This is a genomic window from Clostridium moutaii (assembly GCF_041205085.1).
In the GTDB taxonomy this organism is placed as follows: domain Bacteria; phylum Bacillota; class Clostridia; order Clostridiales; family Clostridiaceae; genus Clostridium_B; species Clostridium_B moutaii.
In genome coordinates this window covers 1-115,343 of record NZ_JBGEWD010000004.1, presented here as the reverse complement: position 1 = coordinate 115,343, position 115,343 = coordinate 1, and the positions used below count along the sequence as shown (strand labels likewise).

Genomic DNA, 115,343 nt, shown 5'->3' with positions numbered 1-115,343 from the left:
TTATGTTGACATGTAGGGTAAACTGTATCCGAATTTACGCCCTTGGAGTGGATGACCAAACGAAATAGCTTTTATTGGCTAAATCGACACTATGAAAGGGGAATAGACATTTGTTCTGTAAGATCTTATAGAACTTAGATGTTTTAAGTGGCGAAATGATATGTATAAAATAGTACAAAAAAAAGAATTAGCACCCAATATATTTTTAATGGACATAGAAGCACCAAGAGTTGCAAAGTCCTGTTTACCGGGACAATTTGTTATAGTAAAAATAGATGAAAAGGGTGAAAGAATACCTTTAACTATCTGTGATTATGATTCAAAAAAAGGTACAGTTACAATAGTATTCCAGACAATGGGAGATTCAACAAAAAGAATGGCTGAGTACAATGTAGGGGAATATTTTGAAGACTTTGTTGGACCATTGGGACAGCATTCTGAGTTTGTAAATGAAAATATTGAGGAACTTAAGAAAAAAAATATAATATTTGTAGCAGGAGGCGTTGGTACTGCTCCGGTGTATCCACAGGTAAAGTGGCTTCATCAACATGGAATAAATGCAGATGTCATAGTGGGATGCAAATCAAAAAATTATCTGCTTTTTGAAGAAGAGCTAAAACCAATTTGTGATAATCTTTATATAGCTACTGATGATGGAAGTTATGGTTACAAAGGCTTTGTTACAGATCTTTTAAAGGAGCTTATTGATAAAAAAACTAAAGATTATGATTATGTAATTGCTATAGGACCAATGATAATGATGAAGTTCATAACCCAGCTCACTAAAAAATATGAAATTAAAACTATAGTAAGCTTAAATCCAATAATGGTAGATGGTACTGGGATGTGTGGAGCTTGCAGGGTTACCATAGGTGGAGAAGTAAAGTTTGCCTGTGTGGACGGACCAGAGTTTGATGGACACCTTATAGATTTTAATGAAGCTATGAGAAGACAGGCTATGTATAAGACTGAAGAAGGAAGAAAGATATTAAAAAAAGAAGAAGGAGATACCTTTGACAGAAAAGGTTGTGAATGTAAGGCAGAGAAAGTAGATAGAAAGAAAAGAGTTCCCATAAAGGAACAGGATCCTAAAGTAAGGGCTACTAATTTTGAAGAAGTATGTCTTGGATATACTGAAGAAGAAGCTGTAAAAGAAGCATCTAGATGCCTAAACTGTAAAAAGCCATTGTGTATAACTCAATGTCCTGTTTCCATAAGTATACCTAAATTTATTGAACAAGTTAAGAACAAAAATTTCGAGGAAGCTGCTAAAATAATAGCTGAGTCCAGTGCACTTCCGGCAGTTTGCGGAAGAGTATGTCCTCAAGAAACTCAATGTGAAGGGAAATGTGTACTTGGAATAAAGGGAGATGCTATTGCCATAGGAAAATTGGAAAGGTTTGTAGCAGATTGGTCTAGAAAAAATAATGTTGATTTGTCTAAGACCTTACCGAAAAATGGGAAAAAGGTGGCTGTAATAGGCAGCGGGCCATCGGGACTTACTTGTGCAGGAGATTTAGCAAAACTTGGATATGACGTTACTATATTTGAAGCATTACATAAGGCAGGTGGAGTTTTAGTATATGGTATTCCTGAATTTAGACTTCCTAAAGATACAGTAGTAGGACATGAAGTGGAAAATGTAAAAAAATTGGGAGTTAAAATAGAAACAGATGTAATAGTAGGGAGAACCATTACTATAGATGAACTTTTGGAAAAGGAAGGCTTTCAGGCAGTATTTATAGGCTCAGGAGCAGGATTGCCAAGGTTTATGGGCATACCTGGGGAAAACCTCAATGGAGTGTTCTCTGCTAATGAGTTTTTGACAAGAAGTAATCTTATGAAGGCATTTAAAAAGGATTATGATACACCTATAAAGGTTGGGAAAAAGGTTGCTGTAGTAGGTGGAGGAAATGTTGCAATGGATTCTGCAAGAACAGCACTTAGACTGGGAGCAGAAGTATATATAATATACAGAAGATCTGAATCAGAAATTCCAGCAAGGGCGGAAGAAGTTCATCATGCTAAGGAAGAGGGAATAAATTTTCATCTTTTAACTAATCCTGTAGAAATATTAGGGGATGAAAAAGGATGGGTTAAAGGAATACGATGTGCGAAGATGAAATTAGGTGAACCAGATGCGTCTGGAAGGAGAAGACCTGTTAAAATAGAGGGTTCAGAATTTGACTTGGATGTGGATACAGTAATCATGGCTCTTGGAACTTCGCCGAATCCACTTATAGCTTCTACTACAAAGGGGCTTGAAATGAATAAACGCAAATGTTTGGTGGCACAAGAGGATACTGGACTTACTACAAGAGAAGGAATATATGCTGGAGGAGATGCAGTAACTGGAGCTGCAACTGTAATACTTGCCATGGGAGCAGGTAAAAAGGCAGCAAAAGCTATAGATGACTATTTGAAAAAATAATTAAAAAACTGTACTGGAATCTCCTAGTACAGTTTTTTTTAAATGTTTTATGGAATAATATAATGGACAGTACACAATGCACAATTTACAGTGAACAATACACAATTAATGAGGATTTTTATATATATCGAAAATCTTTCAAAACTTTCAACTTTATTATTAAAGGAGCAGATATATGGATTTTAATTATATAGAGGATTTTAAAGATGGAATTGTAATAAAGGATGCAAGAAATTTTGAATTGCCCCATATATTTGATTGCGGGCAGTGCTTCAGATGGAAGAGAGAAGAAAATGGAAATTACATAGGGGTAGCTTTGGGAAAAGTCATTGAAGTGGAAAAAAGAAATAATGATGTATTATTGTACAATACATCTCAGAAGGATTTTAAAGAAATATGGGCGGATTATTTTGATCTATATAGGGATTATGATGAAATAAAGAATATACTTGGTGAAGATCCAACTTTAAAAAAAGCTGTAGAGTTTGGGAGAGGAATTAGACTTTTAAAACAGGATCCCTTTGAGCTAATTATTTCCTTTATAATATCTGCTAATAATAGAATACCAATGATAAAAAAGGCTATAAAAAATATAAGTGAAAAATGGGGAGAACCTATAGAATATAAGGAAAAAACATATTATAGTTTCCCCAAATTGGATAGATTAAAAGAAGCAAGTTTAGAGGAACTTGCTTCCTGTGGAACTGGTTTTAGAAATAAATATATTGTAGATACTGTACAGAAAATTTATTGTAATGGTACTGAAGGTCAACAAAACTATGATGAATCATATGATATTGATTGGATTAGAATGCAGGAGGCTGAAGTGTGCCATAGGGAGTTGCAAAAGTTTATGGGTATAGGACCTAAAGTTGCAGATTGCATTATGCTTTTCTCCATGCAAAAGTATTCTGCATTTCCTGTAGATGTCTGGGTCAAGAGAGCAATGAATCACTTTTATTTAGCACCAGATGTATCTTTGAAGAAGATAAGAGATTTTGGAATAGATAAATTTGGTCAGTTATCGGGATTTGCCCAGCAGTATTTGTTCTATTACGCCAGGGAGAACAGTATAAAAATATAGAATTTGTTTATGCTTTTTTCATTATATATTAATAATTTACTGGTATATCAATCATTGTTTTGGCAATACTAAGTTTTGTAAATTATAAATTATAAATGAGAGGAGACTTATATTATGAATTCACCTAGAATGGAAGTTAAATGTGGTGTTGACTGCTGCAATTACTGGGAAAATAATTGTTGCAATGCTGATGCACTGGAGGTTAACCCGATGAGGGGCAAAAAACCTAATACCAGTGACGATACCTGTTGTACAACATTTAAACCATCTAAATAAAGTGATTCTTAGGTTTAAGTGGAATTTGCTCATAAGGAATGTTTTATCTATTCGAACCTTTTCAAAATTTACTTTGAGGAAGCTTTTTATAAGAGAAGGACAGCCAGGGGTTAGACCCCGGATTGTCCTTCTTTTTCTGTACCTGGGAAAATATCTTTTAACTTATTTAGTACTATTTAATATATTTATAGTAGAGGTGGTCTTATGCTGAAAGGTGTAGATATAAGTAATTTAAATGGATCAATCAATATGAATTTAATTAGAAGTGCAGGTAACTCTTTTATTGTCGCAAAGGCAACAGAAGGAGGTACTTTTATAGATAAATATTATGGATTTAATATAGCTGGTGCTAAATCTGTACAACTTCTTGCTGGAGCTTACCATTTTGCCAGATTTCAGGATGAATCTAAAGCAGTACAGGAGGCAAATTTTTTTAAGACTACTGCTGCAGCAGCCAGACCTGATTTTGTAGTCTTGGATTTTGAACAGCAATGCAGCGGAGATATGACAGATGCATGTCTGGCATTTTTAGATATAGTATCTGAAGTTGCACCGGCTCTTATTTACTGTAATCCGAGCCGTATAAAGGCATATTTGAATTCTAAAATAACTAAATATTCCCTTTGGATAGCTCATTATGGAGTTAATTACCCAAGTATTATATTGTGGAATGAATATGCCATATGGCAGTATTCCGAAGAGGGCAAGATACAGGGTATAAGCGGAAATATAGATTTGAATTATATGACTGAAAAATTTTACAACGGCTTTGGGACAAGACTGCAAAATACACTTGTAGAGCAGATTAAAGCTCTTCAATATGACCTCAATATAGATTACAATGCTAAATTGATTATAGATGGGATAGCAGGTCCAGCAACTATTTCAGCATTAAGGGGAATACAAAATATTATTGTTAAAGGTTACAAGTCCAATGTAGTTTTATGGATTCAGCAGAAATTAGAAAATTATGGGTATCTGAAGAAAAATTCCTATACACCTATGCTTTATGATGAAGCTACATTCCAGGCCGTCACCAATTTACAAAAAAATTGGCAAAGACCAACGGATGGAGTTTTAAGAGCAGACACATGGAGTGTATTTTTAAACAATTAAAATGATTCTGAGTCTAAAATAGTGTAAGAACTATTTTAGACCTTATTTGGATCTGTACTATTTTTACAGTTATACTGATACGGATTGAATTTGAAATTGGTATGCTGTGGATTGTTACTAAATCAGGAATTTAAAAAATAAACATTAATTTTGTAAAACTGTTACATTTAAAACTACAATCTGTTATAATTTAGACAATGAGAAGTATATTATTAAATGTCATGGAGGAATACTAGAATGATAAATTTTGAAACTCCACTAAAAAGATTAAAATATTTAGTGTTAAAGGAAGTTGCTTCTTTGGTTAAGGGAAATAAATTAAATAAAGAAGAATTGGAAAAGGTGCCATATAAAATAATTCAGGATGACGATAAAGCGGAATATAGGTGTTGTGTATATAAAGAAAGAGCAGTTGTATATGAAAGAGCTCTGTTGGCTTCAGGATTTGTTCCTACTAGTAATATTACATTGGATTTGAAGCACATTTCAGATAAGGATCACATAATGTATGTTCTTTCAGCTGCCTGTGATAGATGTCCAATATATAAATACAGTGTAACAGAAGCCTGTAGGGGATGCATACAGCACAAATGTATGGAAGTGTGTCCGGCAAATGCAATATCAAGGATTAATGGTAGATCGCATATAGATCATGATATCTGCAAAGAATGTGGCATGTGTAAAAAAGCATGTCCTTATAATGCCATAGCAGAAGTAATGAGACCTTGTAAAAGGTCTTGTCCAACGGGGGCATTGGAGATAAATTCAGATAGTAAAAAGGCAATGATAGATAAGAAAAATTGTATCAATTGCGGTGCCTGTATGGCTGCATGTCCATTTGGAGCTATATCAGATAGAAGTTATATTTCAGAAGTTATAAAAAGTCTATGTGAAAAAAAAGAGATATATGCTGTAGTGGCTCCGGCTATAACAGGCCAATTCGGAGCTAAAGTTGCAGTAGGACAAGCTAAGAGCGCATTTAAAAAACTTGGATTTAAGGACATGATGGAAGCTGCCTGCGGGGCAGATGCAGTAACTGTAAATGAATCAAATGAATTTGTAGAGAGAATGAAATCAGGAGATAAATACATGACAAATTCATGCTGCACGGGATTTATGAGTTATATTGAAAACAAATTTCCAGGTGAAGTGTCAAGAATATCCAGCACTGTTTCACCTATGATTGCTGCAGCTAGAATGATTAAAAAGGAAAATAAAGATGCAATTGTAGTTTTTATAGGACCTTGTACTGCTAAAAAAAGTGAAATAAATAGGAAATCTATAAAAGGTGCAGTGGATTATGTTTTAACATTTGAAGAAATATCAGCACTGATGGGGGCATTTGGTGTAGAACCTGAAGATTGTGAGGATATACCTGTAGATGATGCATCTCTTTATGGAAGAGGGTTCGCCCAAGAAGGTGGACTTACATCTGCCATAGAAAATTATATAGGTGACAAAAAATGTGACATTCCATTTGAACCTGTAAGGGTAAGTGGAAAAGATGAGATAAAAAAAGCTATGACCATGGCTAAATCAAAGAGGCTTCAGGGTAACTTTATAGAGGGAATGATGTGTCAAGGCGGATGTATTGGTGGACCGGCTGCAATGACACAAATTATGAGAGCAAAACCACAGTTGGTCAAATTTAGTAAACAGTCCAATAAAAAATCCGTGCTTTCCAACGAAAATTTAAGAAGATTTAAAGAAATTAATTTAAATAGATAACTTAAAAATGCACTGATAATTTACTAAAAGTTATCAGTGCATTTTAATCTTTAAAGTTTAATTAAAATTTAAGGTAATAATGCAGACTATTTGTGATAAAATTGCTATAAATCATATTCTAGTCTACAAAAGTATATGATAAAATTAACTGGATATAATTAATATTAAAATATAAGTATGTTATAAGGGTGATATGGGTTGAAAACTTATAGTGAAAGATTTAAAAAAAAATTAACAGAATATAAATCCTATCTAGTATTGGGTGTGATACTGGTTATATTGCTTATTGCAGCTTATGAATATTATTATAAATATATTTATATATTCAGGGATCCTAATAAAATAAAGAATATAATAATGTCTTATGGCAGATATGGTATATCGGTGTTTTTATTTATTCAAATTTTACAGGTAATAGCCTTTTTTATACCCGGGGAAATTATTCAAATTGCAGGCGGATATATATATGGTACTTTATTTGGAAGCATACTATCTATTATAGGTATAACTGCGGGAAGTATAATTGACTATAGTGTATCCAGAATTTATGGAAAACCTCTTATAAATAAAATAATATCGAAAAGACATTTAAGATTTTTTGATAAAATATTGCAACTGGGAAGTGTGAATTACATAGTATTTTTACTGTATTTAATTCCGGGTATACCTAAGGATATTTTAGCTTACATGTGCGGTATATCCAGTATTAGCCTTAGAAATTTTGTATTATGCTCAACTTTTGGAAGATTGCCTGGGATAATTATTTCCACTTATTTTGGCTCAAAGATATATTCGGGAAATAAAATAGTATTGATAATTATAGCTGTAATGATGACTTCACTATTTGCAATAGGTGTATTAAAAGGAGAAAAAATAATAGCTAAAACGGTAAAAAAATTTCAATCAGAGAGCAATAAGTAAATTTGAAACATTGCTTATTGCTTTTTTTGTTCAAATAAGTTTCAATTATTTTGTATATATAATCCTAGTTGGAAGATAATAATAATATTGGTTTCTTTATGAAATATCTGCATATCAGTATATTTGTGAAATTAATAGAAATAAGCTGAAATATCTATTTAATTAAAGCATATTAGATATTTTCTATGAAAAATAGTATAATATATGTAAAATTTAAATTTGATAATATAAATGGTATTCATTATTATAATAATTGTATTAGCACTCATAATTAATGAGTGCTAACAAGGAAAGCTAAAAAATAAATTAAAATAAATTTAAAGTATTTTGAAGGAGGGGTTTAGATGAAAATTAGACCACTTGGAGACAGGGTTGTAATTAAAAAAATTGAAGCAGAGGAAACCACAAAAAGTGGTATCGTTTTACCAGGTACTGCTAAAGAAAAGCCACAAGAAGCAGAAGTTGTAGCAGTAGGACCCGGTGGAATAGTTGATGGAAAGGAAGTTAAGATAGGAGTTAAAGTAGGAGAAAGAGTATTATTCTCCAAATATGCTGGAAATGAAGTAAAAATAGATGGTACAGAATATACCATCTTAAGACAAGATGATATATTGGGTATAATTGAGTAGAAAAGTTGATTTTCAGGAACAAAAAGTATTTATTATAACAAGTAGTTGTAAGGAGGTTTTTTTATGGCAAAAAGTATTTTATTTAGTGAAGACGCAAGAGCAAAGATGCAAGAGGGCGTAAATAAATTAGCAAATACAGTAAAAATAACCCTTGGACCTAAGGGAAGAAATGTAATACTTGACAAAAAATTTGGTTCCCCACTCATTACAAATGATGGTGTTACTATAGCAAAAGAAATAGAATTGGAAGATCCTTATGAAAATATGGGAGCTCAGCTTGTAAAGGAAGTTGCTACAAAGACAAACGATGTGGCAGGAGATGGAACTACTACTGCAACTTTACTTGCTCAGGCTATAATAAGAGAAGGCTTAAAAAATGTTACAGCTGGAGCTAATCCAATGCTTATAAGACAAGGCATAAAAATAGCTGTAGATAAGGCTGTAGAGGAAATAAAGAAGGTTTCAAGAACTGTAAATGGAAAAGAAGATATAGCAAGAATTGCAGCTATATCAGCTTCTGATGAGGAAATTGGTAAATTAATAGCTGATGCTATGGAAAAGGTAGGCAATGAGGGTGTTATAACCGTTGAAGAATCTAAAACTATGGGAACTGAACTAGAAGTAGTTGAGGGTATGCAATTTGACAGAGGTTATTTAAGTGCATATATGGTTACAGATACAGAAAAGATGGAAGCTGCACTAGAAGATCCGTATATTTTAATAACAGATAAAAAGTTATCAAATATTCAAGATATACTTCCATTACTTGAGAAAATAGTTCAACAAGGGAAGAAGTTACTTATAATAGCTGAAGATGTAGAGGGTGAAGCACTTACAACTTTAGTTGTAAATAAATTGAGAGGAACATTTACCTGCGTAGCAGTAAAAGCACCTGGTTTTGGAGATAGAAGAAAAGAAATGCTCCAAGATATAGCAATACTTACCGGTGGCCAGGTGATTTCTGAAGAACTTGGAAGAGACTTGAAGGAAGTTGACTTACAAGATTTAGGAAGAGCTGAATCAGTAAAAATAGATAAAGAAAATACTACTATAGTAAATGGAAGAGGAGATAAAAAGGCTATTAAAGATAGAGTATCTCAAATCAAGGTGCAGATAGAGGAAACTAGTTCTGACTTTGATAAAGAAAAATTGCAGGAAAGACTTGCTAAACTTGCAGGTGGAGTAGCCGTAATACAAGTTGGAGCAGCAACTGAAACAGAATTAAAAGAGAAAAAAATGAGAATAGAAGATGCTTTAGCAGCTACTAAAGCAGGAGTTGAAGAAGGTATGGGACCTGGCGGCGGAACTGCTTATATCAATGCAATTCCAGAAGTCGAAAAATTAACTTCTGATATACCAGATGTAAAAGTTGGTATAGATATAGTAAGAAAAGCATTGGAGGAACCAGTTAGACAAATAGCAGCTAATGCTGGTGCTGAAGGTTCTGTAATAATTGAAAAAGTTAGGAATAGTAAAGTTGGTATTGGCTACAACGTATTAAAGGATGAATATGTAGACATGGTTGAAAGCGGAATAGTAGATCCAACTAAAGTTACAAGATCAGCACTTCAAAATGCAGCATCTGTAGCAGCTACATTCTTAACTACAGAAGCAGCAGTAGCAGATGTTCCAGAAAAGAATACTACTGCTCCGGCAGCAGGTGCACCAGGAATGGGCGGAATGGAAGGAATGTACTAATCTCAGATAAATATATCAAGTGATTCTTAGGTTCAGAAGGAATGTTTTTCATATCTGAATCTTAGAAGAACTTATGTAGGGGTGTAGCAGTGCTCATCATCCTCATGCTTTGAAGAGGCTGGGGACGTTAGCAATGGTAGCCTTCGGATAAAATAACCTCATATCATTAGATATGGGGTTATTTTATATGATGAATTTTGTGTTGCTTTTTGAAATAACATAAATTCACATTGACAAAAGCAAAAAAATTGAATAAAATAGTGTAAATAGTTAATAAGATAGATAGAAATATATCGAAATTTGTAGAAAATAAAATTTTTCCAACTCATATATTTCCTGAATATGGCAGGAAGTATCTACCGGAAGCCGTAAATTTCCGACTATGAGTGGAATTATTATGGTATAACCATATTAATTTCATCATAAGTGAATTTAGTATGGATTTTTTATTAAATTAAATAGTATTTTAAGAATGAATATTAATATATTATAATTTTAGGAGTGATTTTAATTGGCAAAGATTTTAAAAGCAGCTTATACTTTTGATGATGTACTATTAGTACCAAACAAGTCTGAAGTTCTACCCAGGGAAGTTTCACTGGCAACTAATCTAACTAAAAGAATCAAATTAAATATACCTCTTATGAGTTCCAGTATGGATACTGTCACTGATTCAAAAATGGCTATTGCTATGGCAAGAGAAGGGGGCATTGGAATAATACATAAAAATATGTCCATAGAACAGCAGTCCATAGAAGTGGATAAAGTGAAAAGACAGGAAAATGGAGTAATTACAGATCCATTTTATCTTTCACCAGATAATAGCATAAATGATGCACTTACACTTATGAGTAAATACAGAATATCTGGTATCCCAATTACTGTAGACGGAAAGTTAGTAGGTATAATCACAAATAGGGATATAGTTTTTGAAACTAATTATGACAATAAGATCTCTCAGGCAATGACCAGTAAGAATCTTATAACGGCTCCGGAAAATACTACCATTGAAGAAGCCAAAGAAATATTGAAAACTCATAAAATAGAAAAACTGCCTTTGGTAGATGAAAATAATAATTTAAGAGGACTTATAACTATAAAAGATATAGAAAAGGTGAAAAGATTTCCGCGAAGTGCTAAAGACAGTAAAGGAAGACTTTTATGTGGTGCTGCTGTAGGCGTTACCAGAGACATGATGGATAGAGTAGATTCATTGGTTAAAGTAGGCGTGGATGTTATAACTGTAGATACAGCCCATGGCCATTCAAAGGGAGTTTTAAAAGCAGTGGAGACTATAAAAGAAAACTATCCTGAATTGCAAATTATTGCAGGAAATGTTGCGACAGCAGAAGCTACTAGAGATTTAATCAAAGTCGGAGCGGATTCAGTAAAAGTAGGTATCGGACCGGGTTCCATATGTACGACAAGGGTAATATCAGGGGTGGGAGTGCCACAGCTCACAGCAGTAATGGATTGTGTAGAGGAGGCTAACAAATTTGGTATCCCAGTTATTGCAGATGGTGGAATAAAGTATTCAGGAGATATAGTAAAAGCACTGGCCGCTGGAGCAAAAGTAGCTATGATGGGTTCTATGTTTGCAGGTTGTGACGAGGCTCCAGGTGAAACTGAAATATATAAAGGAAGAAGTTATAAGGTTTATAGGGGAATGGGTTCTTTAAGTGCTATGGCTTGTGGAAGTAAGGATAGATACTTTCAGGAGGGAAATAAAAAATTAGTTCCTGAAGGAGTAGAAGGAAGAGTACCTTATAAAGGACCTGTGGCAGATACCATATTTCAGCTTTTAGGAGGAGTACGTTCAGGAATGGGATATTTAGGAGCACCTACATTAAAAGACTTGTATGAAAAAGCTACTTTTGTGATCCAATCTTCAGCAGGCCTTAGAGAAAGCCATCCTCACGATATATCTATGACGAGGGAAGCTCCTAACTATAGTGTCAGACAAGAATAATGAAATTAAAATATTCATTTTATATAATTGGTTTATGTACAATATGTGTTTTTGGGTGATATAATTAAATCAGTTAAAATCATGATAATTGTTGCAATCATTTAGGTAGTTAGGAGGAAGTTTATGGACAGGCAGATGGTTATTGTAATTGATTTTGGGGGACAATATAATCAACTTATAGCAAGAAGAGTCAGGGAAAATAATGTGTATTGTGAGATAGTTCCCTATACTTGCCCCTTAGATAATATAATAGATAAAAATCCCAAGGGGATAATATTTACAGGTGGTCCCAAAAGTGTATACGGGGAAAATGCACCAAAAATAAGTAAAAATATTTTTAAGCTGGGAATCCCAATTTTAGGTATATGTTATGGACACCAATTTATATGTGGTAATTTAGGTGGAGAGGTTAAAAGTGCTGCAGTTAGAGAATATGGAAAGGCAAATGTCACATTGGATAATAGCAGTGTTTTGTTTAGTGGCATTGATAAAGAACAGAGCTGCTGGATGAGCCATACAGATGTGGTATCCCGTGCGCCAGAGGGTTTTAAAGTTATAGCTACTACTGATGAATGTCCTGTAGCAGCTGTAGGAAATGATTCCAAGAAGATATATGGAGTTCAGTTTCATCCGGAAGTTGAGCATACTCCTTTTGGTAGAAAAATGATTACAAACTTTTTACTTAAGATCTGTAACCTAAAGGGAGATTGGTCTATGTCTTCTTTTGTAGAGGAAAAAGTAGAACTTATAAGGGAAAAGGTTGGGGATAAAAAAGTGATATGTGCCATGTCCGGAGGTGTGGATTCTTCCGTAGCGGCAGTTCTTGTACATAGAGCTGTAGGGAAAAAACTTACCTGTATTTTTGTGGACCACGGGCTTCTTAGAAAAGACGAAGGAAATCAAGTAGAACATGTATTTAAAAAACAGTTCGATATGAATTTTATAAGAGTAAATGCCAGGGATAGATTTTTGGGAAAGTTAAAGGGAATATCCGATCCTGAAAAAAAGAGAAAAATAATAGGAGAGGAATTTATAAGAGTATTTGAAGAAGAAGCTAGGAAACTGGGAGAAATAGGTTTTTTAGTTCAGGGAACTATATATCCTGATGTGGTTGAAAGTGGTCTTGGAACTTCCGATACTATAAAAAGTCACCATAATGTAGGGGGACTTCCAGAAAACATGGATTTTAAACTTATAGAACCTCTCAGAGAATTATTTAAAGATGAAGTCAGGGCTGTAGGAGAAAAACTTGGTATACCCCATAAGTTAGTCTGGAGGCAGCCATTCCCGGGACCCGGTCTTGCAATAAGGGTTTTAGGGGATATTACAGAGGAGAAACTTGAAATAACCAGAGAAGCAGATGCAATATTTAGAGAAGAAATAGCAAAGGCAGGATTGGATGAATCCATATGGCAGTACTTTGCATGTCTTCCCAATATACGTTCTGTGGGAGTAATGGGTGATGAGAGAACCTACTGCTACACCGTTGCCCTCAGAGCCGTCATATCTACAGATGCCATGACTTCGGATTGGGCGAGGATACCTTATCACGTATTGGATAAAGTATCTAGAAGAATAGTAAATGAAGTCAAAGGTGTAAACAGAATTGTATATGACATAACAAGCAAACCGCCTGCTACAATCGAATGGGAATAATCACTTGAAAAAGTGTCCTGAAACATATCCAGAGGCGCAGCAGTGCTAATACCTCCATAAGGTGGGGGCGTTAGCACTGGTAGCCATGGGATAAACCAAAGCTTACATTGGTACACAGTAATTTAACAATGCCCAATAAAACTAGAATAATGGGCATTGTAATTATTAAAAGTATAAATTATAATCACCCGTTGGAATATCATCTTCTAAGCCTATAACCCTGGGCCATAACCCTGTTTCGGCAATAATAAACCCCATAAGAATCCCCATATGGCTGTGTAAATGTCTATGTTGGGCAAGGATTAATGTAAATCTTGTCCACTCACAGTTTTCAGGTTTAGTAAGGAGTATATCATCTGTTAGGTTATTAAGATATTGATTTATTTTCTTTTCAATTGATTGATAATAGTGTTTTAATTCATTTCTTGATAATGCCTTATTTGTGTGAACATCTAAATTGTTTAAATCTTTAATATGAAATGGTGGTTCTGAATATTTTCGTGGATTAATATACCACATATCTAATGAATGCAGTGTATGATAAATATGTTTCCACAAAGGCATTTTACAATAATTTTTATTCAAGTATTCATCAGGTACACAATTCATAACATTATCCACGCTCCAGAGAGCTCGTTTCGTTTGATCCTTAATTATTTCAGTATAATTTATTTCATTCATTGACTTATGCCCCTTTCTAAAGTATTATCAATAGTTTTTGTTATTAATTTTCCCCTTTAAATAAATAGGTGATGTCTGGTGGAGTCAAACTGTTTTTCAAGACACAGTTGAAAAGATAAATTATCCTAAGTATTTTTCCTCCAATTCGTGAATTACATTAGTCATTTAATGTATAATAAACCTATAAGTGGAGTCAAGTCAATATGCAGATAAAGTAACATTTGCCCATCTTCTTTAACACTATATGATTGCATGGCATGTAGTTGTTTAATATTTTATATGAAAGTATAATAATTATAAATGTTTATTCTAGCTTTAGGGGTGTATGTAAAATGAAAATTACCGCAGAAAGAAGAGCTTTAACTGCAGATCTTTCTCTTTTATTAGTTGCATTAATATGGGGAGGAGGTTTTATAGCCGCTAAAGTAGCCCTATCAAGTATTACCCCCTTTTATTTGCTGTCATTTAGATTTTTGTGTTCAGGATTCATTTTATATGTAATATTTTTTAAAAAAATGATAAAAATAGATAGAAAAAGCTTGATGGCTGGAATTGTTCTGGGATCAATCTTGTATGCAGGACAAACTTTTCAAACTATTGGTCTTAAATACACCACTCCAGGGAAGCAGTCTTTTTTAACTGCTTCCTATGCTGCAATAGTACCTTTTGCATCCTGGCTGGTGACCCAAAAAAAGCCTCATGTCTGTTCTGTATTGGCAGGTTTTTTGACTTTAATAGGAATAGGCTTTTTAAGTTTACAGCAAAACATATCTATAAGTTTTGGTGACAGTTTGACGCTGCTTTTTACAGTTGTGTATTCTTTTCAGATAGTTTTAATCGGAGTCTATGCTGAGAAAAATATAAATCCTATACAATTGACAACAGTGCAATTATTATCTGCAGGTGCATTTACATTAATCAGTGCATTAATATTTGAGCCACATATTCAGACTGCAAACAGTAAAGGCATTATTGGAGCATTGTATCTTATAATACTTAATACTACTATTGCATTTTTGGTACAAAATATAGCACAAAAATATACATCTGATACTCATGCTTCAATAATATTGTCACTGGAATCAGTCTTTGGATGTTTCCTCTCCATACTTTTAATGGGAGAAGTATTTACAAAAAAGATGGCCATTGGATGTATAATTATATTTATTGCAGTGATTTTATCCAAAAGCAATATTAATATTCATAGTTTTAAATCTAATAAGCGCTGTTAATCAGTGCCTGTGTTTTATAAGATATATAATAGGGTCAAAAATATTGGGCAATATAAATTATAAATGATTATTTTAAGATACATTTAATAATAGTAACATACTATTATATTAAAATAAGCTAAAATGCTGGAGGTGGAAATCAACTGTGTTAAATGAAGGTATAAAATTAGATTTAAGCAAAGCTTTTCCATACATACAGGAAAAAGAAATCATAAGTTTGCAGCCATCAATATCAATTGCTCATAATATGATAGAAAATAAAAATGGCCCGGGAAATGATTTTTTAGGTTGGGTTGACTTACCGGTAAACTATGATAAAAGTGAATTCAATAGAATAAAAATTGCAGCACAAAAAATAAAGAAAGATTCTGATGCTTTGATAGTTATAGGAATAGGAGGTTCCTATTTAGGGGCCAGAGCAGCTATAGAAATGCTTTCACATAGCTTTGACAATAGCCTGCTGGAAAACAAGAAAAAAAAGTTAGCAGTTTTTTATGCAGGCAATAACATGAGCTCAACTTATATGTATGATTTGCTTCATGCTGTAGAGGGAATGAATTTATCAGTAAACGTTGTCTCAAAGTCTGGAACAACCACAGAACCAGCTGTTGCCTTTAGAATATTTAAGAAGTTGCTGGAAAAAAAATATGGAACAAAAGAAGCTAAAGACAGGATATATGTAACTACGGATGAAAAAAAAGGTGCTTTAAGAAAAATGGCAGATAGAGAAGGCTATGAAACTTTCACCATACCGGATGATATAGGAGGGAGGTATTCTGTACTGACAGCTGTGGGACTTTTGCCAATAGCAGCTGCAGGTATAGATATAGATGAAATGATGAGTGGTGCAGGAGATGCACGAAAAGCTTATAAGGTTGAGAACTTGAAAAAAAATCCTGCATATCAATATGCCGCAGTTAGAAGTATATTGTATAAAAAGAAAAAGACCACTGAAATGATAGTGAACTTTGAACCCTGCCTTCATTATTTTGGAGAATGGTGGAAACAGTTGTTTGGAGAAAGCCAGGGGAAGGATAACAAGGGCATATTTCCTGCCTCGGTAGATTTTTCAACAGACCTTCATTCAATGGGTCAATATATACAGCAGGGATTGAGAATAATGTTTGAAACCTTTATAAACGTAGAGAAACCTAGAAAAGAAATGTTCATAGAAAAAGAAGATGAAGATCTTGATGGGCTTAACTTTTTAGATGGAAAATCCATGGACTTTGTAAATCATCAAGCTTTTAAAGGAACAGTTTTAGCCCATAATGATGGAAATGTACCGGTTATAATTTTAAATGTGCCTGAATTGACGGCCTATTACTTCGGATATATGGTGTATTTCTTTGAGAAGTCCTGCGGAATCAGTGGTTATTTAATGGGACTAAATCCATTTAACCAACCGGGAGTTGAGGCTTATAAGAAAAATATGTTTGCCCTGCTTGGGAAACCCGGTTATGAGGATAAAAGGATGGAATTGGAAAAGAGACTTAATTCATAAGTTGATCTTATCTGCTTCATGATGCCCTTGGCATGAAGCAGGATCATTTTAATTATAATTCACAAGACGGCTGCCTGTCGCAGCTGTTGCGTGCGTTGACAGTTATTTATATCATGTCTATAATGATAAGTATAACGAGGCTCTGTTTAATAGGAGGAAATTTTATGAAGAAGGTGTTTGTTAAATCATTAATAATATATATGGTTTTATTTTGTATGATAAATTATGCCAACACTTCAAGTCTTAATCCATTAACAATAGTAAGGATTCTAGTTATTTCCCTTTTGTGCGCACTGGCGCTTTCCGGCCTTACAGTTCTATTAAAGGTGAATTTCTTGAAAAACAATAAAGATAAATTGAAAGATAGTAAAAAACATGAAAAATAGAGGAGAGTATAATAGGAAATATGAAAATATTAGTAGATGCAGATGCTTGTCCAGGAAAGGATATAATAGAAAATATAGCTAGGAAAAATAATGTACCGGTTATAATGTACTGCGACTTAAATCATGTTTTAAATTCTGACTACAGTACTGTGGAATACGTAGACAGTGGATTTCAAAGTGTGGATATGGCACTTGTCAATAAGACTGAAAGTGGAGATATAGTAGTAAGTCAGGATTATGGAGTTGCAGCTATGGCACTTGGTAAAAATGCTTATGCCATAAGCCCTAAGGGGTATATATACGACAATGATAATATAGATAAGCTTCTTTTTGAAAGACATATATCTTCAAAAGTGAGAAGAGCCGGTGGAAGAACTTTTAATCCCAAGAAGCGGACAAAAGAAGATGATTACAGACTCGGAAAAAACCTGCTTAAATTAATAATTGCATGTCTTTAATTTTGTTATCTAAATTGATCTCCGAAGAAGAACTTATCCAGAGGCGTAGCAGTGCTTATCTCCCACTTTACGAAGTCGTGGGTGTTAGCAATGGCAGCCATGAAATAAAATATTGGAATAAATACATAAAAAGTACTATTACAAAATATGGAATTATAGTATAATATAAGTTAGAAAAAGTCTAATCAAGGGAATTATTTTACATAGGGGATGATTTAGATGAATGAATTGACTATAAATTGTAGTTTAAAAAGTCCACAGGCAAAAAAGTCAAAGGTTGTTATAAATGTAGATAATAACTTAGAACAAAAACTTATTTATAAGTATATGATAGGATGTAATGGAATATGGGACACCTTAAAAGATTTTACAGGTGACGAAAAAGTAGAGTGGATTCCAAAGGAAGACGGGAAATATATATTAATGGTACAAGCTAAAAAAGTAGGTGGAAATAAAAGCTTTGATTATATATCTAAAATGGATTATATAATAGGAAGGGCAGAGGAGAAATTAATAAGCCGCATTTATATAGATAAAGATAAGCTAGAATTAGGGGACAAACTTAATATAACAGTGGAAACCACTAAGTTTCCTATTATATTTAGGTATTGGATAAGAATAGAGGATGAATGGGAAATGATAAAAGATTATTCAGCGGACAATATGCTCTCCTGGGTAGTTAAAAGTGAGGGAAAAGGTGAAATATTGGTAGAATGCAAGAATATTGATTCAAAAAATGATTTTGATGATTTTCAAAGTGTAAAATTTCAGGTGCTCCCTTTAAAAGATATTGTAATAACAGATTTCAGATGTTTGACTTCGGATCTAGTGAAAGACTCGGAATTGATCTTTAAAGTGGACTCAGAACACGATAATGACAGGACCATACTTTATAAGTTTTTTAAAATAAATTCCAATGGAGAAACAGAATGTGTTCAAGATTATTCCACAAAGAGGATAGTAAGTTATATGGAGAAGAAAAGTGGTGAATATAAGCTTTTATGTCTGGCAAAAGATATATATTCCATGAATAAATTTGATGATAGGGCCGTTTTAAATTTTAAGGTAAAGAAATATGATAAGATTTATATAAAAAATTTTACTACAGATGTAAATTATCCACAATTATGCGGAATAAAGGTTACCTTAAAAGCGGAAGCCATAGGGGGAAGAGAACTTCTATACAGATATGTAATTGAAGGGAATTGCAGTGAGGATTCTGGTTACATCACCTGTAATAATTATGTCTGGGAAAGCAAACAACCAGGTAAATATAAACTTATTCTAATGGTAAAAGATAGATCCTTTCAGGGAAACTATGAGGCAATAGAGTATTTAAACTATATTGTAGATGAAAGAAGCAGAGAACCGGTTAAGATTGAGGGAGTAATTTTAAATAGAAATAATCCCATATTAAAGCATGAAGATATAAGTATGAAGATAAACGCTTCTGGCGGAATGGATCTTAGATATGGCTTTTTAATAAGGAAAGATGGAGCTGAATTAAAAAAGATAAAATACAGTAATAATAATTTTATGGAATTTACTCCAAGTCAAAAGGGAAAGTATGAACTGGAAGCCAGAGTAAAAGACAAGTATTCAGATAGAGAATATGACTGTCATTCGATAATAAGCATAGATGTTTTAGACTATATTCCTGCTGTAATTGATTACATATTATATCCTACAAAAGAGTATTTTTTAGTAGGGGATGAAATTGTCATAAGTTCTGTAGCGCAAAATACTAGAAATATTGTTATAAAATATGTGCTCAGTATAAATGGGCATAAGGTGGAAGAAACAGATTTTGTTACACAAAAAATATATGCCTTTGTTCCCAAATACAGTGGTACATATAAGGTGGAAATTTTTGCAAAGAATATTAAAAGCACTGGAGAATTTGATTGTAAAAGAGAAGTATGTGTGGAAGTTAATGAAGCACTTCCAGTGACAAATACTAGAATAACCTGTGATAATTTGAAATTTGTCTGTAATATGCCTGTCACCTTTACATCCCATAACGAAGGGGGAAAAGATGTGCTCTATGAATTTTACATCATGGAAAATGGAGATTGGAATTTAGTTCAAGGTTACAGTAAGAAAAATTATTACACTTTTATTCCATTTAACAAAGGTGAGTATAAAGTATTAGTTCTTTGTAAAAGTCAGCAAAATAAGGTGTCCTATGAGGACTACAACATACTTTCATTTAGAACTGAATAGTAGTAAACTTAAGTTGTTATAGTTTAATACGATAAAAAAATTGTAATATATTTTTAAGCAGGTGAAAAAAATGAGTGTAAATAACATAAGTTCTACAAATCAGGATAAAGATCTTGAAAAAGTTCTACAACTTCAAATGATGACTGAAATATTTAAACAAGCTTTTGGTAATGAAGACTCCTTTCAGCTTGTCATGGAGAGTTTGACAAAAGCATTGACTGATAGCAATGGAAATATAGATATATCTAAATTATCACTGGGTGATGAAGATCTGAGTAAGTTAGGATATGGAGGTGGGCAAAGGTTAAATACTATCTACAATAGTGTAAAAAGTGATATAAAAAGTGGAAATTCAAGTATTGATGAAGCAGTGGAGAATGCTTCTAGAAAATACGGAGTGGATAAGGATTTAATAATGGCGGTTATAAAACAAGAGTCTGATTTTAATCCTCAGTCCAAGTCCCCTGCTGGAGCTATGGGGCTTATGCAGCTTATGCCTGGAACGGCCAGTGGATTAGGTGTAACCAACCCATATGATGTAGATCAAAATGTAGATGCTGGTACGGAATATTTAAAGAATATGCTGGATATGTATGGGAACTCCAAAGAACTGGCATTGGCGGCATATAATGCAGGTCCGGGAACTTTAAAAAATAGAGGTGTAACTAGCAGTTCGGATATCGCTAAACTGCCTTATGAAACAAGAAATTATGTGCAAAAAGTTATGCAATATTATGTATAATGACAAATATAAAGCTTTAAGTTTTAAATATTTAAGTATAGCTTTATATCTGAAATTTATAATTGTAAAATGCAGAACTGTAAAATCTTATGGATTGATGTTCTGCATTTTTCTGCATTGATTTATTTAATTGTATGAATTCTTAAATATTGATTTGCATAGTATTATTTTATTTCAAATGGAAAAATACTATAGTATTATAAAAAGAAGGAGGTAATGAAGTGGATAGATTAGATAAGATATTGGCTAATTTAGGGTACGGTACTAGAAAAGAAATAAAATCCACAATAAAAAATGGAGAAGTTAAAGTGGACGGGATAGTTGTAAAAGACAATTCTATAAAAATAGATCCATACAATTGCAAAATAGAAGTCCGTGGAAATAATATAGATTATAGGAAGTACATATATATTTTGATGAATAAACCTGATGGAGTCGTATCCGCAACTTTTGACAATCTTGATGAGACGGTTATAGATATTTTGGAGCCCAGGTATCAGGCATTTAAGCCTTTTCCTGTAGGAAGATTGGATAAGGATACCAGAGGATTATTATTGATTACCAATGACGGGGACTTAAATCACAGATTAATATCTCCCAAAAATCATGTGGATAAGGTATATTATGCTGAGATAGATAGACCTGTGGATAAATCTGACATTGATAAATTTGAGAAGGGGATAGTATTGAAAGATGGGTATAAGTGCATGCCTGCTAAGTTGAAAATTATAGAATCCGATGAAGATGGTTCAAGAGTAGAAGTAACCATACAAGAGGGAAAATTCCATCAAATTAAAAAGATGTTCAATTCTTTAGAAAAAAATGTAGTGTATTTAAGAAGAATACGATTTGGACCAATAAAATTAGAAGAAGGTTTAGAGGAAGGAGAATATAGAGAATTGTCTAAAGAAGAAATTGAAAGCATGAAAAAGATTTAAATATGAATTTTTTTCATGCATATAAACATAAATTTTACAAATATATTTATATAAATAATTCATATTTTACTTGAAATTTTACTTCGATTTTACTATAATGAATGTGCAAGGATAAATAAAAGGATAATAGCCCCCTTTTTATTTATGAGCAAACAGTCCATGCCCCAATGGGCTGTTTTTACTTTTTGCAAGTGTATTTTTTCACATATACTAAAATTTTATGAAGTCATTATTGGGTTTAGAAATGGCAGCAATCGGATAAATGTAATATAATGTACTATATTGTAAAAATATTTGCAATTTTATGGATCAATAGTTTAATACGTGATAAAATTAAAGAAGAGGTGTGTTAATCAAGTAATTCTTGAGTTCAGCTGGAGTTTGTTCATAGGGAATGTTTTTTTCAACTGGACCTTAGAAGAACTTATCCAGGTGCATAGCATTGCTTATCCCCCCACTTTATGGAGGGCCTTAGTAAATGACAGCCATGGGATAAACATACATGAATAAGGAGTGGCGTTCATGGGAGATTATAAATCCAAATTAGAAAGCAAAGAAATGGATTATTTATGCGAGGCGGTATTATGCTTAAAAACAAAAGAAGAATGTTATAGGTTTTTTGATGATATATGCACTATAAACGAAATAAAATCTTTGGAACAAAGGCTTCAGGTAGCTAAAATGCTCAGTAATAAAAAGACGTATTTAGATATAGCTGCTGCAACAGGAGCTAGTACTGCTACTATAAGTAGAGTGAATAGATGTCTTAATTATGGAAGTGATGGATATAAAATAGTATTGAAAAGATTGAAATAAAATATTTTCAGTATAAGTAAAATTTAAATGTGTTGATGGATGTCAGCACATTTTTTTATGCCTTCTATGATTAAAGTATCGCTAAAATGTTATAATATTAAACATGAAGCAGGTGTATATAATTATAGTTTAAATAAAAACATAACTTGATATTTATAACAGTGTAAATATAAAAAATAGGAGTGAATTTTATGGATTTAAAAAACCTTTTGAACAAGGAGCAGTATGAAGCAGCGGTAACAATAGATGGTCCTCTGTTAATTTTAGCTGGAGCGGGATCCGGTAAGACAAGGGTTCTTACTTATAGAGTGGCCCATATGATTAAAGATTTAAATATATATCCCTCAAAGATATTGGCCATAACTTTTACTAACAAGGCAGCAGGAGAAATGAAGGATAGGATAAGAGAACTCGTTGGAGATGAAGTGGACAGTATGTGGATATCCACATTTCATTCAAGCTGTGTGAGAATATTGAGAAGGGAAATAGACAAACTTGGATATAATAAAAATTTTGCCATATATGACAGCTATGATCAAAAGGTGCTTATAAAGCAGTGCATGAAGGAATTGGATATAAATGACAAGGATATAACCGATAGAGAAATAATAAATAAAATTAGTGGACAAAAGGATGATTTAGTACCTCCGGAGCAGTTCAAAAGGGAAAATGAAGGTAATTTTAGGGTTAATAAAATTGCAGATGTATATCTGTTATACCAAAAAAAGCTGGAAGATAACAATGCTCTGGATTTTGATGATCTCATATATAAAACCGTACAGCTTTTTAAAAGTCATTCTGATGTGTTGGAATTTTACCAGAGAAAATTTAAATATATAATGGTGGATGAATATCAAGATACTAATAGATCCCAGTATGAGTTTGTTAGATTATTGGCTCAAGGCTATAAGAATATATGTGTGGTCGGAGATGATGATCAGTGTATTTATGCCTGGAGGGGGGCAGATGTAAAAAACATTTTGGATTTTGAACAGGATTATCCAAATGCAAAAGTAATAAAGTTGGAACAAAATTATAGATCAAAGGGAAATATATTAAAGGCAGCCAATGATGTTATAAGTAATAATGCTCATAGAAAGAGAAAGGTGCTTAGAACTGAAAGTGAAAGCGGAGATAAAATAAAATTGTATAGAGCATATTCCGATATTGATGAAGGCAGATATGTGGCATCCAGGATAAAAGAGATGTTAAAAGAAAATGGGAAAAGACAGTATAAGGATTTTGCAATACTTTATAGAACAAATGCCCAATCCCGTATTTTTGAAGATGTATTCATGAAATCAAATATACCTTATAGAATAATTGGAGGCCTGAAATTTTATGATAGAAAAGAAATAAAAGATATAATGGCATATCTGAAATTTATAAATAATCCTCTGGACGACGTGAGTCTGAGAAGAATAATAAATGTACCAAAGAGGAGCATAGGAGATTCTACGGTGCAAAAGATACAAAATTTTGCTGATTCTATGGAGGAATCTTTGTATAATGTGATTTTAGATGTGGATGAAGTGTTGAATTTACCTAAAAGAAGCGTTAATTCCATAAAAAAGTTTGTAAGCATCATAAACACTTTTATTAAAAATAGGGATAAAATACCGGTGTCCAGTTTGATAAGGGAAATATTAGATATTACCGGATATTTAGAGGAGCTTAAAATCAATAAGGAGGCAGATAGTATAAGCAGGGTGGAAAATCTTAAGGAGCTTGTATCAGCTGCTTCTGAATTTGAAGCTACTTCAGAGGATACAACTCTTTCTGCATTTTTGGAAAAGGTAACTTTGGTTTCAGATATAGATAATTTTGATGATAATGCAAATTCTGTTGTATTGATGACTGTTCACAGTGCAAAGGGACTGGAATTTCCAGTAGTATTTATGGTTGGAATGGAAAATGGTATATTCCCGGGTATACAGTCATTAGACAATGTTGAGGAGATGGAAGAATCCAGAAGACTTTGTTATGTAGGTATAACCAGGGCTAAAGAACAACTTTATATGACCTCCGCTGAAACCAGACGGGTATTTGGCAGGGTAGTGGCATATGAACAGTCTAATTTCATAGATGAGATATCCCGTGAATTAAGGGAATATGATACGGTGAAGAAAAATAGCATGAATAATTTTTCAGATAGAGTCCTGGATAAGAATACTTTTTCGTGGACAAAAAAAGTGACTCCTAATAATTTATCAAATGCAGTGAGGACTCCAGCTGTAAATAGTATTTCTAATGAAAATTGTCTGAAACCTGAAGGCATAAAAGAGGGAATAAAGGTTAAACACAGTAAATTCGGAGTGGGAACTATTGTCAGTATATCAAAGAATGGAAGTGATATAAAACTCACTATAGTTTTTGATAAAATGGGAATAAAAAATTTGATGTATGGAATAGCTCCATTGGAAGCCGTATAGTCATATGTTCAATTTACTTATGAGGTGATGTAATGAGTGATGATATTGTGTGCAGGATGAATAAAATTATAAAAGAGCTAAATAAATATGCCTACGAATATTATGTGGAGGATAATCCAAGTATTTCAGACAAGGAATACGATATAAAGTATGATGAACTTGTAAAATTGGAAACTGAAACGGGAGTGGTTTTCCCGTATTCTCCCACTCAAAGAGTGGGAGACATTGTGCTGGCTCAATTTCAAAAGTATGTACATAGGGGAAGGTTATGGAGCCTTGACAAGGCTCAAAGTGTAGGTGCCATAGAGGAATGGCACTTAAGAAATGAAAAAATCATAAGTGATTATAATCTAACCCATGAGGATAAATTGCCGCAACTAAGGTATGTACTAACCAAAAAGTTTGATGGACTTACCATAAATTGTACTTATGATGAAAGCGGACTTTTAGCAAAAGCTGCAACTAGAGGTACAGGTATTGTGGGAGAGGACATAACAGCTCAGGCAAAAACAATAAAGTCCCTTCCTCTTAAAATAGATAATCATAGTTTGGTTGAAATACATGGGGAAGCTATTATGACTAAAAAAGCTTTTGAACAGTATAATAAAAAAGCCAAGGTACCCCTTAAAAACTTGAGAAATGGTGCAGCTGGAGCTCTCAGAAATTTAAATATAAAGGAAACAGCTAGAAGAAACCTTTCGGCATTTTTTTATGATGTAGGATATAACGAGGGGAAGCCTTTTAAAAGCTATGTGGAAATGATGAATTTTATAAGAGAAATGGGCCTGCCACAGGACAGTTATCTTAAAGTATGTACCAACATGGATGATATAAAAAGTGAGCTGGAGTATATACACGGCATAAGAGAGGAACTTCAATATGATATAGATGGTGTAGTAATAGTGGTGGATGATATGAGAACCAGAGAAGTTATTGGATATACTGTTAAATTCCCCAAATGGGCTCTGGCATACAAGTTTGAGGCAGAAGAGATTACCACAAGGCTTTTAGACGTAGAGTGGAATGTAGGCCGCAGTGGAAGGGTAACACCTACTGCCATTCTGGAACCGGTGGAACTAGCTGGAGCTACGGTAAAAAGGGCAACTTTAAATAATATGGATGACATAAAAAGAAAGGGAATAAAAATAGGCTGCAGAGTATTTGTAAGAAGATCCAATGATGTAATACCGGAAATCACTTCAGTTGTGGAGGACAATTTAGAGGAGACCAAGACAATAGAAGTTCCCAAAAAGTGTCCATACTGTGGAAGTCAGCTCATAAAGGATGGAGTTCACTATTTTTGTGAAAATACACTTTCCTGTAAACCACAGATGGTAAAAAGCATAGTTCATTTTGGAAGTAGAGAAGCAATGGATATAGAAGGATTTAGCGAGAAAACTGCAGAGCAGCTTTTTGAAAAATTAAATATAAAATCCATAGCTGATTTATATAGAATTCATAAAGAGGATTTAATGACTTTAGATAAATTTGGAGAAAAAAAATCTCAAAACCTTATAAATGCTATAGAAAAAAGTAAAAACTGTGATTTGGCTTCATTCATATATGCTCTTGGAATACCGAATGTGGGGAAAAAGACTGCTGCTGATTTATGCAAAAAATTTAATAATTTAGAAGGCATTCAAAAAGCTGCATTGGATGAACTTGTATCCATTCAGGATATAGGAGAAACAGTAGCAAAAGGTGTAATAGAATTTTTTAAGCTGGATAATATAATAGAGAGTATAAATGAATTATTGAAGTTGGGAATTAAGCCTTATTTTAAAAAAATTAACATAGAGAGCAATGTATTTAAAGGAAAGACAGTAGTGGTTACAGGAACTTTAAAAAACTATTCAAGAATGGAAATAAAAGAAAAATTGGAATCATTGGGAGCTAAGGTTTCCAGTAGTGTAAGCAAAAAAACAGATTATGTTATAGCAGGTGAATCCACTGGAAGCAAGTACGAAAAAGCAGTTGAATTTGGAGTTAAAATAATTGATGAAAATCAATTTGAAAATATGATATAGATATTTACAAAATAATTAAAGAGAGTTATTATAAAAATAGTTTTATTTGATATTATAATTAGACTTCAGGTAAAAAACCTGTGGAGGAAAAAATGAAAAAGGCAATAAGTTTATTGGGATGGATAGGTGTTATATTTACTATCATTGCGTTGGTATTAACACTTCTTACTACATATCATTTTACATATGTAAAGTATTTTAATGATTACTATACATTGCAGTGGAGCATATTTGGTACTATGATGATATGGGCCGCAAACATGATGGTTTTTAGAACTAATTTTAAAAATATAGTATATCCTATAACTTGTGTGATAATAGCTTGTGCAACTATGTTTTTTATGTATATGAAGGTGTATTAGTTAGAAAGACAATCTTTTTAAGATTGTCTTATTTTTTTGTAATCATATGTACATATTGAGTTAATTTTTCCAGAAGGTAATTTTTATATTTTAGCTGTGATAATATCTGTTTGATAATTATAAATCCCCATATTAAAACAAACATTACGGTACACATAGTCATGATACCCAAAATTTCTATTACAAGTAACATCTTTACATTCCTCCGCATAGATGAAATTTCAAGGATACAAAAATACTTAAAATATACGTGAACATTATACCATAAAAAACCTATATTAAAAATATTATAATATAATTTGATTATTTTTATAATAACTGACAATAATTTAAATTGTATTCCATTATAATGAAAATAAGGAGACATGTATGAAGAAACTTATTTATATAATATCCATTATATTAATAATTTCAATAATTTCAATAACCTTAATAGGAGGTTCTCTGCAAAAAAAAGTTCAGGAAACCGAAAGTAATGATTATAAAAATAGTTTAGTATATAATTTAGGTGAATTGCCTAAAGATTTAGTAATGCTTGATTCTGATAATGTAAGGCAAAAAGATATACTTGCCAATACTTTCGAGGGTCTTGTAGGCAGCGATGAAAATGGCAGGATAATTCCTGCACTAGCAGAAAGCTGGAATGTAGATGAAAGTGGAACTAGTTATACTTTTAAAATAAGAAAAAATGCAAAATGGAGTAATGGTTCCGATATTACTGCATATGATTTTGTGAACTTCTTTTCTGATATATTAAATGTGGATATGAACAATATATATGCCCAGCAGTTAAATTGTATATTTGGGGCAGAAAAATACAGGCAGGGGAAATGTGAATTTAAAGATGTTGCTATAAATGCTATGGACAGCAAAACATTATGCATGAGATTAAATTATCCCTGCAATTACCTGTTGAATATACTGGCACAACCTATATATTCACTTAGAAATATTGATTATAAGCTTGTTAATTGGAAAAAAGATTATAAATCAATATTGTATTCGGGAAACTTTACCATAGATAATATATCCAGTGATGGAGATATCACTTTGAAGAAAAATTCTAATTATTGGAATAAATCGCAGATAAAAAGCAGCAAGATAATACTCACCTGTTTGAAAACCAGTGAAAGCGCATTGGCAGCCTTTGAAGATTATAGAATAAATGTATTTACAAATCCTCCATTAGGAGAAATTAAAAATATAAAGAATAAGGTAAATTACATAACGGTACCTAAATTAGAGGGAACGGGTATAGCTTTCAATATGAAGAAAGAAAATATTGTAAGCAGCGTTGAATTCAGAAATTTTGTATCTATGGTCATTGACAGAAAAAATATAGTTGAAAATATATTGCGTGGTACTGCAGCATCGGCTACTTCATATGTACCTAATTATGTAAGCGATGGATTGAATGGCAATTTTATAAATAAAGTATATTTCCAGAATACGGCACAAACAGAAAGCGCTGCCGATATGATTAAAGGTTTGAATTATAGTAAAGGTGAAGGCCCTTTAAATCTAATATATGTTGATACGGTTGAAAATAAAAAGGTATGTCAGGATATAGCCCAGCGTATAAAAAAGGCCGCTGGAATAACTGTAGACTGCCAGGGATATGAACTATCCCAATTTAATGAACAGCTAAAAAAGGGCAGTTATGATATGGCAGAAATAAATTATAAAGGGGATTATGATTACCCATCTGCATTTTTGGATATGTGGAAATCTTCTTCTTCATATAATTTATATGGATATAAAAATTTACAAATTGACAATAAATTGATGAATGCAGTATTTGAAAAAGATGGAACCCAAAAGATAGAAATATTTAGAGATATAGAGAATACTTTGGCTCAGGATATGCCTATGGTACCTTTATACTTTAATGATACGGTTATTATTTCAAAAACCTATGTGACAGGTATTTATACCAACAAAATGGGAAATATAAAATTGGATAGGGCTTATTTAACTCATTGACTTGGCAAACATATGGATTATATTAAAACAGTATGATAACTGAAAGGTTCCATAAATTATGGAACCTTTCAGTTAAGTCTCATTTTAAATTTTAAATTAGGTTAAAGTCTTTATTTTAAAGAGGAAGATCTTTATTTTTTATCTGATCCTTTGGAGAAAAGTACATGCAGTTTGTTTGTAGGGATGAAAAATTTGTAATAGAATTAATACGATTCAAGGTGCATTTTCCATTTCTTTCATGTATGCATTTTTCAGAACAATTAATATCCATCATTGCCTATCACCTTCCTTGTAAGAATCAGAATGAACTTTAAAATCAATGATAAAATGCTTGTACTGGAGTGATATTATTATATCCTAAAGGTAAGAAATTTATCCTTGGAATAATGATGGTATTTTAGGTTGTAAAAAGTGCAGTATAATGAAGAATGTAAACATATTTTTGTATGTGTCAAAAGAAGTCTTTACAGATTTAAACTTTTGCTTTTTCATACTATAAGTTACATATTTGCAAAAAACAGGTGCTATTTCGCAGGCTTCAGGAGAAGGAATTGAAGTTGTTCTGAAACTTTGCTCATCTATTAAATCCTCTGATTTAAGAGAAAAATTTTTATATCGTTCTACATTATTTAAATCAGGAGCTTCAGGCCAGCTTAAAATCATACCTGAATCTATAAGCTGACGTTTGAATATATCCAATGCTATTAAGCTGTTTTTATCCCTGTTATTATACATTTCTATATTTATCAAAAAAACCATAAGATATAACATAACTTCCAAGCATGTAAATTCAATATTTTTTTTAGAGGTATTCTTTATAAACATTCCTTTTTCAGAATCATAAAGTTTTAAAAGTCTTTCAAATATAAAGTTTGCGTTGTCTTTATACTTTATAAAATTTGTATATTTATATATCATGATAAAGTTTATATAATTTAATGAGTCATTTTCTACATCCGTTTCTTTTGTCATATTGGACTGGGAATTCATGTGATAAAATTTCTCAAACAGGAGTTCTGATATATCAAGTATTAGATCCTTGCATTTATTATCTTTGGAATAGCTATAAAATATATTTAGTGCAAAACATAATTTTGTAAGTTCTTCAAAAGATAATTCATATAAATCATTTTTGGAATCAATAAGCATATTTAAGATGTCAAATGAAAAACTTTTGAAATCTTCTTTACTCTCATCATCCGTTAAAGTACTGCATTTATAGTATGCAGCCATTAATAGTGCTTGAGATGAAAATTTGAATTTTTTATCTTTGTCTATAAATTTAATTTCGGTTGTATTTGAGCTGCCCTCGCATTTCTTATCGATAAATACACCTTCAGCGTTTCTAAAGTAAGATGCATAAAACTCCAGCTGCTTTTTACATAAAGAGACATAAAGTTTCCCCAAATTGTATTTATTTTTATCTATGTTGTGAAAAGAATTATAATAATCTGAAAGTTCCATCAGACACAAGGTCATAAATGCGTTGCTGTCTATGTTTATTTCTTTTTTGAATTTATCATCGTTCCAGCATAACTTATTATCCATGTCTATAAGAATAGGATTTGCTTTTCTATAAATACATAAAAGTGGAGAAACATCTTTAAATGTGTTAATATCAAAATTAGATATATTTTTGGAGCTGATTCCCTTGGCCGAAGTGGAAATTCCACATTTTGAGTGTAGTACAATATCTCTTAAAGATTCTTTTGAAAAATAAAATAGCTGTTGCTTAACATCAATAGGTTTTATTTTATTGATTTTTAAGAAAGGTCCTATATATTTCAAAATATTTACACCTACCATAAATTAATCCCTATATAAATAATATGAAGTAGGATGTAAAATAGTGCTTATTTATTTTAGAAAGGAAGAAATTTTATGAAAATCGGAAAATTGGATTGGAATGATTTAAAAACAATAATAGATAAAAATAGAACAGTTGAGAGAAAGGATGTCAGAATAAGAAGCGGCATAGGAGAGGACTGCAGTGTAATAAATTTTGGGGATAAAGAATGTATCGTTTCTACGGATCCTATTACCGGTGCTGATTTAAATAGTGGTGTACTTGCGGTACATATAAATTGTAATGATATAGCCTCCTGTGGAGTTGAACCAGTGGGAATTTTAGTCACAATTCTTGCTCCTGAGAATTCCTGTTTGGAAGATATAAATAGAGTTATGAGAGAAATAAGCCTGGAGGCAGGTAAGTTGAATGTAGAAATATTAGGGGGACATACAGAGGTAACTAAAGCTGTTAATAAAATGGTTATTTCCTGTACTGCAATAGGAAAAGGAGATAAAAGCAAGGCCGTATCCACTTCAGGGGCAAAAGAAAATGATGATATAGTAGTAACAAAGTATTTGTGCCTGGAGGGAACCAGCATTGCAGTTAATGATTTTGAGAAGAAACTTAAGGGCATACTTACGCTTGAAGAAATAAATGAAGCCAAGGGTTATATAAAGCATATAAGTGTAGTTAAAGAGGGGGTATTGTCCGGAAAATTTGGAGTAAATTCCATGCATGATATAACTGAAGGAGGCCTTTTAGGGGCACTTTGGGAAGTCGCTGAAGCAAGTAAGGTTGGGTTTAAAGTGTATGAAGATAAAATACCACTCACTAATATAACTACAAAAATATGTGATGAATATTCCATAGATCCCTTAAGACTTATTTCCTCTGGAAGTATGCTTATCACTACTGAAAACGGAAGTGGATTAGTTGATATGTTAAAGTGCAGCGGTATTAAGGCAAGCGTTATAGGAAAAATTACTAAAAAAGAATGTATGTTGGTTTCCAATGGAAAGGAACAAAAGGTAATGCCTCCTAAGAGTGACGAATTATTTATATTGGAGGAAAAATTAAAATAATTGATGTATAATTAGTTTAGTAAAATATAGTTTTGATTCTGGAGGTAGAACATGCGAGTTGACGGTAGAAAAAATGATCAAATTAGGCCCATAAAAATAACAAGAAATTATACAAAATATGCAGATGGATCTGTGCTGATAGAAACTGGAGATACAAAGGTAATATGTACTGCATCCATAGAGGATAAGGTTCCTCCTTTTTTAAAGGGAAGAGGGGAAGGTTGGATTACCTGTGAATATAATATGCTTCCTAGGGCCACTCAAGTTAGGAAGGTAAGAGATATAACCAGAGGGAAAATTGACGGCAGGGCTATGGAAATACAGAGGCTTATTGGTAGGGCCCTTAGATCTGTAGTGGATTTGAAAGCTATAGGCGAAAAAACCATATGGATTGATTGTGATGTGATTCAGGCAGATGGTGGCACTAGAACAGCTTCTATATCCGGAGCATTTGTATCGTTGGTGGATGCCGTAAATAGACTTCATAAGAGGTCTCCTTTTAAGGTTTATCCAATAAGAGATTTTGTAAGTGCTATAAGTGTGGGAATAGTAAATGATGTAAGAATGTTGGATTTATGTTATTTGGAAGATTCAAGGGCCAAAGTAGATATGAATATAGTGATGACAGATTCAAATGAATTTGTGGAAATACAAGGGACAGGAGAACAAAGTCCATTTACAAAGGAAGACTTAAGTGAACTCATGATGTTAGGAGAAAAAGGTATAAAAAATATGATCCATGCCCAAAAAAATAGTTTGAAAATGGATTCCCTGTGGATAGGGACAGGTGATAGATAGTGAAAAAATTAGTAGTGGCAAGTAATAATCATAATAAGATAAGAGAGATTAAACAGATATTTTCCAAATACCCTATAGAAATTTTATCTATGAAAGAAGTTGGAGTGAATATAGATATCGAAGAAGATGGAGTTACATTTTCGGAGAATGCTTATAAGAAGGCCGAAACTGTATACCGCATTCTTGAACAAAAGGCTATGGTATTGGCAGATGATTCAGGTCTTATGGTCAAAGGATTAAATGGAGAACCGGGAGTACATTCTGCAAGATTTGCAGGCGAACACGGAAATGACAAAAAAAATAATGAAAAACTTTTAAAACTTTTAAAGAACAAGGACAGGGAAAGCAGAAAGGCAAAGTTTTTATGTACTATTGTATTGATAGAAGATTTGAATAAGGTAATCAGGGTTCAAGGAGAAGTAGAGGGGCTAATATGTGAAGAAGAAAGAGGAAGTAATAAATTTGGCTACGATCCTTTATTTTATGTACCAGAATATAATATGACTTTTGGAGAAATGCCCGCTGAATTAAAAAACTCTATAAGTCATAGGGCAAAGGCATTGGAAAAATTAAAGAGAGAAATGAAAAAATATATAGAGAGGGAGATATAAAGTTTGCAGATAGGAGTAATAAGTGATACGCATAGAGACAGAAAATTTGCTGATAGGGTTAAAAATATTTTTTCTGATATGGACATGATTATTCATTTAGGAGATAATGTTCAGGATGTTTTGAAGATAGAAAAGTTTTATACCGGGCCTATTATAAATGTGAGGGGAAACTGTGATTTTTCGGTAGGTGTTCCCAGTGAAAAAATTGAAACCATAGGTGGTAAAAGATTTTTTATAACTCATGGACACAGGTATGATGTTAAATATGATCTATCTGGATTGAAATATAAGGCCATGGAGGAAAATGCGGATATAGTTTTATTTGGGCATACACATCTATCTAAAATAATTTACGAAAATGGAATATGGTTTGTTAATCCCGGCAGTCCATCTGTACCTAGAGATGGCTTTAATAGTGTGGCAATAATAAGTTTGGAGGATGGAATTATAAACCCTGGAATCAAAGGAGTGTAAATAAAATAAAAAAAATCTTGAATTAGGTATTGACGAATTCATATATATCGTGTAGAATAATTTATGTCGTCAAGAGTTTAAAAAAAACTTCTAATATAAGTGAAATTAGTTTTTAATGTCGGGGTGTGGCGCAGATGGGAGCGCGCGTGGTTTGGGACCATGAGGTCGCAGGTTCAATCCCTGTCACCCCGACCATTTGAATTTAATGGGAAAGTCTACAGATTTATAATATGTTAAATTCACTTATATAATAATAAGAATTGTGCGGGTGTAACTCAATGGTAGAGTGCTAGCCTTCCAAGCTAGTTATGAGAGTTCGATTCTCTTCACCCGCTCCAAGCGTGCGTCTTTAGCTCAGTTGGATAGAGCAACGGCCTTCTAAGCCGTGGGCCGGGGGTTCAAATCCCTTAAGACGCACCAATATGCGCCATTAGCTCAGTTGGTAGAGCATCTGACTCTTAATCAGGTTGCCCGGGGTTCGAGTCCCCGATGGCGCACCAAATATGGTGGACGTAGTTCAGCTGGTAGAGCGCCAGATTGTGGTTCTGGTTGTCGTGGGTTCGAACCCCATCGTTCACCCCAGTGTTGGGATGTAGCCAAGTGGTAAGGCAATGGACTTTGACTCCATCATTCGTAGGTTCAAATCCTGCCATCCCAGCCATTTAATGGTTTACTAGCTCAGTTGGTAGAGCACATGACTTTTAATCATGGTGTCCGGGGTTCGATTCCCCGGTAAGCCACCAATACAACATATAAGGTTTATGTTGAAAGTTTAATGTGGTAAAATTCTAATATTTGTTTTTATACATGCAGGTGTGGCGGAACTGGCAGACGCACTAGACTTAGGATCTAGCGCCTATGGCGTGGGGGTTCAAATCCCTTCACCTGCACCAAAACCATAAATGTGGGATTTTTTTATTATGCGGGAGTGGCTCAGTGGTAGAGCGTCACCTTGCCAAGGTGAACGTCGCGAGTTCGAATCTCGTCTTCCGCTCCAAATATAAAGTATGAAGTATTGCGGGTGTAACTCAATGGTAGAGTGCTAGCCTTCCAAGCTAGTTATGAGAGTTCGATTCTCTTCACCCGCTCCAAGAAATATGCGTCTTTAGCTCAGTTGGATAGAGCAACGGCCTTCTAAGCCGTGGGCCGGGGGTTCAAATCCCTTAAGACGCACCAGATAAGCGCTATTAGCTCAGCTGGTAGAGCATCTGACTCTTAATCAGGTTGCCCGGGGTTCGAATCCCCGATGGCGCACCATATACATATATTATATATAATGTCGGGGTGTGGCGCAGATGGGAGCGCGCGTGGTTTGGGACCATGAGGTCGCAGGTTCAATCCCTGTCACCCCGACCATTTGAATTCAATAGGCAAAGAATTTAAAGTTCTAAATACATGTATATTATAATTATGCATTAATTAATAACAGATTTGCGGGTGTAACTCAATGGTAGAGTGCTAGCCTTCCAAGCTAGTTATGAGAGTTCGATTCTCTTCACCCGCTCCATTTGTATTTTAAAAATAATATAATAGGCACCCATAGCTCAGCTGGATAGAGTGATGGACTTCGAATCCAGAGGCCGGGAGTTCGAATCTCCCTGGGTGCACCATTGATATGACTGGATTTCAAATGTTTAAAATTCTATTAAAATATAATTTTCCGGGGAAATTTGCGGGGAATTAGACATAAAAAAATAAGCTATTCTTTTTGCGGGTTATCGTTCCCGGGAAATAATAAATTTTCTAATTTATTTATAGCATTTTCCTTTAAACTCGGCAACATATGACTATAAGTATTTAATGTCATACTAACGGTGCTATGACCCATGAGTTCAGAAACTACTTTGGGATTAGTATTGGCAGTTAAAAGCATGGTAGCATAGGTATGCCTTAAATCGTGGAATCTTATATAGGGTATATTTAATTGTCTGCATACATTATACTGTTTCATTACCCTGGTATAATTTTTAGAAATATAGTTAGGTTCATAAGGAGATCCGTCTTCTTTACATTTAACGAAATTACGTTTATCGTAGTTTTTATTTTTTGATTTATTATACTCCTGAATTTGTTTTAATTCTTTAAGTCCTTTTATTGTGTAATCCAATAAAGGGATTTTTCTTTTTGAAGTAGGAGTTTTTAATTCTAATAGTTGAAGATTACCATCAACTTTTTGAAGCTGCCTGGTAATATATATTTCTTTATTTTCTAAGTTAACATCTTTCCATCTTAGTCCGCATAATTCACCCAATCTTACTCCCGTAGTAGCTAATAGTAAAAAAGAATATTATGAGGAGCTTGAAAAAGAGAAACACGAACAGGAGGAAAAGAAAAAGCAGGAGGAACTTGAAAAGTCATTACCTGAAAATGCAGTTGTACTTGATAAATTGAGAAAACCAAAAGAAACACACATCTTTGGTATTGAGGATTTTAGCAATTTAACTGAGAAACAATTTGATAAATGATTGAAGCATACAGAGAAGTACCAGACTACAATTTATAAAACTGCAATGCTCAGTACAGGTGATGAATTACTAAGAGCGTGGAATTGTATACTTGAAAATCAAAAAGAGGTCGACCTTGAGTTAGAAACTATCAACTTAGCCATAAAAAGATTAATTGAAATACAAAATTATTTTAAGGGGGTAAAAAAGGATGAGTAATTACAGCAGTCTTGAGAAAAGGGCAAGAGAAACCATATTGCGACAAATGGATGAACTCGGAGAAATTACTACAGATGCTGTAGCGGAGCTTATAAGACCTCATTATATCTTTGATATTCGTAGATTTAGAAATCAGGCACTTAGACGTACAGCCAACAACTTAATGAGAAGGTACAAAGATGATAAAGGTGTAAGAACTTGTTTCAACTATAAGGATGGTGGCGTTCCAAAATATGTAAATGTGGACAAAACTAAGAATTTAAAAGCTCTTGAAGATGTAGAAAGTCAGTTGAATAAGAAATACAAAGGCCTGAATGCGTCAAAGAAAAAAGTAACTCTAAGAAAGCAAGTATTATCTGGTCAAATATTCATGAAAGATATTGAGGTTAAATAAAGGAGGCGTGGAAACCACGGAACAACTTTTAACCAAAAAAGAACTATAGACCAGTACAGAGAGGATGGAATTGTATCTACTTGTAACCTTTGATGAGGGTGCGAAGGAAAACAAAGTTTTCCTTCAATCTACTCTACCCTTGTAGAGTGAAAATATGATAATATTAAATCATAAAAGTAAGATAATGTATACTATTCTTCAAATATAATCATTTACCAAAGGGAGGTTTGATGTTAATGAGTATTTTTACAGAGCTAATAATCAGAGGTATCTTAGTTATTGCGTTAAATGATGGTATTATACTTTACGTGATTAAAAAGCGTTCTACTCCAATAACTATTTCAATAATTTTAGGAATAATTTTAGTAACAAGTGTCGCATTTGTGATTAATACTTGGTATTGTCTTCATCAGAATGGAATTATATAACCTAAACGCATTTTTCTTATATTGTTGAACGATTGTAAAATATTCTTCACCAATTATATAAATAAGGGAGTAGCTACATGAAGTTTAATAAAAAAAGTATATTAGTAGATATTTTAATCTTAGTGATACCTGTAATTATAATGTTTTTGTTAATGCTAATTTTGCCTGATAAAATATCAATTCACAGAGGAATAGCTAACAGTTATATTGATAAAAAGTATTCTTTTCTTTTAGGATTACTACCATTTGTAATATATGAGTTAAAATATAATAGAAAATAGTAGTTCGGAACATTCTTATTATACAAATACTAAGAGTTTTGGAGAAATCCAAGGCTCTTTTTATGTTTAAAATACTTGAATAGGAGGCTAGGGATGAGTGAATGTTATGATGCAAAGCTATGTGAGGAAAGGCATAAACAAATAAATGAAACTTTTGATTTACATGAGAGAAGGTTGAATGACCATTGAACCAGATTAAAAAAGATAGAAAATGAAAATGTAGGTACTGCAAAAGATGTTCAAAACTTTAAAGATACACTTGAGGATATAAAGCAGCTTATAGAAAAAATGACAATGCAATTAGAAGGTTTAAAAGAAAAGCCAGCTAAGAGATGGAATAGTCTAATAAATCAGATTATTAATAAAAAGCCTAGTGGGAAAAATAAAATCCTACTAGGTTTTTGGCTTTGATGTTTAATAAATCACATGTTCAAGTAAAAAAAGGAGTTGAAATAACTACTCGAAATCTTCATCCAAATATCGACCTCCGCCCTGAGGTGGCCTTCCCTGAGGTGGTCTTCCCTGAGGCGGTCTTCCCTGGGGTGGTCTTCCTTGAGGTGGAGGTACATGAATTGGAGTAATACGTAATATGTCACGACGGCGAACACGAACAGATCGGTTACCAGAATGCGTAAATATGGTTAGAGATACTATATCTGTACGCCGATTGTAATCATTTATATGTGCTGTGACAGTACGTCCTCTGAAGTCAATAAGTGCAGTTTGACCTACATGTGATTGTATCACTTGTGGGGAAACAGATTGTCTGAAATAATTGCTATAATCTTCATCATAGTAATCGAAAGGACAGTAATAATTTTCCACGTGTTATTTCTCCTTGCATTTCTTATTTCAATATTTATATTATGCTAATATTATGTTTTTGGGAATTAATTTAATTTGCTTTTAATAAATATATTGTTTAATATAATGTATTCCAATCTATGTTTTAAATTGACATCTTTTGACCAAGGTAAGGAGCTAATCATTTTCCGATTGGCTTCTTAATTATAATAGATGAGAACATCCAGCTTTGGGATGGAGGTGTGTTTTTATAACTAGAGGTTCTTTATACTGTACATATAAATCTTGTTTTAAATAACTTATATTGGGTATAATCATATTTAAAATAAGCAGTATAATTATATGAAAAGAAAGAGAAAAGGATTAAAAATTATAGTTACTAACCCAGAAGAAATTCCAGCAGCCGAAGAAAGATTTATGGAATTATTTCTTAGATTAAATAGGGACAAAATATTAAAATGTATTGAAGATTTAAACAAAAAATAAATTTTGCGGGAGATTTTTGCGGGAAATCAGTGTCTATAAAGTGTTTTTTAGTGTCATAGATATAACATTTTATAAAAAATAAAAATTGCTTTTAGGCATTGATATTACAGAGATTTGACAACATAATTACCTGATATGAAATTAACAGAATTTTAAACTTCGAATCCAGAGGCCGGGAGTTCGAATCTCCCTGGGTGCACCAATAAGTATTGATATTAAAGGATTTGTAGAAATACAGATCCTTTTTTATTTTAAAAATTGTCCCCATTTTGTCCCCAAAGTTATTCTACATTAAAAAGATTATTTATTTTATCAACTGCTTTAATTTTTTGTTCAGGCATGACATGAGTATAATGGATCGGATTTCAAGTGAGGGGGACAAAGCTTTAAATGAAATTTATCTATATCTTCAAAATGAGTTTAAGAAAGATAAACTTTGATATTTTAAAATTTATAAATTATTTTAAGGAAGTTTTAATAATTCAAATATAATATAACAGTATACCGATACTTCTTAAATAAAAGTAAAATATTAATTACATTAGTGTCTGTGGTTGCAGGGCACGATAAACTTAAGTGCAACCTCCAGAGTATTCTTTATAAATTGTTATCCCCTTTAAAATTATATTGTAAAGTAGGCATCTTTTTATTTTTGTCTTTATTTTCATTATGAAGAGCCCACAAATTTACTTGAAAACATTTATAATCTTTTAAACGATAATGGAAGAATAGGTGTAATACATTGGAAATGTGAGAAAACGCCAAGAGGCCCATCAATGGAAATAAGGCCAAAACCAGAAATGATTATTAATTGGGCAGTAAAAATAGGATTTAAATTAGAAAAACAGGTTGAACTTTTACCGTATCACTATGGGTTAATCTTTAAAAAAGACTTGAAGTTTTCAGCATTTCCTCTGCCACTTAGCTGTTTTGATAAATTGTCATTTTCAGGATTGACAGCTCCAAATACAACAGTTTGATCTCCGTTAATTCTAAATGTCTTATTCATATTTTAATGGGATTTTAATGAGATTTTAATAATATAAATATAATATAATAAGTGTACTAAGGAAATAACCTTAGCGAAAATAAAAAGATCGTCTCCCTTAAAAATATATCATAAAATAAGCACCCGTCATTTAGAGTGCTTATTTTATTCGAAATTTATAATGTTTAAACTAAGTGTATTCTATGGTATAAGTAACACCTTTTTAATAACTAATACCAATCATCGCAATCATCATAAGGTATTATAACTGGAAGGATTAATGACATTGGATGATGGTAAGGGAAAGGCCTGTGCATCATTTTACGTCTGCGTCTGCGTCTTCTACGTCTACGTCTGCGCCTACGTCTTCTTGGGTCTCCTTTCCTATAATCTGAATTAATGTTATCATCTGCATCATCATCTTCATCTATATCATAGTATTCATCATCTATTGGTTCATCGTAAAACATTGGGCATGAATATGATGGGTAATGCATTGGACAATTCATTGATTGGGGATTATAGAAATATTGATTTTTTTCTTCGCTATTGTTACTAGAATCCATGAAATTCCTCCGTAAATTTATTTACAATATATATTATGGCTTAAATAGTATATTGTGAATAAAAGTTAAAATAGTTGATATATGTGATGAAGGCGAACTAAATTTAGCAGGAATTTTGGAGGATTTAGAGAATACTTAGAGAATGTATAGCATTAAAGGAGGAGTGAAAATGAGAGGAACCGCTGGATTGTTAGGCTGGATTGCTGTGTGGGGATACATTATAGCATTAATTAATTATTTTATGAAATATATAAACAAAAAATATATAAATAAACTTTCAAATGATAAGAAACAATATAAAGATTTGTACAGATTTATTATGAAGTATGTAGTTAAATATCATAAAATAGCAGGAATAGTTGCATCAATAGCCGTAATAGGACATCTATACATCATGTATAATTTTATAGGATTATCAATACCAGGACTTATTGCGGCAATAACTATATTAATAGTGCTTATTTTGGGAATATATGGAGTTTTTATAAATAGGAATATGAGAGGTTCATGGGTTAAAGTGCATAGGACTTTAGCATTTATTTTGATAGTCTTGATAGGTTTTCATGTAATGTTTTCGAGATTTTTATTAATTCACAGATAATCATATCAGAGTTTTTTCAATCTAAAACAAAATTTATGACTACATATCGGCTTGTTTTCATATTGTTTACGAATAGTTAACTAATATGATATTAAGACGTAACAAATACCTTATATAATTATAAATGTTCTAAGGAAATAACCTTAGTTTACATAAATTAATAATCCCCTTTAAAATTATATTGTAAAGTAGGCATCTGTCATTTAAGGTGCTTATTTTGCGTAGGGAGCAGATAAGAGGTTTGAAACAGGGCAAACCTAAGAAAAGTTACACTATTAGAAACTCCAGCTTGAGCTGGAGTTAGTAGTTTTATATTAGAATTTTACTAAAGCCCTATCTTGTAATAATTATTAATGCATTTTATAATAATTATATAAAAGCCAATCAATTTTTTTAAGAGTGTTCATTGCTATGCCATAAATTGTTTCAAAAAGCTCTGTATAGGATACTTTTTTAATACTACCCATAGAAAACACCTCTTTTAATCTTAGTATATTCTAAATTTTTAATTATGTAAATGATTTCACTAAAATTAATAAATAAGTTATTCTGTTTTTTTATGCAGTTTTTTTCTTCATACCCATCTCATTTGTATGAACTGTAGATAAGCAGAAAATTTTCAATTAAACATAATATTTTATTTAACCCTCAGCATATCTTTTACTAAAAGCATATATTTTTGTATTTTAAAGTTGAGGGGGTAATATTATAATGAAAGAACAATTATTAAGTTTGCTGGTAGAATTTATTTTAGGTGTAGTTGGAATTATAGGAAGTTATGTGCTTAAGAAAGTTTCAGATGTAGTGGAAGAACAGAGACAATCCCTTATAGCCAGAAAGGGTATGGATGATTATAATCATGCTCTCATTGTGGCAAGGGGAATGTATTATGTTCTGGAAGGTGAATTTAGTTCTGCAAAAAAGTCAGGAGATACCAAGAGAAGTGAAATGAATAGAAGGTTGTTGCAAATATCTCCGAATCTTACTCAGGATGAATTGGATGCTATAAATAAACAGGTATGCAATGCTACTGATAGGGAAATAGACCAGCAATTGTTTCAGCTGGCAGAGTTGAAAGAAACGCAATCCAGAGTATGGCAGCAGCTGACACAATTACAACAGGAGAATATACGGCTAAAGCAGATTATAGCTAATACACAAAAACAATAATTTAAGAATGGAGATAAGGGTGTATTTATGGTAGAATTAAATAAAACACCTGAAGGGGGTTGGTTGATATGTATAGGGAATGGCTGGAAGTTTTAGAGGAAGATAAAGTGGAAGTGGAAAATAAGCTTAATGAATTATTCGGACAGGTGATTTTAAAAGAACATGAAAAAGGAAAAGAAGGAATATTAACTATTGATACCCATGGTAATCTTGATATATACTTTGAAAATAAAGAATATGTATTAAAGGAAGTTTCCAAAGGAATTGAATTGGAAATTATTAGAATTGACTGTGATCAATACAAAAATTTAAAAGGTAAAGAAGATATTAAGCAAAAAATGGATCATTTAAAAAATAAAGTTATACCTGATACCATAAATAAACTGTATGAAGATATAAGAGGATGGGCGCTAGAAGAAAGTTAAAAGGATATAGATGAAAATTGACTGTACATTTTAAATAGGTTATCTTAAAAGAATCTTTAAGATAACCTATTTTTATTATTTTTACTAACTGTAGGAATTAAAACATATAAGAAATATTTCGTTCATTAATTTTAAAAATATGACATAAATATGTTAATAAAATTATAAAAATTAAATTGTATAAAATAAATTAATATGTTATTATAGACTTGCAATAAGAAATAATATATGTATAAATTACATTTTCATACATATGTAGTAAATATACAAACATAAAAAATATGAAAACGTTTATCAATATAATACAGCTAAGTATATGTTTTAATAAGCTATTTTTAAACACATAAATTTTTAAAAGATAATTGAATTTTTTATGTCTAAATTAAATTAACATGAAAGTTTTACGACAATATAACAATATTAATCGGGGGGAATAAATTATGGAATTAAATTTAGAAAAAATCAAAAAGGCTAGAGAAAATATTAAAGCTGTAGTAAGAGAAACTCCTCTTTTTTACACAAGCACTTTTTCCAGGAAATGCGGTTGTAATTTATATTTAAAATGTGAAAATAAACAAAAAACTGGAGCTTTTAAATTAAGAGGTGCTTATAATAAATTAGTTAATCTCAGTGAAGAGGAGAAAAAAAGAGGAGTTATAGCTTCTTCCGCAGGTAATCATGCTCAGGGAGTTGCCTATGCAGCAACAGCTTTTGGTGTGAAATCTACAATAGTTATGCCCGCTACTGCACCTCAGGCAAAAGTCAAGGCCACCCAGGGATATGGAGCTAAGGTTATCCAGGCAGGTCAGGTATATGATGAATGTTATGCCAGGGCAGTGGAAGTTCAGAAAGAGACAGGAGCTACTTTTGTTCACCCTTACAATGATGTAGAGGTAATGGCAGGGCAGGGAACCATAGGTCTTGAAATACTGGATAAATTGCCAGAAGCAGATGTTGTAATAGTTCCAATAGGCGGAGGTGGATTGATATCAGGTGTTGCTACAGCAGTTAAATCCATAAAACCTTCTATAAGAGTTGTAGGAGTACAGCCTGAAATTATAGCTTCTACTAAAGTTTCCATGGAACAGGGAAAAGTAGTCACCCTGCCGGGAGCAAAATCCTTGGCTGATGGTACATCTGTCAGTGCACCTGGAGATAAATGTTTTGAGTATATCCAGAAGTATGTAGATGAAGTGGTATCCGTAAGTGAAGAGGAAATAGCTTTAGGAATGTTTTCATTAATGGAAAGAAACAAGTTAATAGTTGAAGGAGCCGGTGCATTACCTTTGGCGGCTTTATTGGCAGGAAAGATAAAGGGAATAAAGGGCAGAAATGTAGTGGGACTTGTAAGCGGTGGAAATGTAGATATAGCCAATGTTGCTAAAATAATAGAAAGAGAGTTAGTTTTAATAAATAGAAGAATAAGATTTACTGTGGAAGTTCAGGAAAAAACAGGTACCCTATGTAATTTGGTTTCCAAAATTGAAAAATTGGGGGGACAGGTTGTTACTATAACTAAAAATAATAATTGGAGTGAAAAGGGACTTGATTTCTCCGATGTATCTTTTGAAATAAATGTGGAGTCAGAAGAACATGGAAGAAAGATAATAAGCGAATTGGAGAACAACAGTTATTCATTGGAATGTGGGCTGTTGGAGTGCAGTAGAAATCATTAATATAGAATTTAATGTTAAAATATGAAGCATGGTGCAAATATCAGGAAGATAGTTTTCCTGATATTTTTTTAAAAATTTTTAGATTTATTGTAAAATTATGAGCCTCTCATATTTGCTGCTTGATATTAATTAATAAAATGATTAATAAATCGAGTATCATATAATGCTATAAATGTAGGCAATTATTTATGATAGTATAAAAGTATAATAAATAGGTGTATTGAATAAATACAGCTTTTCTATTTAGAAGAAATTTTGTATGGTTGTGAACTTATGCAGCTAGGTTATACCAAATAAAAAGGAGGAATAATATTGGCAGATTATAGAGAACTTTGGAGTAAACTTGGAATTGATTTGGAAAAGCACGATAAATTGTGTGCCGTACTTCCAGAATTATATGGGGGTACATATCTTACCCAAAAAAATAGGCCTGAGGGAATGAATTATTTTAACTTTGTTGTGGCTGAAGTACACGGCTTGAGAATAAAAGAATTGGACGAGCATAAGAAAAGTGGAGGAAAAGTAGTAGGAACATTTTGTGTATTTGTGCCAGATGAAGTTATATTTGCAGCAGGAGCAATAGGAGTGGGTCTTTGTGCAGGATCTCAATTTTGGGTTGAAGATGGTGAAAAGGTTTTACCAAGAAATATGTGCCCTTTAATCAAAGCATTCATGGGGGCAAAAGTGGGAGGAACATGCCCTTATTTTCAATCCTGTGACATGGTAATTGGGGAAACAACTTGTGATGGAAAAAAGAAAGCCTGGGAAGTGTTGGATGATTATGTGCCGGTATATGTTATGGAATTACCTCAGATGAAAAGGGAAAAGAATTATGCTCAGTGGATAGAAGAAATAAAAGAATTTATAAGTAAAATGGAAGAACTTACTGGTAATAAAGTGACAGTTGATACTCTAAGAGAAGGTATAAGAATTGCCAATTTAAAGAGGAAAGCGTTGAAAAGGTTGTATGATTTGAGGAAATATAAACCGTCTCCCATAAGCGGATTAGATGTTCTTTTAATATCACAGATTGCCTTTTATGATGATCCAAAAAGATTTGTAGAAAAATTAAATGAATTATGCGATGAATTGGATGAAAGAGTTAAAAATGGAGTGGATGAAGGCAAAAAAAGACTTATGATAACGGGGACTCCCATGGCGCTGCCTAATTGGAAGCTTCATTCTATTATAGAAGGATTAAATGCCCAGGTGGTAGTTGAAGAAACTTGTACTGGCACAAGATATTTTGAAAATGAAGTGGATGAGAAAGGAGAAACCATAGATGATTTAATTAAAAATATAGCAGATAGGTATATGAAGATAAATTGTGCCTGTTTTACCCCAAATACAGGGAGAATTGATGATATAATAAAATATACAGATGAATATAATGTAGATGGAGTAATCGATTTTAATCTTTCATTTTGTCATACCTATGCTGTAGAACATAAGGCTGTAGAAGAGTCTTTAAAAGAGAAAAATATACCTGTTATGCAGATAGAGACAGATTATTCCACAGAGGATTCGGGTCAGATAAAAACTAGAGTGGAAGCGTTTTTAGAGATGCTCTAGCTTTCGGGATATAATTAAAAAGTGTAAAAAATGCCTGTAACTCTTTTTTAAGAAGTGTTAAAGGCATTTTTAGAAACTATATTGACAAGGGTTTTGTACCTTGTGCATGAGATAATTATGGGGAGTTGATGACATGAATGGTATAAGGTATTATATACTATTTCCCTGCCATACTGAAGGTATAAAGATGGAAAAATTGCTAAAGGAAAATAAGATCAAATGCACAATTGTACCTACTCCAAGAGAAATTTCATCTTGTTGTGGAATATCTATAATGTATAATAAAGAGGATGAAAAAAAAATAAAAGAGCTAATACATCATTACAATGTAAAAACTCTTGGATTACATTCTGTAAATAAAGAAATAGTCAATCCTTATTTATAGTTGTAAATTTTATGTTGTACCAGGCCGCGGTTGAGGGCCGTTGTAATGATATATTCTTGTAGATAAAGGTGGAGTTTTATGACTTACATAGGTATAGATATAGGTTCTACAGCTTCAAAAGTTTGTATATTTGATGAAAAAATTGAGAAGTTATTTGTACTTCCAACAGGTTGGAGCAGTGTCAAGGTTGCCGGTGATATAAAACTTAAGTTAGAAAAGGTGGGGTTAAAGAAAGATAATTGTAAAATAGTTGCCACAGGTTATGGAAGGGTATCTGTGCCATATGCTGATAAAACTATAACTGAAATTACATGTCATGGAAAGGGAGCTTATTATCTTTTGAAAGATGATTGTACAGTAATTGATATAGGTGGTCAGGATACGAAAATAATTACTGTAAAAGATGGGAAAGTTACTGACTTTACTATGAATGATAAATGTGCTGCCGGCACTGGAAGATTTTTGGAACTTATGGCTAATACACTGGGGCTTGAAATAGACGAGTTGTGTGAAAAAGCAAAAAATGGCAGTGGAATCACCATAAGTTCTATGTGTACCGTATTTGCCGAATCTGAAATAATAGGATTAATCAGCAATGGAAGTAAAAGAGAGGATATAGCTTTTGGTATAATAGATTCTATTACCGGTAAAGTGAAATCTCTTTGCCAAAAACACGGAGAAGGGTTTAATTATTTTTTAACAGGAGGTTTAAGTGATAATGAATATATAATAAACACACTTTCTAAAAAACTTCAGCTGCCCGTTAAAAGTCACAAATATGGAAGATATGCAGGTGCCATTGGAGCAGCTCTTGCAGCCATGGAATTGAAATCTAATTTATAAATAGCTTTAATTATACAGGTTTACATAAAAAATAAGTATCAGTTTTTACTGATACTTATTAAAAATTATATTATTTTTATTTTCGCCCAAGGTATCCACTTAGGACAATTGATATTATATGAGTTATTTGTTAAAATGTAATACTATATGTTTTATTGACCCATTAATTGTGATTTAACCTGTTGAACTTCATTGCTGTCAGCCATCATTGCAGGTTTATAAAAGCCTTTTGACTGGGCGAGTTTATAGAGTTCATATTGAGATGTTTCACAGTTGTTCCTGATCTGTTGAATTGTTGATCTCAGATTAGGGTTAGCACATTCGGCTATTACATTTGCATAAGTTGTTAATTCGCCTTTAACCATTGAAAGTGTGTCATTGATCATTACTTTATCTTGCATGTTTTTCCCTCCTAATTTAAGAATGACAGCAATTGCTGTTTTGTTTTTTGAGCATCCTGTGCGGATTTTTGAAAATATGATTTTACCTCTGGGTCAGTACAGTCCTGTAAATATGTCTGCATTTTTTCATAAGCCGTATCATGTGCTCCGATAAGGTGCCTGAGATTTTGAAGTTCTTGTTGATTTAATTGTGACATAATAAATACTCCTTTCATGCTTTTTTTTTAACCAGTAGTTATTATCTTTAATTTTGATTTAATTATGCAGAAATATAAAAAATTATTGAAAATAATTTAAAGGATTTCATATAAATGTATAGAATTATATAATTTAAAATATATAAAGAGGAGATAAGTGATATCATGATTAAAGTTATATCTAAAAGTTATGTTGAACTCGGTGAAATAGAGAAATATAAAGATTTGGCTTCCGAATTAATTGAAAAAAGTAAAAAAGAAGAATCAAATATATCTTATGGGCTGTATCAAGATATTGATAATCATCAAGTTTTTACTTTTATAGAAGAATGGAAGGATAAAGATAGTTTATATAAACATATGAAAACAGATCATTTTATGAAAATAGTTCCTAAACTTGCAGCACTCCGGGAAAAAGATGCAGATATGAATATATATACTAAATGTCTTTAATGATTTTAAGTGCTGCAATATCACATGGATTGCAGCACAGGTTTCAGTAAAAGCAGCTAAATATTGAATGAAAATCAGCTTCCTATAAAGTCACCACCATTTATATGTATAGTTTGACCCGTAATAAAAGAAGCTTCAGGGGATGCTAGAAATACATAAGCAGATGCCAGCTCAACTGGTTGACCAGGCCTACCTATAGGAATAGCACCACCAAATTTTCCAACTTTTTGTGAACTAAAGGAAGAAGGGATAAGAGGTGTCCAGATTGGGCCTGGCGCCACTGCATTTACCCGTATATTCCTTCCTATTAAAGATAACGCCAAAGAACGGGTAAAGGATACAATTGCACCTTTTGTAGAAGAGTAGTCAATCAAGTCTTTACTTCCTTTATAGGCGGTTATGGAAGCTGTATTTATTATGCAGCAGCCTGGTTTAAAATAAGGCAATATTGCCCTAGTAATATAAAACATACTGAAAATATTTGTTTTAAATGTCTTCTCCAGTTGTTCATTTGTTATATCTTCAAGGCTGTTTTGGGGAAATTGTACTCCGGCATTATTTATAAGAATATCTATTTTATTATATTCCTCTATGGCTTTTTCAATGGCAGTTTTACAAAAATTGTGATCCGTAATATCTCCCGGAATCAAAAGGCATCTTCTGCCTAAGTTTTCTATGACTTTTTTTGTATTTTCCCCATCTGTATGCTCATTGTAGTAAATTATCGCTAAATCTGCACCTTCTTTGGCAAAAGCTATGGAAACAGCTTTTCCTATTCCGCTGTCTCCTCCTGTGATTAAAACAGTTTTGTTTTTTAATTTATCGGATCCTTTGTATTCAGGATCTTCAGCTACTGGTGTCGGATTCATTTCAGATTCTATTCCAGGCTGGGCATCCTGTTTTTGCTGGGGAATAGACTTTGGAAAATTCAAGTAAAAATCGTTGTTCATATTTAAAATTACCTCCTAATAATATCCCGTGTACAAGGTAATATAAGCCCCTTGCCATGGCCACCCATACGTAGATTACACATAGGCGAATCTATAATCTTATCAATAATAGTATGGATAATTATAAAAATAATATCCTTTAGTATATTTAAACTAAATAAAGGAAAATATAAAATTAAAATGTATAGGAGGTAAAAGGGCTAATATGGAAAGTAAATCCTTGTTTCAGCCTATTAAAATAGGCAAAATAGAAATAAAAAATAAAATATCAATGGCTCCTATGGGGGCCTTTGGTCTTGTAGACAATGAGGGCTGTTATAATCAAAGAGCCATAGACTATTATGTAGAAAGGGCAAAAGGGGGAACAGGTCTTATTATAACCAGCATCACTAAAGTGGAAAATGAACTGGATAAAGTTGTACCCGGTGTAATTCCGGTTATTTCAACAAATCCTGGAAGATTTATAATGACATCGGCGGAGATGACAGAAAGAGTTCATGCTTATGGCGCGAAGATATTTCTACAGCTCACAATGGGATTTGGAAGAAGCGGTGCACCTGGTACGCTCTTGACTTCACAACCTGTTTCTGCTTCAGACATTCCAAATTACTGGGATCCAACTGTTACCTGCAGGGCACTTACTACTTCAGAAGTAGAATGGATAGTTACAAAATTTATTGAAGGTGCTGAGGTTGCAAAACAAGCAGGATTTGATGGCGTTGAAATACATGCAGTACATGAAGGATACTTGCTTGATCAGTTTACACTTTCCATATTTAATAGAAGAACTGACAAATATGGTGGAGATTTAAGGGGGAGGCTTCAGCTTCCAATAGAAATAGTACAGGGAATAAAGGCCAGAGTGGGAGACAGTTTTCCTGTAGGGCTGAGATATAGCGTGAAAAGCTGTATAAAGGACTGGAGACAGGGTGGACTTCCAGATGAAGAGTATGTGGAAAAAGGCCGTGATTTGAAAGAAGGACTTGAAGCTGCAAAAATTCTTGAATCCGCAGGATACGATGAGCTCAATACGGACTTGGGTACATATGATGCGTGGTACTGGTCCCATCCGCCGCTTTATCAAAAAGATGGACTGTATCTTCCATATACCAAGGAACTTAAAAAAGTTGTTAAAGTTCCTGTTATAGTTGCAGGTAAACTCGGCATTCCAGAGATGGCTGAAAAAGCTCTTGATGATGGGTCAGCAGATATGATTGGGCTTGCAAGACCACTTCTCTGTGATGCATACTGGCCTAAAAAAGTTCTGGCAAATCATCCGGAAAGAATTCGCCCGTGTATTGGATGTCATACAGGATGTCTTGGAAGGGGATTTGAAGGAAAACCACTAAGCTGTACAGTAAATCCTGCTGCCGGAAGAGAAAGATATTATGAAATAAAGCCTGCTCCAGAGTCAAAGAAAGTGATGGTTATAGGAGGAGGAATGGCTGGAATGGAGGCAGCTAGAATTGCAACTATGAGAGGCCACCAAGTTACACTATATGAAAATACAGAGGAGCTCGGCGGGGAAGTTATTCCGGGTTCAGTTCCTGATTTCAAACTGGATGACAGAAGGCTCCTTGACTGGTACAGAAATGAAATGAAAGAACTTAAGATTAAAATAGTTTTAAATACAAAAGTAACAGAAGATATTGTCCATAAAGAAAATTCTGATGTGGTTATTATTGCAACCGGTGCAAAAGATATTAAACTAAATTTACCCGGCATAGAAAAAGATAAAGTTACAACGGCAGTTGAAATTTTAAATGGGAAGAAACAAGCTGGAGAAAATGTGCTCATGGTTGGCGGTGGACTTGTTGGATGTGAAACTGCCCTTTATCTTGCCAAACAAGGTAAGCAGGTCACAATTGTTGAGGCCAAGGATGGTGTATTAAAAGCAGGTAAAGCAGTTCCGCACATGAACAAAATTATGCTTATTGATCTTTTGAAAAAGTACAATATAAAAACTATTACGGGAAATTCCCTGCTTGAGGTAACAGATGATGGTGCCGTACTGATTGACAATGGATTTAAAAAGCAAAATGTATCCGCTGATACTGTTGTAATTGCCATTGGATTTAAATCTGACAGGGAATTGTATGATAAACTCAATGGTAAAATAGCTGATTTATATATAGTTGGTGATGCGTACCAGACTGCTAATATAATGGATGCAATATGGAGCGGAAATGAAATTGGTCTCAACTGCTGATTGTATGTAGAATTGAACGTCTGTCTCAAAATTTATTCTGAGGCAGACATTTTATATGATAAATGAGCAATAGTTGATAGTTAACTGCCTATTGTCCACTGTCAATTGCCAATTGTGCATTGTTATTACTTTTCCAGCCTTGCACTTATTATGAGTCTATGTGTAGCAACCCTGATAGGTGTGCAGGTAACGAGTGTCATGGTTGAGTCTTTTGTTGCATTTAACACATCCACCTGATAAGGTAGTACAATTTTTTTATTTGACACTTTGTATTTGTAATTCCCATTGATTGTCTCTATGAGTATTTCATCTCCAGTTTCTATTTCGTCCAGCCTGTTAAAATATTGTCCGAAAGTATAGCTTCTATGCCCTGCCAGGGCAAAATTTCCATTTTCACCGGGCATGGCCGTACCTTTAAAATGCCCTACTGCATATCTGAGTGTAGCCATATCAGTTCCTTCACCTATTGCAACTTTTAAGTCTATTTTGGGTATGATGAGGATACCTATTGTGCCGTAATCCACCTTGGAATCTTTATCTGAATTTTTTTCCGCAGGTTTGGCGTTTTTAATTCTCTGTTCATAATTTCTTGTCATATTATCCTGCTTATATCTTGTCCAGTATTTAGCCGAAAAGGCATATAAAAGTATTGAAATTCCTATAAGTATAAATATCAGACCTATTATTCTGACTCTTTTCAACAGATTTTCCTCCAACATCACTTCAAATTTTAAATAAAAACAATAATTGTATTAAAAAAATAATAATATTATCAATATTAATAATAAATTTAATATAATAAAATTTTGAGTAATATAACTGGTATATTATGTACTACATTTTAATGCCTGGGGATAAATTAGTCAATGTATTTTTGCTATAAGTGAGTGATTAACATCATTATAAAGTATATAATAAAAATATGAACAAAAAATAAAAATATATATTATTTGTAATAAAATGGTATTGGATAATTATGAAATCATCAAATATTTAAAAGGAGTACCAGCATTTAATGAAAAACATATTGAGATTGATTATAGTTTTGGGTATGCTTGCAATTTCATTTTTAATATCATTTTCAGATATAATTTCAGTTAAAAAACCTGCTCCTGCACTTAATGGAAGGATGGATCTTTCAAAGTGGAATTTTTCAAAAGACGGTGCTGTAAATCTTGATGGGCAATGGGAACTATATGATCATCAACTGCTCACCCCTGAAGATTTTACGGTTAAAAGTCATGTTAAACCTAAATTGACGGGATATATAAAGCTTACGTCCACAATACAAAAGGATAAAAATAATAGACTCATGGAACCGGAGGGAGTCAGGACATATAGACTGGTTATGAAATTAAAGCCCTCAGATGAGGTATTTGGATTGAAACTGGAAAATATAAGGATGAGCAATAGACTATACATAAATGGTGTTGTGAGGGGTTCAAGTGGAAATCCGGCTGAAAAGAATAAGGGTTACTATGCTGGAATGACTCCTTATGACACCTACTTTAATATTCAGGGCAGCAGAGCTGAAATAATTATTCAAGCTGCCAATTTTGGCTATCCGTTCCGGGGAACAATGTATAAAATATGCTTTGGACTGCAAAAGAATATCAGTTTTATGACTACTGCAAACTCTTCTATTGAACTGTCGGGGACCATATTTATGTTTTTATTGGCTGTATATATTTTACATATATATTCCACATTGAAAAAGAACAGGAGATATTTATATTATGTAATGAATTTTTTAACATTTGCCATTAACCTGCTTTTTAATGGAGAAAAAATATTTGTTCAGTTATTTCCTCAAATGACCTTTGAATTGTCTTGTAAAATCCAGCAAATAACAATAATTTTAACTGTGATATCTTTATTGGGAATTATAAAGGAAACTGATAAAAACATACTGTCAAAACCTATTATTGAAACAGCTGATATTTTAGGAGCGTTTTATATATTCATAGTTTTAACAACCAGATATCCTGTATACATGTCTTTAAGCGTAATTAAACATGTTTCTATTACAGCTTTGCTGCTGATACTGATTTTAAGACTGGCTATTATGATTAAGAAAGATATTTATGAATCTCTAGATAAAAGGGAAGCTGTTATTTTTTTAGAGGCAGTAATTTGCATATGCATATGTTTGGTAAATAATTTTCTTTATTCATTGAATCTGGTGAGTACAAAGCTGCTGGGTTCCTCAGCACTCTGCGGTTTTATAATACTTTCATATATTATTCATTCTAATAGATTTTTAAAGAATTATGAAGATATGGAGGAAATGTCCGTAAAGCTTATAAAGATGGATAAAGTAAAGGATGAATTTATAGCCAGAACTTCTTATGAATTAAAAGCTCCGCTTTATGGAATTATCAATGTAGCTGAAACCATAATTAAGGAAAATAGTATTCATCTAAAGAATAAAAATATTAAGAACATAATAATAATAAAGAACATAGCATTGAAATTATGCAATGTGGTAAAAGATACACTGGATGTAACCCTGCTAAAAAATGGACAATTGAAAATCAGCATATGTACAGTGGATGTAAAAGTCTGTGCCAACATAGTGATGGAAAGTTATAGATATATAATACAGAAGAGAAATATAAAAATTGTTAATAATATAAAGAAGTCCATATTGGTAAAGGCGGATGAAAACAGGGTAAAGCAGGTTTTATTTAACCTCATTGACAATGCTGCCCAAAATATGGATAGGGGCACAATAAAAATGGACTGCAGCAGCACAGAGGATATGGTGTATGTATCAGTGGAGGATACGGGATCCGGCATACCTGAAAATAAGCAGGAGAGAATTTTCAAACCCTATGAATCATTAAATTCAGAAAAAATTGGATTGGGTTTGTATATAACTCATCAATTAATTGAGCTTATGAAGGGAAAAATATATCTGGACTGGTCGGAGGAAAACAAGGGAAGCCGTTTTGTGTTTTCACTGCCTGTTTCAAAAGGAAGAAACAGTTTATATAAAAAAACACAGGAAGAAAGTACAGAGTATTTTGATAGGATATCTTCAGTAGACTGTTCGGATACAGTAAAGAGTGGAAAACATCAAAGTACAATTTTAATAGTGGATGATGAAATATTCAATATTCAAGCAGCACTGAATATACTTTATAGGGAAGGATATAACATTTTAACTGCGCTATCAGGAAAGGAAGCTTTAAAAAAGGTAGAAAATAATAAAATTGATCTGGTACTTCTGGATGTAATGATGCCTGGGATTTCAGGTATAGATGTATGCAGAAAAATCAGAGAAAAATATTCGGTCATTGAACTTCCAATAATTATATCCACCTTAAAGGATACAAATTATGATCTGTTTCTTGGATTTAAAGCAGGGGCAAATGACTTTATAACCAAGCCTTTTGAAGAAAGGGAAATGATTGCCAGGGTTAAGACATTGATTCAACTGAAAAAATCCATGGAAGATGTACTGAAAAATGAAATGGCTTTTCTCCAGGCACAGATAAAACCTCATTTTTTATACAATACTATAAGCACTATAATTTCCTTTTGCTATACTGATGGGGAAAAGGCAGCCAGACTTCTTACCAATTTCAGCAAATACCTGAGATTGGCCTTTGACATAGACAACAAACTTATGATTGTGCCCTTAAGGCGTGAACTTGAGATGGTATATGCCTATGTGGAGATAGAAAAAGCACGTTTTGAAGACAAGATAAATGTTGAATATGATATCCATCAGGATCTAATGGGTGAGCAAGTCCCCGTACTTTGCATTCAACCTCTGGTAGAAAATTCCATTAAGCATGGACTCCTTGGAAAAAGCAGTGGAGGAACTGTATATGTTTCTGTGAGAAGGAGTAATAATACAATTTATATTATAGTTAGAGACAATGGAATTGGCATGACCCGGCAAAAACTCAGGGAATTGAGAAACAATGAGGGTGGAAATACTGGAATAGGTTTTTCTAATATCAGCAGAAGAATTAAAAAATTAAGAAAAGGAAATATAGAAATACATAGTGTTGAGGGAGAGGGAACAGTTGTGACTATATCTATCAAAAGTTTATCTTATGATTAGCTGCTGCAACATTTCATTGATAGCTTAATATTTTAGGGGGAATAATTGATGAAAACTGTAATTGTAGAGGATGAAAAACCAATTTTGAAGTTGATGAAATTGGTTATAAACAGAAATAAACATCTGAAAATAGTAGGACAATTCACTGATTCCAGAGAGGCTCTGGAGGGTATATCAAAACTTTTACCGGATGTTGTTTTTGTAGATGTAGAGATGCCTTTTATGAATGGACTTGAACTTTCAAGAAAAATAAAAAGTTTTAATGAAAATATACAGATAGTTTTTGTGACTGCCTATGAAAAATATGCCATGGAAGCTTTTAAAGTAAATGCGGTAAACTATATCTTAAAGCCAATTACAGAAGAGGATTTAAATGCAACTGTAGATAGGCTGCTTAAAAATCAACATGCAGGAGAGATCACTTTAAAAGATGACAAGAAAAATAAAATATTTATTTTAGGATATTTCAGGGTATACGGCAGTTCAGGAGACGAAATTATCAGGTGGTCTACTGCGAAGGTTCAGGAACTGTTTGCATATTTTATTTATAAAAAAGGCGAAGATACGGATAAATGGCAGCTGTGTGATATACTCTGGCCGGATTCACCCCCTAAAAAAGCTGAACATAATCTGCGCAGTTCCATATACAGGCTGAAAACTGTTTTAAAAAATGTGGGAATAGAGAATTTAGTGCATTATGAAAATGGAAGATACGGAATGAATTTAAAAAGATTTTACTGTGACAGCTGGAGGTTTGAAGATTTTATTGAAAGTAATCCTGTTGTCAATGAGGAAAATATAGCCTCCTATGAAAAAAATTCAGCACTTTATAATGGAATATTATTTGGAAATGAAGATTATTTATGGGATGCAGATTTGAATGAAAAACTCAGGAGATATTATTCCATCAGTGCTAAAAATATAGCTGAATATTATATGAAGGTAAAACTTTACAACAAATCAGAAGAATATTTAAGAAAGGTAATTGAAATGAATCCTTTTGATGAGGCAGCCCATGAACTGATTATGAAGGTATATTTTCATATGGGAGACAGGATAGGATTGGTCAACCATTATAAAAAGTTAAATACATTGTTTAAGAGGGAGCTTCACATACCGCCTAAAAAATCCACTGTAGAACTTTATAAAAATTTATTTGTGAAATTATAGGAACGGATCTGTAAAGTTTAAAATTAAGGGCTAAAGGTTCTGGTGGATTTTCGGAATTTGCCGAAAATCTTCTATATCAGGATTTTTCCTATCTTGTGAGAAGTTTGTGATGTTTTTGTGACAGGTGTGTGACAAAAATATATTACCATTAAAACTGTAAAGTAAAAATTATTACTTAGTAGTATTGATTTTTCTTTATATAATGGCATTCGCAAGATAGATTTAAAAAATCAAGTTATAAAAAATCATAAATTTAAAGTACTTTTATTGTGAAGGCCATTTAATTTTATTATAAAGGGGGGATAAAATGAAAAAGAAAAAATTTTCATCTATTGTAGTCAGTTTTATATTTTTGCTTCAGATTTTCTCAAGCTTTACGCCAATTGGCAGTGCTAAAGCGGATGAAACTGCATTTCCTTTTGTAACGGGGGTCACTCTTACAGATGGCAGTGGAAATGACATAAGTCAGGAAACAAATGTGGACAAGGATTCGGATGTAAATGTGAATTATGATTTTTCCATTCCGGAAGGTCAGACTGCAGTTAAGGAGACTTCCTATACTATACAGCTGCCAGATCAGATCAAACTAAAGGACATTCAAACTGATACCAGTGTGAAGGATTCTGCCGGTACTTTAATAGGATCATTTACGGCAGATACAGCTTCCAATAAGGCAAGCATCACTTTTTCAAATGATGTAACGGGTGCTTTATCAGGTAAATTTTCTGTAAGTGCCCAGTTTGATGGGAGTAAAATAGGAAATACAAATCCTGTATCCATTAACCTTGGAAAAAATTCTGTTAACGTGAATTTCAGGCAGGATGCGCCTGCAGGAACTTCACAATCCAGTGGTACAACGCCTGCTAGTGAGGTACAGGCTACAGAGGCTTCTGAGCCTAATGATATTACAAATTCATTTCCGTTTATTACAGGTGTTGATATAAAAAAGGATAACATTGGTAGTGGTACCGCACTGGGTGATGATGTTGCAAAGGATTCAGAAATCTTCATCAAATATACCTGGAGCATCCCTAATACAGTAGCTGTTAATCCAGGTAACTATTATAAAATGCAATTGCCGGAGGAGATTCATATTGCAGCACCTATTAACCAAGAAATTACTGATGACAGCGGAGAAAAAATAGCAGATATGAATATAACTACAGGTGGACTTGTAACACTTACATTCACAGATTATCCAAATACACATTCAGATGTACATGGATATTTTTATGTAGATTGTCATTTCGAGCCAAGCAAAATAGGAAACTCCAACCCTGTGACTATTAATTTTACTGTTCCAGGTATAGCAGTAGTTCCGGTTAATGTAAATTTCGAACAACCGGTGGATGCATCTGTTACAAAGAGTGGATCTTATGATAAAGCTACAGATGAGATCACGTGGACAATAATAGCTAATAAGGAAAATATACAGGCGAATGATGCCACTATTACAGATACCATATCTGATGATGGACAGGTATTTGTTCCAGGTTCTATTACAATTAATGGTACAAGTGTTGATGATACCTACTATGACAGCAGTACTAAAGCACTGACTTTCGGTCCTGGAAATATCGATACAAAGCAAACCATAACCTACAGGACCAGTGTAAAAGACTTTTTAGCTGCCAAGTTGCAAGGTACTTATAATTTTAACAATACAGCTGATTTTAGCTACAATGATTATAAGAGTGCTCCACATACTGAAACTGTAAATGCCAGTGCTGTTTCGGCAACAGTGACGTACATCAGCAAAACTGGAAGTTATGATCCAGCCAATAAGAAAATCAACTGGACAATTACAGTAAATGAAGATGCCAAGACAATCAACAACGCAGTAGTTACAGACGTTATTCCTGGGGGACTTACTGTGGATACTAGTAGTATTTCAGTTAAGGATGAGTATGGTACACCTTTGACATCACCTGATTATTCAGGTAATATTACTTTTAATTTAGGTAATATAACAGGAAAAAGGACAATTACCTATTCAACCTCTGTAGATCCAACTGTTTATAATTCCAATAATAGTAAGACATATACGAATAATGCTACCTTTACAGGAAATGGCAGTACTCTTGGAACGTCAGGTGATGGTGTTGGAGTTAATCCGAATATCATCGCAAAGGAAGGAATAGGGTATGATCCTTCTACAGGTATCATTACCTGGAAAATTACTGTAAACAGCAACAAAACAAATGTGGCTGCGGGTGCAACAGTTACCGATACTATTCCTGTAGGCCAGACTTATGTGCCTGGTTCTGCAAAGCTGGATGGTACTTCAATAGGAGATGGTGGATATACAGCAGCAGATTCCGGAGATTCAACAAAAACTGGAATTTTTGTTTATATCTTTAGCAGCTCATTTTCTGACACACATACTATAATATTTCAGACACAGGTAACTGATCCTACACACTATAGAGCAAATTACAATGGAAGTTATTCTAACAGTGTAAATCTTACTGCTGAGAATATAAATCAAAGTACACCCGGTTCTCAAAATGTGGACAGCGAGATAATCAGCAAGACTTCTGGAGGTTATGACTATTCCACAAGAGAAATTACATGGAAAATTGTAGTGAACAATAATAAAATGCCTATAACAAATGCCGTAGTTACTGATGTTATTCCAGCAGGACAGCAGTATGCAACAAATTCTGCAAGTATAGATGATGTTGCAAATGGTTCATTTACTACATTATCGGATAATCAGGTTGTTTATACTTTTACCGGTACTATCAATAAAACTTATACTATAATCTTCAAGACAAAGCTTACTGATTTGAGTATTTTCAATACCAACGGTGATAAAACAGTAAGCAATTCTGCAAGCATCACGGGAGATGAAATACCTGTTGACGGGGATAATGATGCTTCAGCAACCCAGATCATTCATAATACGGTAATAAGCAAGGAAGCTGCTTATACAAATGGAAATTCTTACATTGACTGGACGGTAAAGACAAACAGCAATTCTAATATTGCAATGGGCGGTGCAACCATAACTGATTATCTGCAGAAAGGTCTTTCCCTTGATATCAGCAGTGTGCGATTGTACAAGATGGATGTAAATCCATCTACTGGAGAGCTTACCCCAAGAGATACAACGGAGACAATAAGTCCTAGTAATATAAGTTATGACTCTGCAACTGGAAAGTTTGTATTTACATTCCCAGATGGATTTTCAGGACCTTTTATGCTGAAGTTCAGTACGGATATAGATCCAATTATTAATAATACTACTGTTAATAATTCAGTTCAATTTGTGGGAACTGAAGTAGATCAAAGTGCTGATTCTGCTGGAGTAGGAGTTTGGGTTTCCAATGGCGGCGGCGGTGGAAGTGGACAGACTGGAAGTATCAAAGTTGTAAAAGTCAGCGATGATGGTATTACACCATTACCAGGTGCGGTATTTGAACTTCTGGACTGGACAGGTAGCGTTAAAGCAACTTCTGCTACTACAGGAACGGATGGTATTGCTTTGTTTGACAAGCTTAAGTATGACATAGATTATACTATTAAGGAAAAAACCGCACCTACTGGATATAATTTATCAAGTGAACCTTATACTTTCCAGATTCACAATGCTGCAGATCAGAAGGACATTACTTATAATTTTACAGATACCAGAAAGACAGGAAACGTAACATTCACCAAAACAGGCGAGGATTCAGATTCAGCCGCACTTTCAGGAGCGGAATTTACACTTTATAGGCCTGATGGTGATGGTATTACTCCGGTCACAGATGGAAGCGGCAACAATATAACTGCAACCAGTGGTTCAGATGGAAAAGTGACATTTACCAATGTACCCTTTGGATACAAGATAATAGAAACCAAAGCGCCAACAGGATACAGCATAAATTCAAGTCCTTTAACTGCAACTGTGGATGACGGTGGCAATGTTGTACTGGATGCAAGCAGTATCACTGACACCAAGATCAGAAGCGATGTACAATTCACCAAAGAGGATCTGAGTGGAAATCCATTGAAAGGGGCGGAATTTAAGCTCTATAAAAATGACGATATAAATTTTCAAAATCCTATACAGACTGCGACAAGTGATGAGAATGGCATTGTCAAGTTTACTGGTGTGGCATATGGTTACAAAATAAAGGAAACTATACCTCCAACAGGATATTATCTTTCTAATGAAGTACTAACTGCAGTTATGAGTCAGGATGGAAATTCCGTGCAGCTAGATAAAAATGATGTTGCTGACACCAGAATCACCGGCGGCGGCGGATCTATCCAGGGCACAGTCAGTGTTAAGAAAACTGATGACAGCGGGAATGCTTTAAGCGGAGCAGTGTTCACACTGTATAATTCCAGCGGAAATTCGGTTCAGACTGCAACTTCAGATGCCAGCGGAGCTGCCCAGTTTACCAAAGTACAGCCGGGCAAATACACTGTTAAGGAAACAGTGGCTCCTGCAGGATATGTTCTTTCCACCCAGGTAATTCCTGTGGAGATAAACATGAGCAAGACCTATGACATTGGAACTATAAAAGATACTAAAAATGCAGCAGCAATTGAAGTGAAAAAGACCGATGCCAATGGAAATGCACTCAGCGGGGCAGAATTTACCTTGTACAACAGCGGTGTGAAAGTGGCTTCAGCAGTGAGCGGCCAGGACGGAATTGCAAGATTTAGTAATGTAGTTTACGGAAATTACACTGTTAAAGAAACCAGGGCACCTGCTGGATATGATTTGAATCAGGATACATTGAGTGTTCAGGTTGACTCTTCAAAGACATACCAGTTTACTGTGGCAGATGAAAAGGGAACTCCGGGTTCAAACAATCCGGGAGGAACTCCAAATCCGAATAATCCGGGTGGGGGAACTCCTGATTCCAGCAATCCGGGAGGCGGAACACCTAATCCAAATAATCCAGGAGGAGGAAGCCCTGATTTAAGTAATCCGCAGGGGGGAACTCCTAGCAGTATATCACAGAGCCTTCCTAAAACAGGAAGTATGGTAGATACTACAGTATTGCTGGTAGTTGGAATCATGGCAATACTTGCAGGAATTTGGATGATGAAAAGAAGTAAAAGATCAGAAAAAAACATCTAGATAAAATTAAGTGACAAAAAAGATGGTGCTTCCGGGAATATTGGGAGGCACCATATTTTTGTATGTTATATTAAATATGTAATTATAAAGTAACAGAATAAATAGTTTATCGAGTGATTATTTGCAATACTGAGGAGGATATTATTTATGGAGGAAAAGGTTGTACTTAATATTTTAAACGGACAGATGATGTATGATTATGTCAGACAGAGTCATCTTGATGAAGACGGTATATATGTGCCTTTTAATGAGGCAATTTGTTCAGGTAGAGTTACAGAGCAGATTTTTTCCCGTGAATTTAATAAATGCCGCTGTAATATTCATAATATAAGCATGGATGAATACAATGAGATTACACTAAAACCCTTGAGGCCATTATTTGAAAATGAGTTTTCATCCATTGTGCTGTGGTTTGATGAAGATATGTTTTGTCAGATCAATCTTCTCACAATTCTTGCCTATTTGGATCAGAACAGTTATGGCAGCAGGGTGGCTTTTAATCTGGTGGGCCGGGACTTCAAATTAATTCATGGTTTTGAATTTTATGCACAGGGGTATTTACAGATCTATAAGCAGGTTATGTTATGCAGATCCATGCCTGAAAGTATTTATCTGGGTACATTGAAGAAGGGTGTTGAACTCTATCTGGAATATCTGAAAAAGGATAACGTCATAACTGAATATATAAAACAACATGGTGATTTGGAGGAAAGTATTTTGATAAGCAATTTGCTGAACAAATTTTCTCAGTATGGCTTGACTGATACCCAGTATTTAAAACTAATTAAAGAATGTAGGAAATAAGGCATGGGTTGTGGTAAATGTAAGTTGCTTTTACCATAACCCATATCTTTTCATTATATTCCTCTAATGGTAAAAAAATATATTTGACTAAACCTCGGGAGTAAAGTAAAATATATTTTGTATACGAAATATATTTATGCAAAATATAACATTATTTAGGAAGAAGAGAGGATATGAATGATGTAAGAGATGGAATCAGATTACTTAGAACAATAAAAAGGGTGATGAAAAATGCACATAAGATTATGGGGCAGCGTTTCAAGGATCTTAATCTAACTGGACCACAGCTATTTGTTGTCATTGCTTTAATTCATCACGGAAAAATGAAAATAAGTGATTTAAGTGAAAAGATGAGTTTATCCAATAGTACAGTATCTGGAATTATTGATAGATTGGAAAAGCAGGGTTCAGTGAAGAGAGTTCGAAGCAAAGAAGATAGAAGAATAGTTTATGTAGAGGTTACTTCTGAATTCAGGAAAATTGCTGAAGCTAAACATGAAGAAGTTGAAAAGACATTTCAATCCGTGGTAGACATAGCAACTCCAGAGGAAATAGATATAATAAACAAGGGATTGGATACATTGGAAGAAGTAATGGATAGACAAAAAATGAACAAGGAGTGAAGGACGGAATGCTTAAATTAATGAAACATCTGAAGCCATTTATTGTACTTATTATAAGTGCGGTAATTTTACTTTTTGTACAGGCAATGTGTGATCTGTCACTGCCGGACTACATGTCTAATATTGTAAATACGGGAATACAGCAGGGTGGTATTGAAAATGCTGTGCCAAAAGCAGTGAGAGCCAGTGAAATGAATAAACTTTCAATATTTATGGATAAAAACGCTAAATTGGAAGTTGCAAAAAATTATACATTGGTTGATAAATCAAGTTCAAATTACAATGAATACCTTAAAAATTATCCCAGACTTGAAAATGAACCCATATATATTCTGAAAAATGTGGATGACTCAGAAATTGATAAGATGAATCCTGTAATGGGAAAGGCCTTCCTGGCTGTTTCTGGTGTTGAAAAAATGAAAACCTCTGCCAAAAACGGAGTGATAAATTTTAATGGACAGAAGATACCTGCAAATACTGACTTATTTGCACTATTTTCAAGATTACCTGAAGTTCAGCGTTCAAAAATAAGTGAAAATATGAATAAAAAATTCACTTCATTAGGCGATAATATGATAACTCAGGCTGCAGCGGGGTCAATCAAGGCTGAATATTCTGCAGTGGGAATGAATACGGATAAAATTCAAAGCAGATATATTGTTCATATAGGAATAATTATGCTGCTTATTTCTCTATTGGCTGCGGTCTGTACTATTGCAGTGGGACTTCTGGGTGCACGAATTGCTGCCGGATTATCAAAGAATCTGCGCAGAGATTTATTCACCAAGGTGGAGAGTTTTTCAAATGAAGAATTTAGTAAATTTTCTACAGCATCATTGATAACGAGGACTACTAATGATATTACTCAAATACAACTGGTTGTTTTTCTTGCTGTAAGGATGCTCATATACGCTCCTATTTTAGGGGTGGGTGGAATTTTGAAGGTTCTTAACAAGAGTACATCCATGACCTGGATTATTGCTTTGGCCGTGGTAGTTCTATTGGGACTTATCGGCAGCATATTTGCAATTGCTTTTCCAAAATTTAAAATTGTCCAGAAGCTGGTTGACAAATTGAATCTTATTACACGTGAGAATTTATCGGGAATGATGGTAGTAAGGGCATTTAATACACAGAAGTTTGAAGAAAAAAGATTTGACAAGGCAAATAAAGATTTAACAGATACCAATTTGTTTATAAATCGTGTTATGTCTGCCATGTTTCCAGCCATGATGCTTATAATGAATGGTGTTACAATACTTATAGTCTGGATAGGCGCACATCAGATTGCAAATTCCAGTATGCAGGTAGGAGACATGATGGCATTTATGCAATATGCAATGCAGATTATATTTGCCTTTCTTATGATGTCTTTTATGTTTATTTTGATACCGAGGGCTTCAGTATCTGCGCAGAGAGTTAATGAAGTTTTAAAAATGGATCCGGTTATTGTAGATCCAAAGAAACCTGTGCATTTTCCTGATAAAGTTAAAGGTGTAGTTGAATTCAGAAATGTTTCTTTCAGGTATGATGGCGCAGAAAAGGATGTACTGAAAGATATAAGCTTTAAGGCTTTACCAGGTGAGACAACAGCTTTTATTGGTTCCACCGGTTCAGGTAAATCAACCCTTGTTAATTTGCTGCCCCGTTTTCATGATGTGACTGAGGGACAAATTCTTGTTGATGGAGTTGATATAAGAAGTGTAACCCAGCATGAGCTGAGAGATTTAATTGGTTATGTGCCTCAGAAGGGATCATTATTTAAAGGTACTATTGAATCAAATTTGAAATATGCCAAAGACGATGCATCAGATAGTGATATGGAAGAGGCTGCAAGAATTGCCCAGGCTGAAGAATTTATTGATGAAAAACCGGAAAGATTTAAAAGTGAAATTTCTCAGGAAGGATCAAATGTGTCTGGAGGTCAGAAACAGAGATTGTCAATTGCCCGTGCTCTTGTGAAAAGACCCCAAATCTATATATTTGATGATAGTTTCTCCGCTCTTGATTTTAAAACCGATTCCGCACTGAGGAAGGCCCTTAAAACCGAAACAGCATCAAGCAACCTTCTTATAGTTGCACAGCGTATTTCTACAATTAAGAATGCTGAACAGATCATAGTGCTTGAAGAGGGAAGCATAGTTGGAATCGGCACCCATGATGAACTTATGGAGAATTGTGAAACTTACAGGGAAATTGCATTATCACAGCTGTCTAAGGAGGAATTAGCATGAGTGAACATAATAATAGACGAAGACCTTCTTTAAGGAAAAACAGGGGACCAAGAGGTATGATAATGGCCGGTGGAGAAAAAGCTCACAATTTTAAAGGTACAATGAAAAAACTTATGGGCTACTTAAATGTTTATAAAATATCAATTATCATTGTATTGATTTTTGCCATTGTAAGTACCATATTTTCCATAGTAGGTCCTAAGATACTGGGAAAAGCTACTACAAAATTATTTGAAGGTGTTATGGCAAAAATATCAGGTACAGGAAATATAGATTTCATATATATAGGCAGGATAATTGTATTACTTGCAGTTTTGTATGGAGTGAGCTCATTATTTTCATATGTTCAAGGATGGATTATGTCTGGAGTATCAATGAAAGTAAGCTACAAGTTCAGAAAAGATATTTCAGAAAAAATTAACCGCATGCCTTTAGGATATTTTGATAAGACAAATCATGGAGAAGTGCTGTCACGTGTTACCAATGATGTTGATACTTTAAGCCAGACTCTTAACCAAAGCCTGGGACAGATTATTACATCAGTTACCATGGTTGTTGGAGTGCTGATCATGATGCTTACTATAAGCTGGCAGATGACTCTTGTAGCACTTTGTATAATTCCGGTGTCCATGGGACTTATAATGACTATTGTGAAATACTCGCAAAAGTATTTCAAACAGCAGCAGGATTATTTGGGAAACTTGAATGGCCATGTTGAAGAGATGTATGGTGGTCATATTGTAATGAAGGCCTTCAATGGTGAGAAAAAGAGCATTGATAAATTTAACAAGATGAATGGAAAACTCTTTGGATCGGCATGGAAATCACAGTTTTTATCAGGCATAATGATGCCCATGATGAATTTTGTAGGCAATTTGGGATATGTGGGAATATGTATTTTGGGAGGCTGGCTTGCAGCAAAAAAAACTATTGAGGTCGGTGATATTCAGGCATTTGTTCAGTATGTGCGTTCCTTTACACAGCCTATTTCACAGATTGCCAATATTTCCAATATACTTCAACAGACAGCAGCTTCAGCAGAGCGTATTTTTGAATTTCTGGAAGAGAAAGAGGAAGTTCCTGAGACTTCTGGTGCTGTAAAGCTTGAAAATATACAGGGTCATGTGGAATTTAAAGATGTTCACTTTGGATATGATCCAGATAAAATTATTATAAATGATTTTTCAGCCTCTGTTACACCAGGCCAGAGGATTGCCATTGTAGGTCCCACTGGAGCTGGAAAGACTACAATAATCAAGCTCCTTATGCGTTTCTATGATATAAATGATGGACAGATACTTATAGATGGTCATGAGATAAGGGACTTTACCCGCAGGGATCTGCGTTCAATATTTGGTATGGTTCTCCAGGATGCATGGCTTTATAATGGAAGCATAATGGAAAATATTCGATATGGGCGTCTTGATGCAACTGATGAAGAAGTTGTTGCAGCAGCGAAAGCTGCTCATGTTGACGGCTTCGTTCATACTCTGCCGGATGGATATAATATGCTGTTGAATGAGGAAGCTTCAAATGTGTCCCAGGGACAGAAGCAGCTGCTCACTATTGCAAGAGCCATACTTGCAAACCCCAGGATACTTATTCTGGATGAAGCTACAAGTTCTGTGGATACCCGTACGGAATTACAGATTCAAAAAGCCATGGGCAACCTAATGAAAGGGCGTACAAGTTTTATAATTGCCCACCGGCTTTCAACAATTCGTGATGCCGATTTGATACTTGTTATGGATCATGGGGATATTGTTGAACAGGGAAGCCATAATGAACTTCTTAAAAAGGGTGGAGTATATGCCAAACTTTATAACAGTCAATTTGAAGTGGCCTGATTTAAGGTTTAGAGTTTAAATATCAAAGTTCAAAAATGGAGGATCTTAGTTCTCACTGAAAATATTCAGCATAACATAAAGAAGGGTTGTCTTAAAAAGTTTGATATGCTTCCTTCTAGATAGACAAGTGAAATAATAAAAACTTGTTTGTTTGGAAGAAAGCATATCAATTTGAGACAGCCCTTTTATTTGTATTTAATGTGTTTTTAAAAATTATATTCATAATTAATTAAAGTTTATATATATAAAAGTAAATCTTTAAAATCATTTTGATAAATATTTTGACAAAAATATTACTTAGTAATAAAATAGGGCTATGTATATTTTGAAATTAATATTTTATCGTGGATATATTTTAATTGTTATATATCTATCTGTCTTAAATAATTATGAATAAATATACTTAAATGACTTATTTCTTGTAGGATTGAATAAGTAATGTAATATAAATTTATTAAATTAGGAGGTATATGTGTATGATGGATACTGAAGAAATCAAAAAACTAAAGCAGCTGGTGTGCAAGACAATTGATGACAATTCTGAAAAGATAATAAATTTTTCAAAATCCGTAGAAAAAGAACCGGAACTGGGATTTAAGGAAAAAAAGACATCAGGGAAAGTAAAAAATATCTTTGATGAAATAGGATTGAATTATAAGGATGGACTTGCACTCACAGGAGTAAAAGCAAAATTGAAGGATAAGTATGATGGTATAAATGTAGCTGTCCTTGGAGAGCTGGACGCAGTCATATGCAGAGGAAATAAAAATACGGATCCTGAAACGGGAGCAGCGCATACCTGCGGACATCACTTGCAGCTTGGGGCCTTAATTGGTTCAGCTATAGGCTTAAAATTGTCCGGAGTTTCTGGCAAATTAGACGGAAACGTAACTTTTATGGCAGTACCTTCGGAAGAATGTATTGAATTTGCCTATAGACAAAAACTTATGCAGCAGGGAAAAATTCATTTTTTAGGTGGAAAACAAGAGCTTATATATCAGGGCGAATTTGATGATGTAGATATAGCAATGATGATGCATTCTATGAAAAATTGTCCAAATCCTGCTGTAGTATTGGGAAAATCCAGCAATGGATTTCTGGCAAAGACAATACAATATATAGGGAAAGCAGCCCATGCAGCTGAAGCACCGGAGCAGGGAGTAAATGCATTAAATGCTGCAATGATCGGACTTATGGGAGTAAATGCCCTCAGAGAAACCTTTAAAGATGAAGATTATATAAGATTTCATCCTATTATAACAAAAGGTGGAGATGTAGTGAACAGTATTCCAGATGATGTGAGGATTGAAAGCTATGTTCGTGCCAGAACCATAGATGCCATGGTGAAAACAAATAAAAAAGTTGACAGGGCGCTTAAAGCCGGAGGAGATGCAGTGGGTGCAAAAACTGTTATTAAAACTATACCAGGATATTTGCCGCTTGAATGTTCACAGGAGTTAAGTGATGTATATAGGAATAACTGCAGTGGGCTTTTACCCGAAGATAGTATTTTAGATGGCGGGCATTTCTTTGCTTCTACAGATATGGGTGATGTATCTCAATTAATACCTAGTATACACCCTTACATAGGAGGGGTTAGTGGAAGTCTTCATGAAAAAGATTTTAATGTGGAGGACTATTATGCAGCTTGTGTACTTCCTGCCAAACTATTTGCAACGACTATAGTGGACTTGCTAGTCAACGGGGCACAAAAGGGAAAGGATGTAGTTGAAAATTTCAAGCCTAAATTATCTAAGAATGAGTATTTAAAGGTAGTAAATGGATTCAATAAGGTCATAGAAGGAGAGGGACAATGGTAAAAAAATATATCAAAATTTTCATATTGGCTTTTATATTGGTTGTAATATCTGAACTTATTGGTGAAAAAAAGATTAAGGTAGGTCCTGGATACCTGGTGTTTTTACCAATGCTCTTTGCTTTGGTTATGGGATTAATTATAAGTTTACCTAAATTAAAGATGATTTCCAATAAAGAAATGAACTTGTCCAATGAGATTATGGGAATTGCTGTAATACTATTTGTAGCTAAAATAGGTGCCACTATGGGGCCTTCCATTGTCATGCTGGTTGAGTCCGGCTGGGCACTTTGTTTTCAGGAGCTTGGGCATTTCTTTGGAACTGTAATTTTAGGACTTCCGATTGCTGTTTTACTAGGGCTTGGACGTGAGGCGGTGGGAGCTACTTTTTCAATTGATCGTGAACCCAACATTGCTATTATTTCAGAAAAATATGGTATGGATTCTCCTGAAGGACGTGGAGTCATGGGAATATATATCTGCGGAACACTATTTGGTGCAGCTTATATTGGACTTCTTGCGGGATATATGGGATCTATGAAAATATTCAATCCTCTGGCTCTAGCCATGGGTTCAGGTGTGGGATCCGGAAGCATGATGGCGGCAGCTTCAGGGGCTATTGCGGCTGTATTCCCATCAGAGGCCAAGGAGATAGCTAGTTTTTCAGCAGCTTCCAATTTATTGACTTCCATAATTGGAATATATTTTACCTTATTTATCTCTTTGCCAGTTGCAAATAAATTATATGACTGGCTGCAGCCTAGAATCGGGAGAAATAAAAAAAAGAGAGGGGAAGCCTAATATGAAAAAATTAATTCAGGAAACTGTTATTTTGTTAGGAGTTGGAGTAATTGCACTTATTGGAAATACTATAAACGATAAAGTACCTCTAAAAGTTGGATTTATTGGAATGGCTATACTGGTGGGCATTACTCTAGCTGGAATCATTATAAAAAAAATTATTCCCGTTAATCTGCCCATGGTATTTTGGGTATCAATAATAGCGGTTTTAGTTACATGTCCCCTTAATCCATATGGTGCATATTTAGATAAACAGTATTTAGATAAAATAAATATGCTTGCCCTTACCACACCGGTTTTGGCTTTTGCAGGCCTGTCCCTTGGGAAGGATTTAAAACTTTTCAAAGAATTGAGTTGGAAAATAGTAATTGTGGCTCTTACTGTTTATACTGGAACTTTTATTTTTGCGACCTTAATTGCACAGATTGTTTTAAAAGCTACTGGCAGAATATAGGATGAAGCAAGTATGGGAATGTTCCCTTGAGACTGTTGCCAAATATATCCCCCAAGTGGTATGATAAGCAGAGAACCCAAATCTTTGATTTGGTGTGAATCGCTTACTCACTCGACCAAAGGGAGAAGGAGTTTCCTAAGTTAGAACCCAAATCTTTGATTTGGTGTGAATCGTGAATAATTATCAAAGGGGGAATATTATATGGCAAACGGTAGTTTTAGCATACTAGAAATGCTTAAAATGGCTATCTTGATGGAAGAAGAAGGATATAAGTTTTATACTGATGGTGTCAAACACACCACGGGAAAAACTAAACAATTTTTATCTGTTGCAGCAGGACAGGAATTTGTCCATAAGGAAAAATTTCAGAAACTTTTTGACAAAATATCCAGCAATAAAGAAGTTGAATCTGAATATCTCTTAGATAGTGAAGTCACAGGATATTTGAATGGATTGATTGAAAATAGGGTTTTTGATAAAAACGAGCAGCCGGAAGATGCATTTAAAGATTTGAAAACTGCCATACAATATGCAATTAGAACAGAGGAACTTACGGTACAGGTATATTCTCATATGTATGATGGAGTTTCTAAGAAAGACGCCAAGGATATGTTATCTGTTATAATAGAAGAAGAAAAGGGACATGCAGCATATTTTTCAAAATTACTTAAGGAAATGGTAGATTGATAATGAATTCCATAAGCTGATTTACAAACTTCTAAATATCAAGTGATTCTTAGGTTCATAGGGAATTTGACCGTAAGAAATACCTTTCCTATCTGAACCTTATTAACAGTATTCTAAGTGCCTTTAGCACTTAGAATACGTTATCCTTTAGGGGAAGAACTTATTCAGGGGTTTAGCAGTGATAGCTTTCGGGTAAATCATATTGGGAGTTCTAACTATCTATAAGGAGTTTGGTAAAAATGATAAGCCTTGATATACCTGGACATAGGAGCATTGAAATAAATAATGTTGTTTTTGATTTTAATGGTACAATTGCAGAGGATGGTATCTTAATTAAGGATATAGAGGATAAAATCAAAAAATTGTCATATAAAGATGTTCATATTTTTATTATTACATCAGACACCTATGGTTCCGCCATGAAGCAATGTGAAGGATTGCCTGCTGAAGTAAATGTTTTCAATGAAGAAGATGTGTCAGAGTATAAGGGAAAAATTATTGAGAAGATAGGCTGTAATAGTACTGTGGCAATTGGAAATGGAAGAAATGATTTTGAAATGTTTAAAAAAAGTATTTTAGCTATAGATGTTATTGGTAAAGAAGGATGTTTTGCCAAAGGCCTGTCTGAAGCCGATATTGTGGTGAATAATATTTTTGATGCCATAGATTTATTGCTAAAACCTGACAGAATTAGAGCCACACTTAGAACATGAACTCAAAGAATTCACATCATAAAACTGAAAATACGAAAATTTTAATGCGTTAAAGAGAATATTAAAATTCTTTATTTAACGCATTTTATTTTATAATTTAATTTGGGATAGAGTGGAAACGATTGTATGCCTGTATGTGTCTAAAAACACATATGATAATATAAACCTTTAAAAATAAATAAATTAATAAAATTTTAATATTACTATTGATAATTTGATTAAAAGTTAGTATTATATAAATAAGTTTTTTTAAAACCCCGGGGCAACATATTTTTGATATTTTAATTAAATCTTAATTGAGGAGGTATTTTTTTATGAATGGTATAAACGGAGCGGATACTGTATTTGTAATCATATGTGCAGCATTGGTAATGATAATGACTCCGGGACTGGCTTTATTTTACGGAGGAATGGTAAGGGGGAAGAATACTTTAAACAGCACTCTTCATAGTTATTCGGCACTGGCAGTAATATCTATTCAATGGATACTCATAGGATATACATTATGCTTTGGTACAGATATTGGTGGAGTAATAGGTGGTTTTAATTTTGCAGGCTTAAAAGGAGTTGGATTTGCGCCAAATGCAGATTATGCGGGTACGATTCCACAGCAGGTATATATGTTGTTTCAGCTTATGTTTGCTATAATAACGCCGGCACTTATATCTGGGTCCATTGCAGAAAGAATGAAGTTCATGCATTGGATAGTATTTTTAATATGTTGGACAACGTTAGTTTATGATCCGATTGCCCACTGGGTATGGGGAGCAGGAGGATGGCTAAAAAATCTTGGAGCTTTGGATTTTGCAGGTGGTAATGTAGTTCACATAAGTTCAGGTGTATCTGGACTTGTTGCAGCATTGATGCTTGGAAGAAGGAAGAATGTGGGAAAACCTAGTAATCTTCCAATAACCTGTTTGGGAGCTGCCATTCTCTGGTTCGGATGGTATGGATTTAATGCTGGAAGCGCACTTGCTATAAATGATGTGGCAGTAAATGCTTTTGTTACTACTAATACTTCTGCAGCGGCTTCGGCTATAAGTTGGAGCATTTGTGAATTTGCCTATAGAAAGAAAGTAACTTCTCTTGGAGTTGCCAGTGGAATAGTTGCAGGACTTGTAGCTATAACTCCAGGTGCTGGTTTTGTAAGCCCTTTAGCTTCATTGATTATTGGACTGGTAGGAGGAGCTATATGTTATGCATGTATTACCTTTGTTAAATCCAAATTTGGATATGACGATGCACTTGATGCCTTTGGATGTCATGGCATAGGAGGAATGTGGGGAGGAATTGCCACTGGAATATTTGCCTGGAAAGCAATCAATTCAGCAGGTGCAAATGGATTGATACACGGAAATCCAAAATTACTGGGAATTCAGATCATAGCTGTTTTAGCCAGTATAGTATATTCTGCAGTAGTTACATTTATCATAATTAAGGTAATTAACGCTGTAAGCAGCATAAGAGTAACTGAAAAAGAAGAACAGGTAGGCTTAGATGTTACGGAACATGGTGAAGAGGCTTACGGAGGAATTGAAATGTAGAAATATTTTAAATATACTTGATAAGCCTTAATAAAATAGTATAAAATTTATATATAGGGTGTAAATATATGTTTAATAAGGAGGTAAAATAATGGCTGATAAACTCACTAAAGTGGATATTATTACGTCTAAAGGCAAGTTTGAAGAATTGAAAAAGGCTCTGGGCGATATTGGTATTGCGGGAATGACAGTTACCAATGTACTTGGGTGCGGGATGCAAAAAGGGCATAAGGAATATTATCGCGGTCTTACCATGGATATAAATTTAGTACCGAAAGTAAAAATTGAAATAATAGTTTGTGAAGTACCTGTAGACCTTGTGGTAGAAACCGCTAAAAAAGTTCTCCATACAGGTGAAATGGGTGATGGTAAAATATTTGTCTACAATGTAGAAAATGTTATACGTATAAGTACGGGAGATGAAGGAAAGGCAGCTCTCCAATATGGTGATAAAGATAAATAAAAAAAGTAAAGGCACTGGATTTGATTCAGTGCTTTTTTTAATGGACAATTGAAGGTATCATATATCACAGCGGTTTATGCCTAAAATTAGGCGGACAAACTACGGTCTGGATCTTGACCCCTGATTGTCCAAATTTTGAACTTTAATAAACGGTGTATTGTAATAAATGCTTTCTTTGATACAATAGAGATAATATTATAGTTTAGCGCAGTTAAATGGAGGGTAAATAAGAGAATATATGTGGGAATAGAAGATTAGTATTGGGGGGTATAAATGTATGAATATAGATAAATGTATTAAGGAAGTGGAGAGAGACAGCAGAGTTGTTGCCAGAGCCTGTAGAATTCCCTATTTTCCGCTGGTTGTGGAAAGTATAGATGGATCTACCGTAAAAGATATAGATGGTAATGAGTATATAGATTTACTGTCCAGTGCCGGTTCTATAAATGTAGGCGGAGGAAACGAACAAATTAAAAAATCAATAAATGAACAGGTCAATAAATTTGTACACTACACTTCTGCTTATTTATATAATAAACCCATGATTGATTTGGCTGAAAAACTTATCAAAATTACACCGGGAAAATTTCCGAAGAAAGTTGCCTTTGGACTTTCAGGTTCAGATGCCAACGACGGAGCCATTAAATTTGCCAGGGCCTATACCAGAAGAAGTTCCATAATTACTTTTATTGGGGCATATCATGGAGCTACATACGGGTCTATGTCCATGTCTGCCATCACTACTAAAATGCGAAGAAAAATGGGACCTTTTTTACCCGGAGTTTACAGTTTTGCATATCCCAATTGCTATAGATGTAACTATGATAAAAAAGAATGCTGCTGCAATCTTGAATGCCTTCACCAGATTGAAATTGCCTTTGACAGCTATTTACCCGCAGATGAAGTAGCTGCAGTGGTAATTGAGCCGGTTCAAGGAGACGGCGGAATTATTGTTCCTCCTAGAAAATATATGGAGAAACTCTATGAAATGTGTGTTAAAAATAAGATCCTGTTTATAAGTGAAGAAGTTCAGCAGGGATTTGGACGCACTGGCAAGTGGTTTGGCATTGACAATTTTGATCTGGTTCCGGATGTAGTGGTTTTGGGGAAATCTATTGCTGATGGAATGCCATTAAGTGCAGTTGTGGGAAAAGAGGACATAATGCAGAGTCTTGATCCTCCCGCCCATGCATTTACCACAGCTGCCAATCCCGTATGCTGTTGTTCTGCATTGAGTACCATTGACATAATTTCTCAGGATGGATTTTTAGTACAGGTAAATGAGATGGGCAATTTTATCAGGGACTATTTAAATAATTTAAAAGACAAGTATCATATTATAGGTGATGTAAGAGGACTTGGGATGTCTATAGGAGTGGAACTTGTAAAGGACAGAATCAAAAAAGAAAAGAATACAGAAGCAGCTTTAAAAATATGCTATAGATGTTATGAAAAAGGGGTGCTGATTGTAACTTTGAATGGCAATGTACTCAGAATTCAACCGCCTCTCATTATTACAAAAGATGAAATATCCAGGGCATTGGAGATTATAAAATCTTCTATTGAAGATTATTTGCAGGGAAATATATCTGATGATGTGTTGAATTTCATAAAAGGATGGTAATGAAGAACTTATCCAGCTGTGCAGCATTGCTTATCATCCTCCACTTTGAGGGGTATGTTACCAATGGCAGATATAGGATTAATTGCATCATCTGTGACAGATTACTATGGTAAGTACTTGAAAGTAAAAAGCCTGCTTGTTATATGCAGGCTCTTACTTTTCAAGCACTGATTTTTATTTTTCAAAAAAAATAGCTGCCGGTTTTCTTTTAGGAGGTTTTTGCTGTGTTGTATTGGGGTAGCCGACTATCATTGTACTTACCAGTTTATAGGAATCAGGAACATTGTGTTTTGCCTTGAACTCCGGAGTGTTGCATATATGTTCTGCAAATCCAATCCAGCAGGTACCAAGTCCAAATTCACTAGCAGCAAGCATGATATTACCTGCTGCTAGTGAACAGTCATAAGTATACCAGTGAGAAATGGTATCACCGTAAATCACTATTACACAGGGAGCACCATAAAAAACACTGAAGTTTTCATCTTTTAGCCAGCTTTCATATTGCTTGAAATAAGGGTAATCTGTCATGTTTTCCAACAGATATTTTTTTATTTCATCTGATAGGGATTTTATCTCATTTTTATCCCTTATAATTACAAATCCCCAGGGTTGACCGTAGGAACCTGTAGCAGCTTTTGTTCCAAGTGTAATCAGTTCGTGAACTGTATTTGAACTCACTTCTTTGTCTGTAAAAGATCTTGTACTTCTTCTTGTGTTTATTTTTTCAATTATATTCATAAGATGGCTCCTTTCCATATTATAAAATATTTCTTTTATATTGAATGATACTTAAATATAAAACTATTGTCAACTATTTGAAATTTCTAAAAATTGGGCTAGTCCCAATTACTATGGATTGATAAAATTATATATGATAAAATACATGTTAAAAGCATAAAGATGAAGGCTTTAGTTTTTGTGACGGGGAACTTGCTTAAAAAGTACTTAATTCACCAAAGAAGGGGGAAAATAAATTGAAATATAAATATATACTTTTTGATTTAGATGGAACATTGACGGATTCTAAGGAGGGAATAACCAGGTCGGTACAATATGCATTGAGAAAATATAATATTGTTGTAGAAAATCTGGACTTACTTGAAAATTTCATAGGGCCTCCATTAAAGGATTCATTCATGGAATATTATGGATTCAGCGAAAAACAGGCCTTTCAGGCAATTGAATATTACAGGCAGTATTTTGAGGAAAAGGGCATGTTTGAGAACAAAGTATATGAAAATATTGAAAGCCTTCTGCAAAAACTTAAAAAATTGGGATTGAATTTAATAGTGGCAACTTCAAAACCCACTGCATTTGCAGAAAAAATATTAAGACATTTTAATTTGTATACATATTTTGATATTGTTATTGGAAGTAATTTAGATGGTACAAGAGGTAAAAAAGGAGAAGTAATCAGATATATAATAGATAAATGTAATATTGATAATAGTCAGGAAGTAGTGATGGTAGGGGATAGAAGGCATGATGCTATAGGAGCTGGAGAAAATGGTGTAGATTGCATAGGCGTAGCTTATGGCTATGGATCTGTTGAAGAGTTAAGAAATGCAAAAGCCACTTATATTGTTCATAATGTAGAAGAGCTATTTAAACGAATTATTTCTTCATAGGAAATAATTCCGGATAATCTAAGATCAATGTATATTGACAGAAAGAAAATTCAAAATTATAATAAAAATAGATTAACTAGTTAATATAAAAATTATTGCCACATATTTAATTAAGAAGCGAAAGTACAGGGTACTAAAAAGGGGGTGGCGGCTTAGTGAAAAACATATATGCAGTCAAAGGCAACATTATTTTTACTAAAACCTTTGGAAAGTTTGAAGTGTTTGAAAATGGATACATTATTGTTGAGGAAAGGTATGTTAGAGGGGTATATCATTATGTCCCTGAAGAATTCAACGGCATAAAAGTTGTAGATTATGGGAATTCAATTATAATTCCGGGATTTGTTGATCTCCATCTGCACGCATCCCAGTATGGAAATTTGGGACTAGGACTTGACAGGGAACTGATGCCTTGGCTTCAAACATATACTTTTCCTGAAGAAGCAAAATATTCCGACATCAATTATGCGAAAAAAGTATATTCAGCTTTAATAAGGGAATTATGGCGATTTGGTACTACCAGATCCTGTATTTTTGCAACTATGCATAAGGATTCTACAAAACTGTTGATGGATTTATTTGCTGAATCAGGACTGTCAGCATATGTGGGAAAGGTGAATATGGATAGGAATTCTCCTGAATATTTAATGGAAACTGAGGAAAGTTCAATTGCCGATACGGAAGAAATACTAAAAGAATATTCAGATAAGTATGAATTGGTGAAACCTATAATTACACCAAGATTTGTTCCAAGCTGTAGTTTTGAGCTGTTAAAGAGCCTGGGAAATCTGGCAAGAGAATATAATGTTCCCGTACAATCTCATTTATGTGAAAATCATGATGAAATCGGTTTTGTAAAAGAATTGCATCCTGAGTACAATAATTATGCAGGTGTATATGACGGTGCCGGACTTTTTGGAGATGTCCCTACAGTTATGGCTCATTGCGTTTTGGTGGATGAAGATGAAATTGAGTTAATGAGAAAAAAGAATATTTTCATTGCACACTGTCCTAGTTCAAATTGTAATTTGTCAAGCGGTATCGCACCTGTTAGAAGGCTTGTTGCCAGAGGCATTCCAGTGGGACTTGGAAGTGATATAGCAGCTGGACATAGTTTGTCTATAATGGATGTAATCGTAAACAGCACTCAGGTATCTAACTTGAAATGGCTTCAAAGCTATAGAGTGGACAAATCTCTTGATACTGCAGAATCGTTCTATATGGCAACTAAAGGAGGAGGAAAATTTTTCGGAAAAGTAGGAAGCTTTGAAAGAGGATATGAATTTGACGCCCTTGTTATTGATGATAGTAATTTGTCCATATTTAAACCATTATCCATAGAAGAAAGATTACAGAAGTTCATTTACACAGGGGATGACAGAAATATAAAAGTTAGGTATGTAAGTGGTAAAAAGATAGAGCAGCCCATATGTTATTGATTTTAAATATAATTTTGGCAGGGGGAATTTTAGATGGAAAGTAAGATTAAGAAAGAATCTTTTCTTGAGTCATTTTTTAAACTGAAGGAAAACAATACAAACGTTAAGACGGAAATTATTGCGGGGATTACTACTTTTATTACAATGGCCTATATAATATTTGTCAACCCAAGTGTTCTTAGAATAGCAGGCATGAATTCAGCCAATGTAGTGGGGGATGCAGCTTCAAAATTTAATGTAGGCAGTGATCCTGTTGTATCCGCCGTATTTGTTGCTACCTGTCTGGCTGCCGCTATTGGAACTTTTATAATGGGATTTTATGCTAACCTGCCTTTTGCACAGGCTCCGGGAATGGGCCTCAATGCATTTTTCACATACACCGTATGCCTTACCCTGGGATTTACATGGCGTCAGGCATTGGCTGCAGTATTAACTTCAGGTATTTTATTTATAATTATTACCGTGACCTCTATACGGGAAAAAATTGTTGATGCCATACCTCAGAATTTAAAATATGCTATGTCTGCAGGTGTAGGTCTTTTTATTGCACTTATCGGTTTAAAAAGCGGCGGAATAATAGTTGCAAATAAATCAACCCTTGTGGGTTTTGGAAATTTTGCATCACCCGGGACACTGCTTACCATAATGGGAGTTTTGATAATTGGTGTACTTATGGCAAGAAATGTCAAAGGATCTATTTTACTTGGAATTGTTATAACCACTATTATAGGTATTCCATTTAAGATCACTTCACTTCAAAATCTGCATGTTTTTAGTGCGCCACCTTCACTAGCGCCTACTTTTGCGTCATTTGACTTTGCAGGACTTCTCACAAAAGGCGGTACTACTGTGGCGGGTGCAATCATGAGTTTTGTCATGGTTGTAATAACCATTTGTCTGGTTGATCTTTTTGATACTATAGGTACTCTTGTTGGAACTGCTACAAAAGCTGGAATGATAGATGAAAATGGAAAAGTAATCAGAATGAAAAAAGCCCTTATCTGCGATGCAATAGCTACAACAGCAGGTTCATTTTTGGGAACAAGTACTGTGGGAACTTATGTGGAATCCACTGCTGGTGTTACAGAAGGGGGAAGAACTGGTCTTACAGCTGTTACAGTAGGTGTGTTGTTTTTGCTTTCCTTATTTTTTTCAGGGCTTGTAGGTGTAGTTCCTGCACAGGCCACGGCACCGGCACTTATTATAGTTGGAGCTTTGATGATGGGAGTAATCAGAAATATAGATTTTGATGATTTTACAGAAGGATTACCCTGCTTTTTTGCTATTTCATTAATGGCTTTTAGTTATAGTATAGCAAATGGAATTGCAGTTGCCATGATTATTTATCCGGTGGTAAAAATAGCTACCGGCAGGTACAAAGAGTTACACCCAATAGTGTATATACTTGGGGCATTGTTTATTCTGAGATTTATAATGCTGCCATTTGAGTAATTAATATATATATAAAACATATGTAATGATTTAGAGGGAATAAAACTTTATTTCCCTCTAAAATTACTTTCTATTTGGAAAGAAGGAGTTTTAATGAGTGATATTATAATAATTATAATTTCATTTCTAGGAGCCTTTATAATTACTACCATTACTGGAGTAAAAGATATCCATGGTATTTTACTGTTTGGTGCGGCGAATTCAATATTTATATTAATTGGAATTCATTTTATAAGTAAAAAGAATTCAGCTGACAGTAACAGCTGCAGTGAGGTGTCATCAGTTAGTTCCCGTAATTACATGGAAAATGAGGAACTTAAAATTTACTTTAAGAATATTTTAAATAATGCCATCAAATTAAACAACACCCTGCAGAATATTAAGTCATCAGCTGAAGAGTGTGGAGCAGCAGCAGAAAATGTTGCTTTGAATACCCAAAGTATTGTTGAACAAAATGGCGAACAATTGAATGTTGCCGATGAGACAACTTATAATTCTAAAAAAATTGGAGATATGGTTGTAAGTTCATCTAAAATTATACATAGTACAAATGAAGAAGTACAGCATTCAATGAAAATTTCCGAAGAAGTTGGCAAATCTGTGAAAAATGTATTTCACACCATGAATAAGATTGAAAAAACTGCTGGTGAAACTTCGGCTAAAATAAATATTTTGTCTGAAAAATCCAAAAAAATTGGAGATATTGTATCTATGATTACAAACATAGCCAGGCAGACAAATCTACTGGCGCTAAATGCTACAATTGAAGCAGTCCGGGCAGGTGAGCAGGGAAGAGGATTTGCCGTAGTAGCAGATGAGGTGCGTAAATTAGCTGAGCAATCTGATAATGCAGCTTCTCAAATCAGCAGCATTATTGAAGAGATTAAAAGTGATATAAAATCTTCTTTTGATTCCATTTATGAAGTTACAAATTATGTTTCAGAAGGTGTGAATGTTACGGATAATGCAGGTAAATCATTAGATGAAATGTTTGAAGTCTTTAAAGTGAATGCAGATCACATACAGCATATTCAGAATATTGTTCAGCAGATCGATAAAAATTGTGAAGTGGTACTTGCTGTTACAGATAAAAACCAGAAGATGGTACATAAAACTGCCAGTGACACAGAACAAATTTCTGCAGCTTCACAGGAACAAAATGCTTCTATAGAAGAAATTAACAGCAGTATTCAAGTTATAACTCAATTGTCGGAAGAGACCAAACAGTATATTGCTTCAGCAGTAATGGATAAACTGATGTATGAAAAAACTCTGCAGCTCAAAGAAGAGCTGGATGAAGATAAAAAGTTTAAGGTAAATGCCAATACCATGAACAAAATGGCAGAACAGCTGGGAGTAGATGAAATTGATATAAGTGACACAGATGGAGTAATACGTTTCTCAAATGTAAAAGATGCACTGAATCTTAATCTGTATAAATTGATACTTGAAAATAAAAAACAGGATGTCAGAAAATATTTATTTGATGATAAAAATAATTATTATGTTACTCCGCTGGAAATTAGCACCCAGACAGGAAAACTGTTTAAGTTTATGATTGTTCCGGATTATGAAAAGAAAATTATTTATCAGGTAGCACTGTCCTATGAATCCTTGCTTAAATTATTGGATTGATTTAAAAAAACTTCAGCTGTAGTTAAAAATCACAGAAAGGGGTAATAAAGATGTTGGATGTTCTCATAAGCAATGGATTAATTGTAGATGGAACAGGTAATACTGCTTATAACGCAGATATAGGTATTATAGATGATAAAATAGTAAAAATTGAAAAAGATCTATCCATGGAAGCTGAAAAAATTATTGATGCTTCTGGATTAGTAGTGTGTCCAGGTTTTATTGATGTCCACAGTCATAATGATCTGGTTACTTTTATGAGTGAAAAAATTCGGGGCTTAAAGCTGATGCAGGGAGTTACCACCGAGTTGGTTGGTCAATGTGGATTGGGGGTTATACCCTGTGTGAACGGTAAAGATGCTGGATGGAAGAACTACATTAAAGGGGTAGTGGGAAATCCGGATTTAAAGTGGAGTTTTCATGATCTTGATGAATATATGGATAGTATTGGTTCCAGGGGATTGAAAAATAATTATGGTATACTGATCTCCCATGGTGCTGTCAGAACAAGCGTAATGGGATTTAACAGTAAGATACCTGATGAAGACCAGCTTCAGAGAATGTGCTACCTGGTAGATGATGCCATGAAAAAGGGCGCTTTTGGAATGTCTTTCGGACTTCAGTATGTTCCTGGCATTTTTAGCCGTAAACATGAATTGACTGCTTTATGTAAAGTAGTGAAAAACTATAATGGAATTGTTATGGTCCATGTGAGAAATCATGACAATACCATGAAAAAAGCCTTAAACGAAATTATATCTGTAGCTCGGGAGTCAGGTGTAAGACTTCAGATTTCACATATGAGATCCTATAATTCTAAAGAACTTGGATGCAGTGCAGAATCACTTATTGAAATTGTGGAAGAGGCAGCTAAAAGAGGAGTGACTGTTACCTTTGATGAACATCTTTATCTTTCAGGAAGTACTCTTATGACCCAGCTCCTACCGCCATGGATTACGGAAAAGGGAACCGACGAACTCATTAGAATGTTAAAGGATGTTAAGTCACTGGACAGAGTTAAAAGGGAAATTGCAGACACTTCCATAAATTATACTGGCTGGGATAACTACAGTGCAATAGCAGGCTGGGATGGAATACTCATTACTTCCCTGAAAAAACCTGAAAATTTGAAATACATAGGGAAAACCATAGGGGAAATCTCTAAAAGTTTAAGTATTCATCCGGTGGATTTTATGGCCGGACTTCTCATTGAAGAAAATACAGGAGTGGGAATAGTGACTCTAAATATATTTTCGGATGAAGACACTGTTGAACTTATAAAACACCCTCTCCAGATGGTGGGATCCGACAGTATACCTGCAGGGGTGCCTCATCCCCGCCTATATGGCAACTATCCTCTTTTTATAGGTAAATTTATAAGAGAAAAAAAAGCTGTTAGCCTTGAAAAAGGCATATATAAATCAACACTATTCCCGGCAGTAACATTGGGCCTGGAAGATAGGGGGCAGCTGGCCGTTGGAAAGACAGCTGATATTACTGTATTTGATTTTAATGAAATTTCAGGATATGAGGATTACAGCAATCCAAGGAAAGATCCTGTTGGAATAAAGCATGTTGTATTAAATGGTAAAATTGCTGTGGAAAATGGAATCCCGCACAAGGAAGATTATGGAATAACTATAAGGCATCATTTTTAAAATAGTCAAAGAATAAACCCAATGTAAATGTTTTATTTAAATATTGACAAAGTAAAGCTCATATTATAATATTAGATTAACTAGTTAATTTATAAACAAAGGATAAGTAAGGGAAGTCTTTAAACACCTAAAATTAAAAATATAATAAATGGATGGGAGAGATTTAATATGGATTTAAATGCAAACAAGGAAAAAATATTAGAACTGGCAAAAAAATATAAGCCTGAAATATCCAGGTTTTTAAGAGATATGGCTGCTATTCCAAGTGAAAGCTGTGGAGAAGAAAAGGTAATACTTAGAATAAAAGCGGAAATGGAAAAAGTAGGATTTGATAAAGTTGATATAGATCCTATGGGAAATGTGCTGGGATATATAGGACATGGAAAACATATTATTGCCATGGACGCTCATATAGATACAGTTGGTATAGGAGATAGAAACCTTTGGGATTACGATCCTTATGAAGGGTATGAAGATGATGAAATCATAGTTGGAAGAGGTGTATCGGACCAGGAAGGCGGAATGGCATCTATGGTCTATGCCGGAAAGATAATTAAGGATTTGGGACTGGAAGATGATTATACACTTATAGTAACAGGTACTGTCCAGGAAGAAGATTGTGATGGCCTGTGCTGGCAGTATATAATTAATGAAGACAAGATAAAACCTGAATTTGTTGTACTTACAGAGCCTTCCTCCACAAATATATATAGAGGGCACAGAGGAAGAATGGAGATAAAAGTTACTACACATGGGATAAGCTGTCATGGCTCTGCACCAGAAAGAGGAGACAATGCAATATTTAAGATGGCTCCTATATTAAATGAACTGAAAGACCTGAATGAAAGACTTATTGATGATCCTTTCCTGGGTAAGGGCACTTTAACTGTATCTGAAATTTTCTTCTCATCACCTTCAAGATGTGCTGTAGCAGATGGATGCACTGTTTCTATTGATAGAAGACTTACCAATGGTGAAACCTGGAAATATGCAATTGAGCAAATCAAGGAATTGCCTTCTGTTAAAGCTGCAAAAGCTGATGTTGAAATGTATACTTATGAAAGGCCTTCCTATACTGGGTTAAAATATCCAACTGAGTGTTTCTTCCCTACATGGGTACTGCCTGAAGTTGATAAAGTATGTCGGAATGCTGTAAGCTGTTATAGGGATCTATTCAAGAGTGAGCCAAAGGTAGACAAGTGGACATTCTCTACAAACGGAGTTTCAATAATGGGAAGATATAAAATACCATGCATTGGATTTGGACCGGGTCATGAAGATCAAGCTCATGCACCTAACGAGAAAACATGGAAAGATGAACTTGTAAAATGTGCAGCAATGTATGCACTTATTCCGATATCTTATGTAAATAATTTTACTGATAAATAGAATTATAATTTGTGCAGAGATGGCACATATTAATTTATAGATTAGATAAATCATTTAAAAAAGGTATAATAAAATTTGTGGAGGAATATATATAATGGGATTTTGTAAATTAGTTATAGCATTGGGAGGAAATGCACTTCAGGAATCTGGAACTCCTGCAACGGCAGAGGCACAGCTGGAAGTGGTAAAAAAAACTTGTGAATATATTGCTGATATAAGCTGCAAGGGATATGAAACTGCAATAGTTCATGGAAACGGACCGCAGGTTGGAAGAATTCTCATGTCATCCGAAGCAGCAAAAGATGTTACACCATCTATGCCCTTTGATGTATGCGGTGCTATGAGTCAGGGTTATATAGGATATCATATACAACAAGCTTTGAGAAAAGCATTGGACAAGAGAAATAAGAAAGTGCCGGTAGTAACACTTATAACTCAGTCGGTAGTTGACAGAAATGATGATGCATTTAAAAGCCCAACTAAACCTATAGGACCTTTTTATACTAAAGAAGAAGCTGACAAGCTTAAGACTGAAAAGGGATATACAATGAAAGAAGATTCAGGAAGAGGATGGAGAAGGGTTGTAGCTTCACCAGTTCCAAAGAGGATAGTAGAACTCCCTGCCATTAAGGTATTATGGGATTCCACTATATGTGTAGCAGCTGGCGGCGGCGGCATTCCTGTTGTTGAAAAAGAGGATGGATCACTGGAGGGTGTAGCAGCTGTTATAGACAAGGATCTTGCCGCTGAAAGATTGGCTGAGGACATGAATGCAGATATCCTTATGATATTGACAGAAGTTGAAAAGGCAGCAATTAATTTCAACAAGCCAAATCAGATCAACTTGGATCATATTACAGTGGCAGAAGCTGAAAAATATATGGAAGAAGGTCATTTTGCAGCAGGATCCATGCTCCCAAAAGTAAAGGCTGCCATAATGTTTGCAAAAGCAGATCCTTCTCACAAGGCAATAATTACTTCCCTGTACAAAGCAGTAGATGCACTGGAAGATAAGACGGGAACCATTATTACGCTGGATAAATAAAACACACTTTTAAATGATGAGGGTTTTATCAGATGAAAATTGTCTCGTGAATTTTACATCTGATGAAACCCATTTTAATTCTTATAATATTCTCTGGGAGAGAGCCTGAACATTTTTTTAAATGCCCTTAGAAAATTTGAATAGTCATTGAAGCCGGATTCTAAACAGGCATCTGTTATGCTTTTGCCCTTTTTTATCAATAGATTTGACATGATGAGTCTTTTCTGCAGTATATAACTGTGAATTGTGTATCCGGTTTGTTCCTTGAATTTATGCATCAGATAATATTTGCTCATGTAGAACTTGGAAGAAATATTATCTAGGGATAGGTTTTCCTTTAAATTTTCATTTATATAATTTAAAATATTGGTTATATTTTCATCACATTTGATATCAGACAATTCCCTCATATCTTTTTGACTTAAAAATAATCTGTTTGCATAAACCATGAATTGCATAAACAGGGAATCCATAAGTACTTTATATCCCAGCTCTTTATTTTTCAATGAAGTTTCCATGGCAAAGAGTAATTTTTTTATAATATTAAGATGATTATTTTCCAGCCTAAGTAGGTTAAAACGCCGCTTTGATGCCAATTCAAAGCAACTTAATAAATTGCATTTATTATTGCGGCTTATTAAAAAATCAGGGTTTATCCAGAGAATCATCCGTTCATAAACTTCATTCGGGTTTATCAAGGCTTTATGTATATCATTGCTGTTTATAAGAAGTATATCCCAGGGTTTTAACTTATAGGAGCTGCCTTCTATTAAATAAGTGACATCACCGGATATGAAAATTACTATTTTGTTAAAATCATGATAGTGAAATTGAAAATCAATGGATATCTTATCTCTTAAATGAAATATTCTAAAGTCATTGTTGAGGTAACCTTTTTTTATTTTTAGAATTTTATTTTCCCACATTAATTATTTCTCCTCATTTACACTATAATTATAGGTTAAAGCATTTTTTGCAATGTTTCAAGCAGTTTTAGCAATAAAAATCGCAAAAAATTGAGATATAATAAAATATAGACTAAGCTTTAATTTCACAATATAAATAAGATTTGGGAGGTATTAATTGATGAAGGCATTTTTAAAAACCTATAAATTTTCTATCTTATTATTGGGTTCAATAATTTTAGGTGCTGTCATAGGTATTTTGGGTGGATCTAAAACTATAGTGTTAAAGCCTTTTGGGGACTTATTTTTAAATCTGATGTTTATGATAATAATACCACTGGTGTTTTTTAGTGTTACTTCTGCTATAGCCAATATGAAGGGGATGAAAAGGCTGGGTAAGATTATGGCCAGTACATTTCTTGTATTTTTATGTACCGCTCTTATAGCATCCGTAATTGGATTTATAGGTGCCCTTATAGTAAACCCTGCTAAAGGCATAGATTATAGTACACTAAAAAAGATTGTATCAACTGGCGGCAATGCAGCACAGCAGGTTAAGCAGGGTGGAGTTTTGGAACAGCTTGTAAATACTGTTACTGTTTCAGATTTTGCCTCTTTACTTTCCAAGAGCAATATGCTCCAGCTTATTGTGTTCTCAGTACTTTTTGGAATTTCAACAGCCATGCTTGGAGAAAAGGCTGAACCTGTTACAAAATTTTTGACGGCAGCATCAGAGGTCACCATGAAGATGGTAAAGATAGTAATGTACTATGCACCAATAGGTCTTGGATGCTATTTTGCTGCAGTTATAGGTTCCCTGGGACCTCAAATACTTCAGGGATATTTAAGAGTATTTATTCTCTATATAATCATAACTGTTATTTACTATTTTGGATTCTTTACTATATACGCTTTTTTGGCCGGAGGGAAGAAAACAATCAATATATTCTGGAAAAATGCCATAACACCTACTATAACGGCATTGGCTACATGCTCGAGTGCAGCCAGTATTCCAATTAACCTGGAGTTTACGAAAAAAATGGGAGTTCCCCAGGATGTGGCTGAAACTGTAATTCCACTGGGTGCCAATATCCATAAAGATGGATCTGCCATTGGTGGAGTTATGAAGATTACATTTTTGTTTGGGCTCTTTGGAAAAAATATGACCAGTATTTCATCCATACTGTCTATAATTTTTGTGGCCTTTTTAGTGGGAGCTGTAATGGCTGCTATTCCCAGCGGTGGTATGATTGGTGAGATGCTCATATTGAGCGTATATAATTTCCCGCCTGAATTACTACCCATAATTGCAGTTATAAGTGTTATAATAGATGCACCAGCTACTGTATTGAATTCTACTGGGAATACGGTATCCAGCATGATGATATCCAGGCTTGTAGAAGGAAAGCAGTGGTTCTTTAAGGCTTAAATTTCCCCCGGGGTAATAACTTGAAGGTAGTGACTGCATATGAATAAGAAACTATATTTTTGGGATTTTGTACTTTTATGGTGCGGTGCGTCAATATCCATAACTGAAATATTGACGGGTAAGCTCATAGCATCTGTCGGTTTTGAAAAGGGATTACTGGCTATTGTATTGGGAAATCTTGTAGGGACCATTATACTTGTACTTGTAGGGATAATTGGAACTCGTGAAAGAATATCTGGTATAGATTCTACCAGGTATTCTTTTGGTATATACGGATCCTGCGTTTTTTCAATTTTAAATATATTTCAACTTGTAGGCTGGCTGACCATAATGATAAAATATACAGCTGGATATATAAATGAAATAAGTACTATGCTGTGGTCTTTAAATAATATATTTTTATGGACTGTTATAACCGGTGTGATGATTATAATATGGATAATTTGCGGCATAACCAATTATAAAAATGTAAATAATGTAACAGTTGTTGTTCTTTTTATATTAACTTTTATTTTAGCTTATGTTATGTTTAAATATAATAAAATGCCACTCAGTGCCGGCCAGAGTAAAATTCAATTTGGAAGGGCATTTGAATTAGTTGTCATTATGCCATTATCCTGGGTATCAAAGATCTCCGATTACACAAAATTTTCTGTAAATACAAAACAGGGTATGTGGGGAAGCTTTATAGGATACATATCAGGAAGTTCACTTATGCTGATTATAGGACTTGGAGTAAGTTGTATATTTGGAAACATGGATATAAAGGGGGCACTATTCTCAAGAAATGCAGCATTTGTCACATTTGGAGTTATCATATTATCCACTATCACTACTGCATTTATGTATGCCTACTCTGCAGGTGTCACACTTGTGAACATGATATATGGATTCAATAGAAAAACAATAAATGAAAAGACAATAGCCGTAATTATAACCATAATAGGAACTGTCATTTCTTTAATGTTCAATGTGAACAATTATGAGAACTTTCTCTATAGTATAGGCATTGTATTTGCTCCATCCTTTGCCATATTGCTGACTGATTATTTTATAATTAGTGCACATACCAAGAAAGAGAGAAATATGGTTTCAAAGGCAGTAGCTTTTATAGTATGTATTTTTGGTATGTTTGTATATTACATATTTATCAGAACAAACTTCATATTTGGTGCCACTGTACCCAGTATGATAATAGTTTCAATAACTTATATAGTGGCTGTTAAACTGGCTAAACTTTCCCCGAGGCACTAGATAGACTTCCCCTGAGGTGCTTATAGATATTGTAAGTTCCTCTGGTACGCTTACATATAATGGGAATAGGCCGGGCATGACATCTAGCTTTAAAATATATATGAGACATTACAGAAAGAAGGAGATAGTATGAGTTATAAGGTTTTGATCACTGAAGATATAGACGATGAGGGCAAAGAATATCTTGAAAAGTATGGTTATGAGATAAAAATGGCATCAGGTATCAGAGAAGATATACTTATAAGGGAAGTCAGGGATTGCGATGCAATACTGGTACGTATGGCGCGTATTACAGAGAATGTTATAAATTATGCGCCTAAATTAAAAGTTATATCAAAATTTGGAGTAGGTGTGGACAACATAGATATTAAGGCTGCAGCTAAAAGGGGAATACAGATTACCAATTCTCCACAGTCAAATAAAAATTCAGTGGCCGAATATACCATGGGACTTATCATAGCCCTGGCTAAAAAGCTTTTTATATATGACAGGGAATTGAGAAATGGGAATTTTGACATAAGAGAAACTCTTGGATTGGATCTTGAGGGAAAGGTTCTTGGAATTGTGGGCATAGGCAGCATAGGTGAGCTTGTTGCTTCTAAGGCTTCCAAGGGATTTGGGATGAAGGTTATAGGATTTAGGCGTCATATTGATTCAGTGAAAATGGAAGGTATTCAACTTACGGACAATTTGGAGTATGTTCTTGAAAACTCGGATTTTATAAGTTTAAATGTACCCTTTACTGATTCAACCAGAAATATTATAGGCCAGAGGGAAATTTCTCTCATGAAACCAGGAGCCTTTCTCATAAATACAGCCAGGGGAGAAGTCGTAGACAGAAGTGCTCTGATTGATGCCCTGCTGAATAAAAAAATTGCAGGGGCTGCCATTGATGTGTTTACCGGCGAAGTTCCATCAAAAGACAACCCTCTCTTTAAACTTGACAATGTAATTGTAACACCTCATACTGCAGCACATACCGAAGAAGCTGTAAAAAGGATGTCTCTTCATTCTGCCATTGGCATACATCAGGTTTTAAGCGGAGTAAAACCTTTCTGGCCTGTTCCTGTTTCTCCGAGATACTGATAGATAATGTAAGCGCCTCCGAGGCACTTGACATACCACTGGAAAACTACTACTCATAATTGTTGTTATAAATGTTATAATAAATGCATGGATTTTCCTCCGAGGCGGCGGAAAATACTGAACTGTGAATTGTGAATTGTATAATAAGGAGGGTGTAAATTATGGCTATAAGGGAAATATTATTATTGGGTAATAAAGATTTATACAAGACTTCCAGGGAGATTTCTGAAGATAATATAGATAAGGCAAAACAAATAGTGAGAGATTTGCAGGATACAATGCTGGATTTTAGAGAGAAATATGGATTTGGCAGGGCTATAGCAGCACCTCAAATTAATGAGCTCTTTAGGATAATATACATGAATTTTGATGGCAAATCCATAGCTTTTATAAATCCTAAACTTGAGTTCTATGACAATGAGAAATTTAAAATGTGGGATGACTGCATGAGTTTCCCGGGCTTGGAGGTAGAGTTGTATAGATACAAAAAGTGTAGAATACATTATAGGGATCTGCAGTGGAAGCATTGTGTAATGGAAGCTGAAGGTGATTTATCAGAATTAATACAGCATGAATATGATCATCTGGATGGCATATTAGCTGTTCAAAGGGCATTAGATAATAAATCATTTAGAATAAATAAAGATAAGTCGGGGTGCTTTTAATATGAAATGTGAAAATTTACAGGGCTGTCCCATTTACACTGGTAAAATAAAAATTGACAATAAGTTTGTTTATAAATACAAAAGGGAATATTGTGAAAAAGATAAATATAAATGTGCAAGATACATGGTTAAAACAAAAGCGGGAAAGAGCTTTGTGCCTTCCGATTTACTTCCTGATATGATTGACAGGGCAAAAAAAATAATAGCGGAAAATACACTTTGATGTGGCCAGATTGAAACTGCAGGCATTGAAACTAGCAGAATTGAAAAAGGAGGAAAACTTTGAACTTATATATTTCAGACTTAGATGGAACTTTGCTAAATTCAAAGCAAGTCATAAGCTGCAACTCAGCTAAAATTATAAATGGATTGATAGCTTCGGGGTTGAAATTTACTATTGCTACAGCCAGATCCTATGAAGCTTCAAAAAATATATTGAAATCTCTTAATTTAAAATTACCGGTGATCTTGAACAATGGAGTATTTGTATATGATCCTATTTCAGATAAAAATATTATTGAAAATTATCTGGATAAAAGCTCTGTTGAATTTATTTTGAATTATTATGAATTCAAAAATATTTTCCCCTTTGTATCAGCTGTGGACTTAAAGGGCAATAAAAAAATATTTTACAGAAGAGTATTAAATTACGGACAGAAGGTATATGTGAATTCAAGGAGGATACAGAAGGATAAAAGACTCACTGCAGTGGACAATTTTTTATCTGTTAAAGATTATAATATAATAAATATTTTTGCAATAGAAAAAAAAGGCTGTCTCGATAGCACTTATAGATTGTTTAAAAATAATCTGGATGCCAGCTGCCAATACACTGAGGAAATATACTCCAAAGGATTTTTCTGGCTGGAAGTTACAAATCCTCGGGGTAATAAAAGGCAGGCTGCTGAATTTCTAAAAAAATACCTGAAAATTGATAAGCTGATTTGTTTTGGAGACAATTTAAATGACGAACCTCTTTTTAAAATTGCTCAGGAAAAATATGCAGTAGAAAATGCATATGTACAGTTGAAAAATTTAGCCACGGAGGTTATTGGATCAAATGATGAGGACGGGGTAGCCGAGTTCCTTAAAAATCATAATCCATTAAAAAATAATAGACAGTGACAATAACAGTCACTGTCTATGGTTTTAACTTTATCTTAAAGTAGTATAGGAAATTTTTTTATCTTCCCTGCAGCAAACTTTTATTTTATCTTTATCTATAGTAGTATTTAATTCTACAGGATATTTCCAAAGATCATAAATGTGTTTTAGAGTTGCTTCCGTGTAAGCTGAATTTAATTCTCTTCCTTCATAAAGATGATTAAGTACAAGGGCACCATCTTTTTTTGATATCTGATCAACTACGATATTTGGTATCATGTTGGCACCACAGGTATTGCACAAGGTGTTTCTGATTTCAGTCCATCCGCTGTCATCGGAAATTTCTTTTATAACATAATCATCATTTTTCTTTATATATTCAAATAGATTCATTTCACTGCATAAATCTTCTGTTAAATATCTTCTGATAAAAGATTCATCTCTCTCTATGGATCTTACCTCAAATATTTTATCCGCTCCATATCTTTTCTCTAGATCCTGAAACATCTTAAAACCAAGATAATATGGATTTATTGTTCCCATAAGAGGGGCAATAACATCATTGTGTCTTTTAATAAATTCAAGGTGAAGGGAAGATGGAAGCTCCAGGTAATTTAAAATTTTATAGTGCCAGTAACTTGCCCATCCTTCATTCATAATTTTTGTTTCAACCTGTGGTATGAAATATTGGGATTCCTTTCTAACCACATTTAAAATATTTTTCTGCCACTCTTCCAGTTCACCATGATTTATAATAAAAGCTATAATATCCTCTTTGGATTCCTCTTCCGTTTTTCCCATACCAATGGTTCTATTGAATTGAAATCTTATAGCATGAGCTGCGTTTAAAATTTTTTCAACTTCCTCATATCCTATACTTGGATCATTTACGTATTCCCTTACCATATCCGCATGATTTTTAAACATTTCAATAGTATAGGCTGCCCTGGTTCCTTCTTTGAACAATCTGTTATTTTTAAAAAAATCATTGTGTCCGTATACGTGAGCCATAGTGAGGATTTGAAGCAGCAGTGTATTGTCTTTCATTAAATAGGCAAGACATGGATTTGAGTTTATTACCATCTCATAAGGAAGTCCTGAAATATTGTATTTGTACAATGAATCTGCCTTATCATAGGATTTACCAAAGCTCCAATGAGGGTATCTTGATGGCATTCCTAAATATGCCTCATAACCTATCATATCTTTATAATCTACAATTTCAAACTCTTGAGGATAAAAATCAAGACCTAATTTTTTAGCGCCATTTTCTATAATATCACACCAGTTTTTTAAATCTTTATTTGTATATTCCAGGGAAATCACCTTCCTTCCAAATCTTTTTGTAATATTTCTTTAAGGGATTTCCATAAATCTTGTTTTTCGTTGATAGTGACAACAGTAAAATTACTTTTATTGATTCCACTTTCAAAAGTTTCTTTTATATTGCTGCCGTAAGAACTGGGCATAATTTCAGCATAGCTGAAAAAATTACATATTTCACACAATTCCTTGCCGCACTTTAAAGCTCTTTCATTGTCCTCACTCCAGTTGTCACCATCACTTACATAGAATGTATACACATTCCAATAAGCAGGATTATAGTTTTCTTCAATTATTTCCAGGGCTTTTTGCAATCCACTTGATATATAAGTTCCTCCGGATTCTACTTTGTGGAAGAACTCATTTTCCGTAACCACTTTGGCAGTAGTTGAGTGTGCAATAAACTTTACTTCCACAGTGCTGTATTTCATTTTTACGAACTGGTATAGAACAAAGAAAAAGGATCTTGCTAAAAATTTTCTTGTACTGTCCATGGAACCTGAAGTATCCATTACACAAATAACAGCGGCATTTAATTCCCGTTTTGGCTTCTTTTTTACCCTGAAATATCTTAAATCATCTTGTTTAAAAGGAACTCTTGATTTCATGTCTTTATATTGCTGCATTTGATTTTCAGGTGGTAATTGATCATTTGGTAATTCATCTTCAGCTTCTTTTAAATCTCTTTTCATATTTTGCTGCCTTTTGAGTTTTTCAACAACAGTTCTTTTTTTAGCAAGCCTTGGATTTATGCCATTTTTTTGATAACCTGTTTTTTTGAATGAATTTTTTAATAATAAATCGGAAAATTTTTTCTTGTCCATTAAAGGCAGTTCCAAATCTTCCAGAAGATAATTTATCAGATCTTCTAAGGTGATCTCAGTTTCATATATATCTTCCCCTTCTTCATTGCCGGCACCCTTATTACCGGTACCTTTTTTATTTCCAAGGGATTTTCCAATCTTGTCTCCTCTTTTTTGTGCTCCATTACCGCTTCCAATACCGGAATTATTATCTCCATATATAAATTGATATTCTTTAATGCCTTTTATGGGAATCTTGATTTTTCTGTTCTTATTTTGCCCTATAATGCTTTCTTCCGATATTATATCTGCCAGATTATCTTTAATTGATTTTTCCACCAATTGTCTATGACGTCTTCTATCTTCTAAGGATCTATCATGGTGTCCACCAGCATCAAACTCTCTGAAAATAGCCATAAAATCAATCCTTCCACAAATTGTTAGAAGCATATTTTAAAATTACATCACAGCAGTGATCACAATATCCATTTGCTTTCATTTCTGTTACCATGGAATTGTACTTTTCGTTCTGATCCTTGTCTCTTACTTTGGATTTGGTTATAATTCTGGACAGTTCTTTTACAGAGGTAGTGAGCTTTTTTTCAATAGCTTCTTTAAGAGGCTCATAAGAAGTATAGGTAATTTTCCCGCCGTTTCGTATAATATAAAACATGTAAGATGTAACGTCTGTCCTAAATCCTTTTGCAGAGCTTTCTGAAATACCAATGTGTTCCTCTATGGATCTCATAAAGACTTCATCTGGCTCTAACTCCTCACCAGTAGATCGATCTTTGATTTTATTTTTATTTACATAAGCTTCAGCATGATCCAGGTAATTATCAAACAGACTCTCTGCCTGTTCTTTAAAACTGTGAATAAATGCCTTGGTCACTTCTTTTTCAAGTATTTTGTTGTATTCTTTCCTAATAGAGTCTTTTAAAAATGTCAGATATCTTTTTTTATCATCTTCTGCTATATCCAGATCTTTTACTGCTTTTATCAAGCTTTCCATTACACTTAGCGGATTAATGCAATTATATTCTGAATTGGAAAGTGCATCATCTAGAGCTTTGATAATAAATCTTGTTGAAATTCCAGTCATGCCTTCCCGCATGCCGGCTTCTTCCTTTAATTCCGAAAAGTCAATTTTTTTGGTACTTCCTTTTTCCACTATATCTTCCCCATTATAGATTTTTAATTTTGTTATGGGGTCTACTTTGTTAGAAGGGGAAAGCCTTGAAAGAATTGCAAATGTTGCTGCGATTTCAATAGTGTGTGGAGCTATATGTGCATTAAATTGACTTTTACCCAGTATCTTTTTATATATTTTAACTTCTTCATTTAATTCCATGCAATATGGAACCTCAATTTTTACTATTCTATCAAGTATTGCCTCGTTGGTATGATCGGATTTAAATTTGTTCCACTCTGATTCATTGGAATGAGCTAGAATAATTCCATCAAAATAAATCATTGAGCCCTTTCCTGGAGATGGAACAGATTTTTCCTGGGTAGCTGTGATAATGGTATGAAGATATTCCACGTCATTCTTAAAAACTTCTATAAATTCTACCAGACCTCTATTTCCCACATTGAATGCACCATTCAATGAAAATATTCTGGGATCATCCTCAGGATACATATCCATCTTTGATATATCAATGGAACCTGTCAGAACTGATGTGTCCTGATTATTTGGATCAACCGGAGGTACTACCCCGATACCCTTCCTTGAACGAATGGAAAAGTCATTAGTTACCACAGGAAATCTTTCATATTCTCCCTTATATTCATGTTTTAACCTGTATTTGCAGACGGGACATAAATCTCCCTCAATTTCTACACCCAGAATTTTTTCAAAATCATGTTTTAAATGATTTGGTATCAAGTGAAGTGGTTCTTCTCTCATAGGACAGCCCTTGAGAGAGTAGATAGGTTCAGAGGTTTCCAGTGCCTTTTTAATTGATTCCACAAGAGACGATTTACCTGCTCCCACAGGACCTACTAAATAAAGCACCTGCCGTGATTCTTCACCGCTCATTGCTGCAGAATGAAAATAATTAACAAGTTTCATTATTACTTTGTCAATTCCGAAAAAATCATCCTTAAAGAAATTATACTTCTTGATTGATTCATTGCCGTATAGTTTTTTAATTCTTGGATTTTCTTCAGGTTTTAGCACTTTGTAGCCTTTGCTCATTATAATATTGTACATTCTTTTGTGTGCCAATTTTACCAATTGAGGATTGTTTTTTACGATTTGTAAATATTCTAGAAAAGTACCTTCAAACTCTTGCTTTTTTCTAACTTCTCTATCCTTTTCAATTATTTCTTTAAAATTCATAGTCACCTCTCCTCTTTAATTTATATCTACTATTACGCATGATGAATAGTTATTATGTATATTAAAATCTTAAACAATATTAAAAAGAGGTATGTTTTAAATTTTAGAGTGTAGATCATTGATGTGATAGAGCATTGTTTATTGCATATTATATTGCTTTCCCGCAATTTTGTCAATAATACCCCAGGGTAAATAATTACCCCTGGGGTAATTATTTGGCCTTATCTCTATTTAACAATAAACTAAAATATTTTAGTGCTTCAATAACTTCATCTACCTTATTTGGGTTCATATTTCTTATGCTATATGATATGCATTGGGAAATAAGGGCTTTCTTTATGCCGACTATATCATTGTCTTTTTTAAAGTCTTCAGAAATGGACAGTTTTACAATCCTTCGATTGTCCTCAGGTATTTCTCTGATTACTATACCCTGATTAACCAGACGTTTTACTATACCTGATACGGTGCTTTTTGTGAGCATTAAATGATTGCTCAATTCATTAAGGGTCATGCCGGGCATTTTATATAAGTGGAATATAACTGTAAGCTGGGGTGCCGTAAAGCCATACTGTCTTGCAAATTCCTGAAATTTACATCTGAGAACACTGTTGATATTTTTAAAAATCTTGATTATCTCATCTGACTGTTTTGCTATTAATTCTTCATTCCACTGTAACGGATCCTCCTTCATTTCTTTTCAACTCCCTTTTATTATTTGCTTTTTTAGGAATTTTTTTATTTCTCATCATTAAGATCAATATTACAGCAAAAGTCACTACAATGGAAGTTACACAAAGAGCATATGCCATGGCATCTACAGTGGCCTGGCCCTGAATCATTTTAGTCATTGCAGATAGTGCTGAGCTCTTAGCTGTTCCCTGTGATTGTCCATCATACATATATGCTTTTGTCAGTACATTTATAGTATTATTGGAGGCATTGTTGTAGACATTTATCTGTTCAGACAGCTTTAGATAATTATAATTGGTTTTTCCCTGTATAATTGTGGACATTATAGTTATACTGATAGAACCTACTATCTGCCTTATGGCGTTGGAAAGGGCAGAAGCTTTCCCTATCAAATTTCCAGGTACAACATTCATTCCCGCAGTATTAATTGGCATCATGGCAAATCCAATACCAACGGATCTTATGCACAGGGCGATTATTACTGCTTCTTTTGAGGAATTCATATTGATTAAAGTTGAAAGATAGTAGGAGCTTATGCCTAATATTGCAACTCCGGGTACTGCAATTGGTTTTGCACCAAATTTATCAAACAAATTTCCGCTTATGGGCATTAAAATCCCCATTACCAGGGCAGCAGGCAGCATAACAAGGCCTGTGTCCATTGCCGTATAACCTTTTATATTCTGCAGGAACAAGGGCAGCACATATACTCCGCCCATAAGTGCCAGTGTCAATACAGAAGTTATGATTTGACTGAGACTGAAATCAAATAATTTGAAAATACGCAGATCCAGCAGGGGATTGGGGTGGGTAAGTTCATTCACCACAAATAACACCAGACTTAAACATCCCAGGGTAAGCAGCATGGGATATCTCATTTCTCCCCAATCAATGGAAACCCACTCACCCAACACGTATAATATGCTCACTATACCTATGGTGGAGGATAAAAAACCTATTATATCAAAGGATTTAAAGGCTCTCTTTTTTGAGTCCTTTAATAAAATAGCAGCAAGCACTACCCCTATAATACCGATGGGAACATTTATATTGAAAATAAGCCTCCAATCCATCTTTTCAATAATATATCCACCTAGGGTCGGGCCTATAGAAGGTGCTGCCATAGAGGCTATTCCCCAGACTCCAAGAGCCAGACCTATCTTTTCCCTGGGAAATAGTTCATATATTATGGACATTCCCACTGGCATTATCATACCTCCACCAACGGCCTGGATAACACGGAAACATATCATTGAAGTATTACTCCATGCGAATCCACACAGCATGGATCCCAAGGTAAACATTGACAATGCAAACATATATATTTTTTTGGAACCAAAGACGTCCTGCAAATATCCAGTTAGGGGTATAATTGCCCCAAGGGCCAGGGTATATGCTGTAAGTATCCATTTTGAATCATTCATAGATACTCCAAAAACAGCCATCATTTTGGGAATAGCAATATTTACTATACTACTGTCAAGTATTGACATAAAGGTGCCTATTACCACAACAATTAACGCCAGCCAGCTGTACAGAAGTTCATTATTCTTTTCTTCCATTATACATCACCTCATTACTTGATGTGGATCTTTACAACAGCATTAGTACCAGGAAGTATCTTGTTATTGAATTTATCAAGTGAAATTTTTATGGGTATCCTCTGTACTACTTTTGTAAAAGTGCCGCTGGTAGTAGATGGAATGATTGACAGTGCAGATTGAGCCGCTTCTCCCACGGATTTAATTTTACCTGTAAATTTTTTTGAACCATACTCATCTATTGTAATGGTCACAGGCTGTCCGATTTTTATTTTTCCAAGTTTGGTTTCCTCTATGTTGGCAGTTATGTAAAGCTTATCCGGATCTATAACTGTAGCCAGGGTCTGACCTGGAGACCAGATTTCACCTACAGTTCCCTGTTTTTTGATTACCACACCGCTTATGGGAGATCTTATCAGGGATTCATCCACATCTGTGTCCGGAATGTTTGTCATTTCCTGACGGGCCAATATCTGATTTTTTACAACGTTATCTCCTTCATCCACATTGAGTTCTAACAATTTTCCGCTGATCTGTGGAGTTACATTGACTAAATCAGCATCTACCCTTGCATCGTCTGTTGAAACATAATAGGTATTTTCATACCAATAATAAAATCCTATACTTCCAAGGGCCGCTATAATGACTATTAATATAGATATAATTAATCCTTTCCGTTTTCCTCTCATATTTAAAAGTACCTTCTTTCCTTATTTTTTTAATCCGATTTCTGCAAACATTCCAGGTTTCAGATCCGGATCTTTATCAGTTAAAGTTACCTTCACTAAGATATCCCTGCTCTCAGAACTTAAATTTGAGTTTATAACAGCTATTTTACCTTTAAATTCTTTATCTGGTATCTCAGATACTTTGACGACAACATCTTCTCCCTCTTTAAGCTGACTTACAATGTCAAGGGGAGCATAGGCGTTTACATATAAGTTGCCGGAGTTGATTATGGAAAGAAGGGTTACACCGGGAGCCACCATATCGCCTGCGTTGATATTTCTTGCGTTTACTATTCCAGAAATGGGTGAAGTTATGATAGAGTTGCTGAGAGCTGTCTGTGCAGTTTTCAGGGCAGTTTCGGCTTGATTTACTTGAGCCTTGTAAACATCTATACTGGATTGGGTAGGACCATTATTCAACATATCCAACTGCTCCTGGGCAGTCTTATATTGTGCATCTGCGGTGGAAAGCTGCTGCTGTGCCGAATCCAGTTCCTGTTGAGTGGATGCCCCTGCATTGACTAAAGACTGTATACGATCATAATTTTTTTTAACTGTCTGATAACTTTGAGCTGCATTATTTACAGCGGTTTGAGCCTCTGCTATTTGTTCTGGGCGTGTGCTGTTCTGGGCGTTTGTTAAATTTGCATTTGCAGTATCCACAGCTGCTTGAGCCTGATCAACCTGTCCCTGCAGATCCTTTGTATCCAATTTAATAACAATATCTCCTTCATTTACCTTTGAACCTAGGTCAACGGATATTTCAGAAACCTTTGCAGAGATTTTTGATGTTATATCTGCCTGTTCGTTTGTTGCAATTTTCCCACCCATTAAAAACTGGGCATTGGTATTTGTCTGAATTTTTTTACTGGTGGAATTGCTTGTACTATTAGTGGAATCACATCCGCTTAAAAGCATTAGTGCAGCTAGACAAAATAAAATAAATCTTTTCATTTTTACCTCCTTGTAAATATAGTTTGTATAGATATAGTTTGCATAGAAACAATATTTATTATATTACTAATTATTTTCATGTTCAAGCATATTATGGCAGGTAGTTTTAATATGATAACTGTATTTTGGCAAAAGATTTTAAAATATATAGATAATATAATCCAGGGGACTTGACATAAATTCATATTTTAATTAGAATTAATTAAAACAAAGTTTTTGAGTAGGAAATACACTTTAAATTGGTCCTGTGAGGCCAGAAAGAGGTATATTGTGGATAAAATTTTTATTATATCAAAAAAAATAAACACTTATGGGAAATACGGCAATAAAAAAATTGTTTTCAAAAAAATTTTTTTATTGCCTTTTTTGCTTTCTACAATAAATAAGTGTATTTTTGCTTGTAAAAATACAGGAGGTAATTTATGAAAGCAAAACTTATATTGGAAAACGGGAATACGTTTCAGGGAGAAGCTTTTGGATATTTGAAGGATAGTATAGGTGAGGTGGTGTTTAACACTGGAATGACAGGTTATGGAGAAATACTCACAGATCCGTCATATTATGGTCAGATAGTAACTATGACCTATCCCCTTATAGGAAATTATGGAGTTGATTTAGGCGATCTGGAATCAGATCTGCCAAAAGTAAAAGGTCTTATTGTAAGGGAAATATGTAATTATTCCAGCAATTTCAAATCGGAAATGGAACTTGATGACTACCTTAAAATAAATAAAATTATAGGACTTTCTGGAATTGACACCAGGGAGCTTACAAAAGTACTCAGATCCAAGGGCACCATGAAGGGAATCATAACTGAAGAAAATTTGAATTTTGCCACTGTAAAAAATACAATTGAATCTTTTTCCAATAAAAATGCAGTATCTGAAGTAAGTACCAGGGAAAAATACACAGTGGGAAGCGGCAGGAAGAGTATAGCAGTTCTGGATTTTGGTATTAAAAAGAGCATGATAAAGGCATTTGTAGACAGACAATGTCGTGTGACAGTATTTCCAGCAAGGACTAAAGCAGAGGATGTGCTTGAAATTGATCCGGATTTGATATTTTTATCAAATGGTCCTGGGGATCCTGGAGATTTGGACTATGAAATAGAAAATATAAAAAAGCTTATAGGTAAAAAACCTATTGTTGGCATATGTCTTGGACATCAGCTTTTGGCATTGGCCATGGGAGGAACTACAGCAAAACTTAAATTCGGCCACAGGGGATGCAATCATCCGGTGAAAGATCTGATGAATGGTAAAGTTAGAATAACATCTCAAAACCATGGATATTATGTAAATAAATTACCTGAAGGTATGGAAATGACCCATGTAAGCTTAAATGACGGAACCATAGAGGGAATGAAACATAAGAGATTTCCTATATTTTCTGTACAATTTCATCCGGAAGCATGTCCAGGGCCGGAAGACAACAACTATATATTTGATGAATTTATAAAATATGCACTTTAATCAGTTAATAGTTAAGAGTTAATGAAGATTTTCGGTGAATACTGCCAACTGTGAATGTGAATTGTGGACTGTGTATTGTGCATTGTGAATTAAAAAGGAGGGGCCTTATGCCTTTAAATAAAGATATTAAAAAAGTACTTGTAATAGGATCTGGACCAATAATCATAGGACAAGCAGCTGAATTCGATTATTCCGGAACCCAGGCCTGTGAATCCCTGAGAGAAGAGGGAGTTGAGGTAATACTTGTAAACAGCAACCCTGCTACTATAATGACGGACAGGGAAGTGGCAGATAAAGTTTATATAGAACCACTTACAGCGGAATTTGTGGAAAAAATCATAGATAAAGAAAGACCTGACAGCCTTTTGGCAAGTATGGGCGGACAGACAGCCTTGAATCTTGCATTGAAACTGCATGAAAGTGGCATACTTAAAAAATATAATGTGAATATAATAGGCACTTCCATAAAGTCCATAAAAAAAGGTGAAGACAGAGAATTGTTTAAAGAAGCAATGAATAAGATAAAACAGCCTGTAGTGGAAAGTCAAATTATAACCAATGTGGAAAGTGGAAAGGAATTTGCAGCCAGAATAGGATATCCGGTGATAGTTAGACCTGCTTATACCCTTGGTGGCACCGGCGGGGGAATAGCATATACTGAAGAAGAACTTGAAACCATACTTGAATCAGGACTTGAGCTGAGCTCCATAGGACAGATACTGCTGGAAAGAAGTATAAAAGGATGGAAGGAAATAGAGTATGAGGTAATGAGAGACAGCTCGGGCAATTGCATAACTGTGTGTAATATGGAAAATGTAGATCCGGTTGGAATTCACACGGGCGACAGCATAGTAGTGGCCCCCAGCCAGACACTATCGGATAAGGAATATCAGATGCTCAGGACTGCTTCCATTGAAATAATAAATGAGGTGGAAATAGAAGGAGGGTGTAACGTACAATTGGCGTTGAATCCGGATTCTCTTCAGTATGCGGTTATAGAAATAAATCCCAGGGTCAGTCGTTCATCGGCTCTTGCTTCCAAGGCTACAGGATATCCTATTGCGAAAGTGGCAGCCAAAATAGCCCTGGGGTACGGTCTGGATGAAATAAAAAATGCGGTTACCAAAAAGACCTATGCATGTTTTGAGCCTTCCTTGGACTACGTGGTAATAAAAATTCCCAAATGGCCTTTTGACAAATTTGAAAATGCCAAAAGAGAGCTTGGTACAAAAATGATGGCTACAGGTGAAATAATGGCCATAGGCAGTAATTTTGAAGCTGCTTTTCTGAAGGGTGTAAGATCCCTTGAACTGGGTGCTTATTCACTGGATTATAAAAAGTTTAAGTCATTTACCATAGAAGAGCTTAAGGAAAGGATAAAATATCCTGACGACCAGAGAATATTTGCACTGGCAGAACTTTTAAGGCGAAAATACAAGATGGAAAAACTAGCTGAAATTACTGGTATGGATAAATTTTTCATACACAAGTTCAAGTGGATAATAGATGAAGAGGAAAAATTAAAATCCAGCAGTATAGATAATCTGGATAAGCACTGGCTTGAAATACTTAAAAGAAAGGGATTTTCAGACAAGGGAATAGCAGATATGATTAAAGTTTCTCCGGATGAAATCTACAGGCTGAGAAGAATATGGAATATAACACCTTCCTATAAAATGGTGGATACTTGTGCAGGTGAGTTTGAAGCCCTTTCGCCTTATTATTATTCTACTTATGAAAAATATGATGAAGTTCAAGTTTCATCCAATAAAAAAGTTGTTGTAATAGGTTCAGGTCCAATTAGAATAGGTCAGGGCATAGAATTTGACTATGCTTCGGTACACTGTATAAAAATGTTGGGAAAACTCAATATAGAAACTATTATAATAAACAACAACCCCGAAACTGTAAGCACTGACTTTGATATTTCAGATAAACTCTACTTCGAGCCCATAACGGAAGAAGACGTGCTCAGTATATTGGACAAAGAAAAACCCTATGGAGTTATACTTCAGTTTGGGGGAGAAACTGCTATAAAATTGGCAGAATTTTTAAAGGAAAAGGGAATAGTCACACTGGGTACAACTGCAGATCAGATTGACATGGCGGAAGATAGGGAAAAATTTGATTCACTGCTGCAGAGATTGGATATTCAGAGACCCAGGGGAAAAGGTGTATGGTCTGTGGAAGAGGGAATGCAAGAGGCAAAAAGGTTGAAATTTCCAGTGCTTGTAAGACCATCTTATGTACTGGGAGGGCAGGGCATGGAAATAACTTATGATGAAAATGAACTCACTTATTATCTGTCCATGGCTTTTCAAAAAGACAGGAAAAATCCCATATTGATAGACAAATATCTTATGGGAAGGGAAATAGAGGTAGATGCCATATGTGATGGTGAGGATGTACTTGTGCCTGGAATTATGGAGCACCTGGAAAGGGCAGGAGTGCATTCTGGAGACAGTATAACCATGTATCCCAGTCAAAATATAAGCGATGACATGAAGAAGAAAATACTGGATTATACTGTAAAATTAGCTTTGGGTATAGGTATAAAAGGTATGATAAACATACAATTTATAGAATATAATAAAAATCTCTATGTAATAGAAGTGAATCCCAGAGCCTCAAGGACAGTTCCATATATAAGCAAAGTCAGTGGTATTCCCATAGTTGATATTGCCACCAGGGTAATGCTTGGGGAAAAGCTTAAAGATATGGAATATGGAGTTGGAATTTCAAAAGAACCTCATATAGTAGCTGTGAAAGTTCCTGTATTCTCCACACAAAAACTTCCCAATGTAGAAGTTTCACTGGGACCTGAGATGAGATCCACCGGCGAAGTTTTAGGAGTGTCAACTACGCTTTCAGGAGCACTTTATAAAGGATTCATGGCAGCAGATATGTTTTCTAATATGAAAAATGGGGTTATACTTGCTACCATAGGAGATCATGATAAAAATGAATTTCTGCCTATAGCAAAGGAAATTCATAAATTAGGTATTAAATTTATAGCTACTAAAAATACAGCAAAGCTTTTGAGAGATAACCATATTGAAGTTAAAGAAGTCAGAAAGATGAACGAAAAAAAACCTAATATAATAGATGTTATAAAGAATGAGGAAGTGGACTTAGTTATAAATACACCTACTAAAGGAAATGATTCAACAAGGGATGGGTTTCATATAAGAAGGGCAGCTGTAGAGAGGAATATAGAGGTTATAACTTCTCTGGACACCTTTAGAGCCATGATTCATGTAATGGTAAAAAATATGGATAATAGAAACTTAGAAGTTTTTTCTGAAGATGACTATTAAATCAATTTTATATAATTTAGGGGGTTTATATTATGAACACAGTAAAAGTAGGAAAAGTAGATGATATAAAAAAGCTGGTACAAAAGTATTATCCTGAAGTAGTGGAATTGAGAAGGTATTTTCATATCCATCCGGAACTCAGTAAAAAAGAGTTTAACACTCAAAAGAAAATTATTGAAGTATTGAGTACGTTAAAAGAGCTGAATGTGAGAAAAGCCGGAGGGACTGGTGTTATTGCAGATTTAAAAGGCAAAAAATCCGGTAACGGCAGGACTATAGCAATTCGTGCTGATATGGATGCTCTGGCTATAGATGATGAGTGCGATAAACCATACAAGTCCCAGAACAAGGGTGCATGTCATGCCTGCGGACATGATGGACATATGGCCATGCTGCTGGGAGTTGTAAAAATTTTATATGACATTCGTGATGAAATTGATGGAAATATAAGATTTATATTTCAGCCAAGTGAAGAAGAGGTGGCTGACGGTTCAGGAGCAGATGCCATTATAAAAGACGGGGGGCTGGACGGAGTAGATGCCATTATAGGAGCTCATTTATGGCAGCCTGTTAAAATTGGAACTGTAGGAATATCAGCTGGCCCTATGATGGGAGCAAGCGATGAATTTGAAATAAGCATTCAGGGAAAAGCGGGGCATGCTTCAATGCCGCAGCAGGCAGTGGATTCCATATTGACTGCGTCTGAAGTAGTAGTTGCATTGAATACAATCGTTGGAAGAGATATAGATCCCATGAAACAGGCAGTCGTATCTGTAGGTGTCTTTAATTCAGGACGTGTGTACAATGCCATAGCAGGGGAGGCCATATTGAAGGGAACTATCAGGACTTTGGATGAAGAAGTACGCAAACAGGTTTTTATACACATTAAAAAAATTGTTGAGCATATAAGCGAAATGACAGGAGCTCATTGTAAGATTAAAAAGAATACATGCACCTATGTAGTTGATAATGATCCTAAAGTTACCAGTATTGTTTTAGAAGCAGGAAGGGAAATGGTAGGACATAAGGCTCATCCCATATCTCCATTTATGAGCAGTGAAGATTTTTCTTATTATTTACAAAAAATACCGGGATGCTTCATATTTGTAGGTGTAGGTAACCATGCAAAAGGAATTATCTATCCACAGCATCATCCTAAATATGATATAGATGAAGATGCCATGGTTTATGGCATGGAAGTCATGAGCAATGCAGCTTTGAAATTGCTGGAAAAATTTTGATGGGGGTCAGACCCCATAGCAGAATTTGGAAATACCTCGGGGAAAGCACCAGAAAATGGCAGCACCTCGGGGGAAGTTAAAAAGTGACCCTGAATGTGGATCCCTTGCCTAAAGTACTGGATACACTTATGTTTCCGTTATGTTCCTCAACTATTGATTTACCAATGGAAAGTCCTAGACCAAAATTACCACTGTTGTTCCTGGACCTGGATTTATCCACTTTATAAAACCTCTCAAAAATTTTTTCTAAATGCTCCGGGGCTATTCCTTCTCCTGTATCCATCACTGTTATTTCAATCTTGTTCTTTATTTTACACAAACTTATTTCAATAGATTTTCCAGCAGGGGTATGTTTTATGGCGTTGTGAATTAAAATCGCCATAAGCTGTTTGATACGTCCTTCATTTCCTGAAAAAGTTATTCCGGGATCAATATGAGATTTCATGTGTATTCCATGTTTTATTGCAACTGCCTCAAAAGGTATTATGGATTGGGCGACTGTAGCACTAAGATCAAAATTGGAAAAAGTCAATGTTTTTTGTCGGGAATCGGATCTGGCAAGAAATAGAAGATCTTCTATGAGTTTAGTCATTCTAGTTGTCTCCAATTTAATATTTCCAAGCCATTTACTTTGACTTTCTATAGTTTCACTGCTGTTTCCAAGAACTATATCTAAATTTGTAGTTATAACTGCAAGGGGTGTGCGTAATTCGTGAGAAGCATCTGCCACAAAAGCCTGCTGTTTTTGCCATGCATTTATAATTGGTCTCAGGGATATGTTGGCGAGAAACAGGCTTATGATAAATACCAGTACCAGGCTTATTATACATATGGTCAATGATATAATGACTAAACGATGTAACACCTCATTGTCGGGGGATTTATCAACAAAAACTACTATAAAGCCATAAATTTTAGGAACCTTGATGTATCTAAGATCAAAGTTTTCGTAGGTTATGCTGCCTCTTTCATTTTTATTTTCAAAAACTTTTTTCAGTATGTCTGTAGAAGCTTTATTAGATAAATTATAATTATTGGACACTTCTGATATATTACCTGACTTATCCAACTTTATAAAGAAACTCTCCGAGGAAGTCATATTTTTATTTGGCGGCTGAATAGGGGGGATGTTTTCCATTTCAGCTGTCTTCATCATGTGAATATAGGAAGAATGGTCAAAACTCTTGTCCATCAGTATGTATATTCCTGAAAATATAGTGATAAGCACCAAGCTTGTAAGTATTAAGTTGATTAAAACCAATTCCACTTTTAATTTTTTAAACATAATCAAACCTCTTTTAAACAATAACCAATACCCCGGATTGTTTCAATGATCACATTGCAATTAAGTTCTCTTAACTTTTTTCGCAAGTAGGAAAAGTATACTTCAATATTATTGTTCATTTCTACATTGGAGTCTATGCCCCATACTCTGTCCAGAATCTGATCCTTGGACAATACCTGATTCTTATTCCGTGCCAGTAATTCCAAAAGCTGGGATTCCTTTGCAGTAAGTTTTATTTTATTTCCATTGCACTCAATTTCCCCTTTCATAGGATCAAAAATCAAAGAAGATAATTTAATATTTTCATCCTGGATGAAGTCCAAGCGCCGTCTGCCAAGGGCTCTTATTCTGGCCAGCAGTTCATCTGTAGAAAAAGGTTTTATTAAATAGTCGTCCGCTCCATTATCAAGTCCCTCAACTCTGTTATAAACGGAATCCATAGCTGTCAGTATTATAACTGGAGTTTGAATTTTATTTTTTCTGATATGTTTTAGAACATCTATACCGTCTTTACCAGGTAGCATTCTATCCAATATTATCACATCATATATTTGAGTTTCAGCCATTTCCTCACCGCTGATTCCATCATAGACTGCATCTACGCTGTAGTTGTTCTTCTTGAGAATGTATACAAGAGCATCTGAAAGCATGACCTCGTCTTCAATTAAAAGCAATCTCATAATTTCACCTCTTTATTGATTATAGTATGATTATACGCTATGAATAAAGGATTTTAAAGACATATGATTTAAACAGGTTGTAATGTTCAAATTTAATTTACATTTATTGTTGCTTTTTTAAGAGTTTTTTAAGGTTAAAACCTCAAAATTATAATTACATTAAATCCTTAAAAATTTGATATTAAATTGAGGTGAATGAAATGAAGCAAAATATTATTTATTCCGTGGTTGTGCCTTTATATAATGAAGAATTGGTTATTGAAGAAAGTTATAAGAGATTGAAAAAAGTTATGGATACCACATTGGAAGGTTATGAAATTATATTTATAAATGATGGAAGTTCTGATAAGACCCGTGAAAAAGCAGAAAGGATATGCAGTGAAGATGAGAATATAAAGCTTGTTAACTTTTCAAGAAATTTTGGGCATCAGCCTGCTATAACTGCTGGTATGAGAGTTTCAGCAGGAAAGGCAGTTATTGTAATAGATGCAGATTTGCAGGATCCTCCTGAAATTATGCTTAAGATGATTGAAAAGTGGAAGGAAGGATATGATGTTGTATACGGGAAGAGGGCCAAAAGAGAGGGTGAGTCTTTTTTTAAGAAATTTACAGCAGGAGCCTTTTACAGAGTTTTAAAGAGTATGACAAGTATTGATATACCAGTGGATGCTGGAGATTTTAGGCTTATAGACAGGAAGGTATGTCATGCTTTAAACTCCCTGCCGGAAAAAAACAGGTACGTAAGAGGGCTTGTAAGCTGGATTGGATATAAACAAACTTATGTGGAATTTGTAAGACATGAAAGATTTGCAGGAGATACTAAATATCCACTTAAAAAAATGTTTAAATTGGCTTTTGACGGTATAACTTCATTTTCCTATAAACCTCTTATAATCTCAGGATATTTGGGAGCAGTATCATTTTTCGCGGGAATAGTTTTGATTATAATAAATTTTATAAAATGTATATCCCACGGCATGGATGTGGTAAATTTTCAATTTGTTATATCTATTGATTTTATTATGTTTGGAATTGTGCTTTCCTGCATGGGCATAATAGGCCAGTATATAGGGCGGATTTTCGATGAAAGCAAGGGAAGACCCAATTATATTATTGAAAACATAATAAGTAGAAGAGGTGATGAGAAGAAAAATGAGTCAGTTAATTAAAACTATGAATTTTATTTTTAATGGAAGACTTAAATTGTTGAGCCGATTTTCCACTACGGGTATATTGAATACGATAATAGATTTTGCTGTTTTTACCCTGTGTCAGGGTGCAATTGGATTACATTATACCACAAGCCAGATTATAGGTTATAGTTGTGGAGTTGCAAATAGTTTTGTATTTAATAAAAAATGGACTTTTGAATATAAAAATTCGGATAAAAATGCTGGTTATGAACTAATACGATTTATTTTAGTGAATGTTGCGTCACTTTTTATAACAGTGGTACTCATGAAATTTTTAGTAAATAATTTTAATTTTAATATATATGTGTCAAAAATAGTTGTAACACTTGCAGCCCAGGTAATAAATTTTTTATTATATAAATTATGGGTGTTTAATTAAGGAGTGAAATTATGAAAAATATAAAATTTACAAAAGAAAAATTTGCCCTATCTGTAGTATTGGTTATATCTGCAATATTGAATTTTGCGAATTTAAGTATAGAAGGATATGGAAACGAATATTATGCAGCTGGTGTAAAAAGCATGCTCATGAATTTTAAAAACTTTTTCTTTGTGTCATCTGATCCGGGTGGTTTTGCGTCTATTGACAAGCCACCTCTGGGTTTCTGGATACAGACTATATCCGCCAAGATATTTGGATTCAAGGGATGGAGCATATTACTTCCCCAGGCTCTTGCAGGAGTGATATCCGTCGGACTTTTATATTATATAGTTAAAAGATCCTTTGGAAAAACAGCAGCGTTTATTTCAGCACTATGTCTTGCAATCACACCTGTTTTTGTAGCAGACAGCAGGAACAATACCATAGACAATCTTTTGGTGATGACACTGCTTTTTGCCTGCATGTTTTTGTCCAAGGCTGCAGAAAAGGGAAGATTTAAATATCTTTTAATAAGCCTTGTTCTTGTGGGGGTGGGATTCAATATAAAGATGCTTCAAGCATATATGATAATTCCTGCCATATATATAACATATTTGATTTCTTCGGCTGTACCTGTCAAAAAGAGATTAAAGCACCTTGTTGTAAGTACAATTGTACTTGCCGTAGTATCCTTGTCCTGGGCAGTAGTCGTGGACCTGGTTCCTGCTCAGAACAGACCTTTCGTAGAAAGCAGTACAAATAACACTGTCATGGAGCTTATATTCGGACACAACGGATTGGAAAGGCTAAGCAGCACTAATGGCGGCATGGGCGGCGGCATGGGAAGAGGAAATGGAAACGCCCAGGGGGAAGCAAGAGGAAAATGGCAACAAGGACAAATGCAGGGCTTTGAAAATGGAAGCACCTCTGGAAGTGCCTCTGGGGCAGTATCTAAAAATGGAAATGCCTCAGAGAAAAGAGGAATACAGGGTTTCGGCGGAGCTGGTGGACCTGGCGGAGCTAATGGACTTTCAGGAAATTTTGGAGGCCAGACTGCAGCAGGTATTACAAGACTGTTCTCTAAAAATATTTTGTCGGATCAGATAGTTTGGTTTTTACCACTATCCATATTGGGATTTATTGCTGCAGCAATAGTAGAAAAGCTCAGGTTCCCCTTTGATAATAAAAGAAAATTGGATTTAATACTGTGGATCCTTTGGCTTGTTCCGGAATTTATATACTTCAGTTATACTAAAGGTCTGTTCCATCAGTACTATTTGACTATGATGGCTCCTCCAATTGCAGCTTTATCGGGTATAGGTCTTACTTCCATGTGGAAGCTGTATAAAGAAGGAAGTATAAAGAAATGGTTACTGCCTGGATCGCTTATTTTAGAAGGATTGCTGGATTTGCTTATGTTGTCCTATTTTAAGACTACTATACCTTCTGTAATTAAAGGTATAATCATAGCGGCTGTAGTGTTGTGCTTTGCTTCTTCTGTTTTGCTCATAATTTACAGGATAATGAAGAGAGAAAGTTTAAATCAAGGCAAGAATATAAATTTTGCCAAGGTGCTTGCCAGTCTTGCTTTTATAGGAATACTGATAACTCCTGCTATTGGATCTTCTGCTGCTGTAACTCATGGCGTAAATGGAAGCATGCCTGCTGCAGGACTGGAACTTCTATCCAGCAGTGGATCTGGCAGTGATATGATGAGGAGTCGTGGAAACAGCAGCCTCAACAGCGGAAACAAAAAGTTGATAGAGTTCCTTGACAGCCATGTTAAAAATGAGAAATATGCTCTTGTGGTTTCCAGCTCTAATACTGGTGGCAGTATAATACTTGAAAGCGGCAAAAGTGTGATGCCACTTGGTGGATTCTCAGGATCTGATAAAATACTTTCCTTAAGTGAATTCAAACAGCTTGTTAAAAAAGGTGAAATAAGATATGTACTTACAGGAGGAATGGGAAGAAATTCAGATGATATAATGAGCTGGGTTCAGAAAAACGGTAAAGCTGTTCCAGAAAGCCAGTGGAAGAATACCACATCTAATAATCAGCAAAATAAAAATGGTAATGGAACAGTCCAGAGCTCAGAAACAAATGAATTTGGAGGAATGGAAATGAATTCCCAAGCACTGTATGATTTACAAGGCACTGTAAAATAGGGAGGTTATGGAAAAATTTTGATGGGGGTCTGACCCCATTCCAAATTTTGGAACGGGGTCAGACCCCACACCACAAAGAATGTTTTTTCCCCACTAAATGAGAGTTGATTCTTTCCTTGATAATGTTATAATTAAGGTAAAATCTAATAATAAGTGTAGGTTAATTAAAAGGGAATCAGGTAAAATTCCTGAACTATCCTGTAGCTGTATTAGATGAATTTAAGTAATATAGGCCACTTGGGAAATGGGAAGGCATACTTAAATAATGAATCTTAAGTCAGAAAACCTGCCTATACTTTGCACCGTTAACTCTACAAGTGATAGAGGGGGCTTATATATTGATAAACTATTTTTACAGTAATATGTAATTAAATATTGATTACAAAAATCCTTTTAACACTTTGGTTAAAAGGATTTTTTTATTAAACGGGAGTGATAAAAATGGTACAGCTTATTGGAATAAAAAGTGAATGTAATATTGAAATCAGACAAAAGTTTTCTATTATAGCTTCAAAGCTGGAAGATAAATTAAAATGTCTCCATGAATTTCTGGGGAATGTTTTAATATTGAGTACCTGTAATAGAACAGAGATATATATGGATTCAAAATTTCAGAAGGAAGATTTAGTTAATATAGTATTTAAAGAATTGGATTGGGACATCAGACTTATTCCTTATACTTTTTATGCTAAAGACAGTGAGGCCATTAAACATTTAGTAGAGGTCAGCTGTGGGTTTCATTCAAAAATTCTGGGTGAAGATCAAATTTTAGGACAAATCAAGACCGCATATACTGCAGCGGTAAAAGCTAAAACTATAAAAGGCAGTCTTGAAAGGCTGTTTCAAAATGCAATAGCTTGTGGAAAGGAATTCAAAAGTATCTGTGAGATGTATAAGATACCTGTATCGGTTCCGTCCATAGTGGTAAGGGAAGCATTAAATAAAGGCTGTAAAAAGTATATGATAATTGGTTTCGGGGAAATCGGCAAGCTGGTGCTCAAGTATCTCGAAAGTTCCAATGCAGAAATGGTATATATTGTAGTCCGTGACTTGAATAAGATCAAAAATTTATGCTATGATTATAAATGGGTTAAATTTATAACCTTCAAAGAGAGAAAAAATTATTATAATAAGGTAGACTGTATCATAAGTTGTACTTCTGCACCTCATACAATAATTTTAAAAGAGGATATTCCATGGAAAAAATTACTTGTATTTGATTTGGCAGTGCCAAGGGATGTGGATACAGGTGTTTCGGATTTACCCCAGATCCAGCTCTATGATATTGACAGTATAAGCAAGATGGATGAAAGAAATAAAATCATGAGGAAAGAAAAGATGTTAAAATATAAATATATTGTGGATGACTATATAAACAAATTTATGGAATGGCAGGCTTTAGATGAACTTTCACCTGAAATACAAAAGATAAAAAAATATGGTGACGAAATCTGCAATAAAAGAATACAGACTTTTAAGAACAAAAGATATACAAAAGACAATGAAGTACTTGTAAGCACAATGATAAACAGCACTGCCAGAGTTTATGTGGACAGGGCAATAGAAGTGTTGAAGGAAGAAAAACTTAAAGGAAGAGAAGATGAGTGTCTGAAAATGATAAATAAAATATTTTTTCCTCCTAGCTATGATAATGATTTAAAGCAGGATTATGATAGTGATTTACAGCAAAATAAGGAATGGAGATGTAAATAGATGATAAGTGATGATATATTCAATGAGTCCAAATTATATATGCCTGGAGGAGTAAACAGTCCTGTCAGGGCATTCAAGGATGTTCCCCTAAATCCACCTGTAATAAAAAAAGGGAAGGGAGCTTATATTTATGATGAAGATGGCAATGAGTACATAGATTTTGTATGCTCCTGGGGTCCCATGCTTTTAGGACATTGTGACGAAGATGTGGTAAATGCCATAAAAAGCACCTGTGAAAATGCCATATCCTTTGGAGCCACTACTAAAATTGAATTGGATCTGGCTAAATATATATGCACAACTGTGGATAATGTGGAAATGCTCCGAATGGTAAATTCAGGTACAGAAGCTACCATGAGTGCAGTAAAGCTTGCCAGAGGCTATACAGGAAGGAACAAGATCATAAAATTTGCAGGTTGTTATCACGGACATTTTGATGATTTTTTGGTTGATGCGGGATCCGGAGTCATGACTGAAGGAATTCCAGGCAGTGCGGGAGTTCCTGAAGACAGCATAAAAAATACTCTTGTAGCCCAATACAATGACTTGAAAAGTGTAGAAAAGCTTTTTGAAAAACAAGGCAGTGATATTGCAGCTGTTATAATTGAAGCTGTGGCCGGGAATATGGGTGTAATTCCAGGAGATGAAGACTTTTTAAAGGGCATTAGAAAGCTCTGTGATAAAAACGGAAGTCTTCTTATCTTTGATGAAGTTATGAGTGGATTTAGGGTAGCTTATAAGGGTGCCCAAAGTATTTATGGTATAAAACCTGACATCACTACATTTGCAAAAATTATAGGCGGGGGACTTCCCTGTGGTGCCTATGGCGGCAGAAAAGATATAATGGAGAAACTCTCGCCACTGGGGCCGGTTTATCAAGCTGGAACTATGTCCGGCAACCCTGTGGTAATGGCAGCAGGGCTTGCTACATTAAAAAAACTGCATACACACCCCGAGTATTATGTTCATCTTGAAAAATTAGGTAAAAAATTGGAAGATGGAGTAAAGGATATAGCGAAAAAGAAAAAATTACCCGTTGTAATCAACAGGTGCGGAGCCATGTTTGCACTATTTTTTACGGAAAATTCAGAGGTTAGAAATTATAAGGATGCTAAAAAATGTGACACAGGTATTTTTGCAAAATATTTTGAACATATGATAAGTAAAGGCATTTATATTGCACCTTCACAATTTGAAGCTGTATTTTTAAATGTAAAACATACTGAGCAGGATATTGATAGATTTCTGGAAGCATTTAGTACCTTTGAAATTTAATTTCAAATACCCCAGTGGTAAATACCCCTGGGGTATTTAATTGTCCAAAAGAAAACCACCTGCTGTGCAGGTGCGTTCAGAATAGCTTAA

Annotated in this window: 96 protein-coding genes, 15 tRNA genes, 1 pseudogene and 2 riboswitches; of the genes and pseudogenes, 91 read left to right on the top strand and 21 right to left on the bottom strand. The window is 34.3% G+C overall.

What is annotated here, in order from left to right; genetic code table 11:
• The first annotated feature begins 160 nt into the window (after window positions 1-160).
• The 10 genes from AB8U03_RS06065 (at window position 161) to guaA (ending at window position 13,508) form a co-directional block, all read left to right on the top strand.
• Window positions 161-2,431 (top strand): bifunctional dihydroorotate dehydrogenase B NAD binding subunit/NADPH-dependent glutamate synthase, encoded by a 2,271-nt coding sequence (locus tag AB8U03_RS06065; RefSeq protein WP_369703651.1) that lies wholly within the window; start codon window positions 161-163, stop codon window positions 2,429-2,431.
• Window positions 2,432-2,606: 175 nt separating this feature from the next.
• Window positions 2,607-3,515 (top strand): DNA-3-methyladenine glycosylase family protein, encoded by a 909-nt coding sequence (locus AB8U03_RS06060; RefSeq protein WP_369703650.1) that lies wholly within the window; start codon window positions 2,607-2,609, stop codon window positions 3,513-3,515.
• A gap of 114 nt (window positions 3,516-3,629) precedes the next feature.
• On the top strand, window positions 3,630-3,791 hold the full coding sequence (locus AB8U03_RS06055) for a DUF1540 domain-containing protein (RefSeq protein WP_369703649.1): 162 nt from the start codon (window positions 3,630-3,632) through the stop codon (window positions 3,789-3,791).
• 204 nt (window positions 3,792-3,995) lie between these two features.
• Window positions 3,996-4,907 (top strand): GH25 family lysozyme, encoded by a 912-nt coding sequence (locus AB8U03_RS06050; protein ID WP_369703648.1) that lies wholly within the window; start codon window positions 3,996-3,998, stop codon window positions 4,905-4,907.
• Between the two features lie 237 nt (window positions 4,908-5,144).
• Window positions 5,145-6,635: a 4Fe-4S dicluster domain-containing protein gene (locus tag AB8U03_RS06045; RefSeq protein WP_369703647.1), complete on the top strand. Its 1,491-nt coding sequence runs from the start codon at window positions 5,145-5,147 to the stop codon at window positions 6,633-6,635.
• A 198-nt stretch (window positions 6,636-6,833) separates the two neighbouring features.
• Window positions 6,834-7,556, top strand: coding sequence for a TVP38/TMEM64 family protein (locus tag AB8U03_RS06040; RefSeq protein WP_369703646.1), 723 nt, complete (start codon window positions 6,834-6,836; stop codon window positions 7,554-7,556).
• 344 nt (window positions 7,557-7,900) lie between these two features.
• Complete coding sequence (gene groES, locus AB8U03_RS06035) at window positions 7,901-8,185, top strand: co-chaperone GroES (RefSeq protein ID WP_369703645.1); 285 nt, start codon at window positions 7,901-7,903, stop codon at window positions 8,183-8,185.
• 63 nt (window positions 8,186-8,248) lie between these two features.
• Window positions 8,249-9,883 (top strand): chaperonin GroEL, encoded by a 1,635-nt coding sequence (gene groL, locus AB8U03_RS06030; protein WP_369703644.1) that lies wholly within the window; start codon window positions 8,249-8,251, stop codon window positions 9,881-9,883.
• Window positions 9,884-10,188: 305 nt separating this feature from the next.
• Window positions 10,189-10,286, top strand: a riboswitch (purine riboswitch).
• A 108-nt stretch (window positions 10,287-10,394) separates the two neighbouring features.
• Complete coding sequence (gene guaB, locus AB8U03_RS06025) at window positions 10,395-11,852, top strand: IMP dehydrogenase (RefSeq protein WP_369703643.1); 1,458 nt, start codon at window positions 10,395-10,397, stop codon at window positions 11,850-11,852.
• A 123-nt stretch (window positions 11,853-11,975) separates the two neighbouring features.
• Entirely contained in the window at window positions 11,976-13,508 is a 1,533-nt protein-coding gene (gene guaA, locus AB8U03_RS06020; RefSeq protein ID WP_369703642.1) for a glutamine-hydrolyzing GMP synthase, read from the top strand.
• 165 nt (window positions 13,509-13,673) lie between these two features.
• Here the strand turns inward: guaA and AB8U03_RS06015 are convergent, their stop codons facing one another.
• Window positions 13,674-14,189 carry a DinB family protein gene (locus AB8U03_RS06015; RefSeq protein WP_369703641.1) on the bottom strand — a complete coding sequence of 172 codons (516 nt, stop codon included), beginning with the start codon at window positions 14,187-14,189 and terminating at the stop codon, window positions 13,674-13,676.
• 332 nt (window positions 14,190-14,521) lie between these two features.
• On the opposite strand from AB8U03_RS06015, the gene AB8U03_RS06010 reads away from it, so the two are divergent.
• The 12 genes from AB8U03_RS06010 to AB8U03_RS05955 all read left to right on the top strand — a co-directional run bounded on the left by AB8U03_RS06010 (window position 14,522) and on the right by AB8U03_RS05955 (window position 29,292).
• Window positions 14,522-15,421, top strand: a complete 900-nt coding sequence (locus AB8U03_RS06010; protein WP_369703640.1) for a DMT family transporter — start codon at window positions 14,522-14,524, stop codon at window positions 15,419-15,421.
• A gap of 145 nt (window positions 15,422-15,566) precedes the next feature.
• Entirely contained in the window at window positions 15,567-16,925 is a 1,359-nt protein-coding gene (locus tag AB8U03_RS06005; protein ID WP_369703639.1) for a glucose-6-phosphate isomerase, read from the top strand.
• A gap of 164 nt (window positions 16,926-17,089) precedes the next feature.
• Entirely contained in the window at window positions 17,090-17,311 is a 222-nt protein-coding gene (locus tag AB8U03_RS06000; RefSeq protein ID WP_369703638.1) for a hypothetical protein, read from the top strand.
• 20 nt (window positions 17,312-17,331) lie between these two features.
• Window positions 17,332-17,769 (top strand): YaiI/YqxD family protein, encoded by a 438-nt coding sequence (locus AB8U03_RS05995; protein WP_369703637.1) that lies wholly within the window; start codon window positions 17,332-17,334, stop codon window positions 17,767-17,769.
• 219 nt (window positions 17,770-17,988) lie between these two features.
• Window positions 17,989-19,992 (top strand): triple tyrosine motif-containing protein, encoded by a 2,004-nt coding sequence (locus tag AB8U03_RS05990; RefSeq protein ID WP_369703636.1) that lies wholly within the window; start codon window positions 17,989-17,991, stop codon window positions 19,990-19,992.
• Between the two features lie 70 nt (window positions 19,993-20,062).
• A complete protein-coding gene (locus tag AB8U03_RS05985; protein WP_369703635.1) occupies window positions 20,063-20,734 on the top strand; it encodes a transglycosylase SLT domain-containing protein in 672 nt (223 codons plus the stop codon).
• Window positions 20,735-20,955: 221 nt separating this feature from the next.
• Window positions 20,956-21,672 (top strand): pseudouridine synthase, encoded by a 717-nt coding sequence (locus AB8U03_RS05980; protein ID WP_369703634.1) that lies wholly within the window; start codon window positions 20,956-20,958, stop codon window positions 21,670-21,672.
• 522 nt (window positions 21,673-22,194) lie between these two features.
• Window positions 22,195-22,488 carry a YerC/YecD family TrpR-related protein gene (locus AB8U03_RS05975; RefSeq protein WP_369703633.1) on the top strand — a complete coding sequence of 98 codons (294 nt, stop codon included), beginning with the start codon at window positions 22,195-22,197 and terminating at the stop codon, window positions 22,486-22,488.
• A gap of 191 nt (window positions 22,489-22,679) precedes the next feature.
• A complete protein-coding gene (pcrA, locus tag AB8U03_RS05970) occupies window positions 22,680-24,920 on the top strand; it encodes a DNA helicase PcrA (RefSeq protein ID WP_369703632.1) in 2,241 nt (746 codons plus the stop codon).
• A gap of 32 nt (window positions 24,921-24,952) precedes the next feature.
• Window positions 24,953-26,947 (top strand): NAD-dependent DNA ligase LigA, encoded by a 1,995-nt coding sequence (gene ligA, locus AB8U03_RS05965; RefSeq protein ID WP_369703631.1) that lies wholly within the window; start codon window positions 24,953-24,955, stop codon window positions 26,945-26,947.
• A 92-nt stretch (window positions 26,948-27,039) separates the two neighbouring features.
• Window positions 27,040-27,309: a hypothetical protein gene (locus AB8U03_RS05960; protein ID WP_369703630.1), complete on the top strand. Its 270-nt coding sequence runs from the start codon at window positions 27,040-27,042 to the stop codon at window positions 27,307-27,309.
• Window positions 27,310-27,678: 369 nt separating this feature from the next.
• Entirely contained in the window at window positions 27,679-29,292 is a 1,614-nt protein-coding gene (locus tag AB8U03_RS05955; RefSeq protein WP_369703629.1) for a peptide ABC transporter substrate-binding protein, read from the top strand.
• Between the two features lie 115 nt (window positions 29,293-29,407).
• Here the strand turns inward: AB8U03_RS05955 and AB8U03_RS05950 are convergent, their stop codons facing one another.
• Together AB8U03_RS05950 and AB8U03_RS05945 are read right to left on the bottom strand one after the other, a co-directional pair.
• On the bottom strand, window positions 29,408-29,566 hold the full coding sequence (locus AB8U03_RS05950) for a hydroxymyristoyl-ACP dehydratase (RefSeq protein WP_369703628.1): 159 nt from the start codon (window positions 29,564-29,566) through the stop codon (window positions 29,408-29,410).
• Between the two features lie 98 nt (window positions 29,567-29,664).
• Complete coding sequence (locus tag AB8U03_RS05945; RefSeq protein ID WP_369703627.1) at window positions 29,665-31,080, bottom strand: hypothetical protein; 1,416 nt, start codon at window positions 31,078-31,080, stop codon at window positions 29,665-29,667.
• Between the two features lie 93 nt (window positions 31,081-31,173).
• Here AB8U03_RS05945 and AB8U03_RS05940 point away from each other — a divergent pair, with 93 nt between their 5' ends.
• From AB8U03_RS05940 to AB8U03_RS05850, 19 genes are all read left to right on the top strand, one after another.
• Complete coding sequence (locus AB8U03_RS05940; protein WP_369703626.1) at window positions 31,174-32,163, top strand: AIR synthase family protein; 990 nt, start codon at window positions 31,174-31,176, stop codon at window positions 32,161-32,163.
• A gap of 51 nt (window positions 32,164-32,214) precedes the next feature.
• On the top strand, window positions 32,215-32,961 hold the full coding sequence (rph, locus tag AB8U03_RS05935) for a ribonuclease PH (RefSeq protein WP_369703625.1): 747 nt from the start codon (window positions 32,215-32,217) through the stop codon (window positions 32,959-32,961).
• Entirely contained in the window at window positions 32,958-33,572 is a 615-nt protein-coding gene (locus tag AB8U03_RS05930) for an XTP/dITP diphosphatase (protein ID WP_369703735.1), read from the top strand. The genes rph and AB8U03_RS05930 overlap by 4 nt, the downstream gene beginning before the upstream one ends.
• Window positions 33,573-33,575: 3 nt before the next feature.
• On the top strand, window positions 33,576-34,046 hold the full coding sequence (locus AB8U03_RS05925) for a metallophosphoesterase (RefSeq protein WP_369703624.1): 471 nt from the start codon (window positions 33,576-33,578) through the stop codon (window positions 34,044-34,046).
• 119 nt (window positions 34,047-34,165) lie between these two features.
• Window positions 34,166-34,241 (top strand) — tRNA-Pro (locus tag AB8U03_RS05920).
• A gap of 69 nt (window positions 34,242-34,310) precedes the next feature.
• A tRNA-Gly gene (locus AB8U03_RS05915) sits at window positions 34,311-34,384 on the top strand.
• 5 nt (window positions 34,385-34,389) lie between these two features.
• A tRNA-Arg gene (locus AB8U03_RS05910) sits at window positions 34,390-34,466 on the top strand.
• Between the two features lie 4 nt (window positions 34,467-34,470).
• Window positions 34,471-34,546: transfer RNA gene (locus tag AB8U03_RS05905), tRNA-Lys, on the top strand.
• 6 nt (window positions 34,547-34,552) lie between these two features.
• A tRNA-His gene (locus AB8U03_RS05900) sits at window positions 34,553-34,628 on the top strand.
• A gap of 4 nt (window positions 34,629-34,632) precedes the next feature.
• A tRNA-Gln gene (locus tag AB8U03_RS05895) sits at window positions 34,633-34,707 on the top strand.
• A 6-nt stretch (window positions 34,708-34,713) separates the two neighbouring features.
• Window positions 34,714-34,789 (top strand) — tRNA-Lys (locus AB8U03_RS05890).
• Between the two features lie 66 nt (window positions 34,790-34,855).
• Window positions 34,856-34,939 (top strand) — tRNA-Leu (locus AB8U03_RS05885).
• Between the two features lie 29 nt (window positions 34,940-34,968).
• Window positions 34,969-35,043 (top strand) — tRNA-Gly (locus tag AB8U03_RS05880).
• 20 nt (window positions 35,044-35,063) lie between these two features.
• Window positions 35,064-35,137: transfer RNA gene (locus tag AB8U03_RS05875), tRNA-Gly, on the top strand.
• 8 nt (window positions 35,138-35,145) lie between these two features.
• A tRNA-Arg gene (locus AB8U03_RS05870) sits at window positions 35,146-35,222 on the top strand.
• Between the two features lie 5 nt (window positions 35,223-35,227).
• A tRNA-Lys gene (locus AB8U03_RS05865) sits at window positions 35,228-35,303 on the top strand.
• 23 nt (window positions 35,304-35,326) lie between these two features.
• A tRNA-Pro gene (locus AB8U03_RS05860) sits at window positions 35,327-35,402 on the top strand.
• 77 nt (window positions 35,403-35,479) lie between these two features.
• A tRNA-Gly gene (locus AB8U03_RS05855) sits at window positions 35,480-35,553 on the top strand.
• 26 nt (window positions 35,554-35,579) lie between these two features.
• A tRNA-Arg gene (locus AB8U03_RS05850) sits at window positions 35,580-35,656 on the top strand.
• A gap of 89 nt (window positions 35,657-35,745) precedes the next feature.
• On the opposite strand, the pseudogene AB8U03_RS05845 reads toward AB8U03_RS05850, so the two are convergent.
• Window positions 35,746-36,315, bottom strand: a pseudogene (locus tag AB8U03_RS05845) (site-specific integrase); the annotation flags it as partial.
• A gap of 196 nt (window positions 36,316-36,511) precedes the next feature.
• Here AB8U03_RS05845 and AB8U03_RS05840 point away from each other — a divergent pair.
• The 3 genes from AB8U03_RS05840 (at window position 36,512) to AB8U03_RS05830 (ending at window position 37,812) form a co-directional block, all read left to right on the top strand.
• Window positions 36,512-36,709 (top strand): hypothetical protein, encoded by a 198-nt coding sequence (locus AB8U03_RS05840; protein WP_369703623.1) that lies wholly within the window; start codon window positions 36,512-36,514, stop codon window positions 36,707-36,709.
• Entirely contained in the window at window positions 36,702-37,103 is a 402-nt protein-coding gene (locus AB8U03_RS05835) for a hypothetical protein (protein WP_369703622.1), read from the top strand. The genes AB8U03_RS05840 and AB8U03_RS05835 overlap by 8 nt, the downstream gene beginning before the upstream one ends.
• A gap of 505 nt (window positions 37,104-37,608) precedes the next feature.
• Window positions 37,609-37,812, top strand: a complete 204-nt coding sequence (locus tag AB8U03_RS05830) for a hypothetical protein (protein ID WP_369703621.1) — start codon at window positions 37,609-37,611, stop codon at window positions 37,810-37,812.
• A gap of 456 nt (window positions 37,813-38,268) precedes the next feature.
• Here AB8U03_RS05830 and AB8U03_RS05825 read toward each other — a convergent pair whose 3' ends face one another.
• The gene (locus AB8U03_RS05825; RefSeq protein WP_369703620.1) at window positions 38,269-38,637 is read right to left on the bottom strand and encodes a hypothetical protein; all 369 of its coding nucleotides are present in this window, start codon (window positions 38,635-38,637) and stop codon (window positions 38,269-38,271) included.
• A gap of 321 nt (window positions 38,638-38,958) precedes the next feature.
• On the opposite strand from AB8U03_RS05825, the gene AB8U03_RS05820 reads away from it, so the two are divergent.
• Both AB8U03_RS05820 and AB8U03_RS05815 read left to right on the top strand, forming a co-directional pair.
• Entirely contained in the window at window positions 38,959-39,102 is a 144-nt protein-coding gene (locus AB8U03_RS05820) for a hypothetical protein (RefSeq protein ID WP_369703619.1), read from the top strand.
• A 776-nt stretch (window positions 39,103-39,878) separates the two neighbouring features.
• Window positions 39,879-40,082 carry a hypothetical protein gene (locus AB8U03_RS05815; protein ID WP_369703618.1) on the top strand — a complete coding sequence of 68 codons (204 nt, stop codon included), beginning with the start codon at window positions 39,879-39,881 and terminating at the stop codon, window positions 40,080-40,082.
• Between the two features lie 238 nt (window positions 40,083-40,320).
• Here AB8U03_RS05815 and AB8U03_RS05810 read toward each other — a convergent pair whose 3' ends face one another.
• Window positions 40,321-40,560, bottom strand: a complete 240-nt coding sequence (locus AB8U03_RS05810; RefSeq protein WP_369703617.1) for a hypothetical protein — start codon at window positions 40,558-40,560, stop codon at window positions 40,321-40,323.
• A 265-nt stretch (window positions 40,561-40,825) separates the two neighbouring features.
• Here AB8U03_RS05810 and AB8U03_RS05805 point away from each other — a divergent pair, with 265 nt between their 5' ends.
• From AB8U03_RS05805 to AB8U03_RS05775, 7 genes are all read left to right on the top strand, one after another.
• Window positions 40,826-41,257 carry a hypothetical protein gene (locus tag AB8U03_RS05805; protein WP_369703616.1) on the top strand — a complete coding sequence of 144 codons (432 nt, stop codon included), beginning with the start codon at window positions 40,826-40,828 and terminating at the stop codon, window positions 41,255-41,257.
• Window positions 41,258-41,968: 711 nt separating this feature from the next.
• Window positions 41,969-42,427, top strand: coding sequence for a hypothetical protein (locus tag AB8U03_RS05800; RefSeq protein ID WP_369703615.1), 459 nt, complete (start codon window positions 41,969-41,971; stop codon window positions 42,425-42,427).
• Between the two features lie 68 nt (window positions 42,428-42,495).
• The gene (locus tag AB8U03_RS05795) at window positions 42,496-42,852 is read left to right on the top strand and encodes a hypothetical protein (protein ID WP_369703614.1); all 357 of its coding nucleotides are present in this window, start codon (window positions 42,496-42,498) and stop codon (window positions 42,850-42,852) included.
• 440 nt (window positions 42,853-43,292) lie between these two features.
• Window positions 43,293-44,528 (top strand): threonine ammonia-lyase, encoded by a 1,236-nt coding sequence (ilvA, locus tag AB8U03_RS05790; protein WP_369703613.1) that lies wholly within the window; start codon window positions 43,293-43,295, stop codon window positions 44,526-44,528.
• A gap of 312 nt (window positions 44,529-44,840) precedes the next feature.
• Entirely contained in the window at window positions 44,841-46,100 is a 1,260-nt protein-coding gene (locus tag AB8U03_RS05785; protein WP_369703612.1) for a double-cubane-cluster-containing anaerobic reductase, read from the top strand.
• Between the two features lie 133 nt (window positions 46,101-46,233).
• The gene (locus AB8U03_RS05780; protein ID WP_369703611.1) at window positions 46,234-46,485 is read left to right on the top strand and encodes a DUF3343 domain-containing protein; all 252 of its coding nucleotides are present in this window, start codon (window positions 46,234-46,236) and stop codon (window positions 46,483-46,485) included.
• A 78-nt stretch (window positions 46,486-46,563) separates the two neighbouring features.
• Window positions 46,564-47,328, top strand: a complete 765-nt coding sequence (locus tag AB8U03_RS05775; protein WP_369703610.1) for an acyl-CoA dehydratase activase — start codon at window positions 46,564-46,566, stop codon at window positions 47,326-47,328.
• A gap of 152 nt (window positions 47,329-47,480) precedes the next feature.
• On the opposite strand, the gene AB8U03_RS05770 is transcribed toward AB8U03_RS05775, so the two are convergent.
• Both AB8U03_RS05770 and AB8U03_RS05765 read right to left on the bottom strand, forming a co-directional pair.
• The gene (locus tag AB8U03_RS05770; protein WP_369703609.1) at window positions 47,481-47,729 is read right to left on the bottom strand and encodes a spore coat protein; all 249 of its coding nucleotides are present in this window, start codon (window positions 47,727-47,729) and stop codon (window positions 47,481-47,483) included.
• An 11-nt stretch (window positions 47,730-47,740) separates the two neighbouring features.
• Window positions 47,741-47,926 carry a hypothetical protein gene (locus AB8U03_RS05765; protein ID WP_369703608.1) on the bottom strand — a complete coding sequence of 62 codons (186 nt, stop codon included), beginning with the start codon at window positions 47,924-47,926 and terminating at the stop codon, window positions 47,741-47,743.
• Window positions 47,927-48,091: 165 nt separating this feature from the next.
• On the opposite strand from AB8U03_RS05765, the gene AB8U03_RS05760 reads away from it, so the two are divergent.
• Complete coding sequence (locus AB8U03_RS05760) at window positions 48,092-48,379, top strand: putative quinol monooxygenase (RefSeq protein ID WP_369703607.1); 288 nt, start codon at window positions 48,092-48,094, stop codon at window positions 48,377-48,379.
• A gap of 74 nt (window positions 48,380-48,453) precedes the next feature.
• Here the strand turns inward: AB8U03_RS05760 and AB8U03_RS05755 are convergent, their stop codons facing one another.
• The gene (locus AB8U03_RS05755) at window positions 48,454-49,329 is read right to left on the bottom strand and encodes an SDR family oxidoreductase (protein ID WP_369703606.1); all 876 of its coding nucleotides are present in this window, start codon (window positions 49,327-49,329) and stop codon (window positions 48,454-48,456) included.
• Window positions 49,330-49,534: 205 nt separating this feature from the next.
• Here AB8U03_RS05755 and AB8U03_RS05750 point away from each other — a divergent pair, with 205 nt between their 5' ends.
• On the top strand, window positions 49,535-51,538 hold the full coding sequence (locus AB8U03_RS05750) for an oxidoreductase (RefSeq protein WP_369703605.1): 2,004 nt from the start codon (window positions 49,535-49,537) through the stop codon (window positions 51,536-51,538).
• A 125-nt stretch (window positions 51,539-51,663) separates the two neighbouring features.
• Here AB8U03_RS05750 and AB8U03_RS05745 read toward each other — a convergent pair whose 3' ends face one another.
• A complete protein-coding gene (locus AB8U03_RS05745) occupies window positions 51,664-52,239 on the bottom strand; it encodes a class D sortase (protein ID WP_369703604.1) in 576 nt (191 codons plus the stop codon).
• A 314-nt stretch (window positions 52,240-52,553) separates the two neighbouring features.
• On the opposite strand from AB8U03_RS05745, the gene AB8U03_RS05740 reads away from it, so the two are divergent.
• The 15 genes from AB8U03_RS05740 to AB8U03_RS05670 all read left to right on the top strand — a co-directional run bounded on the left by AB8U03_RS05740 (window position 52,554) and on the right by AB8U03_RS05670 (window position 75,473).
• Window positions 52,554-55,613 (top strand): sensor histidine kinase, encoded by a 3,060-nt coding sequence (locus AB8U03_RS05740; RefSeq protein WP_369703603.1) that lies wholly within the window; start codon window positions 52,554-52,556, stop codon window positions 55,611-55,613.
• 48 nt (window positions 55,614-55,661) lie between these two features.
• Entirely contained in the window at window positions 55,662-56,783 is a 1,122-nt protein-coding gene (locus AB8U03_RS05735) for a response regulator (RefSeq protein WP_369703602.1), read from the top strand.
• Between the two features lie 307 nt (window positions 56,784-57,090).
• Complete coding sequence (locus tag AB8U03_RS05730; protein WP_369703601.1) at window positions 57,091-61,863, top strand: SpaA isopeptide-forming pilin-related protein; 4,773 nt, start codon at window positions 57,091-57,093, stop codon at window positions 61,861-61,863.
• A 147-nt stretch (window positions 61,864-62,010) separates the two neighbouring features.
• A complete protein-coding gene (locus AB8U03_RS05725; RefSeq protein WP_369703600.1) occupies window positions 62,011-62,667 on the top strand; it encodes a hypothetical protein in 657 nt (218 codons plus the stop codon).
• A 173-nt stretch (window positions 62,668-62,840) separates the two neighbouring features.
• Window positions 62,841-63,290, top strand: a complete 450-nt coding sequence (locus tag AB8U03_RS05720) for a MarR family winged helix-turn-helix transcriptional regulator (RefSeq protein ID WP_369703599.1) — start codon at window positions 62,841-62,843, stop codon at window positions 63,288-63,290.
• An 8-nt stretch (window positions 63,291-63,298) separates the two neighbouring features.
• Window positions 63,299-65,524 carry an ABC transporter ATP-binding protein gene (locus AB8U03_RS05715; RefSeq protein ID WP_369703598.1) on the top strand — a complete coding sequence of 742 codons (2,226 nt, stop codon included), beginning with the start codon at window positions 63,299-63,301 and terminating at the stop codon, window positions 65,522-65,524.
• 56 nt (window positions 65,525-65,580) lie between these two features.
• Window positions 65,581-67,371: an ABC transporter ATP-binding protein gene (locus tag AB8U03_RS05710; RefSeq protein WP_369703734.1), complete on the top strand. Its 1,791-nt coding sequence runs from the start codon at window positions 65,581-65,583 to the stop codon at window positions 67,369-67,371.
• Between the two features lie 479 nt (window positions 67,372-67,850).
• Entirely contained in the window at window positions 67,851-69,191 is a 1,341-nt protein-coding gene (locus AB8U03_RS05705; RefSeq protein WP_369703733.1) for a M20/M25/M40 family metallo-hydrolase, read from the top strand.
• Window positions 69,185-69,988, top strand: coding sequence for a DUF3100 domain-containing protein (locus AB8U03_RS05700; RefSeq protein WP_369703597.1), 804 nt, complete (start codon window positions 69,185-69,187; stop codon window positions 69,986-69,988). The genes AB8U03_RS05705 and AB8U03_RS05700 overlap by 7 nt, the downstream gene beginning before the upstream one ends.
• 1 nt (window position 69,989) lies before the next feature.
• The gene (locus tag AB8U03_RS05695) at window positions 69,990-70,442 is read left to right on the top strand and encodes a hypothetical protein (protein ID WP_369703596.1); all 453 of its coding nucleotides are present in this window, start codon (window positions 69,990-69,992) and stop codon (window positions 70,440-70,442) included.
• A gap of 201 nt (window positions 70,443-70,643) precedes the next feature.
• Entirely contained in the window at window positions 70,644-71,129 is a 486-nt protein-coding gene (locus tag AB8U03_RS05690; RefSeq protein ID WP_369703595.1) for a ferritin family protein, read from the top strand.
• Between the two features lie 239 nt (window positions 71,130-71,368).
• Window positions 71,369-71,842: an HAD family hydrolase gene (locus AB8U03_RS05685; RefSeq protein WP_369703594.1), complete on the top strand. Its 474-nt coding sequence runs from the start codon at window positions 71,369-71,371 to the stop codon at window positions 71,840-71,842.
• Between the two features lie 314 nt (window positions 71,843-72,156).
• Window positions 72,157-73,386 carry an ammonium transporter gene (locus AB8U03_RS05680; RefSeq protein ID WP_369703593.1) on the top strand — a complete coding sequence of 410 codons (1,230 nt, stop codon included), beginning with the start codon at window positions 72,157-72,159 and terminating at the stop codon, window positions 73,384-73,386.
• A gap of 91 nt (window positions 73,387-73,477) precedes the next feature.
• The gene (locus tag AB8U03_RS05675; protein ID WP_369703592.1) at window positions 73,478-73,849 is read left to right on the top strand and encodes a P-II family nitrogen regulator; all 372 of its coding nucleotides are present in this window, start codon (window positions 73,478-73,480) and stop codon (window positions 73,847-73,849) included.
• Window positions 73,850-74,126: 277 nt separating this feature from the next.
• Window positions 74,127-75,473: an aspartate aminotransferase family protein gene (locus AB8U03_RS05670; protein WP_369703591.1), complete on the top strand. Its 1,347-nt coding sequence runs from the start codon at window positions 74,127-74,129 to the stop codon at window positions 75,471-75,473.
• A gap of 174 nt (window positions 75,474-75,647) precedes the next feature.
• Here the strand turns inward: AB8U03_RS05670 and AB8U03_RS05665 are convergent, their stop codons facing one another.
• Window positions 75,648-76,211: a nitroreductase gene (locus AB8U03_RS05665; protein WP_369703590.1), complete on the bottom strand. Its 564-nt coding sequence runs from the start codon at window positions 76,209-76,211 to the stop codon at window positions 75,648-75,650.
• Window positions 76,212-76,447: 236 nt separating this feature from the next.
• Between AB8U03_RS05665 and AB8U03_RS05660 the strand changes: the two genes are divergently transcribed.
• The 7 genes from AB8U03_RS05660 to arcC all read left to right on the top strand — a co-directional run bounded on the left by AB8U03_RS05660 (window position 76,448) and on the right by arcC (window position 85,719).
• Window positions 76,448-77,101 carry an HAD family hydrolase gene (locus AB8U03_RS05660; protein ID WP_369703589.1) on the top strand — a complete coding sequence of 218 codons (654 nt, stop codon included), beginning with the start codon at window positions 76,448-76,450 and terminating at the stop codon, window positions 77,099-77,101.
• A gap of 155 nt (window positions 77,102-77,256) precedes the next feature.
• Window positions 77,257-78,540, top strand: a complete 1,284-nt coding sequence (gene guaD / locus AB8U03_RS05655) for a guanine deaminase (protein WP_369703588.1) — start codon at window positions 77,257-77,259, stop codon at window positions 78,538-78,540.
• A gap of 33 nt (window positions 78,541-78,573) precedes the next feature.
• Window positions 78,574-79,992 carry an NCS2 family permease gene (locus AB8U03_RS05650; protein WP_369703587.1) on the top strand — a complete coding sequence of 473 codons (1,419 nt, stop codon included), beginning with the start codon at window positions 78,574-78,576 and terminating at the stop codon, window positions 79,990-79,992.
• A 93-nt stretch (window positions 79,993-80,085) separates the two neighbouring features.
• The gene (locus AB8U03_RS05645) at window positions 80,086-81,627 is read left to right on the top strand and encodes a methyl-accepting chemotaxis protein (RefSeq protein WP_369703586.1); all 1,542 of its coding nucleotides are present in this window, start codon (window positions 80,086-80,088) and stop codon (window positions 81,625-81,627) included.
• 50 nt (window positions 81,628-81,677) lie between these two features.
• Window positions 81,678-83,285, top strand: coding sequence for an N-acyl-D-amino-acid deacylase family protein (locus AB8U03_RS05640; protein WP_369703585.1), 1,608 nt, complete (start codon window positions 81,678-81,680; stop codon window positions 83,283-83,285).
• A 168-nt stretch (window positions 83,286-83,453) separates the two neighbouring features.
• Entirely contained in the window at window positions 83,454-84,674 is a 1,221-nt protein-coding gene (locus AB8U03_RS05635; protein ID WP_369703584.1) for a YgeY family selenium metabolism-linked hydrolase, read from the top strand.
• A gap of 94 nt (window positions 84,675-84,768) precedes the next feature.
• Window positions 84,769-85,719, top strand: a complete 951-nt coding sequence (arcC, locus tag AB8U03_RS05630) for a carbamate kinase (protein ID WP_369703583.1) — start codon at window positions 84,769-84,771, stop codon at window positions 85,717-85,719.
• Window positions 85,720-85,793: 74 nt separating this feature from the next.
• Here arcC and AB8U03_RS05625 read toward each other — a convergent pair whose 3' ends face one another.
• Window positions 85,794-86,645 carry an AraC family transcriptional regulator gene (locus AB8U03_RS05625; RefSeq protein ID WP_369703582.1) on the bottom strand — a complete coding sequence of 284 codons (852 nt, stop codon included), beginning with the start codon at window positions 86,643-86,645 and terminating at the stop codon, window positions 85,794-85,796.
• 160 nt (window positions 86,646-86,805) lie between these two features.
• On the opposite strand from AB8U03_RS05625, the gene AB8U03_RS05620 reads away from it, so the two are divergent.
• From AB8U03_RS05620 to AB8U03_RS05595, 6 genes are all read left to right on the top strand, one after another.
• Complete coding sequence (locus AB8U03_RS05620; RefSeq protein WP_369703581.1) at window positions 86,806-88,053, top strand: dicarboxylate/amino acid:cation symporter; 1,248 nt, start codon at window positions 86,806-86,808, stop codon at window positions 88,051-88,053.
• A 39-nt stretch (window positions 88,054-88,092) separates the two neighbouring features.
• On the top strand, window positions 88,093-89,307 hold the full coding sequence (locus AB8U03_RS05615; protein ID WP_369703580.1) for a cytosine permease: 1,215 nt from the start codon (window positions 88,093-88,095) through the stop codon (window positions 89,305-89,307).
• A 129-nt stretch (window positions 89,308-89,436) separates the two neighbouring features.
• Window positions 89,437-90,393 carry a hydroxyacid dehydrogenase gene (locus AB8U03_RS05610; RefSeq protein ID WP_369703579.1) on the top strand — a complete coding sequence of 319 codons (957 nt, stop codon included), beginning with the start codon at window positions 89,437-89,439 and terminating at the stop codon, window positions 90,391-90,393.
• A 161-nt stretch (window positions 90,394-90,554) separates the two neighbouring features.
• Entirely contained in the window at window positions 90,555-91,058 is a 504-nt protein-coding gene (locus AB8U03_RS05605; protein WP_369703578.1) for a peptide deformylase, read from the top strand.
• Window position 91,059: 1 nt separating this feature from the next.
• Window positions 91,060-91,281, top strand: a complete 222-nt coding sequence (locus AB8U03_RS05600; RefSeq protein ID WP_369703577.1) for a hypothetical protein — start codon at window positions 91,060-91,062, stop codon at window positions 91,279-91,281.
• Between the two features lie 59 nt (window positions 91,282-91,340).
• On the top strand, window positions 91,341-92,183 hold the full coding sequence (locus AB8U03_RS05595; RefSeq protein WP_369703576.1) for an HAD family hydrolase: 843 nt from the start codon (window positions 91,341-91,343) through the stop codon (window positions 92,181-92,183).
• Between the two features lie 30 nt (window positions 92,184-92,213).
• On the opposite strand, the gene AB8U03_RS05590 is transcribed toward AB8U03_RS05595, so the two are convergent.
• From AB8U03_RS05590 to AB8U03_RS05560, 7 genes are all read right to left on the bottom strand, one after another.
• Window positions 92,214-93,479 (bottom strand): SpoVR family protein, encoded by a 1,266-nt coding sequence (locus AB8U03_RS05590; RefSeq protein ID WP_369703732.1) that lies wholly within the window; start codon window positions 93,477-93,479, stop codon window positions 92,214-92,216.
• Between the two features lie 5 nt (window positions 93,480-93,484).
• Window positions 93,485-94,705 carry a sporulation protein YhbH gene (yhbH, locus tag AB8U03_RS05585; RefSeq protein ID WP_369703575.1) on the bottom strand — a complete coding sequence of 407 codons (1,221 nt, stop codon included), beginning with the start codon at window positions 94,703-94,705 and terminating at the stop codon, window positions 93,485-93,487.
• A gap of 4 nt (window positions 94,706-94,709) precedes the next feature.
• Window positions 94,710-96,632 carry a PrkA family serine protein kinase gene (locus AB8U03_RS05580; protein WP_369703574.1) on the bottom strand — a complete coding sequence of 641 codons (1,923 nt, stop codon included), beginning with the start codon at window positions 96,630-96,632 and terminating at the stop codon, window positions 94,710-94,712.
• 211 nt (window positions 96,633-96,843) lie between these two features.
• Window positions 96,844-97,326 carry a MarR family winged helix-turn-helix transcriptional regulator gene (locus tag AB8U03_RS05575; RefSeq protein WP_369703573.1) on the bottom strand — a complete coding sequence of 161 codons (483 nt, stop codon included), beginning with the start codon at window positions 97,324-97,326 and terminating at the stop codon, window positions 96,844-96,846.
• A complete protein-coding gene (locus AB8U03_RS05570) occupies window positions 97,298-98,887 on the bottom strand; it encodes a DHA2 family efflux MFS transporter permease subunit (RefSeq protein ID WP_369703572.1) in 1,590 nt (529 codons plus the stop codon). Before AB8U03_RS05570 ends, AB8U03_RS05575 begins: the two co-directional genes overlap by 29 nt.
• A gap of 14 nt (window positions 98,888-98,901) precedes the next feature.
• A complete protein-coding gene (locus AB8U03_RS05565; protein ID WP_369703571.1) occupies window positions 98,902-99,555 on the bottom strand; it encodes an HlyD family secretion protein in 654 nt (217 codons plus the stop codon).
• A 21-nt stretch (window positions 99,556-99,576) separates the two neighbouring features.
• Window positions 99,577-100,548: an HlyD family secretion protein gene (locus AB8U03_RS05560; RefSeq protein ID WP_369703570.1), complete on the bottom strand. Its 972-nt coding sequence runs from the start codon at window positions 100,546-100,548 to the stop codon at window positions 99,577-99,579.
• Window positions 100,549-100,970: 422 nt separating this feature from the next.
• On the opposite strand from AB8U03_RS05560, the gene AB8U03_RS05555 reads away from it, so the two are divergent.
• The 3 genes from AB8U03_RS05555 to AB8U03_RS05545 all read left to right on the top strand — a co-directional run bounded on the left by AB8U03_RS05555 (window position 100,971) and on the right by AB8U03_RS05545 (window position 106,578).
• Window positions 100,971-102,020: a carbamoyl phosphate synthase small subunit gene (locus AB8U03_RS05555; protein ID WP_369703569.1), complete on the top strand. Its 1,050-nt coding sequence runs from the start codon at window positions 100,971-100,973 to the stop codon at window positions 102,018-102,020.
• A gap of 107 nt (window positions 102,021-102,127) precedes the next feature.
• On the top strand, window positions 102,128-105,337 hold the full coding sequence (carB, locus tag AB8U03_RS05550; RefSeq protein ID WP_369703568.1) for a carbamoyl-phosphate synthase large subunit: 3,210 nt from the start codon (window positions 102,128-102,130) through the stop codon (window positions 105,335-105,337).
• Window positions 105,338-105,369: 32 nt separating this feature from the next.
• Window positions 105,370-106,578 (top strand): M20 metallopeptidase family protein, encoded by a 1,209-nt coding sequence (locus tag AB8U03_RS05545; RefSeq protein ID WP_369703567.1) that lies wholly within the window; start codon window positions 105,370-105,372, stop codon window positions 106,576-106,578.
• Window positions 106,579-106,654: 76 nt separating this feature from the next.
• Here AB8U03_RS05545 and AB8U03_RS05540 read toward each other — a convergent pair whose 3' ends face one another.
• Both AB8U03_RS05540 and AB8U03_RS05535 read right to left on the bottom strand, forming a co-directional pair.
• Complete coding sequence (locus AB8U03_RS05540) at window positions 106,655-107,863, bottom strand: sensor histidine kinase (protein WP_369703566.1); 1,209 nt, start codon at window positions 107,861-107,863, stop codon at window positions 106,655-106,657.
• Between the two features lie 2 nt (window positions 107,864-107,865).
• Window positions 107,866-108,543 carry a response regulator transcription factor gene (locus AB8U03_RS05535; protein ID WP_369703565.1) on the bottom strand — a complete coding sequence of 226 codons (678 nt, stop codon included), beginning with the start codon at window positions 108,541-108,543 and terminating at the stop codon, window positions 107,866-107,868.
• Window positions 108,544-108,743: 200 nt separating this feature from the next.
• Between AB8U03_RS05535 and AB8U03_RS05530 the strand changes: the two genes are divergently transcribed.
• The 5 genes from AB8U03_RS05530 (at window position 108,744) to hemL (ending at window position 115,253) form a co-directional block, all read left to right on the top strand.
• Window positions 108,744-109,712 (top strand): glycosyltransferase family 2 protein, encoded by a 969-nt coding sequence (locus tag AB8U03_RS05530; protein WP_369703564.1) that lies wholly within the window; start codon window positions 108,744-108,746, stop codon window positions 109,710-109,712.
• Window positions 109,696-110,115 (top strand): GtrA family protein, encoded by a 420-nt coding sequence (locus AB8U03_RS05525; RefSeq protein ID WP_369703563.1) that lies wholly within the window; start codon window positions 109,696-109,698, stop codon window positions 110,113-110,115. The genes AB8U03_RS05530 and AB8U03_RS05525 overlap by 17 nt, the downstream gene beginning before the upstream one ends.
• An 11-nt stretch (window positions 110,116-110,126) precedes the next feature.
• Window positions 110,127-112,265 carry a glycosyltransferase family 39 protein gene (locus AB8U03_RS05520; protein ID WP_369703562.1) on the top strand — a complete coding sequence of 713 codons (2,139 nt, stop codon included), beginning with the start codon at window positions 110,127-110,129 and terminating at the stop codon, window positions 112,263-112,265.
• A gap of 140 nt (window positions 112,266-112,405) precedes the next feature.
• A riboswitch (cobalamin riboswitch) is annotated at window positions 112,406-112,573 on the top strand.
• 133 nt (window positions 112,574-112,706) lie between these two features.
• Window positions 112,707-113,978: a glutamyl-tRNA reductase gene (hemA, locus tag AB8U03_RS05515; protein WP_369703561.1), complete on the top strand. Its 1,272-nt coding sequence runs from the start codon at window positions 112,707-112,709 to the stop codon at window positions 113,976-113,978.
• Window positions 113,979-115,253 carry a glutamate-1-semialdehyde 2,1-aminomutase gene (gene hemL, locus AB8U03_RS05510; protein WP_369703560.1) on the top strand — a complete coding sequence of 425 codons (1,275 nt, stop codon included), beginning with the start codon at window positions 113,979-113,981 and terminating at the stop codon, window positions 115,251-115,253.
• The last annotated feature ends 90 nt before the right edge of the window (window positions 115,254-115,343 follow it).

Bases quoted from the DNA above. Each gene is read 5' to 3' on its own strand.
- AB8U03_RS06065 (WP_369703651.1), top strand. From the start codon at position 161: ATGTATAAAATAGTACAAAAAAAAGAATTAGCACCCAATATATTTTTA.
- AB8U03_RS06060 (WP_369703650.1), top strand. From the start codon at position 2,607: ATGGATTTTAATTATATAGAGGATTTTAAAGATGGAATTGTAATAAAG.
- AB8U03_RS06055 (WP_369703649.1), top strand. From the start codon at position 3,630: ATGAATTCACCTAGAATGGAAGTTAAATGTGGTGTTGACTGCTGCAAT.
- AB8U03_RS06050 (WP_369703648.1), top strand. From the start codon at position 3,996: ATGCTGAAAGGTGTAGATATAAGTAATTTAAATGGATCAATCAATATG.
- AB8U03_RS06045 (WP_369703647.1), top strand. From the start codon at position 5,145: ATGATAAATTTTGAAACTCCACTAAAAAGATTAAAATATTTAGTGTTA.
- groES (WP_369703645.1), top strand. From the start codon at position 7,901: ATGAAAATTAGACCACTTGGAGACAGGGTTGTAATTAAAAAAATTGAA.
- groL (WP_369703644.1), top strand. From the start codon at position 8,249: ATGGCAAAAAGTATTTTATTTAGTGAAGACGCAAGAGCAAAGATGCAA.
- guaA (WP_369703642.1), top strand. From the start codon at position 11,976: ATGGACAGGCAGATGGTTATTGTAATTGATTTTGGGGGACAATATAAT.
- AB8U03_RS06015 (WP_369703641.1), bottom strand. From the start codon at position 14,189: ATGAATGAAATAAATTATACTGAAATAATTAAGGATCAAACGAAACGA.
- AB8U03_RS06010 (WP_369703640.1), top strand. From the start codon at position 14,522: ATGAAAATTACCGCAGAAAGAAGAGCTTTAACTGCAGATCTTTCTCTT.
- AB8U03_RS06000 (WP_369703638.1), top strand. From the start codon at position 17,090: ATGAAGAAGGTGTTTGTTAAATCATTAATAATATATATGGTTTTATTT.
- AB8U03_RS05995 (WP_369703637.1), top strand. From the start codon at position 17,332: ATGAAAATATTAGTAGATGCAGATGCTTGTCCAGGAAAGGATATAATA.
- AB8U03_RS05990 (WP_369703636.1), top strand. From the start codon at position 17,989: ATGAATGAATTGACTATAAATTGTAGTTTAAAAAGTCCACAGGCAAAA.
- AB8U03_RS05985 (WP_369703635.1), top strand. From the start codon at position 20,063: ATGAGTGTAAATAACATAAGTTCTACAAATCAGGATAAAGATCTTGAA.
- AB8U03_RS05975 (WP_369703633.1), top strand. From the start codon at position 22,195: ATGGGAGATTATAAATCCAAATTAGAAAGCAAAGAAATGGATTATTTA.
- pcrA (WP_369703632.1), top strand. From the start codon at position 22,680: ATGGATTTAAAAAACCTTTTGAACAAGGAGCAGTATGAAGCAGCGGTA.
- ligA (WP_369703631.1), top strand. From the start codon at position 24,953: ATGAGTGATGATATTGTGTGCAGGATGAATAAAATTATAAAAGAGCTA.
- AB8U03_RS05960 (WP_369703630.1), top strand. From the start codon at position 27,040: ATGAAAAAGGCAATAAGTTTATTGGGATGGATAGGTGTTATATTTACT.
- AB8U03_RS05955 (WP_369703629.1), top strand. From the start codon at position 27,679: ATGAAGAAACTTATTTATATAATATCCATTATATTAATAATTTCAATA.
- AB8U03_RS05950 (WP_369703628.1), bottom strand. From the start codon at position 29,566: ATGATGGATATTAATTGTTCTGAAAAATGCATACATGAAAGAAATGGA.
- AB8U03_RS05940 (WP_369703626.1), top strand. From the start codon at position 31,174: ATGAAAATCGGAAAATTGGATTGGAATGATTTAAAAACAATAATAGAT.
- rph (WP_369703625.1), top strand. From the start codon at position 32,215: ATGCGAGTTGACGGTAGAAAAAATGATCAAATTAGGCCCATAAAAATA.
- AB8U03_RS05835 (WP_369703622.1), top strand. From the start codon at position 36,702: ATGAGTAATTACAGCAGTCTTGAGAAAAGGGCAAGAGAAACCATATTG.
- AB8U03_RS05830 (WP_369703621.1), top strand. From the start codon at position 37,609: ATGAAGTTTAATAAAAAAAGTATATTAGTAGATATTTTAATCTTAGTG.
- AB8U03_RS05820 (WP_369703619.1), top strand. From the start codon at position 38,959: ATGAAAAGAAAGAGAAAAGGATTAAAAATTATAGTTACTAACCCAGAA.
- AB8U03_RS05815 (WP_369703618.1), top strand. From the start codon at position 39,879: ATGGAAATAAGGCCAAAACCAGAAATGATTATTAATTGGGCAGTAAAA.
- AB8U03_RS05810 (WP_369703617.1), bottom strand. From the start codon at position 40,560: ATGTTTTACGATGAACCAATAGATGATGAATACTATGATATAGATGAA.
- AB8U03_RS05805 (WP_369703616.1), top strand. From the start codon at position 40,826: ATGAGAGGAACCGCTGGATTGTTAGGCTGGATTGCTGTGTGGGGATAC.
- AB8U03_RS05800 (WP_369703615.1), top strand. From the start codon at position 41,969: ATGAAAGAACAATTATTAAGTTTGCTGGTAGAATTTATTTTAGGTGTA.
- AB8U03_RS05795 (WP_369703614.1), top strand. From the start codon at position 42,496: ATGTATAGGGAATGGCTGGAAGTTTTAGAGGAAGATAAAGTGGAAGTG.
- ilvA (WP_369703613.1), top strand. From the start codon at position 43,293: ATGGAATTAAATTTAGAAAAAATCAAAAAGGCTAGAGAAAATATTAAA.
- AB8U03_RS05780 (WP_369703611.1), top strand. From the start codon at position 46,234: ATGAATGGTATAAGGTATTATATACTATTTCCCTGCCATACTGAAGGT.
- AB8U03_RS05775 (WP_369703610.1), top strand. From the start codon at position 46,564: ATGACTTACATAGGTATAGATATAGGTTCTACAGCTTCAAAAGTTTGT.
- AB8U03_RS05770 (WP_369703609.1), bottom strand. From the start codon at position 47,729: ATGCAAGATAAAGTAATGATCAATGACACACTTTCAATGGTTAAAGGC.
- AB8U03_RS05765 (WP_369703608.1), bottom strand. From the start codon at position 47,926: ATGTCACAATTAAATCAACAAGAACTTCAAAATCTCAGGCACCTTATC.
- AB8U03_RS05760 (WP_369703607.1), top strand. From the start codon at position 48,092: ATGATTAAAGTTATATCTAAAAGTTATGTTGAACTCGGTGAAATAGAG.
- AB8U03_RS05755 (WP_369703606.1), bottom strand. From the start codon at position 49,329: ATGAACAACGATTTTTACTTGAATTTTCCAAAGTCTATTCCCCAGCAA.
- AB8U03_RS05750 (WP_369703605.1), top strand. From the start codon at position 49,535: ATGGAAAGTAAATCCTTGTTTCAGCCTATTAAAATAGGCAAAATAGAA.
- AB8U03_RS05740 (WP_369703603.1), top strand. From the start codon at position 52,554: ATGAAAAACATATTGAGATTGATTATAGTTTTGGGTATGCTTGCAATT.
- AB8U03_RS05735 (WP_369703602.1), top strand. From the start codon at position 55,662: ATGAAAACTGTAATTGTAGAGGATGAAAAACCAATTTTGAAGTTGATG.
- AB8U03_RS05730 (WP_369703601.1), top strand. From the start codon at position 57,091: ATGAAAAAGAAAAAATTTTCATCTATTGTAGTCAGTTTTATATTTTTG.
- AB8U03_RS05725 (WP_369703600.1), top strand. From the start codon at position 62,011: ATGGAGGAAAAGGTTGTACTTAATATTTTAAACGGACAGATGATGTAT.
- AB8U03_RS05720 (WP_369703599.1), top strand. From the start codon at position 62,841: ATGAATGATGTAAGAGATGGAATCAGATTACTTAGAACAATAAAAAGG.
- AB8U03_RS05715 (WP_369703598.1), top strand. From the start codon at position 63,299: ATGCTTAAATTAATGAAACATCTGAAGCCATTTATTGTACTTATTATA.
- AB8U03_RS05710 (WP_369703734.1), top strand. From the start codon at position 65,581: ATGATAATGGCCGGTGGAGAAAAAGCTCACAATTTTAAAGGTACAATG.
- AB8U03_RS05705 (WP_369703733.1), top strand. From the start codon at position 67,851: ATGGATACTGAAGAAATCAAAAAACTAAAGCAGCTGGTGTGCAAGACA.
- AB8U03_RS05700 (WP_369703597.1), top strand. From the start codon at position 69,185: ATGGTAAAAAAATATATCAAAATTTTCATATTGGCTTTTATATTGGTT.
- AB8U03_RS05695 (WP_369703596.1), top strand. From the start codon at position 69,990: ATGAAAAAATTAATTCAGGAAACTGTTATTTTGTTAGGAGTTGGAGTA.
- AB8U03_RS05690 (WP_369703595.1), top strand. From the start codon at position 70,644: ATGGCAAACGGTAGTTTTAGCATACTAGAAATGCTTAAAATGGCTATC.
- AB8U03_RS05685 (WP_369703594.1), top strand. From the start codon at position 71,369: ATGATAAGCCTTGATATACCTGGACATAGGAGCATTGAAATAAATAAT.
- AB8U03_RS05680 (WP_369703593.1), top strand. From the start codon at position 72,157: ATGAATGGTATAAACGGAGCGGATACTGTATTTGTAATCATATGTGCA.
- AB8U03_RS05675 (WP_369703592.1), top strand. From the start codon at position 73,478: ATGGCTGATAAACTCACTAAAGTGGATATTATTACGTCTAAAGGCAAG.
- AB8U03_RS05670 (WP_369703591.1), top strand. From the start codon at position 74,127: ATGAATATAGATAAATGTATTAAGGAAGTGGAGAGAGACAGCAGAGTT.
- AB8U03_RS05665 (WP_369703590.1), bottom strand. From the start codon at position 76,211: ATGAATATAATTGAAAAAATAAACACAAGAAGAAGTACAAGATCTTTT.
- AB8U03_RS05650 (WP_369703587.1), top strand. From the start codon at position 78,574: ATGGAAAGTAAGATTAAGAAAGAATCTTTTCTTGAGTCATTTTTTAAA.
- AB8U03_RS05645 (WP_369703586.1), top strand. From the start codon at position 80,086: ATGAGTGATATTATAATAATTATAATTTCATTTCTAGGAGCCTTTATA.
- AB8U03_RS05640 (WP_369703585.1), top strand. From the start codon at position 81,678: ATGTTGGATGTTCTCATAAGCAATGGATTAATTGTAGATGGAACAGGT.
- AB8U03_RS05635 (WP_369703584.1), top strand. From the start codon at position 83,454: ATGGATTTAAATGCAAACAAGGAAAAAATATTAGAACTGGCAAAAAAA.
- arcC (WP_369703583.1), top strand. From the start codon at position 84,769: ATGGGATTTTGTAAATTAGTTATAGCATTGGGAGGAAATGCACTTCAG.
- AB8U03_RS05625 (WP_369703582.1), bottom strand. From the start codon at position 86,645: ATGTGGGAAAATAAAATTCTAAAAATAAAAAAAGGTTACCTCAACAAT.
- AB8U03_RS05620 (WP_369703581.1), top strand. From the start codon at position 86,806: ATGAAGGCATTTTTAAAAACCTATAAATTTTCTATCTTATTATTGGGT.
- AB8U03_RS05615 (WP_369703580.1), top strand. From the start codon at position 88,093: ATGAATAAGAAACTATATTTTTGGGATTTTGTACTTTTATGGTGCGGT.
- AB8U03_RS05610 (WP_369703579.1), top strand. From the start codon at position 89,437: ATGAGTTATAAGGTTTTGATCACTGAAGATATAGACGATGAGGGCAAA.
- AB8U03_RS05605 (WP_369703578.1), top strand. From the start codon at position 90,555: ATGGCTATAAGGGAAATATTATTATTGGGTAATAAAGATTTATACAAG.
- AB8U03_RS05600 (WP_369703577.1), top strand. From the start codon at position 91,060: ATGAAATGTGAAAATTTACAGGGCTGTCCCATTTACACTGGTAAAATA.
- yhbH (WP_369703575.1), bottom strand. From the start codon at position 94,705: ATGGCTATTTTCAGAGAGTTTGATGCTGGTGGACACCATGATAGATCC.
- AB8U03_RS05580 (WP_369703574.1), bottom strand. From the start codon at position 96,632: ATGAATTTTAAAGAAATAATTGAAAAGGATAGAGAAGTTAGAAAAAAG.
- AB8U03_RS05575 (WP_369703573.1), bottom strand. From the start codon at position 97,326: ATGAAGGAGGATCCGTTACAGTGGAATGAAGAATTAATAGCAAAACAG.
- AB8U03_RS05570 (WP_369703572.1), bottom strand. From the start codon at position 98,887: ATGGAAGAAAAGAATAATGAACTTCTGTACAGCTGGCTGGCGTTAATT.
- AB8U03_RS05565 (WP_369703571.1), bottom strand. From the start codon at position 99,555: ATGAGAGGAAAACGGAAAGGATTAATTATATCTATATTAATAGTCATT.
- AB8U03_RS05560 (WP_369703570.1), bottom strand. From the start codon at position 100,548: ATGAAAAGATTTATTTTATTTTGTCTAGCTGCACTAATGCTTTTAAGC.
- AB8U03_RS05555 (WP_369703569.1), top strand. From the start codon at position 100,971: ATGAAAGCAAAACTTATATTGGAAAACGGGAATACGTTTCAGGGAGAA.
- carB (WP_369703568.1), top strand. From the start codon at position 102,128: ATGCCTTTAAATAAAGATATTAAAAAAGTACTTGTAATAGGATCTGGA.
- AB8U03_RS05545 (WP_369703567.1), top strand. From the start codon at position 105,370: ATGAACACAGTAAAAGTAGGAAAAGTAGATGATATAAAAAAGCTGGTA.
- AB8U03_RS05540 (WP_369703566.1), bottom strand. From the start codon at position 107,863: ATGTTTAAAAAATTAAAAGTGGAATTGGTTTTAATCAACTTAATACTT.
- AB8U03_RS05535 (WP_369703565.1), bottom strand. From the start codon at position 108,543: ATGAGATTGCTTTTAATTGAAGACGAGGTCATGCTTTCAGATGCTCTT.
- AB8U03_RS05530 (WP_369703564.1), top strand. From the start codon at position 108,744: ATGAAGCAAAATATTATTTATTCCGTGGTTGTGCCTTTATATAATGAA.
- AB8U03_RS05525 (WP_369703563.1), top strand. From the start codon at position 109,696: ATGAGTCAGTTAATTAAAACTATGAATTTTATTTTTAATGGAAGACTT.
- AB8U03_RS05520 (WP_369703562.1), top strand. From the start codon at position 110,127: ATGAAAAATATAAAATTTACAAAAGAAAAATTTGCCCTATCTGTAGTA.
- hemA (WP_369703561.1), top strand. From the start codon at position 112,707: ATGGTACAGCTTATTGGAATAAAAAGTGAATGTAATATTGAAATCAGA.
- hemL (WP_369703560.1), top strand. From the start codon at position 113,979: ATGATAAGTGATGATATATTCAATGAGTCCAAATTATATATGCCTGGA.